The following is a 115,343-nucleotide window of genomic DNA, read 5'->3' on the forward strand; positions in this document are numbered from 1 at the left end:
TAGAAATAATAATTTGAAGATTGTGATTGATAGCACATATCCGCTTACAACTGAGGGAATACAATCTGCCCAAAAGCGTAGTGAAACACATCATGCTCGCGGAAAAGTTATTGTTAAGATAAAATAATGCACCTAGGTCGTGGTGTAGGAGAAAAATTGATGATTGAAACTATTTTGGTGACTATTGTTGGCATTGAGGCAATAGGTATTATGTTTTTAGAGATTTTTGGGTCACCTAAACAACAGGCTAATGCGTTTGAATTAGATGAATCTTTTGTAAAAAAGCCTGAAGTCAAAACATTATTAGCCAATCAAGGAATATATAATGGCCTTTTTGGTGCATTGATTATTGGAACACGAGTACTTTTAAATGGCCCACAGCTAACACTAATGTTGGAATTAGAAATGTTGTTTGTGGTTTTAGTAGCAATTTATGGTAGTTTAACCGCTGCTAAAAAAATAATTTTTATACAAGGATTACCTGCTTTTTTAGCTCTTATTTTTTTGATTTTGTAGGCTGCGTTCAGATTAGAATCGAGTCTGTAGATAATGCCTCAAATTAGTAGTATGTCTGCATTTGTTATAGAAACGTTTGAGAAAATATAATGGTTACTAACTAAAATTAAGCCCGCTAGGTTATGTTTAATTGCATAATTTGGTGGGCTTGTTTTCATGTTTCAATAAGATAATAAATAAAAAGCAAGAAAACATCGCTATATCAACGATTTTCTTGCTTTTATGTGTTTGATAAAATTAGCTAAATACAATGTCTAAAATACTCAGTGTTGAATGACATTAAAAACTTTCAACGAGGATCATTATTACATGTATGTGTATGCAGGGGTCTTTTATTTTAATGACAGAGGATGCGATTGTCTTAATCTTTTGAATATGGTAATTAGAGTAGGGCGAACGACAAAGAAAAATACAGGAATGGCAACAAAAAAGGTTTTCATCCAATTGCCTAAATAGCCAGGTAAAAATTGTGGGTATAGTTGACGATGTATTTCTGTAAACCAAACCATCATAATTGAAACATTGAATGTAATGACAAGCGTAGGCACGCTAATATGTCTTGGAATACTATTGGTTATAATAGTTGGAAAATAGTTATGTACCTTCAAAACAAGTGGTAAAGTAACGTATGTACGTAAGGCATATATAAATATAACGATTAAAGGATATATAATGAAAACTTTTTCAAGCATTTGTTCCGAAAAGCCATAACGAATGATGGTGTTATAACTAGCCATTATTGCAACCATAATACTGATAAAAGCCCAAGACATAGTATTGGGGTGATGTAACATTCTTTTTAATAAAAATTTGATAGATTCCATTTATTGCTCCTATAGCTTTTAACGTGGTTCTTCTGCACGTATATGTATGCCACCAGTATGGTGGCTTTTATTTTGATTGATAACCATCAGTTTACAAAGCTAGTATTTTTAGCCTTCCAATCTTCAAGTTTTATGCCAACCCAGAAACTGTAAATTCCAAGTGTTATGATGATTAAGAATAGCCACTTAATCCAATTTCCAAATAAAGCGACAGCTGATCCACTGAATTGCATACGGTGTCCATCAATAACAGTATGATTAATTTTCCAGCCATAGACCATGACTAACGACCAAGGATACAAAATTCCAATGGATAGTGTAGTTACTAAGAAACCTAAAATTGTCCATCCAATTAAAGCTAGTAGACCGCCATCAAAAAATGATGCTCTACCAAATTTTCTTTCTGGTCCCATATTGATTCTCCTGACTAGCTTTTTACGTGGATCACTATTGCACGTTATATAATCATCAATAATAGATGCTATATATTATAGGTATAATGTTCTTTGATAACAGAATTAACAATGACCGGTTTTTATGGTTAGTAATTTTTATCAATAAATTATTTGATATCTGTAGATTTTAATAATATTTTTATTACTTTAGCAATTTTAGTCATAGCAACATTTTTTGTTGCCTCTGTAAATAACTATAAATTAGAAAATAAGATTCGCAAATGGATTGATAAGTATTTTGCTTCTGACCAGAACGTTTGGGATTTATTTTGGGAAGATGTTACAAATACTTATTTAGTATTGGCTTTTAGTGAAACAGGTCGTCAAACACTGTATATTTGACGAATCATTTCTGCATGGACCATGAGTTGATGTATTTATATATTCTGTTTTTCTACTCTTAGATTTTGTTCTGGATTTTTCATTTTTATTTCTTCTTCATGCCACTTTAACGGGTGGATTTTTACTTACTAATCTTCAGCTGGTTCGTCATCCAGGCTACTTTTATTAATAGCATTACCAGAATCGTCATATTGATCATCGTCAGAGTAATAATAATCATCATCTTCTTCTGAAGGGGATGACTGGTCTTATATCATTATCTGATACCATGGAATCGTGAGTACCTTGCTTATAAGCCCATTCAGTTTGTAGCTCACCAGATGTTTCTTGTTCATCAGGCGTTGCATATAAAGCATCTTCAATTGACATACCTTTGTTTTGAACTAACCATTGAGCAGGGCTCACACCATATTTATTTAAAAATGCAGTTAATGCTGTGTTTGAAGTAGGCTGACCTTCAGCGAAACCAGAATCAGTTGTGTCATCAGTTATCACTGATGAGCTTGCTTGTGGTTGAGAAGAATTAGAATTGATAGAACTTGAATCAGTATTTTGGCTTGATGATTTTGAACTAGAATTTTTCTTCATATTATGTTTTTTAGTTTTATTTGATCTGGAACTAGATGATTTGACATTTTTATGAGTTTCAGTAACTTTTTCGTTATTATTATGATTAATAGCAATGCCCGTGCCCCCACCAATTAGCAATAATACTGCTAAACCAATTACATAATACTTCCCACGCTTCATTTTGCCCATACTCCTTAGCTTTTAACGTGAATCCTTTCTGCACGTATATGTATGATGCCACCAGCTAAACTGACAGTAACTAAAGAAATTACACCCATTTTGATTATTATTCCTAAAACTCCTACAACATTTAACATGGTTCAGGTTTGCACGTAAATAGAAGGTATTAGTGTCTAATTTTTATTAATTTCAGATGTAATCTCTGAAATATCTCACCATAAATGTCTTTCAACTGTTCTTTTATTTTCTAAAAAGTAGGGGATAGTGTACAAAACATGATGTCATAGTGATTTGGTGACCAACCATTAAAACAATGAGCGTTCAGAGTGCGACTGATAACTTTTTTATTTGCTTCAGCTCTTTATTAAAATTTCTTTCATCATACTGGTACCATGATATGCGACCAATATAATGTTTTTCTATTATGATTAATTTCATGTGTTAAGTCTAATACAGTGATTGTATCTTGGTTGATAATCAAAACATTTCAGTTTAAATATAAGCTCGCATGTAATAAGGGAACAGGCCTGATACTTTAACGCAGTCATATCCTAAATTTTTTTCTAATTAAGTTGCCTTGGATTTCTTCAATACTAAATTGACTATCAAACATCCATTATTGATCCTTTCGTGGGTACTTAGAAAGGACTGCCTTAATAATGGCCCAGTCTTCATCACTTATAGGGACACCACCAGCATTGATTGCTTCGTCACGTTTACTGTCATCAACAGCGTATTGTTGTAAGTCGATTGATTTTTTGGCGGATGTGTTACTTGATTCCTCTTCATTTTTAGTTACACTATCCTCACCAACTAACTGGCTTAAAGTAACCCCGTATATATTTGCTAATTGACGAGCAACATCCATTCGTGGTTTAGCAGCACCACGTTCCCATGTAGAAACTGTTGTTTTAGCTACCTTTAAAAGGTTTGCTAGCTCTTGTTGTGTATACCCTTGTTTTTTACGCAATTCTTTTAAATTTTTAGAAACATTTATTTCACTCATCCCTAATACCTCTTTTTAAAAGTGATATAAACGTTTACTTTTCACTTATTTTATACAATAATGTTACCGTTTAATGATAAAAACTACAACATAAACGTACAAAAATGTTAATTATACGCTTTAATCGTACTGCATTGTATATATAGCGTGGAAAAGATACATTGGCTTAACTTAGAGCAGGAATGCAGTTGTCGCAAAAGGAAACGACCATAGCACTAAATATCAGTACTGATTCCTGTCATAAGTGGGGAAATTGGGAGTTAATTTCTACCCAAGTGGTTTGAAACCAGCTCAAATGATTTTGGATCACAAGGACTAGATTATTGAGGAGATGAAGTCTAAAGTACTGTTTGCTGATGCAGTAAACACTGGAAAGCAATCAATTTTAGTTGGTGACTTAGCCAAGTTAATTTCACAAAGGATTAATTAATAAAATACTTATTAGCGGTCGACCTAAATTTGACCCGAAAGAGTTAGATAAGTTAATTGGGGGCTGGAAAGTCACAGGTAGAGTGATTTAGGAAGAATGAAATATGTATTGAGAAAACGTAAGATTGATGTTTCAATTTTTTTGTGTCGCTTTTGAGACTTTCTTATTACCATTTTTCGCAGTAATGTCTCATCTGTTGATTCTGATAGACCCGTTGATATTGATTTTATAAACAAGTCCGATGCTGATTTAATTCAAGAACATTTCTTAGACCGAGCAATTGATGCGATTTATACTAAGTCAAATGTTGCGAATTTTAATGATGATGTATTTGGTAATGCATCAGGTACAACATTAGAGTTTAAATTACAATCAATGAGCAATACAGCTAACATGAAAGAACGTAAGTTTAAGTTAGCCTTTGCGATTGGTGCAACATTGCCACTTGATATGACTGGTGAGCTTGCTAAGAATTTTAAAGTAACGTTTAAGATGAAGCTGCTACTGCAAAGACAATGTTAGATGTTGTTGATAATAAGACCGCTATTTCTGCGATTTCAACAGTTGATGACCCTGATGCCGTTATAAGGCACGAGATGAGGAGCAACGCAACAATGCGAACAACGTCTATAAGACTCTAGGGGATGTTAGTGAGAATGATTTTAAAGGTGGTGATAAGTAGTGAAAGCTGTTGACGAAAAGCGCCACATGTTAGAAACCTTGAAACAAGATTATGATATTAATGTCGGCCTTGAACGGGCAGCAGATAAGCATATTAAACGAATTAGCGCTGAATTAAGCGCTTTTTTTGTTGCCCATCAAAAAGATGATCATATCGACACATCAATCTTACGTAAATTGCCCACAATTCATGATTTAACGCAGTTAAGAAAGTTAGCTAAGGAATTATCCAAGATTAATGAAATCAACGTTAAAAAGCGAAAAATGATGTATTTGAGTATGGGTACAACTGATATGGAATTGTACATGCAAGCATTAATGGGGTTAATGATGTTACCAATGGCTAATAATGCTTTTCAACTCATGGAAAAGACATTGTTAAATGAGTTTCGCGACGAGTATCAACGCCAATCAGATGATTTGGGTATTGATAAGCCAGAGAGTAATCCAATCACAGATGCAGAATTACAAGATGTATCAGAATGGTTTACATCAACAGACGGACTTATTATAACTGATGATGAATCTGTCAGAATGTTGGATTATTTTGGTATTGAGGCATCTGCTCATGATGGGTACACTATTTCACTTCGTCCAAATACTAATAGAGCAGCAGTTTATGAGGAGCTTTATCACGCAAAGCAATATCGAGATGGTATAATTGTGGATACAGGAGAGTCTAGATTAAAAGCTGAAATAATGACTCAACATTATTTGTTAGATAATGCAAAAAAATTGAAACTTTCCGACTATGAAATAATGTCGACAGAAAAGGCACTTAAGGATTGGGAGGCAGATTTAAATGAGTTTTACAATAAAAACGGTATTTCCAATCGCTGGGAATACGATAATTGAGCTTAACGATATGCCAACTATTTCGTTGGGGCAATTTGTTACTATTGATGACATAAACGCTAAAGTTGTTGGCATACCGATGTTGCCATCTGGAAAATATGCAATTGAGGTTGATAAACCAATTAATATCGGACAAAAATTATACTTATAAAAATTACTAAAACGCTTAGTTATTGCAACTAGGCGTTTTTATTATGCCCAAAACGTGCTTATGGCTTAAAACTGTGCAAGGAAATATAGGCGACGGCCTTAAAACGGAGGTGAAAACATGGCTGATGAGAATACTGGCACACAAAATGCGAACGAAGGACAATCGCAAAACCAAAATAAGCCTGGAGATAATCGTGAAGTAACGTTTACTGAAGAGCAGCAAGCGCATATTGATTCATTAGTGGCTGATCGCTTATCTCGTGCAGATAAAGCTAATGATCAAAAATTGCAACAAGCCTTGGCAGATGCACGCACTAAGTGGGATGAAGAACAAAAAGAAGCAGCTGACATTGCCAATACGTCTGATAAGCAACGTAAGGAACATGAACAAGAAAAAGCCAATGACATAACACAAGCAGTGACTGATAAATAATTTTGAAAGATCTAACTAAACTTAAATAAAATTAAGCCCACTGAGCTATGCTAAATTGCATAACTTGGTGGGCTTTTTTTCATGTTTCAGATAAGATAGTATAGTAGATATTAGAATAAAAAATGCAAGGTTAAACTTAATCAAGTTCTTTTATAAAAAAACTTAGTTAAGATTTTTGTTAATATTAATTTTTAAAACGTTGATATAAAGGGGTTTACAAGAGATATGCCAGAGCTACCAGAAGTAGAAACTGTCCGTCGTGGACTTACAAATTTAGTTGCCGGACGAACTGTACAAAGCACAGAGGTTAGATGGGAAAAGACTGTTGGTGGTCTTACTGCAGCAGAATTTAATGATGCATTGCGTAATCAAAAAATCATAAAAATTGATCGACGTGGTAAATATTTATTATTCCGTTTTACAAATGATATCACAATGGTTTCACATTTAAGAATGGAAGGTTCTTACTATACGGTGCCAACCGGGACACAGCCTGGTAAGCATGATTTAGTCACTTTTCACTTAGATGAGGGCATAGATTTGTTTTATCGTGATACCCGTAAGTTTGGTCGTATGAATGTTGTACCGAATGATAAGGTAATGACTGTTGCTGGATTAGCAACAATCGGTCCTGAACCAACTGAAGAGACGTTAACTCTTGACTATATGATTAGTGAATTTGGTAAGTCAAAAATGCATGTAAAACCATTCTTACTAAATCAAAACCATATTGCTGGTTTAGGTAATATTTATGTTGATGAAACGCTTTGGCAATCAAAAATTCATCCCCTAACATCCGCTAATAAAATAACAACTGAAGAGTTAGCGATTTTACGGGAAAATATTATTCATGAACTAGCCCGGGCAACTGAACACCATGGAACAACTGTACATAGTTTTACTAATGTATTTGGTAATGCTGGTGAATTCCAAAATGAACTACAAGTATACGGTCGCGCTGGTCAACCTTGTTTACGTTGTGGCGAACCGTTGCTTAAAACAAAAGTAGCGCAACGTGGTACAACTTATTGTCCAGTTTGCCAGGTAGAGAGGTTAAAATAATGTTTAAGCTAGGGTTAACGGGTGGTATTGCAACTGGGAAATCAACAATTTCAGATTACTTAATTTCTAAAAATATCCCTGTATTGGATGCTGATAAGTTTGCCCGACTAGTGGTAGAACCAGGTACGCCAGGGCTATCTGAAGTTGTTGCATATTTTGGTGATGCCATTTTACAAGATGATCATACACTTAACCGTAAAGCACTCGGTCAAATTGTGTTTAGCGACGCACAAGCGCGAGAAAAATTAAATGCCATCACGCATCCACGTATTCAGAAAATGATGACAGATCAATTAGCACTACTAGCGGCACAAAACACGCCGTTAGTGGTGCTAGATATTCCATTATTGTTAGAAAATCATAATGTTGCTGGCGCTGATGCAGTCATGCTAGTAACCATACCAAAACAAATTCAATTAGAACGGTTAATGGCGCGTAATCAATTAACACTAACCGAAGCAGAGGATCGTGTTGCTGCACAAATGCCATTATCCGAAAAGGAAAAACTAGCAGATTATATTATTGATAATTCAGGGTCAGTTGCTGATACATACAAACAAGTTGACCAGGTTATAGAACAAATCTTATTTTAATATTCAGAAAGGAGTAATAGATTCATGGCAGATTTTTCAAATCAACAACGCTATCGCTTAATTTATGATGACTTAATTGACATGACGTCTGTACGGTCATTGACTAAGGTATATTTACCCATTATTGGTCGAGATGCTTATACACTATATTTGGCATGGGCAACAATGGGGGAAACAGCACAACCCAAGCACCGCCATGTTGATATACTAGATCAACTTGCAATGAATCAACATTCTTTTCTTACTGCACGACAAAAATTAGAAGCAATGGGGTTAGTCAAAACCTTTAAACAGACGACAAATTTTGCGACACAGTGGGCTTATCAAATATTTCCACCTTTGACAACTCGTGCCTTCTTATCTGACGTATTACTATCGAGCTTATTAGCCCATTATTTGGGGGATGAATTATTTAATGATCTAGTTAGTGAAGAGAAAGTTAATAATACTAATATTCCTGGGGATGATGTTTCTACCACATTTTTTGATTTAGTTGGACAAGAAAGTTTTATTAAACGTAATCATGCGCCGTTAGCGGAAACGAATGAAAAAAATACTTTATCATCGAATATTCGAAAAGCAACGAAATCTTTAGACATTAATCTATTGAGTGATATGTTGCAGTCATATAATATTAAACAAAATGTACTCCAAAAAAATGAAGTTGACTTAATGATTTATAAATCATTATATGGATTAACTGATTTGGAACTTGTTCGCGTTATACAAGCGACAACAACGCCAACTCAGCAAATTAATTTGCCAGCTATTAAAAAATATTTAGAAAATAATTTTAAGCAGTCTCAAATTTCACAGGTTCGTACAGCTAAAATTGAGACGACTGAACCCGCAAAAGCGTCATCTTCAGTTAATAATGCTGATGATCCTGCAAGTAAAATCGTACAAATTGCACAAACAACTTCTCCTTTAAGTTTTTTGAAAAATTTACGCCAAAAGAAAAATGGCTTTGTCGCGGATAATGAAATTAAAGCCTTGTCTGATATTGTACAAATGAAGCTTGTCACACCAGAAGTATTAAATATTATTTTGTATGAACTAACAGTTATTGAGAAAAGAACAACCTTAAATAAAACGATTTTACAGACACTAGTCAATGATTGGCTACAAAACGGGGTTACAGATGCAGTAAGTGCACTTCAATACTTACAACGCCGTAATAAAAAGCAACAAGCACGCACAACACAGTCGTCAAATAAGAAATGGTCAAACACTAATAAAAATTCAAAGCAAGAAACGCGTCCAGATTGGGAAAATCAACATGGAACATCTGTTTCACAATCAGATGCGAAATCAGCACGGGCGGCACTTGAAGCTATTAGAGCACGTCGTAACAAAAATAACCCAAAGGAGACATAAGAAACGATGAGTGATCAAAATTTTAAAAGTCATGACTCACAAACTTCTGATACACCGATGAATATGGGGCAAGCGCTACGTGATTTTATGGATAAAAAACAATTAAATGGTCGATTTCAAACTTTAAAGAGGGCTGTTTACCAAGATTCGGAAATCCGTCAATTTTTTAATGAATATAAAAATAGTCTGTCAAAGGATATTGTAGAACGCGATTTTGCTGTTTTGTACGAGTTTTATTCTCAGCAACATAAAGCTAAAAAGGGGCAAAAAATAGTTCATCAAGGTTATGTCCCTGCTTTAAAAGTTGTTGAAAATCGTATTGTGATTATTTATGAACCCGACGAAGCAACGCAACTAGCACAACGTATGAGTATGCAAGCCAATTTGGTCAAATCCATTGGGATGCCTAAACTAATTAAAAGGGCCCGTTTGGATGATTTTTCCGATGAAGATTCTGATCGTTTGGCTGCACTTACGGGAACATTAAGTTTCATTGATGCCTACATTAAAAGGCCAGACGATTTCCATCGTGGCATGTATCTTCACGGAGCGTATGGCATTGGCAAAACGCATTTAATGGGTGCCATGGCTAATGAATTAGCCCAAGAGGGTATTCCAGTTACACTTATTCATTTACCAAGTTTTGTGGTAGAAGTACGTAGTGCTATTGGAACTGATGAACAACCGCAAGACAAAATTAATGCGATTAAACAAGTACCAATTCTCGTTATTGATGATATTGGGGCAGAATCATTAACAGCATGGGTTCGTGATGATATTTTAGGTGTTATTTTGGAATATCGTATGCAAAATGAATTGACAACCTTTTTTACATCGAATTTCTCAATGAAACAATTAGAAAAAGAACATTTTACAATCACTAAAGACGGGGCTGAACCCGTAAAAGCAGAACGTTTAATGCAACGCATTAGATATTTATCAAAAGAAGTGCAAATGGCTGGCGATAATCGTCGGGAGCTTGATTAATGAACACAAAAAAAATTAACCACTTTTTTTTAAAGTTACTAGTTTTACTAATATTGATGCTTACCAGCTTTGTTGTCTTACGTCATAATGCAAGTTGGTATCAAGATAGTATCGGTGAAGTGACATCAGTCAAGCAAGTATCTTCTAAGACGCTTCAAGATCAATATGGCAATAAAGTAACGCAACATCACCAAAAAGTGTCTGTTAAACTGTTAAATACCCAAAATAAAGGTAAAACAGTTTCATTTATTAATAGTTATGACGATGCCCAAGCTATTACACAACCATTAAATAAACATGATCAGATTTTTTTAGCTAAATCCGAAAAAGCTTGGGGCCTTAAAAATTTTAAACGTGATAGTTTTTGGATTCCTATTTTAATTATGGTAATGGGGCTTTTGATTATATCAATGGGTAAAGCTGGTAGTTTCATGATATTGTCACTTATAATCAATGTCATCTTATTTATTGGAACAATTTATTTGAACTTCGTAACCAAAGAGGCAAATATTTTTTGGCTATTTATTCTATTTAGTATTGTTGCATCAATGTTAACGCTAATCTTTGTTATGGGCATCAAGAGTCGGTTAACCTGGACTGTTTTGTTAACCGTCATAACATCCACAACTGCTGCAATGTTAATTGGCTTATTGGTCTTTAATGTCACTAACGGGAAAGGCTTGCACTTTGAATTAATGTCTTTTATCACGCAATTGCCACAGCCAATGTTTCTATCAATGACATTAGTAGGTGTCTTAGGAGCTGTCATGGATGAAGCCACTGATATGATAGCAACTTTGTTTAGTTTGGAACGTGAGCACCCAGAAATTGGTATTAAAGAGCTTTTAATTACTGGTCGTCATGTTGGACAAGAAATTTTTGGAGCTTTAAGTAATACGCTGTTCCTAATTTTCATTGCTGAACAAATTCCAATGGCCATTTTATATTTAAGAAATGGTAATAATTGGGGGTTCACTTATACAATGAATTTATCGTTAGGCATGGTACAAACGTTGATTAGCGCAATTGGTATTGTGTTAACTGTGCCAGCTGGTATTTTTTGGGTATGGATTTTACATAAGTGGCGACAAAAGAAAATGGGGGCAAAAATATAAGCATGAGTGTTTTATTGATGTTATCAATTATTCTATTTGTCTTAATGTTAGTTGTAGGTGGTGTAAAAGGTATTGGTGCCTTTATTAGTTTATGGATTAGTTTTGCAATCTTGGTTGTCATGATGCTTTTAATCAGCTTTCAATTCAATCCTTTTTGGGTACTCTTAATTGGGGGAAGTTGCTTATTGACTGTCACTGTTTTAAGTGCTGGTGCTGATGAACGAACCACAACGATTGCACTATTAGCAAGTTTTTTAGTAATGATTATGTTATTAGTTGTTATTTTACCAACTGAACATCTTGCAATTGCCCAAGGGTTTGCTGAAGAAAATTCAGAAGATTTAGAAGGATTATCTTTAGCAATTAATATTGATTTTGGTACATTGGGGATTGTGGCAGCTTTATTAGCAACATTAGGCGCCATTGCAGAAGCATCTGTTGCCATTACAACAGGGGTCGGCGAATTATTAAATGAACGTCCAAATATTAGTAATAAGGATTTAATTGATGTCAGTCAAGTACTAGGAAAACAGATTATTGGAACGGCTGTTAATACTTTATTGTTTGGATTTTTAGCGGATTTTTTAAGTTTGGCCGTATTGTTTGGTAAGTTGCAATACACTTTTGGTGAGATTATTAATGCTAAACTATTTACATCTTCAATGTTGTCATTATTATATGCATTATTAGGTGTTTTACTAACATTACCCGTCACAATTGGCATTTTTTTACTTTATCAAAAACGGCAAAAACACCATACTAGTGGGGAAAAGCTATGATTTATGAGAAAGTCATGTTATGATAAAAGTAAATATGTCATTATCGGGATATGATTGTATCCTGTAAGAAAGTAACCAGAGGTATAGCGTATGAGTAGTGTGCTTGTGATTGAAGATGAAGAAAACTTAGCTCGTTTTGTTGAGCTAGAGTTACAGCATGAAGGGTATGAAACCCATGTTGAAGATAATGGACGTGGTGGTTTAGATGCCGCTTTAGCAAGTGATTATGATTTAATTTTACTTGATTTAATGTTACCAGAACTAAGTGGTTTAGAAGTTGCACGTCGTTTGCGTGAAGAAAAAAACACACCAATTATTATGATGACCGCTCGTGATTCCGTTATTGATCGTGTATCAGGTTTGGACTATGGTGCTGATGATTATGTTGTAAAACCTTTTGCAATCGAAGAATTATTAGCCCGTGTTCGAGCATTGTTACGTCGTATTGATATTGAAACAGAAGAACACAGCACGCATCAAAGTGTTGTGCGATATCGTGATTTGACTGTTGAAAAAGAAAATCGTATTGCTCGTCGTGGTAACGAAATTATCAACTTAACCAAGCGTGAATATGAATTACTTTTGATTTTGATGGAAAACATCAACGTTGTACAATCTCGTGAGGAACTACTAAAAAAGGTTTGGGGATACGATTCTGAAATTGAAACAAATGTTGTGGATGTTTATATTCGTTATCTTCGTAATAAGATTGATCAACCTGATTCACGAGCATCTTATATTCAAACGGTTCGCGGTACTGGATACGTTATGCGTCAGTAATTTGGAGGAAAATTAATGGGTAGATCATCATCCATTATTGAGAAAACACCACAACAAAAGGGGCTTTCCTTAAAATGGAAATGGGCTCTTGGTTCTGTTGTTGGTGTTTTTTTAATATTTATTATATTTACATGGTTTGTCATGCAAGCATTTGCAACGCAAATGATGTCAACAGAAAGACATCAGGTAACTAGTTCATTGAATGCCGTTACAAATCGTTTGCAAAATATTAATGCCTCACAATTGTTACCAACTAAAATTGATCAAGTATTACAACCGGATAGTAAAGATTTTAATGACGTGGTCAACGATCCGGTATTGCAACAAGTCGCTCGTAAAGACTATACGATTCGTGTGTATGATCAAAAGCATAACCAAGTTTATCCAGTTGGAGACCAACCAACCCCGTTCCATGAAACGAACAAACGAATTGTTCGTGTTGAACGAATAAAAGGTACTAAAATGTTAGTTGGTCATCAGGAGCTTCGTGATGCGAATCATAAAATTATTGGTCATGTTGTTATTGAGAATCATTTGACAGCCTATCATAAGACATTTAATCGTGTTTATTCAATTATTACAATTTTGATTATCTTAGGAATATTTTTAATTGCACTTTGGGGTTATTGGCTCGCTGGTTTCTTTCTACGGCCAATGGATAGCATTAAAAAAACAGTTGATACAATTAATCGTGACCCACAAGCCCAAGTCCGCGTTAGTACAGACGGCCGTAAACCAGATGAATTAACCGACTTATCTAATTTATTAAATGATATGCTTGATAAAATGCAACGGTTTATCCTACAACAACATCAATTCGTTGAAGATGTTTCTCACGAGCTTCGGACACCAGTTGCCATCGTAAAAGGACATATGGAATTGTTGAACCGTTGGGGAAAAGATGATCCAAAAATTTTAGATGAGTCAATTAGTGCATCCTTACAAGAAATTAGTCGTATGGAAGGTTTAGTTTCTGAAATGTTAGACTTAACCAGAGCTGATCAAGTTGAATTGACTTTCCGTGAAGGTGATACTGATGCTAAAGAATTAATAAACGGTATCTATACTAATTTTAAGATGATTCATCCAGATTTTACTTTTAGAATTGATGATGATTTAAAGGGTCCAACTATTGTTAATATGAATCGTGATCATTTAGAACAAATTTTAATCATTTTATCTGACAATGCTGTTAAATATAGTCAAGAACGTCGTGAAATTCATTTTGCTGCCTCACGTTCAGGTAAATTAGTTGAATTAGCAGTGCAAGATTTTGGTGAAGGAATTAGTCCTGAAGATGCGAGTCGGGTCTTTGATAGATTTTACCGTGTTGATAAAGCACGTTCTCGTAAACAAGGAGGCAATGGCTTAGGCCTAAGTATTGCTCAAAAGTTAGTTGAAGGTTATGGTGGTAAAATTCAATTAGAATCTGCTATCGGGCAGGGTTCTATTTTTAGAATTACGTTGCCTATTAAAAATCAAGATAAAAATAAGTAGAAGAGCAGGCGAGTTATTAACCTGCTTTTCTACTGTAAAGGAATAATATGATTATAAAACACGTTATTTTGCATGTACTAGATAAAAATAGTGGTAATTTAATTGCATCTCAGGATGAATTAGATCTTAATCAACCTAGTTTGCATGAATACATTGAAAAATTAATTGAAAAGTTTAAAAATAGTGATTATAAAACAGGACAATTAACGGATAATGATGACATTACCAATAAAATTTCTGATGTTAATAATCAATCGTTTGCCACAAAAGCAACGATTTTAGCAGAAGAATTATTCGACGTCATTGCGCCAAGTGAAACGATTCCAGCTGGTGACTTATTAGTTATAGAATTTTCAGAGGGTGCTGACGATTTTTTCAGCATTTTAAAATTAAATTTTACGCCACGCTACACACATGCAGTAGAATACCAAGATGAAAAGCTTGTTAATAACCTTGTGTTAAACCAAGCTGTCTTACCCGCAGCAACTCAAAAGGTTGATGAAGGAATCATCATTAATTTAATGAGTGGCATTTATATGTTAATCGAAAAAAAATATCTAATTGACGGTCATCGAACAAATTATTTTTCTGAAAACTTTTTAAAAATTCATCCTGAAAATTCAACTAAAGATAACATTCAAGTTATCAAACAAGCTGTCAAATCAGTTGCTAATAAATTCGATATGCCTGAACATGAAGTCTTAGCTGAAACACAAAATACTATTTTTGATACTGTTCAAGATGATGGCGAAATTAAAACTTCAGCAATAGCTGAATCCGTTTTTAAAGGCAATATATCTGCACAGCAAGCGTATCAACAAATTATGGATACCAAAAAATTAGAACCTGATATTAATGTTCCCAATACCGAACGCATTGAGAAAAAATATCGTTTACAACGATTTAAATTAGATTCAGGAATTGAAATTTCAATTCCAATGGATATCTATCAAGATAAAAGTAAAGTAGAATTTATTAATAAACCGGATGGCACGATGTCGCTCATTATTAAAGATATTGAGTCGATAATTAATAAATTTAATTCATAAAATAGATGTCGTTTTAATCACAATAAAAATTCTAAATATATCATACATTTCATGATATAATTGTTATTTGAAATAAGAGAATACGAAAATGAATAGGTAGGAAAAAATACTTCATGAAAATTAAAGGTTTAACCCCGATACTATTAATTGTATTAGTTGTTTTGTTTGTTACAGGACATGCTGACTTCTTAAAAGGGCCACTAACAGACTTTATGCACTGGTCTGAGACAGCAATTGGTGGTATCAATGCCGTTGGTTGGTCAATTATTATTTTGACATTGGTTGTCCGTTTGATTTTGTTACCAATGATGATACACCAGCAACGTAACGCAACAATTCAACAAGAAAAAATGCGTTTATTACAACCACAATTAAAAAAGGTTCAAGAAGCACAAAAAAGTGCACAATCTCAAGAAGAACAAATGTTAGCATCACAAGCAATGATGACAATATATCGTGAAAATAATGTATCATTGCTTGGTGGTATGAACTTTGCGACACTAATCATTCAATGGCCGATTTTCATGGGTCTGTACGCTGCTATTAAAAACTCAAATGAAATTGCGCACGCAACATTTTTTGGTATTAATTTAGCCTCACATGCGCCAATTTTAGCCATTGCTACGGCGATCGCTTATGGTATTCAGGCATATCTATCACTAATTGGTATTCCTGCTGAACAAAAGAAGCAAATGCAAATGATGATGTATGTTATGCCAATTATGATGCTATTTATGACATGGGTAACCAATGCTGGTATTGCATTGTACTTCTTTGCAGGTGCACTGGTTATGATTCTTCAAACACTAATTATAATTGTTTGGCGTCCACGCTTGAAGGCCCAAGTTAATGCTACTTTTGAAGTCAAAGATGTCGTTGATGATGCATTAGCTGGTAAAATTCAAGCAAAGCCTTCCGGTCGTTTTGCAGAAGCAATGCAGGCCGCTCAAGAACAACAACAGCAACAAAACGGTAGCCGTAAAGATATTACGACTACAACCCAAGAACATAATAGTTCAAAGGGTGGTCGTAATGCGGGTAAACAAAACCGTAAATAGGTATAATAAAAAAGGTATTGATAATCACAATCATTTACATGATTGGTTATCAATACCTTTTTTATTAGGTGCTAAATGCTAGCTTGATGTGCACTAGTCATATTATTAGCAATTTGAACCATTTGATTAATTGATTCATGTGCTCCAGTTGCAATCCATCGAATAGCTAAAGCCAGCATACCAGAAGCAATAAAGTCTGAAACGTAATCAATAGAGCGATTAACAGTTGCTGCATTTTGGATGCCTTTAGCGTATAACCCATGTAAGATATCACGTAAAGGTGGGTAGAATTGTTCGCGTAAGCCGGCATTTAGTAGAACAGCAATTGCAATACCATTTGCTTTAATAAAGCCAAAGAAGGCACGTGAAATAGCTTCTGCATTTAAGGGAAGTTCATCGGCTTCTTTTTCAAAGTCTTGCGTTAACTGCATAACAATAGCTTGGATGACAGCTTCTTTTGTACCAAAGTGGCGATAGAAAGCCATCCGTGACACGCCTGCCTTGCGAGTGATTTCAGTAACTGCAAGTTGGTCATAAGATTGGCTTTGCAACAAGGTCAGCGTTGCATCTATTATTTGATCATCAGTTTGTTGACGAATACTTTCTGTTAACATGTTTTTCATATTTTTATTTTACGACATTATCAAGAATGTAAGTAAAAAAAGCAGATAAAATGAAGGTTCACTTTACCTGCTTTAGAAAAACTTTTAAAACGCTAATAAAACGTTAATTTTATAAATGTCGTTGGTCCTTATAATTTAATAATTCTGAAGATAAAATATAGGGCACATTTGCTAAATCATCTGCTGATTTAGCACCAACTAATGCGTATAATTTTTTTAATTGTCGTTGCCAATTTAAAATTTCGTCAACCAATCCGTCAGGACCAGCTTGGAGGACAGTATGTAGAAAATGACCCGCCACACCGACTGCTTTTGCACCCATAATTTGGGCTTTTAAAATATCCAAGGGATCTTGAACACCCCCCGTAGCGAAAATAATAGGGGCTTTCGTTAAGGATTGTGCCTCTAATAAACTTTCCGCTGTTGTTTGGCCCCAATCATATAGAAAATCAAAACTTTTATGTTGTTCACGATTACGTCTATCTTCAATAACTGCAAAATTAGTGCCAGAACGGCCCCCGATATTAACGTATTCAGCACCCATATTATATAAAGTTTGAATGGTTTCAGCACTCATACCAAAACCAACTTCTTTAATGATGACAGGCACATTAACAGTTTGGATAATATCAGCAATATTATCTAACCAAATAAATTCTGCATCACCTTCAGGCATCACAATTTCTTGTGGGACATTTAAATGAACTTCTAAAGCATTAGCTCCAATCATATCAACAACTTGCTGTGCAGCTTTAGCATGATGTCCAGCACCAATATTTGCCATAATAAAGCCATCAGGGTTAGTTTGACGAGCGACTGTAAAACTTTCAATAGCATCACTATCTTTTAGTGCCACACTCTGCGAACCAACTGCCATGGCGATACCAGTTTGACGAGCAACCTGAGCAAGTTGCTGATTGATCTTACCTGTTCGATTACTACCACCAGTCATCGCTTCGATATAAAACGGTGTTGTAAAATTAAACTTTTCATCTCTCACAGCAAGAGAAACATCAGCAATGTTTATTTCAGGTAAACTATTATGAATGAGACGAACTTGTTTTAACGATGATACTGGTTGCTGTTGTCGATACTCAGCTTCAGATAATGCCAAGTGTTCATCTTTTCGATGTGCGTGTGCTGATTCCATATTGCTTATTCTCCTAAAGTTGCGATATGCAAGGGTAGTGGGATAATACCAGAGCGTTGCCAGGCCTTTTGTAATTTTTCTTTATTTTCATTATGAGTTGTAATTGCGATAACGTTATCACCACCACCAGCCCCTGAAATTTTTGCTGGTATATGTAAGGCATTGGCTATATTAAGGGCATTCGTTAAGCTGTCTGTTAAATAATTAATTGCCACTGCATTCGTGTAATTAGTAATGTTAATAGCATTTAAAAGGATACTTTGAGATACCATTTCAAAGTCGTTATTTTCAAGACCCGAAATAAATTTATCAATGAGCGGCTTTGTTGTTAGGACAAGTTCTTCTTTTGCGGTTGCTATTTTTTCAGATGACATAACATGATTCAATATCGCTTGTGTGTCAGCGGGTGTTTTTGTCCAACCAATTGCAATTTGCCAATCATCAGGCCATGGCAAAATTTTGATATCCAAACCAGGCCAATCACGTTGCATAATCGTTGCATAATCTGTGCCATTAGTTAATAGTTGTTTCACAAAGGCATCATCAAATTTACGATAAGACAAAACATCTCCATAAGTTGCCACAGCAACATCAGCCATTGATCCTTTAGAAAATTGCGGTAGGGTGAGCATAACAATGGCACCTAATTTAAATTGTTCTTGCTTTGACAATTTTAAATTAAATACTTTATTAAATGCTTTTATAAGCGCAATCACTACTGCGGCAGATGATCCTAATCCTAATTTTTTACCTTGAAAAGTTAAATCACTTGTAATATTAAGTTTTAATCCTTTATAAACAGCAATATTTTTAAAATAATATTGATATAAAACAGCTATCGTTCTTTTTACTAATTGCCAATTATCCATGGTAAGTGATTTTTGTAAGTGTTCAAAAGGTATTTTTAAGTTGCCGAGTTGGTCACTTGTGATATCTACCACTCGTGTATCATTTGCTTCAGCTGTTACGGTAACATACTTATCAACTGCAAAGGCGACTGCACTTTGGAAAGGGAATGTTATCGCATATTCACCAATTAAAAATAATTTACCAGGCGCTTGTGCCGTCACTAACATATGGAGTCTCCTGCATTGATTTGAATTCCCGGTCCTGGGTGCGCATTAATAACTTGATTATCTGAAACAATTGCTAACAGCGCTTCTTTAATGACCTCAGTATCAGCAGGATTAGAAATTAATTTGACATTTGGTCCGGCATCCATTGTGGCATAAACAGGAATTCCTTTTTGTCGTAATTCTTGAGCCATCAAAATAACTTCCCAACTTTTATCAGTTAAATAGTTAAATGGGGGAACGGCTGTCATATTAGTTGCATGCATTTGAAGCGCATTAGCTTCTGCTATTTGGCCAATAGTCATTAAATCATGCTCATGAATTGCAGTTATCATTTGATTGACTTGTTCATTAGCTGTTTTCACCCATAAATCGTAAAAAGGGGAAGTTGTCATAGCATGTTGCATGCCGGCACGAGAACCAACTTCTTTTTGTTGATCATTAATAACAACCGTCATCAACTGAATTGGCCAATCTGCATCAGCTAGTAATGGAGAACCTACTGATGTTAAATCATTGCCTGGTGTCCACTGCGCGAAGCCACCAAAAATTGATCGGGTTGCCGAACCCGATCCTTGACGGGCTAGACGCGAAAGTTCTGTTAAAGTTAAATCTAACCCAGCTGCTTTACTAGCAGCACCAGCTAAGGCTGCAAATGCTGAAGCTGATGATGCTAAGCCAGCTGCCGTTGGCACATGATTAGTTGAAATGACTGATGCATAACTAGCAATACCTGCTTGTTGTCGCACAATGTTAAGGAAACGACTAACTTTTTGCAGGGCATGTCCAGTTATAATTTCATTATCTAAGATAAATTTATCAGCTGTTAAACTTTCATCAAACCAAACAGTTGTATCTGTATAAAATTCATCAAGCGTCAAAGATATTGATGTCGTCGTAGGTGTTATGATAGCAGTATCTGCTTTACCCCAATATTTTAATAATGCGATATTTGTATGCGCACGTGCTGTAAAATGCATCTTAAAAACTCCTAATGCTAAAAATGATTAATGACTATACGTTTGTGTCCAAACCTCATGCGCACCGGCAGCTTCTAACGCGGTTAAAACATTAGTTGTTTGCTCGGCATTTTGAGTTAGTGCAATCATTGTGCCACCAACACCACCACCAGTAAGTTTAGCGCCTAACGCACCAGCATTGCGAGCTGCTGAAATTAACTCATCCAATTTAGGATGAGAAATACCCAAAGCTTCTAAATGCTTTTGTGCTTTATTCATAAATTGCCCTAATTTAAGGACGTTATTCTCCGAAATAGCAATACGAGTATTTTTAACAATTTCCCCAATTTTATCAATATGGTGCTGTGTCGTTTTAGGTTCATTAAAAAGATGTTCACGCACAACTGCCACGGCCATTCCTGTTTGTCCTTGAATACCTGTGTCGGCAATGATAAGTGTTGCATCTAGTGATACATTTATTTTTTGGGGTTGTTCGCCTTTAACAAACCAAATTGCTTGGTCATTAGCAACCGTTGCAGTGTCTAGACCTGAAGGTGACCCATGAGTAATTGATTCTTCAATACTTGCCCAACGTTGTAATTCTGATTTTGAAAGAGGCTTATTGAAAAAATCAAACAAACCACGAACAATTGCAATAGCTGTTGCTGCGGATGAACCCATACCACGTTCTTGTGGAATGTTAGAAGTAATGGTCATCGTAAAAGGCAAATCTGCTGCATCAAAGTACCGTAATAATCTGATGATCAGCTGACGAATACCTTCATAAACTTCTGCCATTGCTTCTAATGAACCGCGATAGGATTGAGACAAGATTACCTGTCCTGCTTCGCGTGGTTCTATTTTGACAGTCATTGCCAAATCCGGTAAGGGAAGTGCAATGGCTGGTTGGCCATAAACGACCGCATGTTCGCCAAGTAAAATAACTTTGGCATGGCTTACGCCGATTCCTGGTTTTTTCACTTTGAAATTACCAATCCATTCTATTTTTATTGTAGCTTTTTTAATCATATCAAATTCATAGGCTAATTACATCATATAATTATAAGCTTAAATATATGTATCCCTTTTAATTTTACACGATTCTTAACAAAGTATATTAGAATATGCTTTATATGATTGTGACATAATCCAATAGCAGATTACATAAATATAGCTGTATAAATATGCTATAATTTACCTAAGATTATAAGAGAAAGTCGTGGTGCGTTTCGATGCTAAATAAAGACATCTATGCAGTTGTTGATCTAGAAACAACTCGTACAACGAGCGAATCAGGTCGCATCATTCAAATTGCGATTGCGTTCGTACAAAACAAAAAAATTATTAATCAATTTTCAACTTTAATAAATCCAAGGGAAATTATTCCACGAAATATTGTGCAGTTGACAGGTATCACACAAAATATGGTAGAAGGGGCGCCATTGTTTTCAGATATTGCTGAATCAATTCATACCATGTTGTCAGGAACCATTTTTGTCGCGCACAATGTCAATTTTGATTTACCATTCTTAAATGCCGAATTTAAAAGAGCAGGGTTGCGTGAATTAGACTTGGTAGCTTTAGATACTGTTACCTTAAGTCAAATTGTGTGGCCAACAGCGCCAGGCTTTCGCTTAGTAGATTTGACAACTTATTTATCCTTAACTCATGGGCGACCTCATCAAGCAGATAGTGACGCTTTAGCAACAGCTGCTTTATTAATTAAAATCATCACTCGGCTAGAATCATTACCGATAGTGACCTTACAATCTTTAGTAGATTTACCTTTGGTATTACCAAAGGATTCTAAAGAATTGTTTGAAAAAGCACTGTTAAAAGCAAAGTCATTACGTCAACCGTTATCAAAACACTTACAAGTAATAGATGGGCTAGCAATTCATCGTTTCAGTGATCCTGAGCCATTAAGTAACACAAAAAATATGTCTTATCCGGCTAAACGTGCAGCTAAACAACAACTGTATGGCGAAACTTTAACGTACCGTGAGCAACAAGCTAAATTGATGAATGCCATAAAGAAACACTATACAAAGCCAACGTTTTCAACAGTGCCAGGAGAATCTGCTTTTGTTGCAGAAGCACCAACTGGTATGGGCAAAACACTCGGCTTTTTGTTACCTTTTGCTTATTTAGCTAATGATTCAGACAAACAAGTTATTATTACGGAACCAACTATTACCTTGCAAACACAGGTTACTGAAACGATTAATACGACATTACATGATATTTTACCTTTTGAAGTTCGGGCAGTTAGTCTAAAAGGACGGCGTCAATATTTGAATTTGCAAAGTTTTAAACGCTCATTGCAAATTGATGAAGGGACTACATCATTACAGTTTATTAAAGCACAAATTTTAGTGTGGTTAACCGAAACAGTTCGTGGTGATTTTGATGAGTTGCATTTAATGAATGCACAACAAAAATTTATCGCAAAGCTATCACAAAATGCTAATAATCCGACAGGCTCACCATTCTATGGTTACGAATTTTTTGAAAGACAACATGTTTTAGCAAAACAAGCGCAATTTTTAGTCGTTAACCATAATTATTTAGCAGAATATGCAAGTGAATTAGGTGATCAAAAAAATAAGCCTTATTTAGTAATTGATGAAGCGCAAAACTTACCTTCAGCTGTTTTAGATCAAAGTCGCCATCAGCTACCAATTCAAACATGGCTAGCTCGAGTGCAAACAGCAATCAATTTAATTCTACAAGACACTAAACCAGCTATTGGTGATATTTTGCACCGTATTATTGGTGGTGAACGATTAAAAAATCATTTATTGCAATCTTTAGAAATCATCTCAAATGAAATTCCGCAATTACAAGTTGCTTTATACCGACGTTTTTTATTAAATAAAAAAATGCCAGCAACACAGGGCCAATACGAAATTGCTTTGGCCAATAATGATTTTGCTCAGTTTTGGGTTGATCAAGCAAATCATGTCACTAGTATCCATAAAGAAGTATTGCATTTAGAAGATTCATTACAAATTTTATTAGGACAATTTAGTTATTCTAAAATTGCATTTTCACTAGGAGAAAGACAACAATTAGCTGATTTTAGGCGTTTATTAGATAGTATTAGTCAATATGAAAAACAATTGACAATTTTCCAACAAGACTTGGTTGATTTTCCGAAGGCCAGTATTTTTTGGTTAACTGATGCGCCAAATCATGATAGTAGTAATTTAAAGTTAAGTGGTGGATTATTACATACATTAAATTATTTTGAAGAAAAAGTTTATCCTCATTTCATGCCACCAACAATTATCGGTGCAACTTTATTTACATCAACGAAATCAGGTTATTTATATGATCGATTAAATATAGATAAAGAAACAGCAACGGTACGTCATTATCCTGATATTTTTGATTTTGAAAAGCAGGCTAGACTTTTGATGGTTAAAAATGCACCAGCACCAACAGATAAGCATTTTGTAAACTATTTAGCAAATCAATTAGTCAACGTCACAACAGCTGTAAATAAAAATACACTAGTTTTGTTTAATTCTTTGGAAATGATTCAACAAGTGTACAATCAAATGCAAGCTAACCCAAAACTACAGCAAAGTAAGTTAACAATTTTGGCGCAAGGCGTAACTGGGACGCGTGGTAAAATTAGGAAACGTATGCAGTCCGAAAAAAATATTGTGGTGTTAGGCGCTGCCAGTTTCTGGGAAGGCATTGACTTACCAGGTGACCAATTACGATTACTTGTTATTGCACGATTACCATTTGACCGTCCAGATACAGTGCTACAAAAAGCAGAGGAAGCGGTTTTAACTGCTCAAGGTAAGCAACCATTTTACCAAAGTACCTTACCTAAAGCAGTTCTTAGATTAAGGCAAGGTATTGGTCGTTTAATAAGAACACCAGAAGATTATGGTGCCATTATTATTTATGATGTTCGTATTTTAACGAAGGCATATGGTAAAACATTACGCAAAATGTTACCAACAAATCTACCGCAAAAAGAACTAACTGATGATAAAATCGTCCCAACTTTACAGAATTTTTTTGCAGAAGAACATAAACAACTTTAATAAGGAACAAAAATTTGGTAAAGTAATAAGTGGTTTGTTTTTATAGTGGGTAAAGAGTATTTATTATAAAGGAGCTTAGTGACATGGAGATGCGTATGCGATCAACAATTCACGGATATCGTGGTAAGCGGCTTCGACACTGGTTACTTGGTATCTTAATATTTTTAGTCATCATTTTGATTGGTATATCAATTTTAGAAAAAGCACAAAGCCCTATTGATACTGCCAAAGAGCGCATAACAAAAGTTGCTAAGCAATCGAATAAGTTATCCTCTGTATCAAAATTTTATCGTATTTCACGGCAAAACACATATTATAGTGCAATCGGTGAAAATAAAAAGCACGAACAAGTTGGTGTTATTGCTCGTGGAAAATCAAATAAACTAACAACTATAAATATGGCCGATGGTTTGTCAGAAAAAGACGTTCGAAAATTAGTAGATAAACAATTTAATCCACAAAAAGTAACTAGTATTGGTTTAGCAATATATGAAAAAGTGCCAGTTTGGCAAGTTACTTTTATTGACAAAGATGACAATTTAAACTTTATCACATACCAATTTTCAAATGGTAAACAAGTACAGACTATTCGTCATTTATAAAATATTTATTAACCATAAAGGAGCTCAAAATAATGGAAACAATTCGCATTGAAGACGCGAAAAATTATGTTGGCCAAGAAGTCCGTTTAGGTGCATGGCTAAGAAATAAACGTGGATCAGGTAAGATGCAATTCTTGCAATTACGTGATGGTACGGCTTTCTTCCAAGGTGTTGTTGTTAAAGCTAATGTTGGTGAAGATATTTTTTCTAAAGCAAAGGCTCTTACACAAGAAACAAGCATGTATTTAATTGGGACAATTGTTGCTGATGAGCGCTCACCATTTGGTTACGAGATGCAAATCAAAGATTTAACAGTTGTTGGTGAATCAGAGGGATACCCAATTACACCAAAAGAACATGGAACAGAGTTCTTAATGGATCATCGTCATTTATATTTACGTCACATTCAGCCATTTGCTGTACTACGTATCCGTAATACTTTGATTGCTGCGACATACGAATTCTTTAATAAAGAAGGGTTTATTAAAATTGATTCACCATTAATGACAGGTTCAGCACCTGAAGGAACAACCGAATTGTTCCACACTGAATATTTTGACGAAGATGCATACCTTTCACAAACAGGTCAATTATATGCCGAAGCTGGTGCCATGGCTTTCGGACGGGTTTTCACTTTTGGGCCAACTTTCCGTGCCGAAAAGTCAAAGACACGTCGTCACCTAACAGAATTTTGGATGATTGAACCTGAAATGGCTTGGATGACTCAAGAAGATTCATTAAAAGTTCAAGAACGTTACATTGCTTACTTAATTCAAGCTGTCTTGGACCGTAATGAATATGAATTGGATCTATTAGGTCGTGATAAAGATCTATTAAAGTCATATACACAATTACCATATCCACGTGTCTCATATGATGATGCTATTAAGTTATTGCAAGATAATGACTTTGATGTGCAATGGGGGGTTGATTTTGGTTCACCTGAGGAAACTTTCTTAGCAAACCATTTTGCAAAGCCGGTATTTATTACTAATTTCCCTAAGGCCATTAAAGCCTTTTATATGAAACGCCATCCTGATCGTGATGACGTTGTTATTTCTGCTGACTTGTTAGCACCTGAGGGTTATGGTGAAATCATTGGTGGCTCTGAGCGTGATACTGATTATGATTATCTAGAGAAGCGCATTAAAGAGCAAGGTCTTGATCTTAATGAATACTCATGGTACCTAGATTTACGTAAGTATGGTTCTGTACCTCATTCTGGATTTGGACTTGGACTAGAACGTGCTGTAACTTGGATCACTGGCGAAGAGCATATTCGTGAAGCAATACCGTTTCCACGCACAATGAACAGACTATGGCCATAAGCTGAATACAAATACTATTAAACCGCTACAAACTCTGTTATGGCAATGTTTGTAGCGGTTTTTATTTGTTCTGTAATGTACGATAATATTCGACAAAATACGCTAAAATTCCCACAATTTTCCCACAAAAAAGTAACCAAGTTTTTACTATATTTTATCTAAAAATTTAGTTGGTTGATAACTTTATTATGCCTAACAACCAAATTAGTGATTTTTATTTTAGGTATAATAACAAGGGAACATGTAGAAGACTTTAGTAATTATTTTATACAATGGGACTTAAAATAAAAAATTATCAAAAGTCCATCATAAATTCAATATCTATAGTTGTTTAACTAAAAATAACGTGTGTTACTAGTATGATCTATAACTCATCATTCGAATCACCATTTCTTAACATAATGATATATGGTATGCTAGATGGTATTATTTTAATAAGGGTTGTTAATCAACAAACTATTCATTTACCAATATTAGTCGGTATTAATTGTTACTACTATTGGTAATTTATTTAAAAATACGTAATGAAAATTAACAAATCAAGGTTTTCCATTTGGATAATCTTATTATTTTATGAACAAATTTAAGTATTATATTGAAAAGGTGTCAAAAAATGGAAATTGATCAAAACAATTTGATGTCGTTTTTAAAGTCAGGTCAAACAACGTTGAATAATTTTTTATTACAACATTATCGTGAAATCGGCCTGAACAATGATGAATTATTAGTATATATTCAAACCAAAATGGGCGCTGATCATGGTGATTTAGAACCTAGCACAGAACAAATTGGTCAAGTATTAGGTTGGTCAGCTAAAAAGGTATTTTCTCATTTAGAAGAAATGCGCAAGAAAGGCTTAGTTAAATTTAATAGTCGTCATGCTAATGATGGTAGGGTTACTACTGAACTAGATTTTATGCCCCTTTACGTTGCCTTATTTAAGATTAAAGTGAATCAAGAAAGTACAAACGATCGTATTGATAAACAGGGATTACCCGCAACTGAAGAGGGTCAAATTAAGCGGGCAGACATTTATAATTTAATTGAGCAAGAATTTGGACGTCCATTAAGCCAAATTGAAATGGAGACAATTAAAAACTGGTTTGATATTGACCATTTTAAGCCACTATTTATTAAAGCTGCTGTCCAAGAAGCTGTTTTGAATGGTGCCTTAAACCTAAGATATATTGAAACTATTTTGGTATCATGGCAGAAAAAAAATTATCATTCATTAAATGATATTACGAATGAAAAAAATAAACATCAGCAGTACAAACAATTACAGTCAGACGAAGCAATTGATATCCCGCTTGACATCGATATATTTAATGTTGATTGGAATAAATTCAAATAAAAAACGAGACAACCAAATTTTTAGTTGTCTCGTTTTTATTAACTATTGTGATACTGACTCACTTGGCTGCTCGTTTTCACCTGAACTTGATGAAGGCGTGCTGTCACTTGAGGTTGTTTCTGAATTCTCATCACTGCTAGTTGATGAGGAGGTTGGTTCACTAGATTCTGATGAACTCTCCGGTTGTTCTGAGGTTGATGATGAGGCTGGTTCTTCAGCCTCAGATGAACTACTTGATGGTTCTTGAACGACTGATGAAGATGAACTACTGCTTCTTCTAGGCGTTGTAGGTGTTCGTCTTACAGGTTGACTAATTACCTTTTCTGCTGAAGTATTAGCACCAACGACTGAATACTCTTTAATACCATTAATCGTTGTACTCTTAACACTATTTGGCATTTCCCAATCAGTGCCATCGGCATTAGCATTTGACATAATATAATCCATCAGCGCCTTGTATACACGTAATGGGATAAATTGTTGTTCACCTGCAGCTAGAGAATGACCGGGTTCATTAGGTTGATCGTAACCAGTCCAAACAGAGATTGCTGCTTGCTTTGTATACCCAGTAAACCAAGCATCCGATGCAGACCCATCCGGCATATTTAATTTATCATCATAGGCTGTCACACCAGTTTTACCAGCTTGTGCATAATCAGAAGTATTAATTATCTTAGCATATGAATCAGTAATAACTGACTTCATCATGTTAGTTAGCATAAATGCTGTTGAGCCTTTCATTGCCTGTTTACCAGAATCTTTAAATTCCTTAACGGCGCCACTTTGATCTGTAATTTTAGAAATATACTGTGGCTCATAATAAGTCCCACCATTATCAAAGGCTGAAAAAGCTGCTGCTTCCTGTTCACTAGATACATTGATACCAATTGCACTAGAAGCAACTAGTTCGTCACTTTTAATGGGAATTCCCAAGCCATTTAAGAATTTAGCCGAATTATCATAGCCGACTTCTTGTAATGTTTTAATTGCCGGAATATTTCGTGATAGAGCAAGTGCTTTACGCATCGTAATATTACCTTGATATTGACGATCAGCATTATAAACCGGTATGTTTGAACCTGGATACACGTATGGTGCATCATTTAATGAATGATTAGTTGACCAATCTAAGTTTTCAACTGCTGGACCATAATCAACTAATGGTTTAGCAGTTGAACCAGAAGAACGACCAGTATTTGTTGCACGATTAGTTCCTTGCAAAGAACTTTGCTTACGACCACCAATTTGTGCAATAACTTGTCCGTTATTAGGGTCAGTAACCGTCAAACCAACTTGCATCATATCATCAGTCCATTGTACATAATCATTAGTATTCGTTACATCATATGCACGTTGTTGTACCTTAGAATCCAAATTAGTTTGTACAACTAAACCATCTTTATTCAAATCATAACCAAGATCTGTTAATTTATTACGAACCGAAGTGATATAAGCATCATCCACTTTATTATCTTCAGTATCTAATGAAGCGTGTTCTTTAGCTAAACCATCTGTGATAGGTGTATTGCGATATTCTTTCGCTTCAGTTTGAGAAATCACACCATTATTTGCCATAGCCGTTAATACTTCATTGCGGCGATTAGTTGCACCCTTTGGATTAGAATAGGGATCATATCCAGAAGGGGACTGTGGCAAACCAGCTAAGAAAGCTATTTGTGGTACGGTTAAGTCAGAAAGATCTTTATTAAAGTAATAATCAGCAGCAGTCTTCATACCATAAACACCGTTACCCATATAAACTTTATTCATATATAAGGTTAAAATTTGATTCTTTGAATATTGCTTTTCAAGTTTTAGAGCTAGCCACGCTTCTTGCGCTTTACGCTTCAATGTTTGATCACTAGACTTCGTTGAAAAAGCCGTCAACTTAATCAATTGTTGGGTTAGGGTAGACCCACCTTGTAATCCCAAAGATGAACCAGTGACGTTCGCAAAAGCGGCACCAAGAATTCGACGAGGATCTACACCATGGTGCTTATAGAAACGTCGGTCTTCAATTGAAACGATTGCCATACGCATCTGTTTAGGAATCTCACTTTGACGCGCACTTTCACGTTTTGAACCAGTCGAATAAAAAACATTACCATCACGATCTAAAAACTTAGTTTGTGATGTACCCACTAACGCCGCATTCGTAACTTTTGGGGCAGATGATGCATAATAAGCAAATAATCCAGCACCACTCAAACCACCAACAACAGCTAAAATGATTAAACCTAAAATGGTGTACTTTGCAATACGTTTAAATTTAGAATTAGTCTTCTCATTATTTGTTTTCTTAGGTTGAGACGGCCGTTTATTATTATTCGTGTTCTGCTGTCCTCGCGAAACACGTGGCATTTTCTCTGTCATATTAAATTATCTCCTTCTTTTTTACATTCTATGAGTAATTTATCAACTGCTTGTAAATAGGGAGTAGTTGGATTATATTGTTGTTCAACTAATGCACCAAATTTAGCAATCTCTTCATAGGGAATAGATTTCCGACCGGTTTCTCTATTATCCCAATATTCAAAAATTAATTTTGCCCATACAACGTAAGTTTCTTGCAAAACGGTAAATCTAATAATCATAAAAGCTAATCCATTTTGTTTAACAATTGCCTTTAGATGTTTAACTTGGTGCTCATGAATATTATTTAAAGGAAACGATCGTTTGTGGGTTGTCTCCTTAGCATCAAAGTCAATATAATAGCCTTTATAGATACCATTATAATCTGTTGTTGAAGCTTGCCGAAAATAAGCTTCGGTAATTTTCGCTGCTGCACGAGCAGGGTAGCTAACATTTACTATTTGGACTGGTGTTGGTTTTTTATGAATAACCGCCTGACCCATTGCCAAATAATATTTATTCGCTTCATTAATATCATGTTCTAATGACATTCCCCGATTGCTCTGTGAAGCACCATAGCTTACAATTGGTTTTTGAAATGCTTTTTGATTAAAAGAATGTCCATTCGGATAATTGAAAGCCATTATGAACTCCTATAATTAAACTTTATCTTTGTTATTATACCAAATGTAGCAGGATAGTAACAGGTTCAATGAATTTAATAGCCATCGTCAGATAAAAGGAGGCAAGAGATGAATCGTATATGGATAACTGGATTTCGTGACTACGAATTAGGAATATTTAATAACAAAGATTCAAAATTAACTGTCATCAATTATGCATTAAATAAGATTTTGACTAACGCTATCAATGACGGTTGTGAGTGGCTAATTACAGGTGGCCAGCTTGGCATTGAGCAATGGGCGGTTGAACAAGCTCTACAATTAAAAGAAACAACCTTTCCTGAATTTAAAATTGCGATGATGACACCCTTTATTGATTTTGGGAAAAATTGGAAAGAAACTAAGCAATTAAAGTTGAATGCTTTAAAAGAGGGCGTTGATTTTAATAGTTCTGTATTTAATACCCCTTATAAAAACCCGCAACAACTCAAAGACTATCAAAATTTTATGCTAGCACATACTGAACATTCTGTTATTTTTTATGATACGGAAGTGCCTAATTCACGGGCGAAATTTGAATATAATGCAATGCAAAATCATGCAAACAATCATGAATATCCTGTTCGTTTAATTGATTTTGAGCGTTTACAAGAATATGCTGATGAATATCAATTAGAAAATTATGACTATTAATCATCACAAAAATCATTTATTTATACAAGTAATTTTGTCATCTAGTTGAAAAGCTGTTAAACTAGTATTAGAAGAAAACTAAGGAGTGCAAGTGATGGAAAACGTGCAACATACTCGGGAAGAAATTCTAAACAAGGATTTTAAAAAGACACGCATTGGTACTGGTTATGATATTACAGATGTTGATGCTTATTTAGATGAAATTATTTCTGATTACCAAGCTTTTCAGAATAATATTGGTGAATTGACGAATCAAAATCAAAAGTTAAAGGATCAAGTTGCCGAATTAACAAAGCAAGTTTCAGCAACACCAACTTCTGAACCGAAAGCATCGCCTGCACCTGCTGTGAATACTAATATGGATATTTTGAAGCGACTATCTAACTTAGAACGTCGTGTATTTGGTAAAGCTTCATCTGAGCAATTTAAAAAGCCACAAGAAAAAGCTGATGATCAACCAGATGAACAAGCACATGATATTGAAGATGTAATTATTTCAGAAAGCACTACACAATCTACAGATTAAGTGTATAATGGATATTTGTGATGTATTGGTGGGTAATTGCGTGCAGCTTATGTTGCATGAGGAAAGTCCATGCTCGCACTAACTGTGATGTTAGTAGTGTTCGTGCTAGCTGAAAAAATAAGGCTAGGCAATTCTTGTAATTGACGGCCAGTGAAATTATCTACGGGCACTGCCTATGATTTTAGTAGCTGTTAAGGTGCCACAGTGACGAACCATCAAAGAAATGCGATGGGTGGAACGCGGTAAACCCCACGAGCGGGCAACCCAAACTTTGGTAGGGGCGTTTGATCTAGCGAAACGAAGCGATGGTCGAGGAAACAGAAATGTTTGAGATAGATGATTACCACCAAATAGATTTTGCCAATTTTTATTTGGAACAAAACATGGCTTACAGCCAATACATTAGGTAGCCGGCGTCCTTGTGGCGTCGGTTTTATTTTGCCCAAAATTTCAAACTACTTTATAATAAAACGTATAAACTTAGAAAGAGAACTAAACATGAAAAATTTTAAATTAATGGCAACAATGGGTGCCGGTATGGAAGCTTTAGTCGCTCGTGAATTAAAAGAAATGGGATATGCTACCCAAACAGAAAATGGTCGTGTATTTTTTGACGGCACTGTTGAAGATATTTATCGTGCTAACTTATGGTTGCGTGTAGCTGACCGTATTAAAATAGTTGTACAAGAGTTTGATGCCAAAACCTTTGACCAATTATTTGAACAAACTAAAGCTTTCCCTTGGGAAGATTTACTACCTTATGATGCTGTTTTCCCAGTTAACGGGCGCTCAAAGAATTCTATTTTACACTCTGTTCCAACGGTACAGGCAATTACTAAAAAAGCAATCGTGAAACGCTTATCTGAAGCATATCATACACATAGTTATCTACCTGAGACTGGTCAACGCTACGTTTTAGAAACTGCTATTGATAAGAACCACGTTATGATTACTTTAGATACAACTGGTGATTCTTTATTTAAACGTGGTTATCGTACTGAAAAAGGGGGCGCACCATTAAAGGAAACAATGGCTGCAGCCCTAGTTAAATTAGCACACTGGTTTACTGATAATCCTTTCGTTGATCCAACAACTGGTTCAGGAACTATTGCAATTGAAGCTGCACTAATTGGTCGAAATATTGCACCTGGATTAAATCGTGAATTCGACATTACTGATTGGGATTGGTTTGACAAAAATATTGGCCAAACGTTAAAGGCACAAGCTCGCAGTATGATCAATTTTGAGGAATCATTAGATATTACTGGTTATGATATTGATGAAAACATGATTGAAATTGCTAAAAATAATGCCCAGGCTGCTGGTGTTGGTGACGATATTACCTTTAAGCAATTAGCCGCTGCTGACTGGTCCACTGACAAAATTAATGGTGTCTTGATTGCTAATCCTCCATATGGAGAACGTCTAGGTGATGAGACCGCTGCCCGTCAGTTATATAGTCAAATGGGTTATATTTATAATAATATGCCAACTTGGTCAAAGTATATTTTGACCTCAGATGAAGAATTTGAAACTGCATTTGGTAAAAAAGCCACTAAGAAACGTAAATTATATAACGGTGCACTAAAAGTTGACTTATATCAATACTGGGGTAAAAAAATTCGTCATTAATTATTACACGTAGATTAAGAGGAGATATGATATGAATCCGTTACTTTCGGGTATGAATGATAAACAAGCTGAAGCAGTTATTACAACAGAAGGCCCACTTCTAATAATGGCTGGTGCGGGTTCAGGAAAAACACGTGTGTTAACCCATCGCGTTGCGCACTTGATTAAGGACCTAAATGTTATGCCATGGCGAATTTTGGCAATTACATTTACTAATAAAGCTGCCCGTGAAATGAAAGAACGTATCAGCCAATTAATTGACGAAAATGAAGCTGATGCTGTTTGGGTATCTACATTTCATGCTTTAGCTGTTAGAATTCTTCGTCGTGATATTGATAAATTGGGTTACAAAAAAGATTTTTCAATCATTGATGCCAGCGCCCAACGCACATTAGTAAAAAGAATTTTAAAAGATCAAAATGTTGATATTGAAAAATTTACACCACGTTCAGTATTAGGTGCTATTTCCAATGCGAAAAATGCTATGGAAAGGCCCGAAAATTATTTAAAACGTGCATCAGGTCCTTTTGAGGAAATTGTTGGTAAAACATATAAAGAATATCAACATCGCTTAGCACTTGCACAATCTCTTGATTTTGATGATTTGATTATGTTAACAATTGAATTGCTACATAAAGATCAAGAAGTTTTATCTTATTACCAAGAAAAATTCCTTTATGTTCACGTTGACGAATATCAAGACACTAACGATGCGCAATATGAATTAGTGACCTTACTTTCAGCAAAACATCGTAATTTAGCAGTTGTTGGTGATTCAGATCAATCAATTTATGGTTGGCGTGGTGCTAATATGCAGATTATTTTGAACTTTAGTAAAGAATATCCTGATGCAAAAACCGTTATGCTTGAGCAAAATTATCGTTCAACACAAACTATTTTAGATGCTGCTAATAGCGTTATTCGAAATAATGATGAGCGTATCGTTAAAAAATTATGGACTGATAATGGTGACGGTGATAAAATCACTTATTATCGTGGCCAATCTGATCGTGCTGAAGCACTTTTTGTAATTAAAGAGATTAAAAAAGCATGTCATGATAATAAATTTGATTATCGTGATTTTGCTATTCTATACCGAACCAATGCACAATCACGTGGTGTTGAAGAGGCTTTAGTTAAAGCTAATATGCCCTATACAGTAGTTGGTGGTTCAAAATTTTATGATCGTAAAGAAATCCGCGATGTACTTGCTTATTTAGCGTTGGTTACAAATTCTGCAGATAATGAAAACTTTTTACGTATTGTTAATGAGCCTAAACGTGGCATCGGCCAAACTTCATTAGAAAAGTTACGTCGTTTTGCATTAGAAAAGGATTGGACATTATTGGATAGTGCTGCTAACGCATTGCTGATTCCAGGACTACCGGCACGTGCTGCAAATAAATTAGTTGCGTTTGCCAATATGATTGAAACCTTTAGAAAGCAAATGCAATTTGATTTAAGCATTACAGATTTGACCAAGGCTATTCTAGATAAATCTGGTTATGAAGAACAGTTAAAAAAGGTTGCAACGCCAGAAAATGAAGGCCGTCTAGAAAATCTAGCGGAATTTTTATCAGTTACTGCAGAATTTGATAAAAACTATCAACCAACTGAAGAAAGCATTTCTAAATATGTTGATTTCTTAGGTGAGTTAGCCTTAGTATCTGATTTAGACAGTGTTGATGAAAACACTAATAATCAAGTTACATTAATGACATTACATGCTGCTAAGGGGCTAGAATTCCCAGTTGTCTTTTTGATTGGTATGGAAGAAAATATTTTCCCATTATCAAGAGCAGCAGCTGACGATGATCAATTAGAAGAGGAACGACGTTTAGCTTATGTTGGTATTACGCGTGCTAAAGAAAGGCTCTATCTAACAAACGCTTATTCTCGTTTACTATATGGACGCACAACTAATAATCCAGCATCAAGATTTATTGATGAAATTGACGGCAAGCTTATTAATGAAGTATCCAGTGGTACTGGGTTACAAATAAATGAGCATGATTTCCCATTTAATCACCGTGTCACACCTGCACAAGGGGTAACATTTAGTGGACGTAGTCGTCAAACAGCAGCCCATACAGTCAGTCAAGCAAAACCAAGTACTATTAGTACTGGTGCTGAAAAAAAAGATTGGGTTATTGGTGACGCTGTAGCGCATAAAAAATGGGGCATTGGCCATGTTGTCAAAATAAGTGGTGATGGTGAAGATAAAGAATTAGATATTGCGTTTCCTAATCAAGGAATTAAACGTTTATTAGCGGCATTTGCACCCATTAATAAAGTTGAAAAATAGATAGGAGATTGGGTTGTGACAGAGGTAACATTGACAGACGTAAATGAAGCAGCTAAGCAAATTGATACACTACAAAATCAGTTGCAACAATGGGCTAAAGAGTATTATGAAAATGATGCACCTACTGTTGAAGATGCTGAGTATGATCAAGCCTATAAACGTTTAGAAGACTTAGAAGCTGCTTTCCCAGAATTAATTCTGGCAGACTCTATTACCCAACAAGTTGGTGGACAACAAGTAAAGTCGGAATTACCAAAAGTAGCACATGAAGTGCCAATGTTGTCATTGGGTGATGTTTTTTCCTTCGATGAATTAAATAATTGGATGACGAACACCCAAAAATCATTTACTGAAGCTTTATCCTATAATGCTGAATTGAAAATTGACGGTCTTGCAATTAGTTTGATTTATGAGAATGGTAAATTAGTACAAGCTTCTACTCGTGGCGATGGTAATGTTGGGGAAGATGTTACCAAAAACATTAAACAAATTAATGGCATTCCAAGTCAATTAAATGAGCCCATTTCTATTGAAGTTCGAGGCGAAGTTTACATGCCTAAAGCAGCATTTGTTTCTTTAAATGACAGTCGTGAGCGTGATGGGTTGCCAACATTTGCCAATCCAAGAAATGCTGCTGCTGGTTCATTACGACAATTAAATCCTAAAATTACAAAACAAAGAGGCTTATCAGCATTCTTTTATCAAGCAGTAGATGCGACCAGCATTTTGGACGTGACAAGTCAATCCGCTTTATTAGAACGATTAAATGGACTGGGATTACCAACTAATTCAACTAACACTGTCATAACCACCTTGGCTGACGTTGAATCATATATTATTTCGCAGACTAACAATCGTGATAGTTTATCATATGGCATTGACGGTATCGTAATTAAAGTAAATAACTTGCATTATCATGAAGAACTAGGAAATACTGTTAAAGTACCAAAATGGGCAATTGCGTATAAGTTCCCGCCTGAAGAGGCGCAAACAACTATTTTAAATATTGAATGGACAGTTGGTCGTACTGGTGCAGTTACACCAACAGCAGTTATGACACCGGTGCAGTTAGCAGGCACAACAGTCGCACGAGCTTCCTTACATAATGCTGATTATTTAAAATCTAAGGACATTCGCATTGGTGACACTGTGACTTTGCATAAAGCAGGCGACATCATTCCTGAAGTTGGTAAAGTACTTTTAGACAAACGTCCTGCTGATAGTGTTGATTATGAGCTGCCAACAACATGCCCAGCCTGTCAACAAGAACTTGTGCATGTTGATGGTGAAGTTGCAATGCGTTGTATTAATCCAGCGTGCCCAGCACAAGTAAAAGAATCCTTAACACATTTTGCTTCACGTAATGCAATGAATATTGATGGGCTAGGTCCTAAGATTATTACGCAGTTATTATCACGTGATTTAGTTACAGCGGTTACCGATTTATATCGTTTAACTTATGATGATTTGATTGTATTAGATAAATTTGGTGATACAGCAACAAATAATTTATTAAATGCTATTAATACATCCAAAACAAACTCTGTTGAACGCTTATTATTTGGTTTAGGTATTCGTAATGTGGGGGCTAAAGCTGCTAAAACAATTGCTGCTAAATTTGGTGATCTTAAATCGATTGCACAAACCACAGCAGAAGAAATTGCTGAAATTCCAGGTATTGGATTGACAATTGGTGATAGTATTACGCAATATTTTGCTACCAAACAAGCACAACGCTTAATAAATGATTTGTCGGAGTTAGGTGTTAATTTGACATATACTTCTCAAGTGCTTGCGGTTGAAAATCCACAGTTTTCAAGTAAAAAAATTGTGCTAACTGGCTCATTATCTTTATTTTCACGACGTGAGGCAACTGCATGGTTAGAATCACAAGGTGCAGTAGTTGCCAGTTCAGTATCTAAAAAAACTGACTTATTAATAGCTGGTGAAAACGCCGGTTCCAAATTATCAAAAGCACAAGACTTAGGCATTGAAATTTGGTCAGAAAAACAATTACGTGATACTATGGATGATAGTGGTAATGAACAAAATGTGCTAAACTAATAGGCAGTTTAGACGATTAAAGGAGAACACGTATGCGTGCAGTAAAATGGATTTCCTCAGTTGTTGCTGTTATTGTGCTGATTTCGGCATTAGTTTTCTTTGGGAATTTCTTCTCTAAGAATTCTTCTTCTGTTTCAAACACACATAATAATAAAACAGCGCCTGCAACAACGAAGTCAAATTCAAAAAAAGGGATTCAAGTAACTAGTAAAAATGACAACTCATCTTATCAAACAGTAATTAAGAATGGTCGTTACCTAACTAGTAAAGCGCGTGGTGTTACAGCATCACAAGAAAGCAATACTTTTAATCAAGTTAGTTTTGAAAATGGCTTACTAAATTTTTCAAAGGAACACTTTAGTACATCAAAGTATATTTTCCAAGAAGGACAATTTTTGACAGCTAATCAAGCTAATGAATGGTTAGGTCGTCAATCTGATGATAATAAAGACGGACTAAACCCTCGTGATAATGGTAAATTTAACAACGAACGTAACCCAATTTATCTACAAACTATTGAAGAACAAGACTTCATGACTAAAGAGGGTAACAATCTTAAACTCCATGGTATTGTTCTTGGTCTAGCAATGAATACACAAGATACCTATCAAAAAGAACAATACGGTGCTAATTTTACCCAAGACATTAGTAAGGATGATCGTATTAAACAAGGTCAAAATATGGCTAATGAAATTGTTAAGCGTTACCGTAATATAAATGGTATTAGTAATGACACACCAATTTATGTTGCAATGTACGCACAAGCAAAATATGATTCATTGGCAGGTGGTAATTTTTATAGTTGGAATGTTTCAAAGTCAGGTGATAGCTTAAGTAATTGGACAAATATTGATAATCAAACTGTTGTTTTACCAATGCAAGAAAGTACAGCTGATGATAAGTCTGTTAGTGCCAAGCTTAATTCAAGCTTTGTTAACTTCTCAAATAACATTGAAGGTTTCTTCCCTAACTTGTCTTCTGTTACGGGACAAGCCTCATACGATGGTAATAATTTAGAAGGTCTAATTGTTTCAATTTCAACACAGTTCTATTCAGCAACTGAAATTGAAAGTTTCGCTAATTATATTGCACAAAGCGCACCAAATTACTTACCTAGTGGTGTACCAATTAAAATTAAAATTGAAGCATCGACAGGTATGCAAGCATACTTAACTAAGAGCGCTGATAGTGATAAATATAAAGTTACTATTTTAGGTTCATACTAATGCAAGAAAAAGTCACAGAAATGTGGCTTTTTTTCTTGCATTTCTATACTGAGACACGTAATATGATTAAAATGTTTATTTTATTAGGAGGAATAAATCAATGGGAATGCATCAATATTTATCTGGCCTAAATGAGTTAGAAATGATTTCACGTGCACCTGGATATTTTAAATATCAACCACACTCGGTTGCTGCCCATTCGTGGAAAGTTACTCAAGCAGCTCAGTTTCTTGGGGACATTGAAGAAGCTAGTGGGAATGAGGTTGATTGGCGTATGTTATATGAAAAGGCGCTAAATCATGATATTACAGAACGCTTTATTGGTGATATCCGAACTCCTGTTAAATATGCATCAGCTACATTGCGTCATATGTTAGCTGACGTTGAAGATACGTTGTCTGATAACTTTATTCGCACAGAAATACCCAAAGAGCTCCAAGCTGTGTATACGCGTCGTTTACACGAAGGAAAAGATGATACCTTAGAAGGGCGTATTTTATCTGTTGCTGACAAAGTTGACTTATTATACGAAGCATTCGGTGAACTACAAAAAGGTAATCCAGAACCTGTATTCACTGAAATATACAAGGAAAGCTTGGAAACAATTTTTGCTTTCCGTGACTTGCCTAGTGTCGCTTACTTTATTAAGGAAGTCTTGCCTGAACTGTTAAATGAACAATTCCCAGGATCCGAAAAATTACAACGTATTTATATTGGTATTTTTAATGCTGATTAATAGCTATTTTGTTATATAATAACGTTAGCGTACACAATTCATAATAAAAAGGCAGCTGAAACATCATTTACCGCCTCAGCTGCTCTTTTTATTTTTAAGGGGGGATAAGTTTAATGATTACTCGTCATGAAGATAATAAATATGAACTAGCGTCTAGGTATCAGCCTACTGGTGATCAGCCCAAGGCAATTACAAAATTAATTAACGGTTTAAGTAATGGCGTAAAAGAACAAATTTTGCTTGGTGCTACCGGGACAGGAAAAACGTTTACTATTTCCAATGTTATCGCTCAAGCAAATAAACCTGTTTTAGTTTTATCACATAATAAAACCTTAGCAGGTCAATTATATGGTGAGTTCAAAGAATTTTTTCCAAACAATGCAGTTGAATATTTTGTTTCATATTATGACTATTATCAGCCTGAAGCTTATGTACCTTCATCTGATACATATATTGAAAAGGATTCTTCTATTAATGATGAAATTGATAAGTTACGTAATTCAGCAACAGCATCTTTATTGGCTCGTAATGATACTATTGTTGTTGCATCAGTATCATCTATTTTTGGATTAGGTAGTCCAGAACAATATCATGACCACGTAATCAATGTAAGAGTGGGTGATATACTAGAACGAAATGATTTAATGCATCGATTAATTGATATTCAATTTCAGCGTAATGATATTGATTTTCAACGTGGTCGTTTTCGGGCACGTGGTGATGTGTTAGAAATATTCCCAGCTTCCTCTGACGCGAAAGCTTTACGCATTGAATTCTTTGGTGATGAAGTTGATCGTATTAGAGAAATTGATTCATTAACTGGTGAAGTGACAGCAGAATTAGATTTGGCGACAATTTTCCCGGCAACACATTTTATGACCAACGAAGATATCCGCGCACGTGCTCTAAAAACAATTCAAGCCGAACTTGATGATCAATTAAAGCATCTTGAAGGCGAAGGTAAATTACTTGAGGCACAACGTCTAAAACAACGTACTGAGTACGATATTGAAATGATTCGTGAGATGGGATTTACGACTGGTATTGAAAATTATTCACGTCATATGGATGGGCGCGCACCTGGCGAGCCACCGTTCACATTACTAGACTTTTTCCCTGATGATTTTATTATTATTGTAGATGAATCACATGTCACAATGCCTCAAGTACGTGGCATGTACAAGGGGGACCGTGCGCGCAAAGAAACTTTGATTAATTATGGATTCCGTCTACCATCAGCGTTAGATAATCGACCTTTGCGTTTAGAAGAATTTGAAAAACATGTCAATCAAATTATTTATATGTCTGCCACCCCGGGTGATTATGAGAATGAACGTGTTGCAGAAGATAATGTGGCACAACAAATCATTCGACCAACTGGCTTGTTAGATCCTGATATTGAGGTACGACCAGTAATGGGCCAAATTGATGATTTAATTGGTGAAATCAATCAACGTGTTGAACAACAAGAACGAGTTTTCATAACGACATTAACTAAAAAAATGGCTGAAGATTTGACAGATTATTTAGAAGATGTAGGTATTAAAGTTAAATACCTACATTCAGATATCAAAACACTAGAACGAACAGAAATCATTCGTGATTTACGAATTGGTAAATTTGATGTACTAATTGGTATTAATTTGTTACGTGAAGGAATTGACGTACCTGAGGTATCATTAATCGCAATTCTTGATGCTGATAAGGAAGGCTTTTTACGTAATACACGTTCATTAATTCAAACAATTGGTCGTGCAGCTCGAAACGAACATGGGCATGTCATTATGTATGCAGATAATGTCACGGCATCTATGCAAGCAGCGATGGACGAAACAGCTCGTCGTCGCCGTATTCAAATGCAATATAATAAAGATCACAATATTGTGCCACATACTATAAAGAAAGATATTCGTGATTTAATTGCAATTAGTCATGGTATAGAAAATAAAGATGACGAACAGGGAAGCTTTACTGAAGTTGCCTTTAAAGATATGGCTCGAGATGACCAAGAAGCAATGCTTGCTAATTTAGAGGACCAAATGCGTGCTGCTGCTAAACGTCTTGATTTTGAAGATGCTGCTAATTTACGCGACACCGTTATGGAATTAAAATTGCAAATAGGTAAATAAAAAAGAAGTATTGTCATTTGTAAATGCGCCATGCCTATCAAATAATAGTTGATAAGCATGGCGTCTTTTTACTAATGACAATACTTCTAGTTGATGTGTTACTTTTTCTTTTTTGGAAAATTTTCTAATGTTTTTTGAATATGTTCTTGTGCATCACTGATTCTATCTAAATGTGGTTTGTTTTTAAAATTTAATTTATTAACTTGAATTTGTAAGTCATCGACAAGTTTATTGATATTAACCATCGAATCTTGAATATCTGAAATTGATTTTTTGAGATTATCAACAGCCTCTTTTTCAGATTGAATGGCATCTTTCACACTATGAAAACGATTCTTTGCTCTTTCAAACATAATTAATCCTTTTTAAATTGATCAGCAATTTTTTGCGCACGGGCTTGATAAATTTGTTCTGTCATATCATCTGTATGGTCTAATACGGGAATATCAAAGCCATCATCTTCATAACGGGGTAACAAATGGAAATGCGAATGAAATACTGATTGACCAGCGTACTCACCATTATTATTAATAATATTTAATCCTACGATGCGCTCATCACTAGCTTTAATAGCTTGTGCAATTTTTGGTAAAACACCCAAAACTTGTGCTGCTAATTCATCATCATATTCGAAAATATCAGCAACATGTTTTTTAGGAACAACTAGTGTATGTCCAGGTGTTGCTTGAGTTAAATCTAGGAATGCTAGTACATTATCATCTTCATATACTTTGTATGAGGGTATGCTACCATCAATAATTTTATCAAATATATCTGACATATTTATATTCCTCCTCTAATTAACTTCATTATACATTTAATTAGAGTTTCTGTCTGGTATAAATATGTGGTTATTTTTTGTTAAAATAGAGTAAACGATAAGAAATACAGGTAATTATTATGAGTTTAAAAATTAAAAATTTATCAGGTGGATATGGTCAATTAACCGTCTTAAAAGATGTTAGTTTTACAGTACCAGATGGTACGCTAACTGCCTTAGTTGGGCTTAATGGATCTGGAAAATCAACAACCATTAACCATATTATCGGGTTATTAAATCCTAAACAAGGGGACATTACGTTAAACGACTACTTATTGACGCAAAAACCAATCACCTACAAGGCACAAATTGCGTACATTCCCGAACAACCCGTTGTTTATGAAGAGTTAACGCTTAAAGAACATTTATCATTAACAATGGCTGCTTATCATCTTGATGAAAAAGTTGCTTGGCAACGCGCTGATAAACTGCTTAAAATGTTTCGCTTAGAGGATAAACTAAACTGGTTTCCAACACATTTTTCAAAAGGTATGCGCCAAAAAGTAATGATTGTGATGGCTTTTATTACTGACGCAAAACTATTTATTATTGATGAACCTTTTTTGGGACTTGATGTCATCGCTGTCAATGATTTACTTGCTCTAATTGATGAACGCAAACAACAGGGGGTAACATTCTTACTTACTACGCATGTTTTACATACAATTGAAAAACATGCCGATCAATTTGTTTATTTAAAAGACGGTCAGGTAGCTGCACAAGGGGCAATGACAGATTTTGCAACTCTTGTACCAGAACTAACTGTAGATGAGGGCTAGGCATTATGAAACTAACCCACTTATTTAAATACCGTTACAATAACCGTTGGCAAGCATATTTTAAATATCTCCGCTATGTCTTTAACGATCATGCAGTATTAGCATTATTTTTCTTGCTTGGTGCAGCTGGTCTAGCTTATCAATCATTATGGCAAACAACTGTCATTAATTTATGGACACAAACAATATTAATCATTGTTATTTTATTAACCCTGACAATTTTTAAAGAACCTGCTAATTTCACAAAACCCGCTGATGCAACAACCCTTTTAGGTGATGAAAAGGCATTAAGACATATGCTCAAGCAAGCCACTTATTATAGTATGATTATTAATGGTGTTGTAGAGGGGGGGCTTATTTTAATCCTTTGGCCTATGATTTTTAGATTGTTTACACATTCAATTTTAATAATGACTTGTTTGACATTTTTATTAATTCTATTAAAAATGCTGTTAACATATCGGATTGCTCGACGGAACATGCAATTTGAAAATCAAAGTAATACTAAATTGATTAATTGGCGCCGGTTGATTACTGCTGAAGAAGCCCACCAATTTATTGTGTTATCATTTTATAATTTATTTATTGATGTACCTGGTATTACACCAAGGGTTAAACGTCAAAAATGGGCTGACATACTGATTAAGTATTGGCCAGAAAACAAGAACCTACAATTAACAAAGCTTTTTGTCACAGCATTTATACGACGAACACAATACATTAAGTTATGGTTACGTCTAACATTAATTGGCGTTGGTGTTGCTTGGTTTACAACTGGATGGCTACAAACTATTTTGTTAATGATTTTATTGTATTTACTAGTCCTTCAATTAATACCATTATATGATGTTCATCAGCACATAGTCTTTAATTTTTTATATCCAATTACACAGAAACAACGACTAAGAGCATTCCAGCTTGCTATCTTGCCTTGGATTGTGACAACACTAATTATCTGGTTAATGGTTGTATTTATAACGACGTTTAATCTTAATTTGTTAATACAAAATATTTTAAGCCTTGTCCTATTAGGGTGCATTTTGGTATTCTGGTATACGGAACAAAAAACTACTAGAAACACACAAAGGAGACACACTCGTGCGTTTACGAAATAAAAAATGGGCTCAGCCTTGGTTAGAGAACCATACTGATCTTGTTATTGATCAAGAACATGCTGTTGCCCTTAAAGGTAATTGGCAAAACATCTTTGCAAAAAAGCAACCTTTACAAATTGAAATTGGCACTGGAAAAGGTCAATTTATTATTGGCATGGCTAAAAAGTATCCTGAAATTAATTTTATCGGTATGGAAATTCAAGAAGCTGCTATCGCTGTTGCAGCTCGAAAAGCTGATGAAGATGAAGCATCATTACCAAACTTAAAATTCATTTATGGTGATGGTGCTGGTGTGGATACTTATTTTGCAAAGGGGGAAGTAAGTAAACTATTCCTTAATTTTTCTGATCCATGGCCTAAAAATCGTCATGAAACTCGTCGGTTAACTTATAAAAGTTTCCTAAAAAGCTATCAAGCTGTCTTACCAGCAGGTGGTGAAATCGAATTTAAAACGGATAACCGTGGCCTTTTTGAATATTCACTATATTCATTTGCAAATTATGGCATCAAATTTGATCCAACTGGTATTTCATTGAATCTACATGAAGATACCGATAAAATGGTCAACAATGTCGAAACTGAATATGAAGAAAAATTCTCATCTAGAGGTTTCCCCATTTATAAATTTATTGGGTCATTTAATTAACTAATCACCGTAAAATAAAAAACACCAGCTTAATACTGGGCATTGAGGTGTTCCCCGAAAGTTAAATTTTTACTTTCGGGGAACACCTCACATCAAGCCCTAATATTAAGCTGGTGTTTTTTATAACATCATTATTATTCAGGTAGGGTTACTGGCACTTCAGTAACAACGCGAATCGTAACGGTTGTTTTCGTTTTTGACCATTGCGCTTCAGTACCACATTCGCTTAACTGTTGTATTTGTTGTGCTAAAAATCCTGTTTCCAATGAGAAACTTGCATCTAAATTATTTTCTAAACGTTCTTTGATAACAGGTCCATCTAATATCCAAGTTTGTTCAATTGATTTTTGATCGGTTTTAGTTAAATTGCCGAAACCAGCTGAGATAAAGAAACGTTGTATGTCATCAATACTAGTTAGTTTAAATTTCATTGCCAATGATTTACCAGCCCAATAAATAATTTCAGATTCATCATTTTGTAATAATTCAGGTAACAAATAATCACGCAATAAGATCAAAGAAAAGTTATCAAACTCTTGGTTTTGTATGGATTCTGTCATGATTTACTCCTTTTTACATTCACAGATAATTATAGTGTATTCATAGGTTATTTGCCAATAGTTTACATGAGTGTTACAATAAAAATCTTGAAAGGATGGCACGTTACATGGTTTTACCGTATAATCCCTTAAATAATAGTACACTTGGTTTAGTTACTGGTGATTTGATGGCACAACAAGTTGATGGTCATGACACATCTTGGAGTGGCGACTCTGCGCTAACATTAGCAACAATTAGTAGCTTGTCACATGGTTACAGTTTAACCGATTTGATGGATCGATATTTAAACTGGTATCAATCTGGTGAATATAATAATCAAAATAAACGACCAAAAAAAGTTGGTGAAACAACGTTTTTTGCCTTAAATAAATATGCACATACCAAAGATCCGTTTAATTCAGGTGGTCGTGACATATCTGACAATGGTAATGGCGCTTTAATGCATATTACACCCGTAATTTTATATCTTCGCGCCAAGTATGGTGAAGATTTTATTTTACATGATCCGGCTATGTTAGTTTTGCATCAAGTTACTGGGTTGACTCATAATCATCCCCAATCATTGATTGCTAGTGGCATTTATGCCTTAATCATTAATAACTTATTACAAAATATTCCACCTGTAGAAGCAGTTGATTTAGCCGTCAGCAGCTCTTATGAGTATTATGCGCAACACAAAATTTTTGTAGATCACTTATCCGCATTTCAAGGTTTAAATAAACCTGATTTAAAAAGTGTGGCTGAAAATTCATTACGAACATCAGGCTACGTAGTAGATACGTTAGAAGCCGCAATTTGGGTTATCCTGAATAGTAACAGTTTTAAAGAGGCATTAGACCTGGCTAAATCATTACCAGGTGAGCCTCAATGTGTTATGCCATTAGTTGGCGCATTAGCAGGCGTTTTATATCATCAAGAACTTATTGAAGGTATTGATGATCCTATATTTGAACCCGTTCTGAAAGTACTTAAAATAGCTGAGCAAAGTCATAATTTTAATTAAGTATTAAAGTAAAGTTGGCTTATAACCATCTTTTTTTAAATTTATATTGTTAGGAAAGAAGGTATCAACAATCTAATGGACGCATTAGTTAGTAGTATTACCGGCGTTTTAATGATCTTAGGTTTGGTTGCCCTAGGATTTTTTTTGGTCAAAGGAGGAATATTTAACGATGATGATGGGCGCATCAGCAATTTTTTATCTGGTTTCATTACCAAAGTTGCAATGCCAGCGTACTTAATCGTACATATTCCACAAGACTTTACACCTAAAACATTAATAGCGATGGGCGGAAATCTATTTTTTCCCATTGCTAGTATGCTGTTATTACTAGTCTTATCATTTTTTATCGTCAAGTTAATCCATGTAGATCCTAAACATAGGGGGCTTTTTCAGTCATTATTGTTTAATTCCAATACAATTACAGTTGGACTACCAGTCAATATGGCCTTATTTGGTACAAAAAGTCTGCCATACATTTTAATTTATTATATGGCGAATACCACTATTTTTTGGACTATTGGTGTTTATATGATTTCTATCGATGGTAATCACAGCAAACACTTCAATTGGCGTGAAACTTTATCAGGTATCTTTAATCCACCAATGGTTGCGCTAGTCATTTCATTGGCATTTGTATTCTTAAACATTAAATTACCAGCTTTTTTAGTGACAGATTTAACTGAATTAGGTAATACTAATGTGCCATTAGCGCTTATCTTTATTGGTTTTGCGATTGCCAAAACACCACGTAAAGACTTGTTACCTAACCTAGAAACAATAACCTTATCTTTAAGTCGATTTGTTTTAGCTCCCATAACAATGGCATTGATTATGCTGCCTTTTGATTTACCTGTCTTGCTAAAACAAGTATTCATCGTACAAGCAGCCATGCCTGCGATGACCAATGCTGCTATTATGGCATTACATTATAATGCTGACTATAAGTTTGCCTCTATTACCATTACTCAGACAACTTTATTAATGTTAATCGTTATTCCAATAATTATGTTCATTATTACGTAATTTATAAGTACAGACTGTGGTTGTTCTCTCATGAACAACCACTTTTTTTATACAAAATAACATTCAATATACAATTTATATGTATATTTTCTCTTTTTTAATCTTTTTTATTGTCATATATTGCATATTTTTACATTTATTGTTAGTATGATGATAACATTATCAAATATTTTTTTGGGGACTATTATGATGAATACAATACAAACACAGCTTTACTATGCAGACTGGTTAAAAGACTTAAAAAATTTACTAGCAATTCCCTCCGTTCGTGATGATGCGTTAGCCACTATAGATGCACCTTATGGTCCAGGACCAAAAGCTGCATTAGATTTCATGATGGCTATTGCTGAGCGTGATGGCTTTGAAAATATTGGCACTGTGGGGAACAGAGCTGGTTTTATCTATGTTGGACCAGAAAATGATACACAACCTATTGGTGTCATCGTCCATGTTGATGTGGTTCCCGTTAATGATCTTGATCAATGGCAAACAGATCCATTTACGCCAACAGTTAAAACAGATAATCACTTATATGCACGCGGTGCTGATGATATGAAGTCAACTGTTATGTTAACTTATTATGCAATTAAGGCCATTCAAGATGCAAAAATACCATTGAAACATCAAATCCGTTTTATCATTGGTACCGATGAAGAAAGTGAATGGGCTGATATGCACCAATATTTTGCAGAAGAGGGTCCTTTGCATTACGGATTTTCTCCTGATGGTTCAGCCAATTTATCATATGGGGAAAAGGGGATTAGTCAATTAGATTTATACTTTGATTCTTCAAATAATGCTGATAATCCGGTACAACTTTTGAATTTTCATAGCGGTACTGCAACCAATGTGCTTCCTGGGTTTGCAACTGCAACGGTAGCTGGTATTGAGGTTGATACATTACAACCACTGTATAATCATTATCTTAAAACGGTAAACTTATCTGGAAATATTAGTGCTGTAGATGATTTTGTGAAACTTAACTTACAAGGTGTTGCAACCCATGCTGCTCGACCTGAAACTGGTAAAAATGCTGCAACCTACTTAGCTCATTTTTTAAATAACTTTGATTTTAGTAGCAATGCAACTAAATTTTTACAATTTATTGGTCAGACTCTACATGAAGATCCATTTGGTGAGAAGTCAGGATATGGTAAAGCAGAACCGAAATTAGGTAAAACTAGTCAAAATATTGGTATTACGGATTTTGTTGCGACTAAAACAGGGCACATCAACCTAAACTTCCGTTATTCATTAGCCTTTAATGAACCCAAAACTGTTAAACAAATATTACAAGATGAACCATGGTTATCTAAAATCACGCGTGATCCAGCAGGTTTAACACCACATTATGTTAGTCAGGATAATAAATTGGTTACTTTATTAGCGCAAGCATATCAATCAATTACAGGTGAGTTACCAAAACAAGGAATTAATGGTGGCGCTTCATTTGGTCGTTTAATGCCTAACGGTGTCGGCTTTGGTATTATTCCAACATCTGAACCTTCTCTAGCTCATCAAGCTAATGAATCATTTAACTTAGACAACTATGATACAGGTATGCATCTTTTAATTGCAGAAATCTTAGCACTAGCCGATAACTTATAATTAATATTGACCCGCATTAAAACCCATGTCATAATTAAATAACAATTAAATAATTTACTAGGGGAGCATTCTGCTGAGACGATTTATTATCGGACCCTTTGAACCTGTTTAGTTAGTGCTAACGAAGGAAAGTAATGGTAAAATGCGATTTAGAACACAGAGACCAGATATTTCCTGGTAGCTGTGTTTTTTTATTGTCATATTTGGGAGGAAATCATGTTAGAAGTACCACAAGTTATTACAATTGCATCAACTGATTCAAGTGGCGGTGCCGGCATTAATGCTGATTTAAAAACTTTTCACAATCAACAAGTTTATGCCGCAACGATTGTCGTAGGTTTAACTGCTCAAAACACATATGGTGTCCAAAACCAGTATGCAATTCCAACAGATTTTATTAGTGAACAGTTTAAAAGTATTGCTGATGATTTAAACATCAAAGCTGCCAAAACAGGTGCATTATTAGATGCAAATCGTGTTCATATCGTTGCGAAAGAGTGGCGACATTATGAGCTAGGAAAACTAGTGATTGATCCTGTTATGGTAGCTAAAGGTGGGGCGCAATTATTAAGCGATGAGGCAATTTCGACGATGATTAACGAATTAATTCCCCAAGCATATTTAATCACACCTAATTTACCTGAAGCCCAAGTTCTTGTTAATCAAACTATCATAACAGATGATGATGTTAAGCAAGCTGCCAAAAAAATTCAAAAAATGGGCGCTAAAAACGTCTTAATTAAAGGCGGTCATCGCAGTAATTCTGAAAACAACTATGCAGATTATATTTTATATGAAGATGGTTCTTTTGAATGGCTCGTCATGCCTGGTGTTAATACAAACCGTACACATGGTACAGGTGATACCTTATCAGCCTTTATTACGGCCAATTTAGCCAAAGGATATGACCTTAAAATAATTATGCCAAAAGCTAAAAAGTTTACTTATGAAGCCATTCGACAAACAATTAATGTTGGTCATGGACACGGACCATTAAATCATTGGGTTAAAACAACCATGGAGAGTGAATAATGAAATTTCACAATTATTTATTAAAACAAGCTGAACCAATATTAAATGACATTTATCAATCATCATTTGTAAAGGGCATTGGTTTTAATAATTTATCACAGCAACAACGCGATTATTATGTTGCACAAGATAGTTATTATACAGATGAATTTAGTCATTTATTTGATTTGACGATTACTAAATTAACAACAGAGCAACAAAGTACACAACCACAAACTTTAGACGAAACAGTAGCGCATGATGCTCTATTAGCTAGTCCAAATATGCTTAATATCCCACCAGATGATCATAATTTAGCTTATTTAGACCATATGAAAACAGAAATTATGTCTGGTGACGCAACTAATGCAATGTTGGCTCTATTACCATGTACTGAATCATATCATCTCATTGGTAAGCGTTATTTAAATACGACCGCTCATAACACTTATTCACCTTGGTTAGAGTACTACACGAGCTCAGCATACCAAGATTTTACACAGTGGAGTTGGCAAGTTATTGATGCTCAGATACCTGATTGGCAAAAATTACCAGTAAATGACCAAAAACGTTATTTAAATACTTATTTAACTTCGTATCAGTTTGAATTATCATTTTGGGAACATGCTGCCCAACAATAAACTATGCAATGAATGCTATAATAAAAATATGTTGATTACAGAAAAGGAGAAAATTTAAATGAATACATTAATTTCAGTCGCAATCGCACCATTTGGTGTTGGTGATGAACTAAGTAGTTATGTTGATGAAATCATTGGTGTCATTGAAACCTCTGGTCTAACATACAAAACAACAGCTATGGGCACGGAAATGGAAGGTGAATGGACTGATGTGATGAATACAGTTCAAAAAGCAATTGAAACATTAACTGATAAGGGTATTCGTGCTTATGTTTCTTTAAACGCTGATATTCGTCCAGGACATACAAATACTATTGAAACCAAATTGCAAAAGATTAATCATAAATTAGAAGGTTAAAAATAGCGCTACTAATCTGCCAAATTAGTAGCGCTATTTTTATAGTAAAAGCATTTTTTTCTTTTAATTATATATACATCATGTATATTATTTTACAATAATATTAAAATTCCGCTTTTTTATGCTTTTTTTATAGACAAATCCTAAATTTGGCACTATATTAGTAAAGGTAAACGCTTACACACAAGCGTTCGCAATTATTTTAAGGGTTTAGGAGATTTTTTTATTATGCAAACTACAATGTCGTCATCAAAGGGGCAGCCAAAAGTTGTTAATCGTTGGCTAGTCATCTTTGGTACTATTCTTGTGCAATTGGGTGTGGGAACTTTTTATGCATGGAGCATTTTTAATACCCCAATATTACAAATGTTTGATCAATTAGTTATTGACGTTAAAACAGGTAATCCTGCTGCCGTTCAACCTCATCTGGGTTCAATTTCACTTATTTTTTCAATTGGGGCATTATCATTATCATTATCAACTATTTTTGTGGGTACGCTAGTTAAAAAATTTGGTGTTCGTAAGGTGACGATTACGGCAGGAATTATATTTGGATTAGCAACAATTATTGCATCAAGAGTTAATTCGGCAGATCAACTATGGCTATACTACGCTTCTGTTGGCGTTATGCTAGGGGCAGCTGATGGAATTGCTTATATGGCAACTCTTTCAAATGCTATTAAGTGGTTCCCTGAAAAAACAGGATTAATTTCAGGTATTTCTGTTGCTTTCTATGGTTTGGGTTCATTTATTTTTAAATACATTGATTCAGCTATTTTAGGCGATAACATTGTCCATAACTTACCATATGCTTTAATTGGTTGGGGTGTGTTATCAATGCTACTAATTGTTGGTGGTGCAATGCTTATTCATGATGCACCTGAAATCAAGACGACAAATGCCACAGACGATCCAACTCATCACGAATTTACAACTCGTGAGATGCTTCGCACACCGCAAGCTTATCTATTATTCATTACCTTGTTAACAATTTCTTTGTCAGTTTACCTAACTGGAATTGCAGCTAATTTGGGAACCAACTTAGCTGGATTAGACATTGCACAAGCTACGAATATTGTTGCTTTAGTTGCAATTGCTAATACTGTTGGTCGTTTCGTAATTGGATCATTATCTGATAAATTTGGTCGTAAGCCAATGTTTATTCTTTCATACGCTGTTACATTTATTGCAGTTGCAACATTAGCATTTAGTAGTCATTTGAGCGTTCCAGTATTCTATACAGCCATGATGGCAGTTGGTTTCTTCTTCGGTGGAACAATTACAGTTTATCCTACAATGGCCGGTGATTACTTTGGGCTAAAGAATCATAGTCAAAATTATTCTTTGATTTATCAAGGATTTGGTTTTGGAAGTTTAGCTGGTGCTGTTATTCTTTCATTAGCTGGCGGAAATCTATCTGTTGTCTTTAATGTTTATCTTGTGATGTTGGTTATTTCATTACTAATTTGGTTATTCATTAAAAAGCCAGTTTATCGTGGTTAATTAATTTATATAATATAAAACTTCTACGTCAAATAGCGTGAAAAATCGCAAAATTGTCCAGAAGAAATAAAGCTTATGAATTTAACAATTTTGTTAGATTCATAAGCTTTTTTAGTTAGTAAATCCATAAAATTAGCATTTAATAATCCTATTCGTTGCTTGCCATCTTCTGACCATATTTTATTAGGCGGCCTATCTCCAAGTAGTAATCTAATAATGCGTAACGGCTTTGTAATTAACGTTGTGTAATTTACCTAAGTGTAGGGGGGTATCATATATCTATAGTTGCCATATTAAAACTATCCTCATTGCTACGACCATTTGAAGCAAAAGTTTACCGTTATACACAATTATAAAAAGCTATTTTTATGAAAAAAAGGTAGCTTTTTATATGTTATTTCTTGTATAATATCATTTGTGATAAGCTTTGATTCAAAATAATTATTTTAGATGATATTTCAATAGGAGATTTTTTATGTCAACACAAACAAAAAAAGGACATTTGTTCCAGTTAACAACCTTTGATATTAAAGTTATTGGTTTAATTTTAATGGTCATTGACCATTTTCATCAAACTTTTGCGCCACTAGGTGCACCTAATTGGTTAGATTGGTTTGGTCGTCCTGTCGCAACATTATTCTTTTTCACAACCGTTCTTGGCTATTCATACACGCATAGTAAAAAGGGGTATATGCTTCGCCTATATATTAGCATGGTTGTAATGGCAATTTTAATGAATCTAACACAACATATTATTGGTTTTGAACAAGTACAACTAATTAATAATATTTTCCGTGATTTATTTATTGGAACGATTTTTATGGCTGGTATTGATCAATTCGAAAAAGTAAAACAAGGACAGGCAGCTAAACATATTGCACTTGGTATTGCACTATTCTTAATACCATTTTTGTTATCAGTCATTATGTTACCTCTCATGTCATCAGCCGGTTCAACTGGTCAAATGTTACTTATGCAAGTCTTGCTTGCATTAAACCCAGCCATTCTACTAGCAGAAAACAGTATTATGGTACTCCTAATTCCTGTACTGTACATTTTTCGTAATGTTCGTTGGGCACAATTATTAAGCATTGCTGTTGTGGCGCTTATTTACGGTTTGCTAGGATTGTCACAATGGATAATGATTTTTGCTATTATCCCGATTGCATTATACAGTGGGGCAAAGGGACGCGGTATGAAGTACTTCTTCTATATTTTCTATCCAGCCCATATCATTATTCTATACGCACTTGCCGCATGGCTTTATTAATTAATTGCAAAAAAGTAAGCAATACACGACATTTTGTCATGTATTGCTTACTTTTATTTATATATAACTATTTTGTATAACGGTAAACTTTTGCTTCAAATGGTCGTAGTACTGAACCTTGATCGTCCTTATAATTACTGATCAATACTTCTGCATTTTCAGGAACTTCATACTCACGTGTTTGTTCGTTCTCAGTAAAGTTATTAATAACTAATAACTCTTCATTATCACCGACACGCTTATAAGCGTAGACTTCAGCATCTTCTGGATCTAATAATTGGTAGTGACCTGTTGTGATAATTGGTAAGTCATGACGCAATTGAATCAACTTTTGATAGTAATAGAATACTGAATCCTCATCAGACAATGCAGCTTCTACGTTAATTTCATCGAAATTATTATTCATCTTTAGCCAAGGCGTACCATCGGTAAAGCCAGCATTCTTACCATCAGTCCATTGCATTGGGGTACGTGCGTTATCACGACCTTTATAATGAACATACTGTAGCAAAGTATCATCGTCAATCAAGTGTTCTTTATTAACCAGATATTCACGAGCATTTAAGATTTCAATGTCATTAAAGTCATCCCAGCCTAAGTTATAAGCATTTGTCATCCCAATTTCTTCACCTTGATAAATATAAGGAGTTCCTTGCATAAAGTGTAGGAGGGTAGCTGCCATTTTAGCTGATACAACACGGAATTCAGGCTTATCACTTCCATAACGGCTAACCGCACGTGGTTGATCATGATTATTCCAGTATAGTGAATTCCATGCTTTGCCATCCAATTCATATTGCCATTTGCTTAAGTTTTCCTTTAGCTTAGGTAATGAAACACGTTCATCATACCACTTACCTAAGGCATCATTTGGATTACCATCTAATTCAACGTGCTCGAATTGGAATACCATGTTTAGTTCTGAACCATCATTAGTAGCATATTGCTTGGCATTCTCAATATCAACACCAGATGCTTCACCAACCGTCATCATATCAGCGTTATTCAATACCTTATCACGCATTTCTTGCAAGTATTGGTGAACGCGAGGACCGTTAGCAACAGCATGATTTGAGTTACCATATACATCACCTTCAGGCACTTTTCCATCAGGGTAACCATCAGGCTTTGAAATCAAAGAGATAACATCCATACGGAAACCGTCAATTCCCTTATCAACCCACCAATTCATCATATCCCAAATAGTATCACGCAACTTTGGGTTTTCCCAATTCAAATCAGGTTGTCCCTCAGCAAAGAGGTGAAGGTAGTATTGCCCGGTTTCTTCATCAAACTTCCATGCAGAACCTGAGAAGAATGATCCCCAGTTATTTGGTTCATGACCATCAACAGGGTCACGCCAAATATAGAAATCACGTTTATCATTATCTTTGCTTGAACGACTCTCAATAAACCATTGATGTTGGTCAGAAGAGTGGTTAACAACCAAATCCATTACAATTTTCAAGCCACGATCATGTGCTGCTGCCAGCAAGCGATCAAATTCTGCCATGTCACCGAACTCAGGGTTAATACTTTGGTAATCAGAAATATCATAACCATTATCCTTGTTTGGTGATTCATAAACAGGGTTTAGCCAGATAACATCAGCACCTAACTTCTTAACATAGTCTAGATGTTGTTCAACACCCTTCAAATCACCAATACCATCATTATTAGTATCTTGGAATGAACGAGGGTAGATTTGATAAACAACGGCCTTTTGCCACCACTTAATATTTTCTTCTGTCATTATGACCTCCTATAAAATCATTGTATTAATAAACTATTTTTACACTATATAATATAACACTGCTTAAACATCATCACGAACTAACCAAATTGCCAAACCCCCAATAAAGAAGGCAATTGCGGCGATAATAAACATCTTAGCCATTGAACCACCAAGTGCTGGCAAAATCAAGAAACTAACTGAAGATGCCACAATTTGAGGAATACAAATAAAGCAGTTAAACAACCCTAGAACAATACCATCATGTTTACCATCTAATGCATTTGTCAAAATTGTAAATGGAATTGTAATTAAAGCAATCCAAGCAATTCCAAACAATGCGAAGGCAATGATAGAAGATAGCTTAGTTGTTCCAAATGCTATCATCAAAAATCCGATACCACCTAAAATCAAACTAACTGTATATGCAGGACGCCGTGTTTTCTTAGTAAGACGTGCAAAGAATAGACCAACAATAATAGCAACAACTGAATAAACTGCTTGTACAATTCCAAACCAGTTACCAGCTTCTTGGTAACCTGCTGAAGCAGGATCAGTTACGTGCCAAATATTTTCAGCTAAAGCACCCGTTGAATATGTCCACATATAAGGAATAGCAAACCAAACAAAGAATTCAACAATACCTAGTAACCAAAATACCTTTGGTGCACTACGCAAAACATTCATAATTGATGCTTTTTCATTTTGTTCTTCTTCAGAAATGTTGTGGTACTTAGCCATTTCTTCAGGGGTGTACTCTTTAACATTCTTAATTGTAAAGATAGCTGATAATGCCAAGATAATTGCTGAAGCATAGAATGAAATTTTAACAGACATTGGTACTTCACCACGTGGCGCAGTATTAGCAATACCTGAAACAGTTAAGATAAATGGGAATACAAAGGCAACCAAACTACCTAAACTACCCCAAACATTTTGCATCGACCATAACGAATTTGATTGCTTCTCATTAGCCATATCAGGAATAATCATCTTAAATGGTTGTTGAGAAACGTTTGATGCCAAATCCATAAACAACACTGTAACAGCACCAAACCAAAGTGCTGCAGCTGATCCAAATCCAAATCCAAATGAACCAGCATTAGGCAATAGTAACATCACAATAAATGATACTAATGTACCACCAATTAGATAAGGCATACGACGACCAAATTTTGGCAACCAAGTCTTATCAGAAAAGTACCCAACTAACGGTTGCATAATCATTCCTGCCAAAGGTGGTAGGATGAAAAAGAACCCTAAATTATTTGGATCTGCACCAATTGTTTGAAAAATACGACCCATACTTCCAGTCTGCATTGAAAAGGCAATCTGAGTTCCAAAGTATCCAAATGTCATCATAAACATTTGTAATTTTGATAGGTCAGGTAACCGATGTTTAACAGTCTGTGACACAGTGTCTTGTGCCACATTTACATCTTTAGTTTGATTATCCATTCGAAAATCCCCTCATATTATAAAAATCCATCAAATCTCCAAACGTTTTATGCAAACGTTTACGCAATTTATTGTAAGCGTTTGCATAAAAAATGTCAACTAGTGATTTAAAATAAAAAATAGCAGCACTTAAACGACTTTTGCTATCAAGTCAGTGTATAATAATACCAATAGCATAGTTAATATAGGAGTTATATATGGTAGTTACATTAAAAGACGTCGCCCAGGCGGCAAATTTATCAGTTGCATCTGTATCAAGAATTCTCACTAATCGTGGGCGTTACAGTGAAACTACTGCAAAGCGAGTTCGGGAAATTGCCCGAGAAATGGGATATTTTAAAAATCAAAGTGCAGCTGACTTGGCTAGTAAAAAAAGTCGAGCTGTTGGCGTTGTTGTACCATTAATTCATACAAATTTCGCAGATGAAATTATTAAAGGATTATATGAAGCAACTGTTGCATCCGGATATGAATTATTAATAACATATCTGGATGATAACGAAGCGCATCAAACGCAAGTTTTTAACACATTATTAACTCGGCAAGTGGGGGCTGTATTCTTATTATCACTAGATATTCCGGCATGGATGATGGCGCAATTAACGACACAAAGTATTCCAATCATTTCATTGACCACAATATTAAATGAACATATTTCTGCAGTTACTTCAAATGAATTTATTGTGATGGATACACTAGTAGATCATTTAGTTTCAAAGGGGCACACTAATATTGCACTAATTGGGGATACAAAATTAACAACAAATATTTCAAGTGTTCGTCGACGCAATTTTATTGAATCTATGAAACAACACCAATTAACAACTGAAAATGCTTTTTTCTATGGTAATGACCACAGTTATGAAACGGGGTATCAAAGTGTGACAGAGGGGTATGATATTAATGCATTACCATTTACTGCAGCAATAGCAACGGCCGATCTTGTTGGTGTCGGCATTGTAAATGCAATGAATGATGCAAATAAAAGTATTCCAAATAGTTTATCAGTTGTGACAATTGATGGTCTCCAACTAACTGAAATGAGTCGACCACAACTAACGACCATTCAACAAAATTTTGCGGAAATTGGTCGCATTGCTATGAATCTTTTTATTGAAAATAGTATCGACCAGCAGCAACAAATTATTTATGTTCCTACTAAATTAATTGAACGTGATAGTGTCTTAGACATTAAGTAATAAACAAAAGGGGGCGTTAATGTTTTCAATACTACTACCAATTATCTATATCGCCTTTATCAGTCTTGGATTACCTGATTCACTGATTGGATCAGCTTGGCCAGCGATGCATGAAACTTTAAATGTGCCAGTTTCATACGCCGGTATTATTACAATGACAATTTCAGTGGGGACTGTCATATCTAGTTTGGCTGCTGGTTTTTTAAGTAAAAAGTTTCGTGCGAGTACCATTACAGCTGCCAGCATTCTTTTAACAGCCATTGCATTACTGGGGTTCTCTATATTTAATTCATTTACAATCATCTGGTTATTAGCATTACCTTATGGTTTAGGTGCTGGTGCAATTGATGCAACTTTGAATAATTATGTTGCCATCCATTATGCATCTAAGCATATGAGTTGGTTGCACGCTTTTTGGGGAATCGGAGCTTCATTAAGTCCATACATCATGGGATTTGCACTTACTAATCAACATAATTGGCAACTGGGATACAAAATAATTGGCATTATTCAACTTATCATTACACTTATTATTGTGATTAGTTTTCCGCAATGGCGTAAAGTAGAACATACGCAATCAGAAACCACCTTAACGGACAATTTAAAAGAGCCCATGACAATCACAACAAAAAAACCTATTCGTACAATTAAAGGTATCATACCAGCATTATTAACATTTATTGCATATGCTGCAGTCGAACAAACTAGTGGACTATGGGCTAGTACCTTTTTTGTATCATCACGACATATTAGCATCGATATCGCAGCAATGTTTGCATCTTTATTTTATATAGGTATTACCGTCGGTCGTTTAATATCAGGCTTTGTTGCCGATTATTTTACGGATAGACAACTTATTCATATTGGTATGTTTAGTGCTTTACTGGGTACAATATTATTGTTTATACCTTATCAGATTACAGCATTATTTGGATTATTGGTAATCGGCCTAGGCTGTGCACCAGTTTTCCCATCGTTAATCCATGCGACACCAACAACATTTGGTAAGAAAAACTCCCAATCGATTATGGGATTCCAAATGGCTAGTAGCTACTTAGGTACAACGTTTTTGCCACCATTATTTGGCATTATCAGTAGTCAGTTATCTACGAGTTATTTTCCGTTATATATTTTCATATTTGTGATCATTATGATTATTACCAGCTATAAAATTCCATTTAGTCAATTTTCAAATAAATAGGATATAAAAGTAAAAAATGATTATACTAGACTACGTATAATCATTTTTTATTGATAATTAATAATAAAAGAAAAGTTTTTTATTAAAAATATACTAGTTTTTAAATTGCTATAAACCGCAATAAATCGGGATACATAAAAGGGGTTATTGGTTAAAATCAATAACAAAATATTCGTCTATAAAAACACGTTTATTCTAGTTTACATAATATATATTATCAAAAGTTAATACCTCATAGTTTTGACGTTTTTTTGTCACTTACAAAGTGTGTTTTGTCAGTATTTAGCCATTTTTTTAACAATTTAATGACATTTTACACTTCATTAGACTGAATTTATACTTTTTACGATAATTTTGTAACTATTTTAGTTCTAATGTAATTAAACTCGTAAAAATCAAACTTTTATTTTAAGCACACAAAAATCAACCTCATCATGCTATTTTTTACACATAGCTATCAGGCCGCTTATAAACAATATTTTTTAATAATTCTATGATACTGATACTTTATACCGTCGTTGTTCTAATTCTTAAACGTCTTGTGGCACGTTTAAATAGATAATTTGGTGACCGTTGACTTTTAACGGCATGTGTCAATGGTTTACTGTTAATCTCATCGATCACTTGATTAACTTGTTGTTGTGTGATCTTACTAAACACTGTCTCCTTAGGAAAATACCACCTGGCGCGTAAGTTACGATTAGTGCGTTCATTGGTAGCACGTTCATAGGGTGCATAAGTATTGGCAACATATAAATCACCTAAGTAACACAAAATAAACTTCACCACACGACTATTCACAAATTCATGACCATTATCACATGTGATTGATTTCACATGCCGCCCATACTGCCGTTCAAATTGACTAAGCACTCTAACGATTTCCAAAGCGCTTTTGGATTTCGCTTTAATGGCCACTTGATAACGTGCTTTACGTTCAACAAAAGTAATTAATAAGGATCCCTGATGATTTTTACTCTCAACACCATCCATTTCCCAATGCCCAAAAGCGCGACGTTTATTAATTGACGTTGGTCGTTCATTGATACTTCGTCGTTGTCCAATATAATGACTTGTTTCTTCTGGTGTTACAAGCGGTCGAAAAGAACGATACTGCCGATGATATTGTTTTGCTATTACATGTTATATAGTTGTCCGATAGATATAGACTTAACTGAACTTTCTCATTACCCTTCTATTGAAATTAAGCCAGCTCTATTGAAATTAAGCCAGCGGATTTTATGTAGTAATATACTGCTAAGTATTTGGGGATTTTCCACAGCTATGCTATAATTTAGTCGTAAACAAAAAGCCCCGTGCTACCAACACGAGGCCCAGGTTGTCTTGACGATGGCTTGAATTTAAATAGTTAAAAACCGCCTTGCTCGTCAAAGTTTTAGCGGTTTTTTGTTTGCCCTACTTCTTGTGATGATTGTCGATATACGTCAACAACATCAACAAGAAGTTTCCAAATAGTATCATCAATGATACTGCTTGGAAAACAGACATGTTTAGCTAACCCGCCTTTCTTTAGATTTTGAAGTCTACGAACATTCGTTCATAGGCACCAACTCCTTTCGAATAGGATTAGCCACCGCCTTTAAACCTGTACAGTTATTATAACATAAAAAAATGCCACAAGTGCTGTCATAATAGCATTTGTGGCATTTTTTGTATTGAGTAATTTATGCTTACCATTAACCATTTTTAATCATTTCAGCATCGGTTACTTTTTATCTGGGTAACGCTCTAGTTGCACTTTCTAATGCCTCATCTATTTCATCACGTTGTTTCTCCGTAATGTCTCCTTTTGGATTATTTATTATTTTATGGTATGACAGACTTAGAAAGTACCGAATGAAAATAAAAATAGGCCAGCAAAATCGCTAGCCGTGGTTGAATTATAAATTAATTATTACACTATTGTTTTTTAATTGTTGTCACAAATTTATCAAAAAGAGCACGTTCATGTAGATTACGATTATATTGTAAACTATCAACACAAATATAGTTACCTTTTTTTGTATATCTACCATCCCCATGGCGTTTATTTAATGCTAAAAACATTGTTACGTTTTCTTCATGCTGACAAATTGAACAATATCCCCGTATAACTGGACTTGAAACATCACCAACTAACCCTAAAAGCTGGTCTTGTTCATAATACAATATATATTTACGTCGTGTCGCAATATCATTCCAAGCAAAAAAAGTATAATCACGCCAATCCACTACCGTTAAATCAGGTAGCGTCAATTTCTTAGTCTTGCGGAATGTTTGTTGTATTTGTTTTTTGTCTGGTGCTACAAAAGGCACGACAAACTCTTGTAATGTTTTGACCATTGTTTCAGTCGCACGGTGTCGCAATCGTCGATCCATGATATTAGAAATTAACTGCGTAATGGCAGGGTCATTACCAGGAACTGTATCGTGGATTTCCTCGGCAGCTAAATCTTGAAGGACACCAATTGTCCGTAAGTCATTGACTGATTGGTATTGATGTACCAAGTTATAGACAATGTCATTAATCTTCATATACTGATAGGGTTGTATTGTTAGTGTCATAAATTTTTCCTTTCATTTCTCATAATTAGAATCATTAGAAAGAAAGTTTTTTTCTAGTGATTCGATTAATAGTTATTAACCTTGTCACTAGCAGATACTATACGTACCATCTGACCACCTCCTAGAGCTACCCTAGTTTATCAAACCTTTTAAAAAAAACAAATAAGCCTTATATTGCTTACTGATACCCTAGAAAACAGGATAGCACGGTAACTAGCTACCACTAATCATAACCTTTATATGCTATAAGTTAGTATTGTTTAAATTATAGAAATAAACTTTTTTATCTGCCCATTCACCAAATTCAAACATAAATTTTTCACGAGTTGTTTCAAATGAAAAGCCTAATTTTTTTAGTAATTCCTGAGATGGTGTATTTGGGATACTAACATGTGCTTCAATTCTATGAAATCCTAATTGATTAGATGCTAACTTCAAAATAGCTGTTAATGCTTCAAAAGCATACCCTTTTCGCCATAATTGATTATGAATAAAATAACCAATTTCACCCCAATTCATATTCGCTCTGGCAAGTGTTGCAATATCAATCATACCAATATGATGTTGCGTTTTTTTATCAAAAATAGCAAAAATATAAGTGTCGTCTGCCTGCCTTAATGTATCATGCTTTTGAACCAGCTCATTAAACCATTCTTGCGTACAAATACTCATATCTAATAAACCTTCATCAAAGGGATTTTGTGACGGTTGCCGTTGCGAAAACCCCTTGAACCAACTCTCATAGTCGGTTGTTCTTAATGGCCTAATAATCAATCTATCTGTAGAAATTTCTATCATTATTTATAATATTCTCTTTTCTTTCAAGTAATTAAGTTCATTATAATTAATGCAATATTAAATGTGTATATTCTTTATGATATCTTAGAAAAGACTGTTTTTGGAAAGCTTCATATGCTATACGTCTTTCTATTAAATCACATAAAAGCAGCCAAATTTTTATGAATTTGGCTGCTTATTTATTTCATTCCTTCTCTTAAATAATATAGGATTACTTTTTAATTTAAATCACGAAATCCAATATCTTTTCGATAATAAAAATTAGTCAAATCCAAATTGGCTAGTGTCGTATTAACAATTGTTTGTGCCTTTTTAAGTGTTAATGCATGCGCGATCAGTGTAAAAATACGACCTCCCGAGCTATATAATGTTTTATTTTTTGCAACAACGCCACCATAAAAAATATTATCCGGCAAATCAGGTAATGCAATATGCTGTTTAGGATTATCTGGATATCCTGGTGCAGCAACAACTGTACCTATATAATATTCTTGATTTTGCCAAATCATTTTGGGCGTTTTCCCCATAATTAAGTTGCTTATTACTGTATAGAAATCACTTTCTAGCTGTGGCAGTAAAACCTGCGTCTCAGGATCGCCTAAACGAACATTGAACTCAATCACTTTAGTGCCTTCAGGTGTTAAGATGCAGCCAATATATAAGGTACCAGCATACATTAAATTTTCTTGTCGTAATCCATCCATGATTGGTAAAATAATTGATTTTTTGAGTTGCGTAATGATTTCATCCGTAATATGTGGCACGGGTGAGTACGCTCCCATACCGCCAGTATTAGGTCCTTCATCGCCCGCAAATAACTTCTTATGATCCTGTGATATTGGCAAAATAACCGGCTCAGGTCCACCAACAAATACCATCAATGAAAATTCTTCACCCGTTAAATATTCTTCTATTAGAATTTGATCCGATTTTTGTATACCTTCACGCAAAGCTGGCACCAATTCATCCGCTTTTGTCACAATTTTAACACCTTTACCACTTGCTAAGCCGTTCTCTTTAATAACGATTGGTAAAGATAATCGCTGAGTATACTCTAAGGCCTGATTAACATCGGTAAATACATTAAAATCCGCAGTCGGTACGTGATGACGCCTCATAAAATCTTTTGCAAATTGTTTATTGCTTTCTAATTTTGCAGCATTTTGATTAGGCCCAAAAACTTTTAATCCTTTAGCTGTTAAAAAATTTACAATTCCCTCAGCTAATGGTGCCTCTGGTCCGACAAACACCAAGTCTATCTGTTGTTTAGCAGCAAACGTGGCTAATTGTCCAAAATCATTTTCTAAAATAGCAACCGTTTGAATACCACTTGCTTGCATACCCGGATTTCCTGGTGCACAAAAAACTGTTGCAACCTGTTTACTCTTCAAAAAAGTTGTCGCAATTGCGTGTTCACGCGCACCAGATCCAATTACAAGAACATTAAACATTAAAATATCCCTCCTAATGTCTAAAGTGACGCACGCCAGTTGTCACCATTGCGATACCATACTTATCGGCCATAGCAATGGAATCCTTATCATGAATACTACCACCTGGCTGCACAATAGCCTTAATATTATGTTGTGCAGCATACTCTACACAATCATCCATTGGGAAAAAGGCATCTGATGCTAAAATAGCCGCTTCATAACCTTCCTTTGGCATCGCTTTTTGTATGGCAATCTTTGTTGCATCAATGCGATTAGGTTGCCCCATACCAACACCTAATGTTTTTGTCGCAGTTGTCACAACAACCGCATTACTTTTTACAAATTTTACAACATGCTGTCCAAATTGTAATGCCTTCAATTGTTCAGCTGTAGGTTGCTGCTTTGTTACTACTGTGAACGTTTCTGCCTCTTCAACCTGGCGATCGGTTTCTTGTATAAGTAATCCACCACTAACTGCAATGGTTTCAAAACGATCTGCTGCATCGGCATGGCTCAAATCAGCTTGTAATAAACGAATATTCTTTTTTCGACCCAAAATTTCTAAAGCTTCTTTGCTAAATGATGGTGCAATCACAATTTCCAAGAAAATTTTATGCATTTTTTGGGCAGTTGCTGCATCAATTTCACGATTAACCGCTACAATACCACCAAAAATAGACATTGGATCTGATTCATACGCTTCATTCCAGGCTTGTTCAATATTATCAGCAATCCCAACTCCACATGGATTCATATGTTTCATCGCAACCACACATGGTTCTAAAAATTCACTAACCATGTTTAAAGCGGCATTGGCATCTTTCAAATTATTAAATGATAGTTCCTTGCCATGCAATTGTTTTGTGATAATTGAAAGTTTTGCAGGAATAGGATGACGATAAAATGCAGCCGTTTGATGACTATTTTCACCATAACGTAGACTTTGCTGTTTTTCATACGTTAATGTTAACTTCTCTGGAAACGCGTCATCGGTTAAGTAATTAGCAATTAATGCATCATATGCCGCAGTGTGTTGGAATACCTTTGTTGCTAATTCTTTTTTAAATGCCAAATCATTTTGTTCAGCTTCTAAAAACGATACGACTGATGCATAATCAGCAGGATCTACAATTGTCAAAACATCCGCAAAATTTTTAGCAGCAGCACGTAACATTGAAGGACCACCAATATCAATTTGTTCGATTGCTTCGGCTTGAGTAGTTTCAGACTTTTCAATCGTTTCTTTGAAAGGATACAAATTAACAACTACTAAATCAATTGGTGAAATGTCTGCTTCACGTAATTGTGCCATATGATCCGGATTATCACGTTTTGCTAATAAGCCACCGTGAATTTTAGGATGTAAAGTTTTAACACGGCCATCTAGCATTTCAGGGAATCCTGTAACGTCTTCAACACCCGTCACGGTTAAACTACCTTTTTCAAGCGCCTTTTTTGTACCACCTGTTGAAATAACTTCAAAATCTAAGTCAATTAATTGACGTGCAAATTCAAGCAACCCGGTTTTATCTGAAACGCTTAATAATGCTTTTTTAGTCATTTTTAGAATTCCCCTTTTTCTAATAGATCTTTGACAATCGATGGATAAAATATATGTTCAGTTTGATGCACTCTTCGCTCAAGATCTGCTAATTTATCTGTTTTATAAATTGGTACTTCACACTGCGCAATAATTTTACCAGAGTCAATACCTTCATCAACCCAGTGAATGGTTACGCCAGTTTGTGAAATACCAGCTTGATAAGCATCTTCAATACCATGACGACCCGGAAAATTAGGTAATAATGCTGGATGAATATTAATTATTTTCCCAGCATATTTTGCTAATAAAGTCGGCCCCACAATCCGCATGTAGCCAGCTAGTAAAATAAAATCAATTTGTTCAGCCACTAATTTTTTTATGATAGCTGATTCTGCTGCTGCCTTATTTGTATAGTCTTTAAAGTTAATGACTATACTTGGCACTTTTTCTTGCCTTGCCCGTTGTAAGACATTAACATTTTGATGATCACATACTAACAAGCTAACTTGAACTGGTATTTTTTCCTGAACAAAATCCTGGCACAGTGCTGTAAAATTTGTGCCCTCACCTGAAGCAAAAATCGCAATTTTTTTGATCGTTGACATCACTGCAACTCGCCTTTCAAATTTACTTGCTGGGTTCCTGGTATAAGCTTACCAATTTGATAAGCCTGTTCACCTGCTTGCTGTAAGGCATTTATGACGTATTTCACATGTTTGGCATCAACTGCTAACACCATACCAATACCTAAATTAAAGGTGTTAGTCATATCTGAAAATGTAAGTTGCCCAAGCGTTTGTAACGATTGCATAATTTGTGGTAATGGCCAAGCATCAACATTAATTTCAGCATCTAATTTCCCGTTCAAAATACGACCAACATTTTCAATTAATCCACCACCCGTAATATGTGCAATCGCATGTATTTGATTTTGTTGTACTAATGGATAAACTGAATCAACATAAATGCGTGTTGGTTTTAATAATTCTGTTTGCAAATCTTGTTGGTGACCAGGTAATGTATCAGTCAAGGTATAATCATGTTGTTTAAATAAGATATTCCGTACTAAACTAAAGCCATTTGAATGTAAGCCATTGGATGCTATACCAATCAATACATCACCAACCTGTGTGTTGTCAGCTAGTAATAATTGTTTCTTATCAGCAATACCAACTGCAAAACCAGCTAAATCGTAATGCTGATCATGATACATATCTGGCATTTCTGCTGTTTCACCACCTAATAGTACGGTACCAGCTTGTTTTATTCCCGCAACTACCCCCGTCAAAATATCCTTGGTTTGTATTGCATCTAAATGACCTGTACCAATATAATCTAGAAAAAATAATGGTTTCGCCCCTTGTGCCAACACATCATTGACACACATTGCCACCAAATCAATACCAACTTGTGTGTTTTGATTAGCCTGAATAGCAACCAACAACTTTGTACCAACACCATCCGTACCTGCAACCAAAACTGGATTTTGAAATGGGCCAATATCTAACGGAAATAAACCGCCAAATGAACCTAATGCTTCGTTTTGTGTTAAATTCTTAATTTGGCTAACCAGTTGATATCCTGCATTAATATCGACACCCGCCTTCTTATAAGCATCCATTTTATAATCCTTCCTGTTAGCTTAATTTACGACATTGTAACGCCAGTTATTACATCACGATGATGTAATTTGTTTTGCTCTTCGTTATATTGTTTTTGATAATCATATAGTGGTGTTGGATAATTGCCATCAAAATAAGCAACACACAAACTACCATTCGGTGCGCCAGTTTCTAATCCTACTGCTTGTATCAAACTTGGCACACTTAAAAATCCCAATGAATCTGAACTAAACGTTTGGCACATTTCTGTCAAAGTCTGGTTTGCTGCAATCAATTCGCTAGCATGTTGAATATCAATACCATAAAAGCATGGATATTTTAGCTCTGGCGAAGCAATGCGTAAGTGAACCTCAGCTGCCCCGGCATCTTTTAACAATTTCACAATCCTTCGACTAGTGGTGCCTCGTACAATAGAATCATCAACTAAAACTACCCGTTTACCTGCTACAACCCCTCTCACTGCCGAAAGCTTCATATTGACACCTTGTTCACGTAACTTTTTGGTTGGTTGGATGAAGGTACGACCAGAATACTGATTTTTAACTAATCCCATTTCATAAGGTAGTCCTGATTCTTGTGCATAGCCCATGGCTGCTGATAATGAAGAATTAGGCACGCCTATCACCATATCTGCCTTTACAGGGTGTTCCTTGGCCAATAAAGCGCCCATTCGCTTACGAGCAGAATGAACATTGACACCATAAATATCTGAATCCGGGCGCGCAAAGTAAATAAATTCCATAGAGCAAATTGCTAATTGTGTATCTGTTGTGTAAGTTGAGATGGCTAACCCATTATTATCAATTTTTAATAATTGACCAGGTTGTACATCACATAAAAAAGTTGCACCAACTGCACTTAATGCACAAGTTTCACTACAAATAACAAAACCGCCGTTTGATAATTTACCGACAACAAGTGGCCGGAAACCATTTGGGTCAAGTGCTGCATAAAGACTATCTTTGGTCAAAAGTAAATAGGCGAAACCACCTTTAATTTGTCTCAGAGCATCTTTAATTTGCTCATCCAAAGTTGTTTCTTTACTCAAACGAATAAGATGCATCAAATTTTCAGAGTCTGAACTTGATTGATAAATAGCACCTCTGCTTTCCAGAGTTTGACGAATTGTTTGTGCGTTGGTCAAATTACCATTATGAGCAAGTGCGAATTGTGTATCACTAAAATTAAAAGGCAATGGTTGAATATTTTCTAATAAATTACTCCCTGCAGTTGAATACCGAACATGACCAATGGCTGCTTGACCCTGTAATTTTTCAAGTTCCACTGCATTAAACACATCATTTAATAAACCTAAATCACGTTTTGTTCTAAGTTGACCATTATTATTAATTGTAATACCGGCGCCTTCTTGACCACGATGCTGTAAAGAAAATAAACCTGTATAGGTTAGAAATGCTGCATCAGGTGTCCCCCAGACACCGAAAACGCCACACTCTTCATTTAAATGACTTACTTCAAGCTGCATGGTAAAGCCCCTTCCCAAATATTCAATGCCTGTGAAACTGATAACTTAAACTCACCGTCTTGTGCCATTACGTGTAAAAAGTCGTTATCGGCGACTTGTCCTAAACAAGTGGCATGTTCACCTAATAAATGCTCAAATGCTAGTTGATCTTGAGGACTGACTGATACAACAAAACGCGATTGTGTCTCAGCAAAAAATTGATGAACCATCAATTCACTAACTAAGTTAACGCCTAAATGATTACCAAATGTGGCTTCAGCAATAGCAACAATTAACCCACCTTCTGATACATCATGAGCACTTTGTAAAAGATTATTTTCAATTGCCTGCATCACAAAATTTTGCATTTTAAATTCATTTTCTAAATCAAAATCAAATAATTGACCTGAAATTTTACCTGTTTGCATTTTTTGGATTTCTGAACCATTGAAATCATTATGCGTTTGACCAATAACATAGACAAAGTCACCAGCTTGTTTAAAATCTTGTGTGGTAATATGCTCTAACCCTTGAATTAAACCAACCATCCCAACCATTGGTGTTGGATAAATTGGGACATCATTAAATTCATTGTGCAAAGAAACATTTCCTGATATAACTGGTGTTGCAAAGGTTTCACATGCTTCGCTCATTCCCTGCACAGCTTGATCTAATTCATAAAATTGTTCTGGCTTTTCTGGATTTCCAAAATTCAAACAATCAGTGATACCAAGTGGTAATCCTCCTGAAGCAACAATATTTCTAGCTGCTTCAGCAACAGCAATTTGACCACCAATTCGTGGATTTAAATATAAATAACGGCCGTTAACATCTGTTGTCATCGCTAATGCTTTATCATAATGACGGACCCGTACAACCGCTGCATCCGAACCAGGCTTCACAAGCGTATTTGTTTGAACTTGTGAATCATAAGTCTCATATAGACTTTTTTTAGATGCGATGGTTAATTGTGCTAACATCTGTCGTAATACTCTGGTAGGTGAAGCAACATTTGGAACAAATTGTCTCGTGCTTGCTTGTTCAATCCGAGCAGGCACTTTACTTTGACGATAATAAACAGGTGCTTGTGATGCTAATGCATCAACTGGGACATCGACAACAATATTACCTTGATGAAGTAATTGGTAATGGTCATCATCAGTTACGTGACCAATAGTAATAGCCTCAACACCATATTCAGCAAACACTGACAAAACTTCATCTTCATAACCTTTTTTGACACACAACAACATACGTTCCTGTGATTCAGACAGCATCATTTCAAAAGGCGTCATATTAGCTTCTCGTTGGGGTACTAAATCCAAATTCAAAATCATCCCATTTCCACCAGCTTTTGAACCCATCTCCGCTGAAGAAGAAACTAATCCTGCGGCCCCCATATCTTGCATCCCAATCAAAGCATCTGCATGATTAGTACTAATTTCTAAACACGCTTCCATCACTAATTTTTCTGTAAAAGGGTCGCCAACCTGTACTGCAGAACGTTGATTTTCATGTTCAGAATCAAATTGTGCCGATGCAAATGATGCACCATTAATACCATCACGACCGGTTTTAGCACCGACATAAATAATACTATTACCAACACCAGCTGCAGCACCAACTTGAATGTTATCTAACGCCATCAAACCGACACACATGACGTTCACCAATGGGTTTTGTGAATAAGCATCATCAAAGGCAATATCACCACCTACTGTTGGCACTCCAATACTATTACCGTATGCACCAATGCCGGCAACCACTTGGGAAATTAAATATCGATCAGCTGCTGTACGTGGTGTTCCAAAGCGTAAACTATCTAAACTAGCAATTGGACGCGCACCCATTGAGAAAATATCACGTAAAATACCTCCCACACCAGTTGTCGCTCCTTGAAATGGCTCCACGGCTGATGGATGATTATGGCTTTCAGCTTTGAAAACAACGCCTTGACCATCACCAATATCAATGATCCCTGCTCCTTCACCAGGTCCTTTTACAACACGAGGACCTTTTGAGAAGAATTTTTTCAAAACCGGTTTTGAATTTTTATATGAGCAATGCTCACTCCACATACCTGAAAAAAGACCGATTTCAGTATAATTAGGTAAACGACCAAGGACCTCGTTTTTAATTAATTGATACTCATCATCTGAAAGTCCTAATGATTGGTAAAGTTTTTGCTCTTCAATTATCGTTGGTGAAATTTCTGTAGCTTGAACATCGATATTACTCATGAAAAGCCACCTCACCTGTCTTAATAAAATTAATGATTGACGTGAATAATTGCCTACCATCATCTGATCCTAAAATTTTTTCAACTGCACGTTCTGGATGTGGCATCATACCAAGTACATTACCTTTTTGGTTTGTAATACCAGCAATATCCGATACGCTACCATTGGGATTGTTATGATATCTAAAAATAATTTGATTATTTGCTTCTAAACTTTTAAGCGTTTGTGTATCACAATAGTAATTACCATCACCATGTGCAATGGGCAGTGTAATGATGGCTCCTTCATCATACAAATTAGAAAATGGACTTTGATTATTTGTCACAATTAACTGTTGATCACGACATATAAATTGTGCAACTGTATTCTTTTGTAGTGCTCCTGGTAACAGACCAGCTTCGGTTAAAATTTGGAACCCGTTACAAATACCAATGACTGGCTTACCACTATTAGCAAACTCACGTAGCGCAGGAATAATTGGCGCAAAACGTGCAATAGCGCCACTACGTAGATAGTCACCGTACGAAAACCCACCTGGCACAATCACTGCATCAAAATCAATTAATGAATCTGAATCATAAGATACTAACGCTGCTTCTTCACAAAGAATATCGGTAATGGCATAATAAGCATCCAACTCACAGTTAGATGCCGGAAATGCTAAAATCGCAAATTTCATGACATACCCTCCAATTCAATAATTTCGTAGGTATAGTTCTCCATATTGTAATTTGCTAGCATGCGATCACTAATTTCATTAACTTCTTGTACAATTTCTGCCCGAGTTAACTCATCTGAAAAAGTTAATTCAAATGTTTTACCAACTTTTAATTGCGTAATATTTTCATAGCCAAGGCGTCCTAGTGCCTGTTGAATGGCTTGTGCTTCTGGATTTAGAATAGATTCTTTGTAATTCACAAAAACTTTAACGACTGTCATGATTTGTTAGGCCTCCTCTGATTGCTGTAAACGTTGCAAAACTTTTTCATAAACCGGCACCATTTCACCCAGCCCTTGACGGAAAATATCTTTATCCAGTGACTGTTTCGTTTGAACATCAACTAGACGACAATTATCAGGTGATAATTCATCTGCTAAAATAACGGTACCCATTTTTGTTACCCCAAATTCAAGTTTAAAGTCGACCAGTTGAACATTTATTTTTTCAAAAATTTGTATCAAATGTTGATTAACTTGCAAAGCAATCTGACGAATTTCTGATATTTGATCATTTGTTGCAAGTCCCAAAGCCAAAGCATCATCATCATTTAAAAAGGGATCATCTAATACATCGTTTTTATAAAAAAATTCGATGACGGGTTGTGAAAACTTTTGTAAATATTCTGTCTGGTATCGCTTCACAAAGCTACCAGATGCATAATTGCGAATAACTGTTTCTAAAGGAATAATTTGCACGCGCTGCACTAATTGATCCGTTAAATCCAACTGTTTAATAAAGTGATTCTTAATACCTTGATGACGTAAATCAGTAAATAGTTGTGATGAAATAACACAATTTGTCTTACCTTTATCCGTCATTTGAACCTTACGTTTACCATTTAGTGCTGTTACCTGATCTAGATAGTGTACCCACAGAATATCGGAATGATTAGTCGTATACATTTCCTTTGCTTTTCCCCGATATAACAACCCTTGTTTTTTAATTTCTGCCAATTCAGCCATTGTTAATTATCTCCCCTTATCATATCTGTTGTTGCCAATAGTTCATTAACATCAGTACCCACAACTGTAATATGACCTAACTTTCTTTGAGGTCTAATGTCGCTTTTACCATAATCATGAAAATGCCACTCTGGATGATCATGTAACATTTCACGCGCTAATGTTAAGTCATTTCCTAATAAATTGCGCATCACAGCTGGATATGCTTGTTTTATATCTGGTATTGGTAAGCCACAAATACTACGAATATGCGCTTCAAATTGTGAAATATTACATGCTTCAATCGTATAATGCCCAGAATTATGTGGTCGTGGTGCAAGTTCATTAACTACCAATTCGTGGTCATTAATAACAAAGAACTCAATACCTAGAACACCGTAAAGGTTAAGATTATTTGCAATTTTTTCAGCATAAATTTGTGCGTTGTACTGCAATGTATCAGAAAATTGATTAGCTGCAACCGTCGTATGTAAAATATGATTCTTATGCTGATTTGCTACTAAAGGAAAAGTAAAAACATGTTGATTAAAGTCGCGCGTTACCATCATTGATGCTTCAGCTTGAAACTCCTGACGAGCTTCTAAAATACATGGTGTTCGCTTATATAATTGTTCAGCCCTGATAATATCGCTTGGCTTATCAATATCTAACTGACCATGACCGTCATAACCACCACTAACTGTTTTCAAAAGCGCCGGATAGCCTATTTTTTCAATGGCTATTTCTAATGAGGATGCATCAGTAACCGAGGCAAAATTGGTTACTGGAATTTGTATATTTTTTAAAAAATTTTTTTCTCTTAACCGTTGTCCACTAACATGTAATAAATTAACCCCTTGCGGTAAAGATGTATATGCCGTTACTTTCTGTAATGTTTCTTCTGCGACATTTTCAAATTCATAGGTTAATACTGCGCTACGATGGGCAAGTTCTAATAAAGCGACTTCATTATCATAGCTAGCTATGATTTGAAAATCAGCGACTTGTGCTGCTGGTGCATCTGGTGTGGGATCTAAAATGCCAACTTTATACCCCATACTTTTGGCACTCAAAGCCATCATTTGCCCTAATTGTCCACCACCTACAATGCCAATTGTTGCTGGTGGCAAAATTGTTTTAATCAAAACGCGCCTCACTTTCAATAGCTTCTTGACGTTGTGTTTCTTTTAAATCAATTAACTTGTCTTGGACGCTTGCTTGTGTGATACCCAACATTTGTGCTGCTAAAATAGCTGCATTTTTAGCACCAGCATCACCTATACTAACAGTTGCAACTGGTGCTCCTGTGGGCATTTGCACAATTGATAGCAATGAATCTATACCGTTCAATGTTCGTGTTTTAATTGGAACACCAATCACAGGTAACGTCGTATTAGCAGCAATCATACCTGGTAAGTGAGCTGCACCACCTGCACCTGCAATGATAACTTTTATCCCTTTAGTCCGTGCATTTTCCCCAAACTCCTGTAATTCATTAGGCATTCGATGTGCTGATATGACCCTCTTTTCAAATGATATATCTAGCTTTTTAAGTAGTTCACACGCCAATTTCATTGTTGACCAATCCGAAATTGATCCCATCAATACTGCAACTTCATTTGCCACCATTTATTCCTCACTTTTGACTTTCACCATGACAACGTCTGTTTTTCACCTTCATAATACTGAACTTTAAAAAGCAAGTCAACGTGTTTAGTTCGTATTTGTTGATAAAAAAACGAAAAAAATACTAAAAAATAAAATTAAGTTCGTTTTTAGACAAAACGTTCTAATCTCCATAAAAAAAGCCCCGTGCTTTTAAACACGGTGGCTAATTTCACAAATACTGTTGCAACAGCGTTCGTTTACATTAATTATTTAACATATAAAATATCAGGTAATGGAAATACTTGTATATTATCTGAAAGCACGACATTATTATCTTGAAAACCTAATACTTTCCCATGATACAAAGGACTAACAATCCCCTGATCATTGTGATTCCTTGATTGAATGGTTACTTTAAATTGTTGGTCAAAAGCTTTCATTAAATATTGACTAATTGCTTTCTCAGACATTTCTTCATAATCTTGACGCTTCACGTTATCCAGCCGATTTTTAGAGTATTTACCAACGTCCTCTGTATGATCACTAAGAAAATAGCCTTGCCATTTAACCATACCTCTATCTTGGTAATCATTTTGAAAAAAATGAGCTGCATTTATCAACTGATAATTTAATTTATCTTGATTATCCATAGGTATTACCGCCATTATGACCACCAACTAAACCTGCACGTTGTATCATTGTACCGCCAGCGCTTAACGAAGACAGTTTGACTAAGCTCGTGACACCAAATTTTTTTCTAATATCATCAACGACCTGATCAATTTTAGCAGCATTAATTTGTTGTACAACTGGCGTTAATAAATCTAATTGCTCATAACCTGCTGGTTGTAATTTACCAACAGATACACCTAAGTTACGTACGTTGCCATCCGTATAATGTTCATCAAATAAATCAATTAAAGCGTTATGAATAACATGCGATAAATTTGATGGTTCAATTTTCATTTGGACATTAAAACCAGGCATCTGTTTTTGTTCACTTGTTGCATAAGCATAACCAACAAATAATGATACCGTACCAGCTGCTAATTGCTTGGCGCGTAATCGTGCAGCAACTTGTTCACTAATTTCACGAATAACAACTTTAATTTCGGGGATATCATTATAGTCACGTGGTAACACTTGACTATTAGAAATATTTCCTGCTTTAACTTTATGTTTACAACTAACAATGCTACGATCTACTCCCCAAGCTAAAGCAAACAGTTCTTCACCACGAATACCCATTTTTTGTTTAAGATAATATGGACTTGCCATAGCTAAATCATACATTGAAAAGATACCCAACCGATTTAATTTTTTAGCTGTTTTACTGCCAATACTCCAAACAGTATCTAACTTTGTAATGGGCCATAAATGTTCTGGTAAATTCTCAAAATGCCATTCTCCAATGAAATCACAATCGTGTTTCGCCTGAATATCTAAGGCAATTTTAGCCATTGTAAGTGTATCGCCAATACCAACTGTCAAATATAATCCTAGTTCTTTTTTTACTTTTAACTGAATAATATGTGCTAATTTCTTTAATGTTAAATCCTTACCATAAATAAATTTTAAATATTCCCAAGAATCTGTCACGTCAAGAATACTTTCATCAATGGAATATAAATGGAGATCCTCTTCAGCAACAAATTGACGAAAAATATCATTAACTTTTTTATTTACAGCAATATAACGATTCATTCGTGGCTGAACAATAATCAACCGAGAATCTTTTGGAACATCACGTTGACGCATGACATTTTTAATACCCAATTCTTTTTTTGCACGAGGGGAAACAGCTAATACAAGTCCCCCATTAGTGTTTGCCTGTTGACTCATAACTACTAATAATGAAGTTAAGGGGTTTAAGCCACGATCGGCACTTTCTACACTTGCGTAAAAGCTTTTTGAATCAATCACCATAACTTTTCTTCTCATTTCATGACAAGTTACGTCTGAAAAATTCATAACTCTCCTCCAATCCATTAAATAAGTTTAACTGTACAAAATTAGTTTAAACCTAACTAACTGATTAATCAATAAAATTTTACGGCTAGTATATTTATCGTTATTTGCGGTAAAATTTTAATAAGTACAAACACTTTCCCTTTAATTTCGACACGATGATAAGGAGCAAACAATTATGAAACAACGCTGTAATTGGGCACAAAATGGTAATCAATTATTAAAAGATTATCATGATACTGAATGGGGTGTCCCAACAACAACAAGTCAACAACTTTTTGAGTTGTTGACCCTAGAAGCATTTCAAAGCGGTCTAAGCTGGCAACTTATTTTAAATAAACGAGAAAATTTTAAACAGGCATTTGATAACTTTGATTTTGAAAAAATAGCCCACTATGATAATGACAAAATCATAAGTTTAATGCACAATAGCGGTATTATTCGTAATAAACGTAAAATAATAGCCACCATTAATAATGCTAAAATTATGCAAACGAAATTCCCTAATAATCAATTTAGTGAATATGTTTGGTCCTTTACAGGTAATCATACAATCATCCATCACTATGCATCATCTGAATCAATTCCCAAATATGATCAACTAGCACTGATTGTAAGTAAGCAGCTAAAAAAAGCCGGCTTCGCCTATGCTGGCCCTGTTACCACTTACTCATTTCTTCAAGCAGCAGGTATTATAAACGATCATCAAATAAATTGCTTTAAAAAATAATCTGCCCATAATAAAAGACGTCCGACATACAAAGTGTTGGACGCCTTTTATTATGTTTAAAGGCAAATAAACCTTACCATTCATCATGCTTAATCATCGCTGCTAAATCAGCTTGCGTTACTTTTTGCCTAGGCAATGATTTTGCAACTCTTTTAAATTCTCTATTTAATTTATCTCGTTCCGTTGAATTTTCGTTAGCCGCTAATATTTCACGTTGCTTCTTTGAATCAGTCATAACGTCTCCTTTTACAATTAATTATTTTCGAGACTTAACATAACTATCAACTGCTATAATAACATTTGCAACATCTTCAGCTGTGACTTCAAATGGCATTTGATGAATTGTCTCAGAAGGAATAGTGGCTTGCTTACCAACATTTAAGAAATCTTCATAAGTAGCATCTTCTAGATGTAAATCTGCCAAAGTAGTTGGCAAACCAAGTGATTGATTAAAATTAATATATTTATTCAATGTCTCAGTTGGTACATTGTTCAACATTAACTCACATAAATACCCATAAGCAACTTTCTCGCCGTGCATCATGGTTTCACTTTCACCAGACAATACTGTGAAGCCATTGTAAATCGCATGTGCAGCAGCCAGTCCAGAACTTTCAAAACCAATACCACTTAACAATGTATTGGCTTCAACAACTGTTTCCAAAGCCGGTGTCACAACATGTGCTTCAGCTGCTGCTACAGCCTCGTGAGCATGGGCAAACAAATTGTCTTCACATGTTTGTACAATTGCTAATGAGGCTAAAGTTGGTGCTTGACCCAGCATTGATTTATTATGCCCCTTGGCAACATCTTGTGCTTCAATATTTGTTGCCATAGCATCTCCAATACCTGCAATTAGGTTTCTGACTGGGGCATTAGCAATAACTTTTGTATCGACCAACACGATGTCTGGATTTTTATCATAGAAAGCATAATTTGTAAATTGTCCTTCTGGTGTGTATAACACTGACAAAGCTGAACATGGCGCATCAGTCGATGCCACTGTTGGTAAAATAGCCACCGGCACTGCTAATTTATCAGCAATATTTTTTGCTGTATCGAGCGTCTTACCACCACCTAAACCAATAATAAAATCGTTATCGGCATGCTTACCAATTTCAACCACACGCATAATTTCTTCTTCAGAAGCTTCACCACCAAAATTAACATGCGTTACTATAAAATTACTTGATAATGTTTGATTTAATGTTTTACCCACAATTTACCAGACAATATCATCACAAAGCAATAGCGGTTGCTTTCCTAAATTTTCAAAATATTCCTTTGGATGACTGAATACATCATTACCTTGTACATAATGTGCTGGACTTGAAAATGCTTTAATCATAATTTCCCCCAAATAACCATATTGTGAATCATTTCACTATATATAGTTTAACAATATCTGAATTAGATAGCTACTGATATGCTTACTAACATTTAGAATCAAAATACTCTTAAAATTGTGAATATTCAAATATTATTAGATAATAGATATGACATAATAAAGAGAGGAATAGCTTAATATGAAAGAACTTTATCTAATGCGCCACGGTCAAACATTATTCAACCAATTGCACCGTATTCAAGGTGCTAGTGACTCACCACTTACACCACAAGGTATCACAGATGCTCAAGAAGTTGGCCATTATTTTGAACAAATTAATCTAACTTTTGACCATGCTTATGCTTCGACACAAGAACGAGCAAGTGACACGCTCGAAAATATTACAGATCAACCTTATACAAGATTAAAAGGATTAAAAGAATGGCATTTTGGCGTTTTTGAAGGTCAAAGTGAACAACTTAATCCACAAAATGATCCAATTCGTCATTCCTATGGTGATTTTTTTGTCCCATTTGGTGGTGAATCGGATATTCAAGTGCAACAAAGAATGAATCAGACACTAACAGAAATAATGGAAAAACCCGATCATAAACGCGTTTTAGCCGTTAGTCATGGTGGCGCTTGCTTTGTTTTTCTAAAAAAATGGTTGCCGTTTGAAGAAATCCAAAAACAAGTCCCTAATTTTCATAATTGCTGCATTTTAAAATTTGCCTATTCAAATAAAGAATTTAAGTTTATTGAAGCAATTAACGTAAAACAGATTTAATCCACTGATTAACGGAGATTAATTAACATGCAAATTATTATTTCGCCTGCTAAAAAAATGACGGTTGATCAAGACAGTTTTACACCGATTAATACGCCATGTTACTTAGAACAATCCTTAATAATTCAACAAAAACTATTGTCACTTTCTTATGATGAGCTCAAAAAATTATGGCAAACTAGTGATAAATTAACAACTGAAAACTATAATCAACTTCATCACACAAATTCAAATACCGCATTAACACCTGCAATATTCAGTTATACTGGTATTCAGTATCAATATATGGCACCAAATGTTTTAAGTGAACAAGCATTATCTTATCTTCAAAATCATTTATGGATTTTATCTGCTTTTTACGGTGTATTACGCCCATTTGACGGTATTGTACCTTATCGTCTAGAGATGAAATCCCGGTTAAAAATTAACGATAGTCGCAATCTTTATGAATTCTGGGGAGACACATTATACCAAATGATTCATAATCATGAACCGATTATTAATTTAGCATCTAAAGAATATGCACAATCGATACGCCCTTTTTTACAGCCTGAAGACGAATTTATTGATATTATATTTGCACACATTGTAGCCGGGAAACTAAAAGTTAAAGCTACTGATGCTAAAATGGCTCGTGGTGAAATGGTACGTTTTATTGTTGAAAATCAACTGACAACGATTGATAAACTGAAACAATTTAAAACAGCCGTATATTCTTTTGATGCATCACAATCAACTGATCATAAATTAGTTTTTATCTATCATTAAAACTGATTAACTAAACAAAAAGTCTAAGAACTCATTTAAGCAATAGTTCTTAGACTTTTTAATCTCTCACGGCTGATTCAAGACGACTCTATCAATAATAAAGTGAGCCACGATTACTCGTGATTCATTATTTAACAATAGCATACTCATCGATAGTCTTATTAGTGACGTCTTTTAATACTAGCCAGCTGTTAGTACCACCAAAATAAAGGAAAAGGCCAACTTCATTAACACTCTTTAAAATAATGTCTTCTGTCGTGGTAAATTTTTCGACTTTACTTGCTTGTTCTTGACGTAACTGTGTTCCCATACGAGCATCTAACCCAATAGAACCATCTTTATTTAGCGGATATTTTGTGCGTAAAGTAGCTCCTTTAACAATACGCATCTCGTTACGCTTCTGCCAGAAAATAGTTGCTTTGCTATCAAATGCATCCACCATAAAAGTAACATCAGCTATCGACTTTTTCCAACGATGTTGCGTTTTTTTAAAGGTTTTTGTTTTAGGAATTAGTGGATACATAAATTGATCCAGAATCAACATGATTTTTTCTACATAACCAATGAGATTTTGATTATCACCAACTGGGGTAAGTTTCTTATTACTTATTGTTTCCTGAATATTTTCTAATAACTCATTTTGATTAATATTTTTAGGTGGCAATAGTTGAATGATTGTCCCATGATCAGCAGGTTGTAAACTAGCAGACTGAAGCTTTCTGTTTTTAAAGTTTAGATAAAGCCCTGACACCGCTTGATTATATTTAAAATTGTGATGAATATAGAGTTCACCCTGTTTATTGTTAAATACTAGCTTAACAACATCTGTCGTAACCGTCATTTCAGCTTCAATTTGCATAAGATTCTCCTTACCAACTTAGCGAAGTGCCATATTATCCTTTTATTTAAAAATTTTTAACGCAGTAATTCTTATAATATGTTATAGCATACAGTATCTTGTCCCCATCCGCTACATTAAGCAATTATTACCAATTGTCTTTTGTATGAAATTTAAATATAAACCGTGTCAAATGCAATCATACTTTGTCTATGTTACCCTAGTAAGATAATGAAATTTATATTATTAAGGAGATAATCATTATGAATCAAGCTTACAATCGTAAAGCTGTACGAAAAAAAATAAAGCAACAGGCCAAAAAATCTTTGCACAAAGATTTATGGGGAAACATTGGTTTAATGGTTCCCTGGATGATAATCATGTATATCATATTCATCTATTCTTATCTGACTGAAGGGCAAAAAGAGACCGCCGGGCAATCGCTTTTTGCTGCATTATTTAGTCTGATTTTCGCAATTATTACGGCTTACACCATTTATGTTGCTGAGTATCAAGCATTGAAACAAATGCGCAATGAAACCACTTCTGCGAAACCAATAGATTCATGGTTTAAAACATATTTTTCTAAAAAATGGCAAAAAACTATCTGGTTAAGTATCTGGATGACATTTCTATTCTTAGTTGGCTGGGCATTATTGGTAGGAATTGGTGAAATAGGTATTGAAGCATCTGGTCTTGCGATGCTTTTATCACTTGTCATTAATTCAAGTATTCCCACAATCCTTATAGTTATCTTCATGATTAGCTTTATTATGTTTATCTTATTTGGCATCATTTACATCATGAAGCAATATAAGTACATTTTCATTCCTTTCATTAGTTTAGATAATTCTTCAATGAAAGGCTTCAAGCTAGTTGCCAAATCACGTGACTTAACAAAAGGTCACCGTTGGGAAATTTTTGTGATGCACCTTAGTTTCTTTTGGTGGTTTTTGTTAATCGTTATCACTTTAGGATTAGCTAGCTGCTATGTTATGCCTTATATCTATTTAACATTAGCTGGTTATTATGACTTGATAAATAAAGACGTACAAGCAACAGAAATAACTCATAAACCTGAAACTATCCAGGCAGTTATCCTACAACCCCATTCAACATATTAGCTATGCAAAAGGGCCTCATAATCGTTAGCTTTTTATGTCTAACAATTATGGGGCCCTTTACAACCAAATATGGTAGATTGCCGTTTTTTCTATATCATTTATTCTTTTTCAAAGACCAACTTTTGTAGTGCATTAGCAATACCATCTTCATCATTCGAATTAGTCACATAGTTAGCATGTTCTTTTGCTGCTGCCGATCCATTTCCCATGGCAACCGCCAAACCAGCAAAATCAAACATTGGAATATCATTTTTTTCATCACCAAATACCATAACTTCTGCTGGTGAAATACCCAATTCAGAGGTTAATTGTCTTAATGCATTTCCCTTGTTAACAGATTGGTGCATCACTTCCAAAAAATTATCAGCTGCTCTAACGACATAATTTTTATTATCAAACACCTTATGCACGCCAGCTTCAGCTTGATCTAAGGTCGTTTTTTCACCAACAAACGCAGCTTTAACGATTGTAAAATCATTTGCTAATTCGTCAGGTTTTCTAATTAAAATACCAGCATCGTTTTCCCAAGCCTGAATAACTGCAATTCGACTAACGTCATGATTACTTGTATAAACTTCCCCATCCTGATCTAAGACATAGTACTGAATATGTTGTTTATTAGCATAAGCATCAATATGACGATATTCTTCATTAGATAACCCTTTTTGCGACAAAATATCCCCTGCTAATGATTCAATAACACTACCATTATATGTAATCGCATATTGATCAGATCCACCAATACCTAATTCGTCTAAAAATGATTGAATTCCTCTGAGTGGCCGTCCTGAACATAAAACCACCTTCACCCCGTTATTTAAGATGGTTTGTAATACATTTTTTGTGCTCGCTAAAATATGACCCTGTGAATTCAACAATGTGTCATCTACATCCAGCGCAACAAGCCTAATTGTCATTAAGTTTTCCCCCACTATATTTTACAATATCAGCTAAATCGCTTAGGTAATTAGTATTAACAGCCACTATTATAACATGCCTTACTAAAATTTATCTTTTTTCAAAATACCCCTTGAAAATTTAAATTTTAGCTACTACAATAAAAATAGAGGTTAGGTTAAAGCTATCTAACCTCAACGTTTATAAAGATTAAACTAGTTTGGAGGTTGTTATTATGGCAAATGAGTTATCAAATCAATTCAATGGTATGTTTCACGATTGGAACCATTTCTTCAATGATTTTAATCATTTAACACCATTTACTCAACAGTTAAAGAGTGATGTTGTGGCTTCAGACAATCATTATAAAGTATCAGTTGATGTTCCTGGAATTAATAAAGATGATATTAATTTAAGCTATCAGGGTGATACGTTAACAATTTCTGCTACAAAACAGGCTTCTAAAACTGATACGGATGAAAATGATAATATATTAACTCGTGAGCGTTCTGAAGGACACATTCAACGTAGCTACTACTTACCTGGCGTTGATTTCAATAAAATTAACGCTAAAGTATCAGATGGTGTTTTGCAAGTAACCCTACCAAAATCTGAAACGTCAAATAATCATCGGATTTCAATTGATTAATTTAATTATTTAAACTCAACATAACTTAAAAGCTCAAAAAGACCTGGTGGCTACTATTATCTCAGTAACGACCAGGTCTTTTTTATGCTAATTATTTAAACCAACTATCTACTTGTGATTGGTGATTCTTAATCCACTTGTTAGCAGCTTTTTTAGGTGACATACCATTATCCATATCAAGCATAACACTAGACATATCTTCCTTAGTCCAGTGGAATTTATCTAGTGCTTTATAGGCATCTGGTTTATCTTCCTTCAATCCTTGACGAGCAATTGTATTAATTGCTTCTTCACTACCCATCGTTTTCTTAGGATCCTTTAAATATTTCAAATCATATTTTTGGAACATCCAATGTGGCTGCCAACCGGTCACAATAATTTCTTGTTTAGCTTTAATTGCCTTTCCCAAAGCAACTGTCATTGCACCAGTTGATGATTCAGAAAGTTGCCATCCTTTTTTATCTAAACCATATGCTTTAATAGTATCCTTTGCCAGCTTTGAAATACCAGCTCCAGGTTCAATACCCGTAATTTGCTTACCTGCTTGGTCTTGCAAATCTTCGATACTATTAACATTAGTCATATACGTTGGTACAGTCAAACCATTTGTAGCACCCTTTAAATTAGGTCCTAACATATCTAATTGGTCTTTATACTTTTTGTATTGTGCTGCATGGGTGGTTGGTAACCAAGCCGAAACAGAGACATCTGATTCGCCATTCGCAACCGACTGCCATACAATCGCATTATCTAATGACGTCATCTCAACATCATAACCATGTTGGCGTAACGCTTGTGCCAAAACATTACTTGAAGCAACTTCAGAATCCCATTGCGTATACGCAATCTTGACCGTTTCCTTTTGCGAACTAGCTGACGTAAATGTCGTCACAAAACCAGTTCCCACCATAACAATAGGTGTTGCTAATATGGTCCAAAGTTTCCAATGATGTTTAGGTGTTGCTACTTTTGGTTTAGACGTTTGATTAATTTTTTGTGTTAATCGATCCATAATGATAGCTAAGACGACTAATGAAATACCATTAACAAATCCCTTACCAACATCTGCACCTTGCACGGCTGATAGAATACCACGTCCAAGACCAGGTGCTCCAATCATTGAAGCTACCACAACCATTGATAACGCAAGCATCAGCGTTTGATTAATACCAGAAAAAATAGTGCCCTTTGCTAGTGGTAATTCCAGTTTAAACAACTTTTGCCAACCTGTTGACCCAAACGATTCAGCTGCTTCTACTAAATCGGTTGGCACTTGCTTAATACCTAAACATGCCATACGAACTGTTGGTGGCAACGCAAAGATAACTGAAGCAAATACACCAGGTACAACACCAATACCAAAGAACGCTACTGCTGGTATCAAGTATACAAAGGCCGGCATTGTCTGCATAAAGTCCAAAATGGGTTGAATAATTTTATTAACTGTCTCATTCTTAGACATCCAAATTCCCAATGGGACCCCAATTATCACTGATAATAGGCTGGCCATAATAACCAACGTGAACGTATTCATCAAATCAGACCATAAACCTTGGTTTGCAATAATTAATAGTCCAATTAATGTAAACAAAGGAAAACCCCATTTTTTATGCGACAAGACACTCACAATCAATGTCATCCCAACAATAAATAGCCAAATTGGAATTGCTGTTAATATATCTGTCATGTTATTCATAACGGCATTACCACCATTTTGAATAACATCAAAAAAACCACTCAAATGATTAGTTAACCAATTAACACCACTATCAACCCATGAGTCCAGGGGGATTTTGGTGAATAAATTTGCTAAAACAAACATTTTATATCTCCTCCTTAACTTGTTTGATTATCATATAATATTTATAATTTTTAAACTGACAACCCTATTATAAACATAAAGTTGTCAGTTAAGTCAAACGCTAATGATCTAGCCAAGCGTATAAAAAAGTCTTGTGCACTTAAAACACAAGACTTAAAACGTTATTTTAGATTCCAAGCTGCATATTGTGAATTATCAAATAATTCTTTGATATCTGCTTTAGTTTCTTTTGTTTGGTAAGCTTTCACAATTTGCTTATATACTTTTTTATTAGCTTTATCTTTTGGTGCCGCAATTAAGTTAATGTATGGCGCAATGTTCTTCTTCAGATTTTGTTCAACTAAAATATCTTTATCCTTTAAATTAGCATCATGAGCAAAATTTCCATTAATAACACCAGCGTCTGCCGTCTGCAATGCTGAAACTGCTTGACCAGCATCCACTTCTTTAATGTCTAATTTTTTGGGATTTGAAGTAATATCCTTAACGGTTGGATCAGTTACCTTCTTGTTATATTTAATTAATTTAGCTTGTACTAAAACATCTAATGCACGTGCTTCGTTAGTTGCATCGTTTGGCACAACAATGCTAGCACCTTGTTTAATATCATCGACTTTATCTACCTTTAGTGAATACATCCGCATTGGCACAACAACTGTTTTACCAATTGACTTTAATTTATTGCCTAATTTTTTATTCTGATCATCAAAAAATATTTTTGTTTGAAAGGCGTTTAAATCTAAACTTCCGTCTGCCAATGCTTGATTTGGCTTAACATAATCGTTGAATTCCTTCAACTTAATTTTAATGCCATGCTCCTTTTGCGTCCGTTTACCAATGCGCTCCCATAATTCACGTGACGTATCACCAACAACCCCGACTGTAACAGTTTTAGTTGTAGCAGCATTAGCCGTTACAACTGGCAACCCTGCTGAAGTAACCAATAGTGCAATTGCTGATACTACCCCAAATTTAATCCCATTTTTCATAACGATTTCTCCTCTAATTATTATTAAATTGCTAAAAAAATCCCGTTGTATGACACTATACATGTCATACAACGGGACGATTAATTATCGTGTTACCACCCGAGTTCTGTTCAATAATTACCTGAACACTCAATTAAGTACGCGCAAAAATACGGTAATACTCTAGCGCAATAACGGGCGCACCCGGAAATAACTTATTTACATAAACTCGCTATTTCACCCACTCTAAGGCCATTTTCACCATCCCCATTGATTGCATTCCACCAAACCGCAATTCTCTGAACAATTAAAGATTGATTACTTACCTCGTCATCGTTGTTTATATTATATTTGCCGTTAAATGAAAAGTCAATAAGTTTATTAGAAAAAACTTATTTAACCACAAGTAACCAACAACCATGCAATAAAACACTATAATTTATTATAGTATTTGCTTATCTACTACTCGTAGTTGTTCATCTAGCGTATAAATAATGGGCTTACCATTTGGAATCTTAATTTGTTCAAGTTCATCATCAGGTACATGTTCTAAATATTTAATTAATACCCGAAGACTACTACCATGTGCAACAATAAACTCATTACGTCCAAGTTGAAGTTTAGGTGCTATGCTAGTATGCCAATATGGTAATAGGCGTTGTTGCGTCATCGCAAGACTCTCTGCTAATGGTATTGCAACTCCAATTCGATCATAAGCCTGTTGATGTTCTTGTTTGATTAAAGTTGGTGGTACATCCATAAATCCTCGACGCCAACGTTCAACTTGTTTACGGCCATATTGTTGTCGCGCCGCATCTTTATCTAAACCAGCTAATGCACCATAATGACGTTCATTTAACCGCCATGTTTTAAAAATTGGTACCCAGTTGATATTTAAAACATCACAAACAATCAAGGCTGTCATAATCGTGCGCTTTAACATTGATGTATGAACATCATCAATTTGAATAGCCGTTTGCTTTAATGTTAGTCCGGCTTCATAGGCCTGCCTTTGTCCCTTATGTGTTAAAGGTGCATCTGTCCACCCCGTAAAAGTATTTTGCATATTAGCAGTACTTTCCCCATGACGCATTAAAATTAATTTAACCATTAGCACTCCTCCATCTATCTTTAACCATCCCCATATTTATATACCCTACAATAACAAACATTCGTGACTCAAACATATAATATTCGGTATCTTCACATAAAATATATTATTTTTTATAAAATTCTCCCAATATCCTTGTTAATTTAAGAATTTTTTTGAAAAATGCGTTATTTTAGTTAGATGACTTACTGTTAAGTAATAAAAAATTAAAGGAGACTCTAAAACCTTTTATGGTATCAACAGTTAAACAAACAAAAAATACTAGAATTCTTTGGGCTGACTATGCCAAGTGTTTCGGCATTATTGCCGTTGTTGCAGGTCATGCAATCAACGATGTTGCAGGCCAAGGTCTTGACATTGCCTATAATGCCATTTATTGGTGGCATATGCCACTATTTTTTATGATTGGTGGTTTTTTTCTTAAGAAAATAAATTTTAATATTAAAGGTTGGCGCTATTTATTAGGTCACAAAATCAAGCCCTTATTAATTGCTTATCTGTTAAATGGTTCAATCTTAATTATTCTGAGCCACTTTTTTAGACAACAATCTTGGGATTACACATTCGCTTATTTTGGACGTCTAATCTATGGTGGTAGTACTTTAAATAATTATTTGAGTGTCTTTTGGTATATGACAACCTATATGCTAGCCATTTTTATGACAACCATCTTGTTATCAGCAATTAAATCAATTTGGTGGCAATTTTTAATTGCGGGTGGTTTATTTATGTTAGGTATCGCTTTTCAAGATATCACATTCTTTGGGCATACTGATTTCCCGTGGAATGCTCAAATATCATTGTTAGCTGTCTTTTGGATGTTATTGGGACATTACCTCTTCAAAGTCTTTCCAAAAATAAAGTGGTCTTATAAAATCACCTATGCCATTGTTGCAAGTCTCTTTTTTATTGGCCTTATCTACCTATATACGCAAGATAAACTTAATTTTGTGCTCTGGTTGAAATCTTCTAATATTCAAAGTGGTTTCCAAGCACTCATTATTCCACCAATCTTATGTTTACTTGTTTTTATTATCTGTGAAGGACTTGAACATCTAGGAGAATTTGCTCCCTTAATATTTATTGGTAAGCATACTGATACTATCATGTTCTATCATCGTGCTGCTTTTGATATAACAACTTTAATGGTTTTTACAAATAATTGGTATTTTAGAATCATTATTGGACTAGCTGCCCCCATTTTATTAGCCCTAATTTTACAAAAGATTAAAGGCACCCCCAATTATATGAAGTTGCAACAATATCTAAGTATTCACCAACAACAATATCTAAAGATAGGTATGCCAATAGTAGCTAGTTTAATGTTAATTAGTTTAGCAGGCGTGGTTTACCTTTATCATCAAACAAATCAAATTGTTAAGCATTACACAATGTCAAGCACCCCAACTATCTATATGCATGGTTGGGCAAGTAGTATTCGTTCTGAACAGGGATTAGTGAAAACAGCAACTGAACAACAAATTGCGACTGAAGAAATGATTATTCATGTTGATCATCATAATCAACTTCAAATACAAGGTCACTTAACTGGTCAAAAAAATAACCCCATTATTTTAGTCCAATTTGATAATAATCAAGTTGGTGAGGTTCGTTATGCACAAGGACTATATCGTATTGTAAAATACTTACAACAAAAATATAATATTACTGAATTTAATGCCGTTGGTCATTCAATGGGTGCTTATGCTTGGGTTTATTATGGGATTCATTGGGGAGCTAACCCACAGCTACCACAAGTCAATAAGATGGCACTTCTTGCCGGTCCTTATAATGGTATTTTAAATAAAGGGCACCGTAACCAACCAACAAGTGGTAAATTAGCTAAACTCTGGACTGATCAATCACATCAGAATCAACTTCAAGAAGATGGGCGTCCTAAAATTATCCACGATGAGTATCAAGCATTATTGAAATATAAAAATGATTTTCCAACTAATACACGCGTATTAAATATCTACGGTAATTTAAAAGATGGTAGCCAATCAGACGGTCTGGTCACCATACAATCTGTTAAATCCTTACGATACTTAGTTTCAAATAATGCTAAATCATATCAAGAATTTGTTGTTAATGGTAATACTGGTCAGCATAGTCGTTTGCACACGGATAATCCAACCGTTAGCCATGAATTAAACAATTATTTATGGCATCATTAATAGCTACTCAATAAGCACAGAACAAGTTGTTTTGTGCTTATTATAATGCCACAAATTTAGTGAAAATAAATCATAAGTCTGCCATTTGATAGTGTTATAATGATTAAAAATGGATGAGCTTTTAATTCATTGTTTTTTAACTAAATTGCTAGAATTTATTAAAAAGAGGTGCCAATTATGAATAATCAAGAATTTGCGCAAATGCTATATAATGCTGATACGAAACGACAAGCCTTGTCACAAAGCGATTATGTTACGCAATTAGATAACGAGTCAGATGCATATGATGTTCAACACGCTTTAATGGCTTTAAAAGCAGAAGAAATCGGTGGCTATAAAGTTTCTCTAACAAGCAAAGAAACACAAAATATGTTTGATTCAACCACGCCACTTTATGGTGCTCAGGTTGTGAGCCATTTCAAACAAGCTCCGACAACGTTATCTACTAATCAAGTACTTGATCCCTTAGCTGAAGTTGAATTAATGTTTACTGCCAAAGAAGACTTGTTTCCTGAAGACTCCCTAACCGACTTAATGAACAAAACATTAATTGCACCAGCCATTGAAGTACCTGACTCACGCTTTTTGAATTGGTTCCCTAGCCTTTCAAAATACCTGGTTATTGCTGATGCAGCAGTGGGTGGATTTATCGTGTATGGTCAACAGGTGGAAACGATGGACTATTTTAAAACACCTGATGAATTAGCAGCAGTTGCTACCGTTTTATATCACAATGGTAAAGAAATTAAAACGGGTAATGCTACTGAAGTTTTAGGTAATCCATTATTGTCTTTGCAGTGGTTAGTCGCAAAATTAGCGAGTCAAAACCGACAATTAATCGCTGGTCAGCATATTTCAAGTGGTACTTTCCTCTTACCAGAACATTTAACCACTGGTACCTGGCAAGCATCTTTCAGCCATCATTTAAGTGATGTTGTGTTGAACATAGAATAATACATAAAAAATCATCAATCGAGCCAAAAAAATGGTCAAATTGATGATTTTTTATTGCTAATGGTATTTTTTTAATAAGTTATCTTGCATGTCGCCAATCAGAATCCATCAGTATTCGTGCAACAATTAAGCCTAATGGTAAGAATAATACAATCATCATTGCAGCGATAAACCATTGACCACCTGTTGCAATCTGACCAATACCAAGATAGTACATTGCCCTGTACATGTACAATCCTGGCACCATAATCACAATTGCTGGTACTGTTAATGAAATACGTGGGTAGCCCATTCGTCTATGGAACAACGATGCTAAAATACCAGCTGTCAACGCTCCAATAAACGCTGCTGCTGGTGCTGGCAATGAGGTTAAATCAACTAGTTCCAAGCGCAATGTATTGGCAATTGCGCCGATTAATCCTGCCGTTGTTGCCATTTTAACAGGACTATTAAACATAATGGAAAAGCCAAAAACCCCACAAAAACTAGCAGGAACCCGCAATAAGCCTATGAATAGCGGTGACAAACCCACTGGTAAAAAGCTGTCAGGCTTTAAGTCACTAACTAGCGCAACCAACCAACCAACTAGTGTTGCAATAATAATGATTGATAATGCATGAATCAAACGTTCAATACCTGAACGCATATCAGATTTTGCTATATCCAAACCACTTGTAATAAATGGAAAACCGGGGATAGCAAAAAGCATCGCACCAATATAACCAGCTTCGTGAGCAACATTAATATTAAATAAAACTTCCAAACTACGAGACACTACAAGGTAAGTTAAACAAGCAACTGCAACTCCTGTTGCCAAACCAGCAAATAATGTCAATTGTTTACCATTCATTTTAGCCCGAGTATAATTACCAAGCCCTGCACCAAAGAAAGTACAGAGCATTTCAATGGGTCCACCACCTAACAAAAAGACGAAAGAACAGCAAGCTAATGCAGCAGCAAGCCCTAGTAAGAGAGGCGTATAATTACCTCGTTTACCATTAATTTCATCTAACTGCTGATGAATTGTTTTAACCTCTAATAACGCACCTTCATCTTCAAACATCTGAACAAAATGTTCCATATCTGTTAACTTATCAGTATTAACACCCGTTGCTTTTAAAGATAACGATTCTGTGTAACTGTTTTCAGCATCAAAACAAGTATATGAAATGGTCGTTAATCCAATATCTGCTGAACAATAAATATTTAAGACTCGTGAAATGGCATTCATGGTAGCTCGAACACGCCAAGCACCAGTCCCACATGAAAGCATAATTAGTCCAGTCCGCCCAACAATCATTGTCTTTTCACGCAAAGAAGCATTAATTGCTAATAAATGGGATCTTTTATCTGCCAACTCTCCCCATGGAATTTGCATATGATTTGTCAACAAACCATCGTTATATTCTGCCATTTTAAACCCTTCTTCAATTATTCTGTATTATATGATTTATTTTATCATAGATATTTAATTCCTATTCTTTTACAGAAACTCTTACGATTGTGTCATTAATCGCTGTAATTGATTCACATAATCAAATTTTTTATTTACTTTTGCTAATAATTCATCATCATGTGTATGTGCAACACCATCAAACAAAATTTCTCGATATAGATTAGTATAGGGTATGCCTGCCTGCTTAGCTCGTGTTAATTCTTCGTTTAAATCATAAGCAACTTTTCGAAAAGTAACATTTGCTAAACCCTGATTATCAATTTCTAAAATAGCATATTGTGCACGACGATCCTGATTCAAACGCGCCTGTTTAAAAAAAGGTTGTCCCACAGAACCTGGATTAATAATGAGTTGATCATGATTGCTATAACGTAACATTTGATGATGAACATGTCCATAAACGGCAATATCAATCTGCTTATCTAAAAATAAGGCATCAAAATGATCCGTATCAGCTTCTGCTAATAAAGCCGGTCCAGAATTCAAATCATTTAGATTATGTGATAAGTTAATTGATAAGCCATTAACATTTTTGATCATATGGATTGGCAACGAGCGCAATATCCGTTCATTTTTTTGTTTTATCTGTTTTGCCACATAGTGACCGAGCATGCCAATATACACGTCAGATGGATCATCTAAATGGTTACCAACAATATGATCTTTAACATTTAGAAAACAATCATCCCAATTACCACGAAGATATACTGAAGTATTTAATTGTTCAAGTTTATCAAATAACAAATTCGTTGCTGGTCCGGGCATTACCAGATCACCTAAAAACCAGCAGTCACTAATTTCTTGGTTTTTCATATCATCAGCAACAGCATTTAAGGCTGTTAAATTACCATGAATATCTGACAAAATTGCAATCCTTTTTTTCATTATATAACTATCCTTTCTACTTTTTTACAGGTGTTTTTGCTCCTTGCTTTAAACCTTCATTAACCGTCTGTGCATAAATAACATCACCCTCATGACGACCAGCAAAATGAACCCCATCCGTACCTGCAAAGACCTCCGGATGCTTTTGTGCCATTTTTTGCCAATCAGCAATCGTGATAAAATTATACTTTTTTGGTAACGTTCGTTCAAATTGAGCTAACTTAAACGAATTCCACGTTGCATCAGCGCGCCCATCATATGGTGTTACCAAAATAAGTCGGTGACCTGGTTTCAAATCATTAATTAATTTCTCCAATTGTTCATTACTACCTGGCAATGCATTTGTCCCAATGCTGAGAACAACATTTTCACGTAATAAATGATTTGCTTGCGCTCGCATCATCACATCATAAGCCAACTGCATCGTACGTTCACCAGCTGCATCAACCGTACTATCAGCAACATTCTGCTGCAAATACTCACGCGTACCAGCGGTCACACTATCTCCAATAATCGAAACACCTTTTGGAATTGTTACCGCCTGCTTATGTTTATCTTTGGCTGCTTGCTGTTGCTTAACATCTGCCTGAATAACTGTCTTACTAGTTGTCATGTTATCCCTGGCTTGATATAAACTACTAATCCATAATTTTTGGTCTAACTGCGTTAAGCCAGGTGCAGTTTTAATAACAGTAGCTGCAATAATTAATAGCAATAGGCCACCTGCAGCAAGTCCTAACTTAATTGGTTTTAATAATGTTGTCTTCTTGATATCTCGTGGTTGTTTACCAGCCAAAAGTGGCTCAATAATATAGTATGACAAGGCTGAAAAAGGGACACCAATGACAATTGTCATTATCACTGCGCTAATTGTATTCATACGTTGTGAAAAAATGACAAATAATGGCCAATGATACAAATACATACTATAACTAATATCAGCAATAAAAGTTGCACATTTAGGTTCAATCATATTAGGTGTTAAGTTATGTAAAGTTCTTGCTTTAACGATGGCAAAAGCTGTTACCAGACTAGCAATTAAAATACCGCCTAAGTAAGTTTTTTGGCTATCAAAATGCATCACAAATCCCAACATAGCTAAGAATACAAAAGCCAAAACTAAGCTAATGACGGTTGGCATTAATCTAGCCTGATTCAATGTCTGCTGAAAACGTTTCGGTACCATTGTAATTCCCGTGAACGAAGCCGTTAGCGCACCAATAAAGAATGGAAAACAGTGTGTCAAACTAGAAAAATAAACTGCTGAATAGTCTGTTAGATTAAAGCTGCGCAATCCCATCAATATGACGCTCACAGCAGCAAAAACTAATGAGATGAACGCAATCATTGACCGAAAAGAAACAACCATTTCTTTTTGATTACTATTAGATTTATGCATCCATTGCACTAATCCAGCAATTATTAGTCCCCATAGAATGTAAAAATGAACTTCAACTGCCAATGACCAAGTATGCACAAATAAATGTGGAATAAATTTACTTTCATAGCTACCACCGGTTGCGATTTCAAAATAATTGGTAGTAAAACCCATTGCTGCAGCAATTTGTTTACCAATCCCCGTAACATAATCGGGACTCACTAAATATGTAAATGGTAATACGACTAAGATTGCTAATAATAGTGGTGGTACAATCCGATTAAACCGGCGCTGATAAAATTTAACTAACTTAAATTGACGCGTTTTTGCAAACTCATCAATCATTAAAGCAGTAATTAGAAATCCTGAAAAAGTAAAGAAAATATCAACGCCAATAAAGCCACCAGGATAACTATTTTGAAAAAAATGGTAAGTCAATACCGACAACAGACCTGCAATTCTGATAAAACTAAACCATTTAATGCGCATGGATTAATTCTCCCTTCTTAAAGGTAACCTGATATTTCTGTTTATCGATTGACAGCGTCCCCTTACCATTTGGTAAATTATTCTGAAATTGCCCTTGATATTGCCAATTTTCATGAGAAATAAATTTTCCTTGTCCATCAAATTTACCATCAATAAAATGTCCGCGATAATAATCCTTATTTTTAAATTTAATCGTGCCCAAACCATTAAATTTTTTCTTAAAAACATCGCCATGATACGCAATCTTGCCATTATCTAAGGTAAGTTGTTGTTGTGCCTGATGTCGTTCTGGTAATAAGCTATAGATTGCTGCGATAATTAAAATGATTACAACTAAGCTCTGGAGTATATTTTTAATTTTCATACTCTAACTCCTCAAATTAATAATAAACTAAATTAACCTAATGTTACCATATCGACGCATTCTTGTACTTATTCACACCATGGTCTTAATATTACCTAAACAATATACTAAAGGCCGCCAAATTCATAAAAAATTTGGCGGCCTTTAAATACTACTTCGTTTTAATGTTTCAACTTATCATATGTTAATTAATTAGTACTCTTCCCACCACTTACGCTTAGAAGTCTTACCAATTCCTGGGTTGAAACTATTAGTAGGATCATTCTTCTTATAATGCTCAACCAATGCTGGTGCAGCTTTATACAAGTGACCAACGTTGTGCTCAGCTGGGTAAATTGCCCCACGCTTATCAAACAACTTTAGCATTTCTTGCTTCAACTCATGTGCGTCAACACCAGGCTTCAAAATATAGTCTTGATGCATAACGTGATCCAAGAAGTGTCCGTAGTATAACTTATATTCAATCTTGTCATCGATTTCCTTTGGTAATGTTTCAAACCAATCATCATCGTTACGACGTAGTGCCACATCAATTGGTAAGATATCAATCTTATCCTGGTGCAATTCTTGGTAACGAATAGGAACAGATGCCGTGACATAACGGTGCAATGAAGCCTTGTTTGTCTCATCAGCATTAGCCTCAAAGAACTCACCTTCTTCTTCTTTGAAGAATTCAGTCAAGTAAGCACGAGCTTCAGCAATTCCATCACCAGACATCTTCAATTGCAAGTAGTGTTGGAAGCGATTTGCATAGTCTTCCATCCGCTTTGGCAATTGATTAGGGAAAATATTACCTGCGCGCTGCAAGAAACGGTCTGGGAAATATGGCTTAAACGTTGGCAAATGACTTAACATACGTTCTGCCGTAGCCTTCCAACCAAACATTGTTGGTAGGTACTCAGTGCCAACCTTATCCAAAACCATCAAAGAATCTTTACCATAAAGTTTAGCTAATTCATATGCTTCTTTGTGCATATACTCCCCTGAAACAGGCAAATTCTTAAATTCAGACAAAATGTGACGACGCATTTTTTCCAATACAGCTGGTGAATTTGTTCCAATGTAGAATACTTGTGATTCACCTTCTGAAACGTAAGTATCTAGACGAACGGCGAAGGTAGCAACTTTTCCAGCAGCTCCTGATGCTTCATATAGTCCCTTTGGATCAGCGTTATAACGTGTTGGCATATCTGAATCGACATCACGCACACGTTTTTCATAATCACGGTTATGACCAACACGCTCTTCTGAATTTGGCACATTATTAACGTCAAACCGCCGGTTAGCTAAATTGTCCAAAATTTCTTCTGGTGTATCACCAAGATCAATACCCAAGTGATTTACCAAGTGCAATTCATTATTTTCATCAATACGAGCATATAATGCTAATTCAGTATAAGCTGGCCCACGTTGAATCAAAGCACCACCAGAATTGTTGTTAATGCCACCAATAACTGAAGCGCCAAGATTTGATGATCCAATAACTGAATGTGGCTCACGGTTCAAAGGCTTCAAAGTTTGCTCTAACTTATTCAAAGTTGTTCCTGGGAACGCCAAAATTTGCTTACCTTGATTGATCAATTGCAAATCCTTGATACGACTTCCCTTAACAATAACAACATCACGATCGTAACCATCTGATGGTGTTGAACCTTCAGTCAAACTAGTATTTGAAGCTTGCATCAAAATAATAATATTATCACGATGTAACACCTTCAAAACCTGCCACATTTCCAAAAGAGTGCCCGGCATAACTACTGCTAATGCATCCCCTTTTCCTGAACGGTATCCTTTACGATATCGCAATGACTTGGCGGCTGACGTCACAATATGGTGACTTCCCACAATTGCCGTTAAATCTTTAATTGTCGACATAAACTTAACCTACCTCCTAATGTACAATATACTTCTAATATACCACTTTTCTTAAGAAAATGAACATAAACTTTTTATCACAAAAACTTAATTGTACTATTTTTCACAATACTTGGTCAAGTGAAAACAAAATTATTTGTCACTATCACATTTAACAATTGTGAATTTTATCATTATTAACCATTCACAACATTAACTGGCTTTCCAGCTAAATAACTTTCGATATTATCAACAACAATATTTAACAAACGTTCACGTGTTTCTTGTGGCGCCCATGCAATATGTGGTGTCAGATAACAATTTTTTGCCGTCAACAATGGATTATCATTATTAATTGGTTCTTGCGATGCAACATCCAAAGCAGCATAAGCAATTTGACCATCATTTAGAGCTGCTGTTAAGTCTGCTTCATTAATTAACTTACCACGAGCTGTGTTAATCAAAACAGCCGTATTTTTCATTTTGTGCAAGACATCTGTATTAATAAATTCAGACATTTCTACTGTATAAGGAATGTGCAAGCTAATAAAATCCGCTTGGGCATATAATGTTTCTAAGTCTACTTGTTCAATCGCATCATCAAAAACTTCTTTTGGTCGGTGATTATAAAAAATAACCTTCATGTTAAATGCTAAAGCAATTTTTGCGACCGCTTGAGCAATTTTTCCAAAGCCAACCAAACCAAGTGTCTTATCCTTTAATTCAATTAATGGTGAATCCCAAAATGAAAAGCGGCCGGCTTGCTGCCACGCACCCGCATGTACAAGATCATCATGTTGTTTAACGCGACTTGTCACTGCCAAAATCAAGGCAAATGTAAATTGTGCAACGGCGTCCGTCCCATAAGTTGGTACGTTCATAACTGCAATGCCTTTTTCTTTAGCATAAGCCACATCCACATTATCATAACCTGTAGCACTTTCAGCAATCACCTTTAAATCAGGTGCAGCATCCATGACGTCTTTGGTCATGGGTACTTTGTTAACTAAGACTACTTCTGCACCCGCTAAACGATTAATAATTTCATCATGATCATCATATGGTGTTTTATCGTAGACAACGACTTCACCTAAATGATCTAATACATGCCAATCAATATCACCTGGATTTAATGCTAATCCATCTAAAACAACAATTTTCATCTTTTATCCCCCATACTTTGCTCTTAATAATCATTATTAATTATAACATGTATGCGCTTAACTCAAGGTACAATACTTACTATAATATAAAAAAACAACAGTTTTATTATTGATAAAAACTGTTGTTAAATATTAATTTTATAAAAAGATACCATTACCGACCACAAAACTAATAATTGATACTAACAAAATTAGTGTCAAACAGATTGCATGGAATACCTTATGATTGGCCAGCAATGCAATATACTCCCTAATAAAGGCATTTGGAATAAAGAAACGACTTGTTTTGGCACCTAATCCATCAATGTTTAAGCCCACCAACCGCGCATAACCGGCTGCACGAAATGTATGATAATCACTTGTTGCAAATAAGCCCTTAGTCAAGTCGATATTTTGTTTTGTCAGTATTCCCTTAGAAAACAGCATGTTTTCATATGTCGTTTTGGATTGATTTTCAATTAGAATCCGATCCAATTTAGCACCATGTGCTTTGGCATATGTGGCCATTGCTTCACCTTCAGCAAGTACCTCATCTCCACCTTGACCACCAGAGAAAACCAGCCAAGGATATCTTTTTGTTTTATCAAATTGCTTTTGTGCAAAATCTAAAGCAACTTGGATACGTGAAGCCAAAAGTGGCGACACATCCTTACCATTTAACAATCCTGCCCCTAAGACAATCACATAATCTTTATTATATTTTGGTCGATATAACCGCGTTATAATAAACGAGGTAATAAATGCCAAAAACCAAAATCCTAAGTAGAAAATAACAGGGTTAATCAACGTAACGTATAAGCCAACTGTTTGATGGCTAAAAAACCGGTTATCAATTAATTGCATAATTGGTAAGACAACAACAATTAATAGACCAATTACCAGTGTCAACATATTTCCTAACGTATGACTCTCGCGTCGCCACACAGTAAAGGCATTCCAAAGTAACAACACACCTAATAATGAATAAATAATAGCCATTGGCACTAATATAATGATTAGTATGATGTAGAACACAGTCGATAGCCAATAAATATTAAGTAATTCAACTGTAACTATTAATGTTATCCCACCAAAGATAACTGAAAAATTAGCTAATATCCCATTTAATAATCGAAATTTATTTTGCCGAAGACTAATAATCAATAAGCCAGCACAAATGATTGTTAAAATAGCCAATATATACAACAACCAATAACTTGTATTATTTGCAGTAGACATATTTCCAACACCCTTCCTTAATAATAATTAAACATATCCAAATTATACCTAACCTTGCAACTAATAACCACATCATTAAATGTTTAATCTGGCAAAGTACCACGCTTCACTTTAATGATATACTTAATAAGTATTATTAAAATAACATAGAAAGATAAACTATTATGAAAAAGAAAATCACAACTATTCTACTTGGTATCATTGCAATTATTTTAATTGTAACTGTATCAGTCCATTTTCAAAACACATCGACATCGTCACAAACACATATCAGTTCAAACAAGTGGACCAAAAAGTCTTTTGACGACTTAAAAATTGGCGATTTTAACAAGGCCGGCAAGGATGGTGCAACCTATGAACAAGTTGTTGCAAAATACGGTCGTCCTAATAAAAAAAATAAATCCAAATCTGGCGACCATATTTTAACGGTTGTTTCGTGGCGAAACATTGCTGGTGATTACACTGGTGTCACGCTTACTTTTATGAGCCAAGAAAAAAATACTGCAACTGCCCGTCTGACATCTAAGACATTATTAGATAGTAAAACAATTAATCTTGCTAAAAAATGGACGATGACCACATATAATGCTATTCGCTTAGAAAATTCTGAAACTAACGAACACGATGGTGACTCATTAGCTAGTCTTACAAAACAATATGGGCATCCTGCTGTCTTAACATTGGCTAACATTGATGGTAAGGTGCAAACAAATGCTGTTTGGCATAATACAAACGGAGGCGCTAATGGTAGCGTTTCAGTTGATTTTTCAGAATATAATACTGCCTTAAATAAAAAACAAGACAAGTTACGTTAAACATCATTAATTAAAATACCACTTTGAACAAATACGGTTAACTGAACCGTTGTTCAAAGTGGTATTTTTTATCACATTAATTATTCAAAAAATTTGCCATCAGCAATATCAGCTAACGTATCTCGTGATGGAATAAAAAATAATTGGCCACTTAAAATAGTCGAGAATGTCAGCAAAAAATCAGATTGATCTAACATCTGCTGCAACATTAATTTAGTAACCTCAAAATGACGTGCATAGCCAATAAAATATGTGCCCGTATAATCCATAGCTGGGTCTGAAAATGGAACATTCATCCGTATAATCTTTTTCTCATCCCCATCTATTTCAATTTTTGAAGCAACATTATGAGCATTTACCATCTTGTCATCGTCATCTAATTCCATATCATCATATTTATGACGACCGACAGCTTTTTCTTGCATCTCAATGGTTAATTTTTCCCAAAAAGCCATATCATGTTGCCACTTTTGAGCAAAAGCATATGAACCATTAGCAAATTCTGAATCTTCATCCCCAATAATGGCATATTCAGCAGCATCTTCTAAGGCCGGTGCCTCTGTCCCATCAATAAAGCCAATAATGGCACGTCCTTCTAAATAACGGAAACCTTTTGTTTCATCGATAACCGTTGTTACCGGACTCAACAGTTTCATAAATTGTCGGACAATTTCGTACACAACGCCTTCATCATTAGCTCTAACATGTAAGAAGATATCCCCATCACTAGCAGGCATACTGTACTCAGGTCCTGTTAATGTTTTATACGTTTCCAATTCATGTGGTTTATTAGCATTTGGAAATAAGTATTCCCATGCATGATTGCTAAAACCTATCGCAACCTGCAAATCAGATTGTGGATTACGAATCCGCATTGATCGAATAATGGCTTGAGACATATCGGAAAATGTAGCGATATGTTCCTGCTCATCCACCAAATCTTGCTGATTTAACTGCAATACAATAAATGAAACGTTATTACCAGGATCTTTCCAAACATCTTGTGCTAATTTTGCATTAAGCATTTTAATCGTTCCTCCCAAAAAAATACTATTCAATACATATTAAGTATACGTCATTTACACCAGAAAAGGTGGTATTTTTTTGAGCATTTAAAGATTTTTGTTAGCTAGTCTAAATAGTAGCTGCGAACTTGCGAGACATAATCACCCGCTTGTGTTGGATCATCATACCGGCCAACATACATTAATTCATCACCAGTAAATCGTTCACCCGTTGCTTGGTCAACATAAACACCATCTGGTATTAGGTTGACCAATTTTGTAATGGTAAACGGTTGCTGACCTGAAGCAAGCATTCTAAAATGATAAACTAATACATCACTACCATCAGGACTGACAAATTCCCAGGCAGCTTCATTACTAGTAAACGGATTCTTTAGACGATAAAAATCACCAAATTGAATTAGGTGGCGATGCTTTTTATAAAAGGCTATCTGTTCTTTAACTAAATCTTTCTCGCCCTGCGTAAGTTCTTGAACATTTAACTCATAACCAAAGACCCCAGAACTAGCGACATCCCCACGCGTTTTTAGTGAAATATGCCGTTGTGTCTGTGGATTAGGTACCGCTGCAACATGTGCTGTCATGTTCGATACTGGGTACCCAAAAGTTGTGCCATATTGAATTTTGATGCGTTCAGCGGCATCAGTACTATCGGATGTCCACGTCTGTGGGAAATAATATAACATACCTGCATCAAAACGCCCACCACCGCTTGAACATCCTTCCATCAAAATTTCGGGATAACGTGTCGTCAAACGTTCGACTAAATTATAAACGCCTAATATATAACGATGAGAAACTTCGCCTTGCTGATCGGCTGACAATATGGCCGAATGTACTTCTGTCATATGGCGATTCATATCCCATTTAATGTAGTCAATCGGTACACGATCCAGAATTGCTGTCATTTGTTGATAAATATTCTCTACAACTTCTTGTCGTGAAAAATCTAATACGTATTGATCTCTTGACAAAGACATTGGTCGATTAGGTATTTGTAACGCATAATCCGGATGTTGCTGATATAAATCAGAATTTTTTGAAATCATTTCTGGTTCAAACCAAAGTCCAAATTTCATATTTTTGGCATGCACTTTTTCTGACAATCCTCGTAAACCACCACCGTCAGCTAACTTACTCGTATACTCATACCAGTCACCTAGTGAACGCTCATCATCATCACGTTGACCAAACCAGCCATCATCAAGGACAAACATTTCAATACCTAATGGCGCTGCCTCATCTAAAATACCTTCAATTTTTTGAGCATTAAAATCAAAATAAGTTGCTTCCCAATTATTAATAACAATTGGCCGATCTTGATATTGGTATTGACCGCGTGCCACACGCTCCCGTAATAAATGATGATACGTTTGTGACATGCCATTTAGACCTGCATCAGAATAAACTAAAATGGCTTCTGGTGATTGAAAATGATCATTTGGCTTTAATTGCCAACTAAAGCCATCTTCATTAATACCAGATACTAAACGAATTTGATCAATATAGTCCTTTTCAAATGTAAATTGATGGTTTCCCGAATAAACTAATTGAATACCGTATGCTTCGCCACTTTGTTCAGAGGTAGTCGCATCAACTGCAATTACAAAAGGATTCATGTGGTGCGAACTAGCACCCCGACGACTGCCAAATTCTGTAATACCTTGTCGCAGTTTTTGACGTTCAACTTGCCGTTCATGAAATTGTGAGCCTGGAAATGAAATCACATCCATATCCCTTTTAGGCATATCTAATTGCAAGGATGCTACTTTTTCAATATAAAAAATATTTTCACTATTATTAATAACTTGTGTTGAGCGGGTAATAACTGCTCTTTCAGCGTAAATGGTGTAGTAAAGAATAACACTTGCTTGCAACGTCTTATCTTTTAATGTAATTGCTAGCGTTTGCGCCTCATTAGTATCCTTAACGTATGCTTGTGGTAAACCAACCAATTCTGGTTTACCAGCAAAAACTTCCCATGAATCATAACGAAAATCAGTTGCTAATGCGCCATCAGCGGCCTTAATAATAATAGCCGGACTTCTAAAATCACCTGTTTGGTTACCTGCAAACTCTTGTGGTAACACATCTTTTGAATAGTGACGATCAACTTGTCCTGGTGTCCCTGCTAAATTAGGTGACAATCCTCGCTCATAGCGCAGATAGTCTCGGGTACCATGATAACCTGATATACGTCGACCAAAATATAAATGTGTTAATATCTCACCCTCTGAAATGCCCATAATGTATGAAATTTTTTCATTTCTTAGGTGGAATATTTGTTGCGCTTGATCAAATATGATATCTGCTTTTGCCATGTTTGCCTCCAAAATATGTCATTTTAATATTATTATTGCTTTATTATATTGTAACCGCTTACTTAAATAGTGTAAAAGACTTTTCATTTTTAATGAAAGCATCAAAAAAGATTGCTAACTAGCTAAACTGATTGTTTAGACAAATTAGCAATCTTCAAATAAAGTGCAATTTATAAAAATGATGTTTAACGTACTTTAGCTGAGCGCAACCGACTATTTGTCACAACTTCAATTTGACGTAACGTTGCAGCATCTATGTGTAAACCACTAGCAATTTGGCCAAATGTCCATGTTGGATGGCGTTCACACAAGTCATGAAAGTGTGCAATCAACTTATCATTAACTTGTGGTTGTCTATTTGTTTGTGTCCCCTCAACAATAACGTTAGCAACATTAGATTTTTCAAAACTATAATGCAAACGACTTGGTCCCATTTCACCAGTTGCGAAATCCATTGTTCTTTTCCTCCCCATCAGTAGGCTAAAAATATCAACAACAACTCCTATAAACACATATTAACATTTTTGTTAGTTAAAATAAAGCAAACTTTTATTGTTATCTATATTTTTTTATTCGTTTTTTAATAAGCAACAATGTTTTTAAGCGGATAGGTCAATTTATTATTCGGATATTGCCCAAAATAAAATTAGAAATCAATGCCATTTAATGAAAATGGTATAATATGAACACAACACATTTAAGGAGTTAAAATGTCTACACGTCAAAAATATATTCGCAATTTTGCAATTGTCGCTCACATCGATCATGGTAAATCAACCCTTGCTGACCGTATTATGGAGATGACTAATACAATTTCCAAACGCGAAGCACAAGATCAATTACTTGATGATTTAAGTGTTGAAAAAGCACACGGGGTTACCGTTAAATCTCGTACGGTTCGTAATTATTACGTAGACGAGCATGGGGATGAATATCAATATAATTTAATTGATACTCCTGGTCACGTTGACTTTAATTATGAAGTTTCACGTAGTTTATCAGCAACCGATGGTGTATTACTATTAGTTGATGCAACCAAGGGTGTGCAAGCCCAAACTGTTGCCAATTATCGTTTGGCAAAAGAAGCTAATCTAGTAATGATTCCAATTGTTAATAAAATTGATACAGCTGCAGCTGAAGTTGAAAATACCATCACACAATTAGGTGATTTAGATGAAGCATTTACACCTGATCGTATTTTAAAAATATCAGCTAAAAGTGGTTTAAACGTTTCAGAAGTTTTAACGGCAATTCGTGATCAAATCCCTGCACCAACTGGTGATGCACAAGCAAATCTACAGGCATTAGTATTTGATTCAAAATTTGATCCTTACAAAGGTGTTATCGTCCAAGCCCGGTTAGTTGATGGCACATTAAAAAATAACGATCAAATATTATTCATGGCAAATCAAGTTAAGTCCGGAATTAAAGAAATGGGTGTTTTTGCGCCATTAATGACACCTATTAAAGAACTTAAAGCTGGCGATGTTGGTTTCATTGTCACTGGTATTAAAAATCCAGAGGCTGTTAAAGTTGGTGATACTATTACATTGGCTAAGCACCCAGTAACTGAAGCTTTACCTGGTTATCAAGATGTTGAACCAATGGTTTATGCTGGTTTGTATCCTCGTGGTAGTGAATTTAAAGATTTAAAGGTCGGCATTGAGAAATTAGCTCTAAATGATGCGGCTTTTCAATATGAACCTGAGCAATCTGAAGCGTTAGGCATGGGCTTTCGTGGTGGCTTTTTAGGTATTTTTCACTTACAAATCATTCGCGAACGTCTACAACAAGAGTTTGGGTTAGATGTTTTAACAACTATGCCTAATTCTACCTACCGTGTAACAGTTAAAAACCAAGATGAACCTGTCTACGTTGAAAATCCAACACAATTCCCTGATTACGGACAAATTATTGAAGTTCAAGAACCTTACATGTTAGCTAAAATGACCATGCCAAATGAAATGTTGAACGACGTGATGCGACTAGCGGAAAGCCGACGTGGTGAATTAGTTGATTTAGAAACAATTGGTGCTATGTTGTTAGTTACTTATCGCATGCCCATTTCTGAAATTGCCTATGACTTCTTTAATGAACTTAAATCTGTTTCACATGGTTTTGCAACCCTTTCAACAACTTTTGATCAATACCAATTCTCCGATTTAGTACGAATTGATATTGCTATTGATTATGCCAAGATTGATGCATTGACATTTGTCACGCATCGTTTAAAGGCAACGCGTATGGGAATTGAATTAGTGGATAAACTAAAGGACTTGATTCCACGTAAATTACAAGCTATGCCCGTACAAGCAATTATCGAAGGTCGTGCCGTTGCCCGTGCTGATGTACCACCATTACGTAAGGCACAAGCATCTGGTACCAAGATCTCTAAAAAGCAGCAACAAATGCGCCGTCAAGGTCTTAAAAAGAGTGATATTGAATTACCTCAGTCAGTGTTTGACGCCATTTTAGAAATGAATAGCAATTAAATATACACAAAAACACGCTAGGAAAAGTATTTGTTACTCCTAGCGTGTTTTTAATTTATTTTTCTAAGTTAACAGTACGACTAATTAGGTAAACAATGATGGCACCAATAACTAATGCTGCAAATTCGCCTAAAGCCGTCCAGGCATAAGTTGCCCAGAATGGTACTTTAGCCATATAGTATAGCTCTGCTGCGATAATCCACATCATCAATGAATCAACAACGGTACTAATTGCCAATCGCGCAATAATACTGTTAACACGCTTAGCTAGTACATAAGAAATCGATAACATTAAAAACGTTTGCAATGTCCCAACAATCATATCGACAATACCATATGGTGACCAAATATTAGCAATAAAGACACCTAATGTAATTGCTAAGATATAACGTTTATTAAACACTGCTAAATGATTAAATGCTTCAGAAAATCTTAATTGGACAGGACCATATGATGCAAATGGTAATGCAACCGTTGCAACAACATATAAAGCAGCAATTACGGCTGTAACTGCAATATTTCTAGCCGAACTAAATTGAGAATTTTTAGAATTCATGTATCTTACTCCTAGTTTTTTATGAGTGGGATGGTTACGAACCACTGATTCTAAAAATATCACTATCTGCTAGTAAAATCAACAACTACTCAATTTTCAACTGCTAATAATCGCAACATTAGGCACAAAAAGCAACCAAATCCATCAAGAATTTAGTTGCTTTTTTAGCTATTCAAATTAATAATTCTATTATCAAGATTTAAATTTTACAATTGACCCCAAGCTTGTGAAGCGATTGATGGGAATAAGTAAACCATCCGTTCAAGTTCAGTTGCACCAAACTTAAATTCAATAGCTGGTAACAAAGCATTGATAACATCTTCAGCCTTATTTGAAACTTCAGTTGCACCGACCAATTTATGATCTTGATCAAAAATCAATGTGTTCTTACCAATAGTTTCCTTATCAACTTGACGATACCAATCACCTGACAAATCATTTTCAACTACTGTATACTTATCTGGATCAGCCTGAGCTTCAGCAACTGTAACGCCTGCCTTTGCAACACGTGGTGATGTAAAGACAACTGATGGAATAACTGGATAGTCAATTGCATCAGTCGTTTCACCAGCAAAAGTATGCATCAAGTAAGTTGACTCAAAGATAGCAGTTGGTGTCAACTTTGGTTGTGTCTTATCGATAACGTCACCAGATGCATAAATATTTGATACTGATGTACGTAAGTGATCATCAACCTCAATACCTTTTTCATTATACTTAACACCGACTTCTTCCAAACCTAAGTCAGCAACATTAGGGTTACGACCAGTAGCGTCAAGTACCCAATCAGTATCCACATTTAGATCAGCACCACGAACGACTAAGCCGTTGGCACCACCAACAATTGCTTCTACTTCAACGCCACGAACAAATTTAACACCCTTTGATTCTAATTCACTAATAATCAATTCAACATAAGGTTGGTGGTATGCACGCAAGGCTTGATCACCATGTGTGATAACCGTTACTTCAGAACCAGCTGCACTAGCCATTGTAGCAAATTCCATAGCAATGTAACCTGCACCAATAACAGTAACGCGAGCAGGCATTTCACTCAAATTCATAAATTCTTCTGAATCATGAGCCAAATCAGAACCAGGAATATCTAGGCGGTTTGATTGCAAACCAGTTGAAATCACAATGTTTTCAGCCGTCTTTTCTTCACCGTTTACTTTAACAGTGTGGTTGTCTACTAATGTCCCACGTCCGAATAAAATATCTACGTTAGATGAATCTAGCAAACCTTGAATAAAATCAGGCAAACCAGCAATAACCTCATGCTTGTGTTCCTGGTTAGCTGCCCAGTTAATTGCAACATCTCCAGTAACAATTCCATGTACTTCTTCTAAATGACGCTTTAGCGCAACTGGTGAATCCAAAACAATTTTAGCGTTACATCCGCGATTAGGGCAAGTACCACCAATTAAGTCTTGTTCAACAACAGCTACTTTCTTCCCCTTAGCTGCTAATGGAATGGCACCATCAAAAGTACCATGACCACTACCGATATATAATACATCATAATCAAATGCTGTCATTTTTTGTCTTCCTCCCGTGGAATTGTACGAAAATTCTCAATCTGTTGGTATCTCTTATATCAACAACTACATCTAGTATATAAGAAAAATACTAACAATGCATATATTTTAACTTAAATTTATTATTATTTACTTAAAAATAGCACGCTTTGCCATCATAATAAATTCAGTCACCTCTTCTTCTGAGATAGTTAATTTGTTTTGAATCCGTGACTGCAATAACCATTGCATTGGTTGAATCGTTTGGGCAACAATCAAATCAATACTACCTGTAACTAATTTATGTTGTCGATACGCCTGTGTAATAATTGTCAGTAATTCACTGTTAAGTAACGAACCACTATTTTGTAGTTCCGCTGGTAAAAATTGTGGATTAGCTAACATTGCTCCTAAAAATTCAACCTCCCTAACATTATTTCTAAAACGATCCGCATACTGTTGTAATACCTGTGCAAACTGATCCTCAAGTGATAAACTTTCATCTGGCATCACCATATCATTAATTAATAAATTTTGAACTTGCTGAAATAGTTTCCCCAATAAATCAGCTTTATTATCATAATAGACATAAGCAGTTGCAACAGATACACCGGCTCGTTTTGCCATTTTATTAATACTTAAATTAACAATACCTTGTTCTGCGACTAAATCTAAAGCAGCATTTGATAATGCTGTTATTTTGTTTTCATCTCGTTGTCTCATACACTCATTCTAGCTTGTTTTGATGAAAAAAATAAGAGTAAATATTAAAATTAACACTTCCCTTATTTTTTACGACAATTAAAAAACTCGTAAAACTGACATAGGTGCCAATCTCACGAGTTATTTATTAAAAAAATTTTTTAATTATTTAGTACTAGTTAAAAAATCAATAAATCGATTTAGTCCCGCTTGACCAGCTGCATCGGTTTTATAAACACCTGCATCTTCAAGAACACGAACAAATACTTTACCAACTTCTTCTTGGACAATTTCGGTAACATTAGCCGGACTTGCTTGACGAGTATGCTTAATGTCTTGTGCCCATTCACGGTGACTCTCAGCCACTTCTTCTATCGTTGCACGATCAACTAAGAATTTCTCTACTTGTTGCAATTCCATTAATAAACGAGCTGGCAAAATTGCCAATCCCATTACCTCAATCAAACCGATATTTTCTTGCTTAATATGTTGCACATCAGCGTGGGGATGAAAAATTCCCATTGGATATTCATCTGACGTACCATTATCTCGCAAAACTAAATATAACTCATATTGATCATCTTTAAATTGTGCAATTGGTGTCACTGTATGTTGACGTTCACCCTTAGCACTTGTCGCATTAATCATCAATGATTCGTCTGAATAATTTTCCCAAGCACGACGCAAATATTCACCAGCAGTAACAACATCAGCTGCATGCTTTGCAGAAACCTTAAACGCTGTCATTGGCCAATTTAGAACAGACACTGTGACATCTTCATAATCAGGCAACTTAATTGTTTGCTTAATTTCAGCCTTCATCATCGGAAATTCATGGCGACCTGCTTGATAATGCTCTTGTGACAAAATTGAACCACCAACAATTGGCAAATCAGCATTCGAACCAACCATGTACATTGGATAACGCGTAACAATTTGCATTAAGCGCGTAAACGTCCGTTGCCCCATTTCCATTGCTTGACGCTTGAAATTAACAAAGATAGCATGTTCTTCAAAGTATGCATATGGTGAATAATGCCAACCCCAAGTCTCACCACTAAAGTCATCACGAATAAATCGGTGCGTTAATCTTGGTGCTGCCGTTACGCTACCGACATAACCTTCGTTAGTATAGTCCAATGCTGTTGGTGGATAACTCGACTTTGGTGCACTTGCAGCTGCTTTAATTTCTGCAGTCGTTTTTTCAGGTTTTGATAAATTGATTGTTATTTCGATATCCCCATATTTTGAATTATGAGTAAATGCAATATTACGGGCTATATCTTTAACTTTAACGTTCTCAACCGACTCACTAATAAAATAATAATATTTAACAGCTTGTTCAGGATCAACAGCGTACAACCGTTCAAATTCAGCAGCTAACACATCAGGTGTTGGTGTCACAATGTTTAATAATTGTGTCCGATTAATAGCTTCTTGCCATCCCATGTCAAATGAAACATCTTGAATAGCAATTAGTTTATCAGCTAGCACACTTAAACTTGTATCCGTATTACCCACTAAACCTTGTTCAAGACTGGCAGCACCAATCTGAGCTAATACTAAATTAGTTCGATATACCAATTCTTTTTTTGAATAAGCGTGCATGTCCAAGCCCCATGCAACAAAATCTACGACTACTTGGCTTTGTTCTTCATTCAATGACTTCATATGCTATTATGCCTCCTACAAGGCGTGGGTACCATCTACAATGTCAGCAACCAAGAATGATGCTTGGTAGCCAATTTTTTCATTATAGATTTTATCAACTGCAGCCACAAAGTTTTCTGATTCTGACTTTGCAACTAAGGCCAAAGCACTACCACCAAAACCAGCACCCGTCATACGCGCTCCTAGTACACCAGGTTGTGCTAACGCGGCATCAACCAATGTATCTAATTCAATCCCCGTCACTTCATAATCATCACGTAATGAAATGTGTGATGCAGTTAATAATTCACCAAAGCGCACCATATCGTGATCTGACAAAGCAGCCTTAGCCAAAACCGTTCGCTCATTTTCAGTAACAGCATGACGTGCACGACGTTGATTTACAGGACTACTAATATGATCAACAATCTTCTCAAATTCTTCAGAAGTTAACTCACCTAGCGCATTAATATCCACAATTTTTTGTAGTTCTTCTAAAGCAGTTTGCGTCTCGGCACGACGTTCGTTGTATTTTGAATCAACTAGCTCACGCTTTTTGTTGGTCGTCATTATAACAAGATCATAATCACCGAAGTCAGCAGGTACCATTTCATATGCCATTGAGTTAGTATCTAAGAAAATGGCTTGCTTTTCTTGACCAAAAGCAATTGCAAATTGATCCATAATACCAGTTTGAAGACCCAAATAATCATTTTCAACAGCCTGACCAAGTTTTACTAATGATAATGTATCCATACCATAGTCAAATAAGTCATTTAACATAACCCCAATTAATAACTCTAATGAGGCTGATGATGACAAACCTGACGCAGTGGGCATATCACCAACAATTGCTAAGTCAAATCCACGAGGAACTTCGTGACCTAATTTTCCTAGTTCACTAATAACCCCACGTACAAACTTAACCCAACTGTCATATGCACGTAATTCTAAATCATCTTTCGCAAAACTTACAACCCCTGCATCTTTAAAGTTTGCTGAAAACGCATGAATTTCATCATCATCACGTAATGAAACAGCTGCATAAGTTCCAACACTAATAGCCGCTGGAAATACGTGACCACCATTGTAATCAGTGTGCTCACCAATTAAATTAACACGTCCTGGTGAGAAAAAGAAATATTCTGCTGCATAACCAAAACGACGTTGGAATGATTCGCCTAGTTCTTTTGTAAGTGTCATAATTTTAAACTCCTAATTCTTTAATTAATTTTTGTTTGCCTCTTCTTCATGTAAACGCTTTTCAAGTTCAATAACAATTTGTGCATGCTTTTTTTCTGTCAAAGTTACTTTAAACCAGTAAATAATAACAGAAATAACAATCAAAATAATTGGAATATAGAACATAAACAAGTTAAATGATTGCATCCCAGCTGATGTAATATCTTCTGGTTTTGCAGCTCCAGTCATACCAGCAGCGACAGCAGCTATACCAACGATACCATTAGCAAAAGCACCTGCTAACTTATCAATCAATGGACGTAGTGACAACGTAACTGATTCGTTACGGATACCTAACTTCCATTGTCCATATTCCACTGAGTCAGTGATTGTCATCAAAACAACCAAGAACAGAATAGGATATGGTGAGAAGAACAAAGTAATGGCTAGCAATACCAATGGTAAACTATTTGCTGAGAACAAGAATAATGCATATCCGACTAACATAATAATTGCGCCAGATAAGAAAATGGTACGACGTGACAAATACTTTGAAATAGTTGGGAAAATTGCGACGGCAATAATTCCTTCAATGGCTGTGAAAATACCCACTAAGTAGAATTTATCACCTGCACCCATAACGTACTTGAAATAGTACAATAACATTGAATTTGTTGAGACGTATGCTAGTGCAAACAAGAAGTATGACAAAGCTTGCCACATTAATTGATCATTTTTAGCAACGGCTGTAAAAATTTCTTTAATACCAGACTTTTCCGTATTTCGGCGAACAATATTGTCTTCTTCTTTAGTTCCCCAAACAGTTAATAATGTTCCTACGTAAGCAACAACAGCAATCACAATTGCAAACCAGAACCAACCAGTCTTTGTTTCAGCATGTGAGCCTACAAAAGCTAATGAGAACAATGTTACTAATGGAATAACAACAATTTGTACACCTTGCTGTCCTAGCGTTGAACCAAAACGAGCGATTGTTCCAAATTTTTCACGCTTACGACTATCCAATGATAAAGCTGGTAGCATTGACCAGAAGGCAACGTCTTTAAATGAATAAAAAGCATCCAACGTAATAAAGACAATTCCAAATAGCACGATATACAATACTGGGTGACTAACGTTTAAACCACCAAAATCTGTAAAAATCACAACCAATAAGATTGAACTAATCAAACCAGCAACTACCAACCATGGCTTAAATTTTCCCCAACGGGTACGTGTATTATCCACGATTCCCCCAATAACAGGATCAAAAATAATTTCCACAATTCGTAACGTAACAATCAATCCTGTTACCCAACCAATCATCTTATCATTAAAGCCAGTATCCGACGTATTAAATAATTGACTCGTTACGAACATCATAAAATAAGTACTTAATGTTGCGTAAAACGCATCATGACCAAAAGCTCCTGCCGCATAAGACAAGTACTGTTTTGTCTGTTTCATAAAAAAATTCCTCCAAAGCACATATATGTGCATTTCTTACATTAATAATGATAAAGCGCTTTCAAGTTTATATTTGTTCTATTTTAACCAAAAAAAAGGACAAAGTGAAACTTTGTTTAATAGATTAACCAATATTTACGTCCATTATGTCTGCCATTTCCTAAAATTTAGTGGTGTTACCCCTGTTTTTCTTTTGAAGACACGACTAAAATAAGCGGCATCTCGAAAACCACTTTCATTGGCAACTGCCACAACACGCAAATGCTTTTGTGAGACAAGTAATTTTTTAGCATGATTAATTCTAATTTGTAATAAATATTCTTTAGGACTTAGATTAATAATTTTTTGAAACAATCTATCTAAATATTGAGGTGTCACATTAACATGTTTAGCAACCGCCGTAATTGTTAAGTGATCTGTAAAATTTTCTGAAATATAATTCATGGCAGGCTTTACATATCGTTTGAAATCAGGGTGATTAACGTCGACATGATACATTTCTTCATGACCTAATGATAATAGTAAATAATATGATAAGGCTGATACCCATTCATTATCAACGGGCTGTTGATCTAAATTTTCTATAATTTTCTCAACTTGTTGCGTAAATTTTGCACCTCTTTCAGGAGCAATGTAAACATATTCACGATTCATTATTTGCTGATTAAAATCTTCAGCAAATTTACCTTGAAATGTAACAAAAATAACTTCCCAACCTTCATTTTGATTTACTGGTTCATATCGATGTGGAATACCCGGCGAAACTAAGACGCCTGCATTAGGTGGTAAAACTAAATGTTTATTACCTATCCAAAAGTTACCAGATCCATGTTGTGTTTGTAACCAATGAAAATGGGGAAATCCTTGATATCTAATAATTTGATCTTGTTGCCATTCTGCTCCAATATGTTCAACAGTTACCGGAAACTCTTGGGCATCTAAATTGAAATATGCTCGCATATTTTTCTCATTTCTTCTTTAATTTTTAACGTATTTTCATCATTATGAAATTTTAAAATACAATTGCTAGCTACATATATATCATTTTATTCTTTTAGCTATGGTTTGCCTAATATTTTTTTAGAACATTGCTTTTTCAACGATTTACTTATAAAATGTAATTAAATAAATTAAGTATCTACAGGAGGTTTTTTTATGACTAAAGTTGGTATTATTGGCGCAACCGGTATGGCTGGTGCAGCAACATTCAAAGCTGCCCTTACTGCAGGCTTAGACGTTACGGCTATCGTTCGTAGCGCAGACAAAGCTAAAGAACTACTTGGTGCAGATATCAAAGTAATTGAAAAGGACGCTTTTGATTTAACAAAGGTTGATTTAGAACAATTTGATGTGGTCGTAAATGCTTTTGCAACAGCACCTCAACAAGCATATCTTCACACAGATTTAGCGGCACACCTAATTGCTGAATTACGTGAAACTAATGCACCACGTATTATCTTTATCTTAGGTGCTGGTAGCACTTTTGTTGGTACTGGTGATGACCGTCATTACGCTTATGATGACATCAAATCTGATCCTGAAAATGCTGCATGGCAAAGTATTCCAGAAAATCAATTATATGAATTTAACTTCCTTAAAGATGTTAAAAATGTTAACTGGGTTGGTGTGTCACCTGGTCAATTATTT

Annotated in this window: 105 protein-coding genes, 1 other RNA gene, 4 pseudogenes, 2 riboswitches and 1 other annotated feature (1 of these 113 running past the window's edge); of the genes and pseudogenes, 53 read left to right on the forward strand and 57 right to left on the reverse strand. The window is 35.2% G+C overall.

Annotation, left to right across the window (positions count from 1 at the left end; genetic code table 11):
- Positions 1-127 (forward strand): annotated as a pseudogene (locus FFM55_RS03740) (zinc-binding dehydrogenase); the annotation flags it as partial.
- 32 nt (positions 128-159) lie between these two features.
- Positions 160-516 carry a DUF1304 domain-containing protein gene (locus FFM55_RS03745; RefSeq protein WP_042494143.1) on the forward strand — a complete coding sequence of 119 codons (357 nt, stop codon included), beginning with the start codon at positions 160-162 and terminating at the stop codon, positions 514-516.
- A gap of 332 nt (positions 517-848) precedes the next feature.
- On the opposite strand, the gene FFM55_RS03750 is transcribed toward FFM55_RS03745, so the two are convergent.
- From FFM55_RS03750 to FFM55_RS03765, 4 genes are all read right to left on the reverse strand, one after another.
- On the reverse strand, positions 849-1,340 hold the full coding sequence (locus FFM55_RS03750; RefSeq protein WP_042494140.1) for a hypothetical protein: 492 nt from the start codon (positions 1,338-1,340) through the stop codon (positions 849-851).
- An 86-nt stretch (positions 1,341-1,426) separates the two neighbouring features.
- Positions 1,427-1,753, reverse strand: a complete 327-nt coding sequence (locus FFM55_RS03755; protein ID WP_042494135.1) for a DUF898 family protein — start codon at positions 1,751-1,753, stop codon at positions 1,427-1,429.
- Positions 1,754-2,356: 603 nt separating this feature from the next.
- A complete protein-coding gene (locus FFM55_RS03760) occupies positions 2,357-2,887 on the reverse strand; it encodes a hypothetical protein (protein WP_137600517.1) in 531 nt (176 codons plus the stop codon).
- 616 nt (positions 2,888-3,503) lie between these two features.
- A complete protein-coding gene (locus tag FFM55_RS03765) occupies positions 3,504-3,893 on the reverse strand; it encodes a helix-turn-helix domain-containing protein (protein WP_052348450.1) in 390 nt (129 codons plus the stop codon).
- A 322-nt stretch (positions 3,894-4,215) separates the two neighbouring features.
- Between FFM55_RS03765 and FFM55_RS03770 the strand changes: the two are divergent.
- The 15 genes and pseudogenes from FFM55_RS03770 to yidC all read left to right on the forward strand — a co-directional run.
- A pseudogene (locus tag FFM55_RS03770) lies at positions 4,216-4,311 on the forward strand (phage repressor protein/antirepressor Ant); the annotation flags it as partial.
- Positions 4,312-4,494: 183 nt separating this feature from the next.
- The gene (locus tag FFM55_RS10040; protein ID WP_275667567.1) at positions 4,495-4,845 is read left to right on the forward strand and encodes a phage portal protein; all 351 of its coding nucleotides are present in this window, start codon (positions 4,495-4,497) and stop codon (positions 4,843-4,845) included.
- Between the two features lie 159 nt (positions 4,846-5,004).
- Complete coding sequence (locus tag FFM55_RS03780) at positions 5,005-5,859, forward strand: hypothetical protein (protein WP_137600519.1); 855 nt, start codon at positions 5,005-5,007, stop codon at positions 5,857-5,859.
- 10 nt (positions 5,860-5,869) lie between these two features.
- A complete protein-coding gene (locus FFM55_RS09790) occupies positions 5,870-6,010 on the forward strand; it encodes a hypothetical protein (RefSeq protein WP_170999653.1) in 141 nt (46 codons plus the stop codon).
- Positions 6,011-6,127: 117 nt separating this feature from the next.
- Complete coding sequence (locus tag FFM55_RS03785; RefSeq protein WP_042494121.1) at positions 6,128-6,442, forward strand: hypothetical protein; 315 nt, start codon at positions 6,128-6,130, stop codon at positions 6,440-6,442.
- A 225-nt stretch (positions 6,443-6,667) separates the two neighbouring features.
- Positions 6,668-7,504 (forward strand): DNA-formamidopyrimidine glycosylase, encoded by an 837-nt coding sequence (mutM, locus tag FFM55_RS03790; RefSeq protein WP_042494119.1) that lies wholly within the window; start codon positions 6,668-6,670, stop codon positions 7,502-7,504.
- Positions 7,504-8,097 (forward strand): dephospho-CoA kinase, encoded by a 594-nt coding sequence (gene coaE / locus FFM55_RS03795; RefSeq protein WP_081839332.1) that lies wholly within the window; start codon positions 7,504-7,506, stop codon positions 8,095-8,097. Before mutM ends, coaE begins: the two co-directional genes overlap by 1 nt.
- A gap of 24 nt (positions 8,098-8,121) precedes the next feature.
- Positions 8,122-9,474 carry a replication initiation and membrane attachment family protein gene (locus FFM55_RS03800; RefSeq protein ID WP_137600520.1) on the forward strand — a complete coding sequence of 451 codons (1,353 nt, stop codon included), beginning with the start codon at positions 8,122-8,124 and terminating at the stop codon, positions 9,472-9,474.
- A 6-nt stretch (positions 9,475-9,480) separates the two neighbouring features.
- Positions 9,481-10,461, forward strand: a complete 981-nt coding sequence (dnaI, locus tag FFM55_RS03805; protein WP_081839331.1) for a primosomal protein DnaI — start codon at positions 9,481-9,483, stop codon at positions 10,459-10,461.
- Positions 10,461-11,576, forward strand: coding sequence for a YibE/F family protein (locus FFM55_RS03810; protein ID WP_042494112.1), 1,116 nt, complete (start codon positions 10,461-10,463; stop codon positions 11,574-11,576). The genes dnaI and FFM55_RS03810 overlap by 1 nt, the downstream gene beginning before the upstream one ends.
- Before the next feature lie 2 nt (positions 11,577-11,578).
- Entirely contained in the window at positions 11,579-12,355 is a 777-nt protein-coding gene (locus tag FFM55_RS03815; RefSeq protein ID WP_137600521.1) for a YibE/F family protein, read from the forward strand.
- 90 nt (positions 12,356-12,445) lie between these two features.
- Positions 12,446-13,135, forward strand: coding sequence for a response regulator transcription factor (locus FFM55_RS03820; RefSeq protein WP_042494106.1), 690 nt, complete (start codon positions 12,446-12,448; stop codon positions 13,133-13,135).
- Between the two features lie 15 nt (positions 13,136-13,150).
- Positions 13,151-14,632, forward strand: coding sequence for a HAMP domain-containing sensor histidine kinase (locus FFM55_RS03825; protein ID WP_042494103.1), 1,482 nt, complete (start codon positions 13,151-13,153; stop codon positions 14,630-14,632).
- A gap of 47 nt (positions 14,633-14,679) precedes the next feature.
- Entirely contained in the window at positions 14,680-15,681 is a 1,002-nt protein-coding gene (locus tag FFM55_RS03830) for a nucleoid-associated protein (protein ID WP_042494100.1), read from the forward strand.
- Between the two features lie 113 nt (positions 15,682-15,794).
- Positions 15,795-16,739, forward strand: a complete 945-nt coding sequence (gene yidC, locus FFM55_RS03835; RefSeq protein WP_042494099.1) for a membrane protein insertase YidC — start codon at positions 15,795-15,797, stop codon at positions 16,737-16,739.
- 71 nt (positions 16,740-16,810) lie between these two features.
- On the opposite strand, the gene FFM55_RS03840 is transcribed toward yidC, so the two are convergent.
- From FFM55_RS03840 to mvk, 5 genes are all read right to left on the reverse strand, one after another.
- On the reverse strand, positions 16,811-17,353 hold the full coding sequence (locus FFM55_RS03840; protein WP_042494096.1) for a TetR/AcrR family transcriptional regulator: 543 nt from the start codon (positions 17,351-17,353) through the stop codon (positions 16,811-16,813).
- Between the two features lie 118 nt (positions 17,354-17,471).
- Positions 17,472-18,512, reverse strand: coding sequence for a type 2 isopentenyl-diphosphate Delta-isomerase (gene fni, locus FFM55_RS03845; RefSeq protein ID WP_137600522.1), 1,041 nt, complete (start codon positions 18,510-18,512; stop codon positions 17,472-17,474).
- A gap of 5 nt (positions 18,513-18,517) precedes the next feature.
- On the reverse strand, positions 18,518-19,588 hold the full coding sequence (locus FFM55_RS03850) for a phosphomevalonate kinase (RefSeq protein WP_042494089.1): 1,071 nt from the start codon (positions 19,586-19,588) through the stop codon (positions 18,518-18,520).
- A complete protein-coding gene (mvaD, locus tag FFM55_RS03855; protein ID WP_042494086.1) occupies positions 19,582-20,565 on the reverse strand; it encodes a diphosphomevalonate decarboxylase in 984 nt (327 codons plus the stop codon). The genes FFM55_RS03850 and mvaD overlap by 7 nt, the downstream gene beginning before the upstream one ends.
- Before the next feature lie 27 nt (positions 20,566-20,592).
- Entirely contained in the window at positions 20,593-21,573 is a 981-nt protein-coding gene (gene mvk, locus FFM55_RS03860; protein WP_042494084.1) for a mevalonate kinase, read from the reverse strand.
- A gap of 203 nt (positions 21,574-21,776) precedes the next feature.
- Between mvk and dinG the strand changes: the two genes are divergently transcribed.
- From dinG to FFM55_RS03880, 4 genes are all read left to right on the forward strand, one after another.
- Positions 21,777-24,608: a helicase C-terminal domain-containing protein gene (gene dinG / locus FFM55_RS03865; protein ID WP_137600523.1), complete on the forward strand. Its 2,832-nt coding sequence runs from the start codon at positions 21,777-21,779 to the stop codon at positions 24,606-24,608.
- A 95-nt stretch (positions 24,609-24,703) separates the two neighbouring features.
- On the forward strand, positions 24,704-25,210 hold the full coding sequence (locus tag FFM55_RS03870) for a cell wall elongation regulator TseB-like domain-containing protein (protein WP_228179819.1): 507 nt from the start codon (positions 24,704-24,706) through the stop codon (positions 25,208-25,210).
- Between the two features lie 32 nt (positions 25,211-25,242).
- Entirely contained in the window at positions 25,243-26,538 is a 1,296-nt protein-coding gene (gene asnS / locus FFM55_RS03875; protein ID WP_042494078.1) for an asparagine--tRNA ligase, read from the forward strand.
- Positions 26,539-27,151: 613 nt separating this feature from the next.
- A complete protein-coding gene (locus tag FFM55_RS03880) occupies positions 27,152-27,892 on the forward strand; it encodes a DnaD domain-containing protein (RefSeq protein WP_042494076.1) in 741 nt (246 codons plus the stop codon).
- 42 nt (positions 27,893-27,934) lie between these two features.
- On the opposite strand, the gene FFM55_RS03885 is transcribed toward FFM55_RS03880, so the two are convergent.
- Both FFM55_RS03885 and recU read right to left on the reverse strand, forming a co-directional pair.
- Positions 27,935-30,265, reverse strand: coding sequence for a PBP1A family penicillin-binding protein (locus FFM55_RS03885; RefSeq protein ID WP_137600524.1), 2,331 nt, complete (start codon positions 30,263-30,265; stop codon positions 27,935-27,937).
- Positions 30,262-30,888 (reverse strand): Holliday junction resolvase RecU, encoded by a 627-nt coding sequence (gene recU / locus FFM55_RS03890; protein ID WP_042494069.1) that lies wholly within the window; start codon positions 30,886-30,888, stop codon positions 30,262-30,264. The genes FFM55_RS03885 and recU overlap by 4 nt, the downstream gene beginning before the upstream one ends.
- Positions 30,889-30,996: 108 nt before the next feature.
- Here recU and FFM55_RS03895 point away from each other — a divergent pair, with 108 nt between their 5' ends.
- The 9 genes from FFM55_RS03895 to uvrB all read left to right on the forward strand — a co-directional run bounded on the left by FFM55_RS03895 (position 30,997) and on the right by uvrB (position 42,178).
- The gene (locus FFM55_RS03895) at positions 30,997-31,560 is read left to right on the forward strand and encodes an SLOG family protein (RefSeq protein WP_042494067.1); all 564 of its coding nucleotides are present in this window, start codon (positions 30,997-30,999) and stop codon (positions 31,558-31,560) included.
- Positions 31,561-31,654: 94 nt separating this feature from the next.
- A complete protein-coding gene (gpsB, locus tag FFM55_RS03900) occupies positions 31,655-32,086 on the forward strand; it encodes a cell division regulator GpsB (RefSeq protein ID WP_042494065.1) in 432 nt (143 codons plus the stop codon).
- A gap of 24 nt (positions 32,087-32,110) precedes the next feature.
- An RNA gene (gene rnpB, locus FFM55_RS03905) (RNase P RNA component class B) lies at positions 32,111-32,482 on the forward strand.
- A gap of 102 nt (positions 32,483-32,584) precedes the next feature.
- Positions 32,585-33,718, forward strand: a complete 1,134-nt coding sequence (locus FFM55_RS03910) for a THUMP domain-containing class I SAM-dependent RNA methyltransferase (RefSeq protein WP_042494061.1) — start codon at positions 32,585-32,587, stop codon at positions 33,716-33,718.
- A 31-nt stretch (positions 33,719-33,749) separates the two neighbouring features.
- Positions 33,750-36,023 carry a DNA helicase PcrA gene (pcrA, locus tag FFM55_RS03915; protein ID WP_042494059.1) on the forward strand — a complete coding sequence of 758 codons (2,274 nt, stop codon included), beginning with the start codon at positions 33,750-33,752 and terminating at the stop codon, positions 36,021-36,023.
- 15 nt (positions 36,024-36,038) lie between these two features.
- Positions 36,039-38,087, forward strand: coding sequence for an NAD-dependent DNA ligase LigA (gene ligA / locus FFM55_RS03920; protein WP_042494056.1), 2,049 nt, complete (start codon positions 36,039-36,041; stop codon positions 38,085-38,087).
- A 32-nt stretch (positions 38,088-38,119) separates the two neighbouring features.
- Positions 38,120-39,313: a CamS family sex pheromone protein gene (locus tag FFM55_RS03925; RefSeq protein WP_042494054.1), complete on the forward strand. Its 1,194-nt coding sequence runs from the start codon at positions 38,120-38,122 to the stop codon at positions 39,311-39,313.
- A 100-nt stretch (positions 39,314-39,413) separates the two neighbouring features.
- Positions 39,414-40,049, forward strand: coding sequence for a YfbR-like 5'-deoxynucleotidase (locus FFM55_RS03930; protein ID WP_042494052.1), 636 nt, complete (start codon positions 39,414-39,416; stop codon positions 40,047-40,049).
- A gap of 113 nt (positions 40,050-40,162) precedes the next feature.
- Complete coding sequence (gene uvrB, locus FFM55_RS03935; RefSeq protein WP_137600525.1) at positions 40,163-42,178, forward strand: excinuclease ABC subunit UvrB; 2,016 nt, start codon at positions 40,163-40,165, stop codon at positions 42,176-42,178.
- Positions 42,179-42,276: 98 nt separating this feature from the next.
- Here uvrB and FFM55_RS03940 read toward each other — a convergent pair whose 3' ends face one another.
- On the reverse strand, positions 42,277-42,531 hold the full coding sequence (locus tag FFM55_RS03940) for a hypothetical protein (RefSeq protein ID WP_052348449.1): 255 nt from the start codon (positions 42,529-42,531) through the stop codon (positions 42,277-42,279).
- 2 nt (positions 42,532-42,533) lie between these two features.
- On the reverse strand, positions 42,534-42,959 hold the full coding sequence (locus FFM55_RS03945) for an HIT family protein (protein ID WP_042494049.1): 426 nt from the start codon (positions 42,957-42,959) through the stop codon (positions 42,534-42,536).
- Positions 42,960-43,078: 119 nt separating this feature from the next.
- Here FFM55_RS03945 and FFM55_RS03950 point away from each other — a divergent pair, with 119 nt between their 5' ends.
- The 3 genes from FFM55_RS03950 to trmB are packed head-to-tail and all read left to right on the forward strand — an operon-like array spanning position 43,079 to position 45,538.
- Positions 43,079-43,777 (forward strand): ABC transporter ATP-binding protein, encoded by a 699-nt coding sequence (locus tag FFM55_RS03950; protein ID WP_042494047.1) that lies wholly within the window; start codon positions 43,079-43,081, stop codon positions 43,775-43,777.
- A gap of 5 nt (positions 43,778-43,782) precedes the next feature.
- Positions 43,783-44,892 (forward strand): ABC transporter permease, encoded by a 1,110-nt coding sequence (locus tag FFM55_RS03955; RefSeq protein WP_042494043.1) that lies wholly within the window; start codon positions 43,783-43,785, stop codon positions 44,890-44,892.
- A complete protein-coding gene (gene trmB, locus FFM55_RS03960; protein WP_042494040.1) occupies positions 44,876-45,538 on the forward strand; it encodes a tRNA (guanosine(46)-N7)-methyltransferase TrmB in 663 nt (220 codons plus the stop codon). Before FFM55_RS03955 ends, trmB begins: the two co-directional genes overlap by 17 nt.
- 134 nt (positions 45,539-45,672) lie before the next feature.
- Here the strand turns inward: trmB and FFM55_RS03965 are convergent, their stop codons facing one another.
- Positions 45,673-46,098 carry a DUF2507 domain-containing protein gene (locus FFM55_RS03965; protein ID WP_052348448.1) on the reverse strand — a complete coding sequence of 142 codons (426 nt, stop codon included), beginning with the start codon at positions 46,096-46,098 and terminating at the stop codon, positions 45,673-45,675.
- 107 nt (positions 46,099-46,205) lie between these two features.
- On the opposite strand from FFM55_RS03965, the gene FFM55_RS03970 reads away from it, so the two are divergent.
- The 8 genes from FFM55_RS03970 to FFM55_RS04005 all read left to right on the forward strand — a co-directional run bounded on the left by FFM55_RS03970 (position 46,206) and on the right by FFM55_RS04005 (position 54,516).
- Positions 46,206-47,102, forward strand: a complete 897-nt coding sequence (locus FFM55_RS03970) for an ADP-ribosylglycohydrolase family protein (RefSeq protein WP_042494039.1) — start codon at positions 46,206-46,208, stop codon at positions 47,100-47,102.
- A 75-nt stretch (positions 47,103-47,177) separates the two neighbouring features.
- Positions 47,178-48,125, forward strand: a complete 948-nt coding sequence (locus tag FFM55_RS03975; RefSeq protein WP_042494036.1) for an AEC family transporter — start codon at positions 47,178-47,180, stop codon at positions 48,123-48,125.
- Positions 48,126-48,311: 186 nt separating this feature from the next.
- On the forward strand, positions 48,312-49,733 hold the full coding sequence (locus FFM55_RS03980; RefSeq protein WP_042494032.1) for a Sapep family Mn(2+)-dependent dipeptidase: 1,422 nt from the start codon (positions 48,312-48,314) through the stop codon (positions 49,731-49,733).
- 49 nt (positions 49,734-49,782) lie between these two features.
- Positions 49,783-49,880, forward strand: a riboswitch (TPP riboswitch).
- Between the two features lie 69 nt (positions 49,881-49,949).
- The gene (thiD, locus tag FFM55_RS03985) at positions 49,950-50,765 is read left to right on the forward strand and encodes a bifunctional hydroxymethylpyrimidine kinase/phosphomethylpyrimidine kinase (protein ID WP_042494029.1); all 816 of its coding nucleotides are present in this window, start codon (positions 49,950-49,952) and stop codon (positions 50,763-50,765) included.
- On the forward strand, positions 50,765-51,385 hold the full coding sequence (locus FFM55_RS03990) for a TenA family protein (protein ID WP_052348446.1): 621 nt from the start codon (positions 50,765-50,767) through the stop codon (positions 51,383-51,385). The genes thiD and FFM55_RS03990 overlap by 1 nt, the downstream gene beginning before the upstream one ends.
- A 58-nt stretch (positions 51,386-51,443) precedes the next feature.
- A complete protein-coding gene (locus tag FFM55_RS03995) occupies positions 51,444-51,743 on the forward strand; it encodes an MTH1187 family thiamine-binding protein (protein WP_137600527.1) in 300 nt (99 codons plus the stop codon).
- A gap of 228 nt (positions 51,744-51,971) precedes the next feature.
- Positions 51,972-53,246: an OFA family MFS transporter gene (locus FFM55_RS04000; RefSeq protein WP_042494024.1), complete on the forward strand. Its 1,275-nt coding sequence runs from the start codon at positions 51,972-51,974 to the stop codon at positions 53,244-53,246.
- 475 nt (positions 53,247-53,721) lie between these two features.
- Positions 53,722-54,516 carry a TraX family protein gene (locus tag FFM55_RS04005; protein ID WP_042494022.1) on the forward strand — a complete coding sequence of 265 codons (795 nt, stop codon included), beginning with the start codon at positions 53,722-53,724 and terminating at the stop codon, positions 54,514-54,516.
- Positions 54,517-54,583: 67 nt separating this feature from the next.
- On the opposite strand, the gene FFM55_RS04010 is transcribed toward FFM55_RS04005, so the two are convergent.
- Together FFM55_RS04010 and FFM55_RS04015 are read right to left on the reverse strand one after the other, a co-directional pair.
- Positions 54,584-56,269 carry a glycoside hydrolase family 13 protein gene (locus tag FFM55_RS04010; protein WP_042494020.1) on the reverse strand — a complete coding sequence of 562 codons (1,686 nt, stop codon included), beginning with the start codon at positions 56,267-56,269 and terminating at the stop codon, positions 54,584-54,586.
- A gap of 63 nt (positions 56,270-56,332) precedes the next feature.
- Positions 56,333-57,706, reverse strand: a complete 1,374-nt coding sequence (locus tag FFM55_RS04015) for an SLC45 family MFS transporter (RefSeq protein WP_042494019.1) — start codon at positions 57,704-57,706, stop codon at positions 56,333-56,335.
- 197 nt (positions 57,707-57,903) lie between these two features.
- Between FFM55_RS04015 and FFM55_RS04020 the strand changes: the two genes are divergently transcribed.
- Positions 57,904-58,905: a LacI family DNA-binding transcriptional regulator gene (locus tag FFM55_RS04020; protein WP_137600528.1), complete on the forward strand. Its 1,002-nt coding sequence runs from the start codon at positions 57,904-57,906 to the stop codon at positions 58,903-58,905.
- 19 nt (positions 58,906-58,924) lie between these two features.
- Positions 58,925-60,106: an MFS transporter gene (locus FFM55_RS04025; protein WP_137600529.1), complete on the forward strand. Its 1,182-nt coding sequence runs from the start codon at positions 58,925-58,927 to the stop codon at positions 60,104-60,106.
- 507 nt (positions 60,107-60,613) lie between these two features.
- Here FFM55_RS04025 and FFM55_RS04030 read toward each other — a convergent pair.
- From FFM55_RS04030 to FFM55_RS04105, 17 genes and pseudogenes are all read right to left on the reverse strand, one after another.
- A pseudogene (locus FFM55_RS04030) lies at positions 60,614-61,243 on the reverse strand (IS30 family transposase); the annotation flags it as partial.
- A gap of 279 nt (positions 61,244-61,522) precedes the next feature.
- Entirely contained in the window at positions 61,523-61,615 is a 93-nt protein-coding gene (locus tag FFM55_RS09915) for a putative holin-like toxin (protein WP_228179811.1), read from the reverse strand.
- A 411-nt stretch (positions 61,616-62,026) separates the two neighbouring features.
- Entirely contained in the window at positions 62,027-62,671 is a 645-nt protein-coding gene (locus FFM55_RS04035) for a FusB/FusC family EF-G-binding protein (RefSeq protein WP_137600531.1), read from the reverse strand.
- Positions 62,672-62,914: 243 nt separating this feature from the next.
- Entirely contained in the window at positions 62,915-63,469 is a 555-nt protein-coding gene (locus tag FFM55_RS04040; protein WP_042494014.1) for a GNAT family N-acetyltransferase, read from the reverse strand.
- Between the two features lie 218 nt (positions 63,470-63,687).
- Positions 63,688-64,920 (reverse strand): phosphoribosylamine--glycine ligase, encoded by a 1,233-nt coding sequence (gene purD, locus FFM55_RS04045; protein WP_042494011.1) that lies wholly within the window; start codon positions 64,918-64,920, stop codon positions 63,688-63,690.
- Positions 64,921-64,933: 13 nt separating this feature from the next.
- A complete protein-coding gene (gene purH, locus FFM55_RS04050) occupies positions 64,934-66,463 on the reverse strand; it encodes a bifunctional phosphoribosylaminoimidazolecarboxamide formyltransferase/IMP cyclohydrolase (protein WP_042494009.1) in 1,530 nt (509 codons plus the stop codon).
- A gap of 2 nt (positions 66,464-66,465) precedes the next feature.
- Positions 66,466-67,050 carry a phosphoribosylglycinamide formyltransferase gene (gene purN / locus FFM55_RS04055; RefSeq protein ID WP_042494006.1) on the reverse strand — a complete coding sequence of 195 codons (585 nt, stop codon included), beginning with the start codon at positions 67,048-67,050 and terminating at the stop codon, positions 66,466-66,468.
- Positions 67,050-68,066 (reverse strand): phosphoribosylformylglycinamidine cyclo-ligase, encoded by a 1,017-nt coding sequence (purM, locus tag FFM55_RS04060; protein WP_042494003.1) that lies wholly within the window; start codon positions 68,064-68,066, stop codon positions 67,050-67,052. Before purM ends, purN begins: the two co-directional genes overlap by 1 nt.
- Before the next feature lie 26 nt (positions 68,067-68,092).
- Positions 68,093-69,553 (reverse strand): amidophosphoribosyltransferase, encoded by a 1,461-nt coding sequence (gene purF, locus FFM55_RS04065; protein WP_042494001.1) that lies wholly within the window; start codon positions 69,551-69,553, stop codon positions 68,093-68,095.
- Entirely contained in the window at positions 69,538-71,772 is a 2,235-nt protein-coding gene (gene purL / locus FFM55_RS04070) for a phosphoribosylformylglycinamidine synthase subunit PurL (protein WP_042493999.1), read from the reverse strand. Before purL ends, purF begins: the two co-directional genes overlap by 16 nt.
- The gene (gene purQ, locus FFM55_RS04075; protein WP_042493998.1) at positions 71,765-72,451 is read right to left on the reverse strand and encodes a phosphoribosylformylglycinamidine synthase subunit PurQ; all 687 of its coding nucleotides are present in this window, start codon (positions 72,449-72,451) and stop codon (positions 71,765-71,767) included. Before purQ ends, purL begins: the two co-directional genes overlap by 8 nt.
- Complete coding sequence (gene purS / locus FFM55_RS04080; protein WP_042493995.1) at positions 72,448-72,711, reverse strand: phosphoribosylformylglycinamidine synthase subunit PurS; 264 nt, start codon at positions 72,709-72,711, stop codon at positions 72,448-72,450. The genes purQ and purS overlap by 4 nt, the downstream gene beginning before the upstream one ends.
- Before the next feature lie 6 nt (positions 72,712-72,717).
- A complete protein-coding gene (gene purC, locus FFM55_RS04085; RefSeq protein ID WP_137600532.1) occupies positions 72,718-73,455 on the reverse strand; it encodes a phosphoribosylaminoimidazolesuccinocarboxamide synthase in 738 nt (245 codons plus the stop codon).
- 2 nt (positions 73,456-73,457) lie between these two features.
- Positions 73,458-74,579, reverse strand: coding sequence for a 5-(carboxyamino)imidazole ribonucleotide synthase (purK, locus tag FFM55_RS04090; RefSeq protein ID WP_081839329.1), 1,122 nt, complete (start codon positions 74,577-74,579; stop codon positions 73,458-73,460).
- Entirely contained in the window at positions 74,572-75,063 is a 492-nt protein-coding gene (gene purE, locus FFM55_RS04095; protein WP_042493988.1) for a 5-(carboxyamino)imidazole ribonucleotide mutase, read from the reverse strand. The genes purK and purE overlap by 8 nt, the downstream gene beginning before the upstream one ends.
- A 245-nt stretch (positions 75,064-75,308) precedes the next feature.
- Complete coding sequence (locus tag FFM55_RS04100; protein ID WP_042493986.1) at positions 75,309-75,692, reverse strand: hypothetical protein; 384 nt, start codon at positions 75,690-75,692, stop codon at positions 75,309-75,311.
- Positions 75,685-77,013 carry a Y-family DNA polymerase gene (locus FFM55_RS04105; RefSeq protein WP_137600533.1) on the reverse strand — a complete coding sequence of 443 codons (1,329 nt, stop codon included), beginning with the start codon at positions 77,011-77,013 and terminating at the stop codon, positions 75,685-75,687. Before FFM55_RS04105 ends, FFM55_RS04100 begins: the two co-directional genes overlap by 8 nt.
- Before the next feature lie 175 nt (positions 77,014-77,188).
- On the opposite strand from FFM55_RS04105, the gene FFM55_RS04110 reads away from it, so the two are divergent.
- Positions 77,189-77,740, forward strand: a complete 552-nt coding sequence (locus FFM55_RS04110; protein WP_042493982.1) for a DNA-3-methyladenine glycosylase I — start codon at positions 77,189-77,191, stop codon at positions 77,738-77,740.
- 73 nt (positions 77,741-77,813) lie between these two features.
- Here the strand turns inward: FFM55_RS04110 and FFM55_RS09795 are convergent, their stop codons facing one another.
- Both FFM55_RS09795 and FFM55_RS04115 read right to left on the reverse strand, forming a co-directional pair.
- Entirely contained in the window at positions 77,814-77,975 is a 162-nt protein-coding gene (locus FFM55_RS09795) for a hypothetical protein (protein ID WP_155982521.1), read from the reverse strand.
- A gap of 21 nt (positions 77,976-77,996) precedes the next feature.
- Positions 77,997-79,085 (reverse strand): annotated as a pseudogene (locus FFM55_RS04115) (glycerol dehydrogenase).
- A gap of 181 nt (positions 79,086-79,266) precedes the next feature.
- On the opposite strand from FFM55_RS04115, the gene FFM55_RS04120 reads away from it, so the two are divergent.
- Positions 79,267-79,854, forward strand: a complete 588-nt coding sequence (locus tag FFM55_RS04120; RefSeq protein WP_042493980.1) for a histidine phosphatase family protein — start codon at positions 79,267-79,269, stop codon at positions 79,852-79,854.
- Between the two features lie 27 nt (positions 79,855-79,881).
- On the forward strand, positions 79,882-80,622 hold the full coding sequence (yaaA, locus tag FFM55_RS04125; protein ID WP_042493977.1) for a peroxide stress protein YaaA: 741 nt from the start codon (positions 79,882-79,884) through the stop codon (positions 80,620-80,622).
- Positions 80,623-80,749: 127 nt separating this feature from the next.
- Here the strand turns inward: yaaA and FFM55_RS04130 are convergent, their stop codons facing one another.
- The gene (locus tag FFM55_RS04130) at positions 80,750-81,481 is read right to left on the reverse strand and encodes a hypothetical protein (RefSeq protein WP_137600534.1); all 732 of its coding nucleotides are present in this window, start codon (positions 81,479-81,481) and stop codon (positions 80,750-80,752) included.
- A 242-nt stretch (positions 81,482-81,723) separates the two neighbouring features.
- Between FFM55_RS04130 and FFM55_RS04135 the strand changes: the two genes are divergently transcribed.
- Positions 81,724-82,584 (forward strand): DUF975 family protein, encoded by an 861-nt coding sequence (locus FFM55_RS04135; protein ID WP_137600535.1) that lies wholly within the window; start codon positions 81,724-81,726, stop codon positions 82,582-82,584.
- A gap of 98 nt (positions 82,585-82,682) precedes the next feature.
- Here FFM55_RS04135 and FFM55_RS04140 read toward each other — a convergent pair whose 3' ends face one another.
- Positions 82,683-83,501 (reverse strand): Cof-type HAD-IIB family hydrolase, encoded by an 819-nt coding sequence (locus tag FFM55_RS04140; RefSeq protein WP_137600536.1) that lies wholly within the window; start codon positions 83,499-83,501, stop codon positions 82,683-82,685.
- Between the two features lie 215 nt (positions 83,502-83,716).
- On the opposite strand from FFM55_RS04140, the gene FFM55_RS04145 reads away from it, so the two are divergent.
- Positions 83,717-84,130, forward strand: a complete 414-nt coding sequence (locus FFM55_RS04145; protein WP_137600537.1) for an Hsp20/alpha crystallin family protein — start codon at positions 83,717-83,719, stop codon at positions 84,128-84,130.
- 91 nt (positions 84,131-84,221) lie between these two features.
- Here FFM55_RS04145 and FFM55_RS04150 read toward each other — a convergent pair whose 3' ends face one another.
- From FFM55_RS04150 to FFM55_RS04160, 3 genes are all read right to left on the reverse strand, one after another.
- Entirely contained in the window at positions 84,222-85,952 is a 1,731-nt protein-coding gene (locus FFM55_RS04150; RefSeq protein ID WP_137600538.1) for an ABC transporter permease/substrate binding protein, read from the reverse strand.
- A 161-nt stretch (positions 85,953-86,113) separates the two neighbouring features.
- Positions 86,114-86,941, reverse strand: coding sequence for a MetQ/NlpA family ABC transporter substrate-binding protein (locus tag FFM55_RS04155; RefSeq protein WP_137600539.1), 828 nt, complete (start codon positions 86,939-86,941; stop codon positions 86,114-86,116).
- A 69-nt stretch (positions 86,942-87,010) separates the two neighbouring features.
- Positions 87,011-87,263: a binding site (T-box leader), on the reverse strand.
- Between the two features lie 99 nt (positions 87,264-87,362).
- Complete coding sequence (locus FFM55_RS04160; RefSeq protein WP_137600540.1) at positions 87,363-88,031, reverse strand: 2,3-bisphosphoglycerate-dependent phosphoglycerate mutase; 669 nt, start codon at positions 88,029-88,031, stop codon at positions 87,363-87,365.
- Positions 88,032-88,261: 230 nt separating this feature from the next.
- On the opposite strand from FFM55_RS04160, the gene FFM55_RS04165 reads away from it, so the two are divergent.
- Together FFM55_RS04165 and FFM55_RS04170 are read left to right on the forward strand one after the other, a co-directional pair.
- On the forward strand, positions 88,262-90,208 hold the full coding sequence (locus FFM55_RS04165) for an alpha/beta hydrolase (RefSeq protein WP_137600541.1): 1,947 nt from the start codon (positions 88,262-88,264) through the stop codon (positions 90,206-90,208).
- 177 nt (positions 90,209-90,385) lie between these two features.
- Positions 90,386-91,162 (forward strand): 2-keto-4-pentenoate hydratase, encoded by a 777-nt coding sequence (locus tag FFM55_RS04170; RefSeq protein ID WP_137600542.1) that lies wholly within the window; start codon positions 90,386-90,388, stop codon positions 91,160-91,162.
- Positions 91,163-91,241: 79 nt separating this feature from the next.
- On the opposite strand, the gene FFM55_RS04175 is transcribed toward FFM55_RS04170, so the two are convergent.
- The 7 genes from FFM55_RS04175 to FFM55_RS04205 all read right to left on the reverse strand — a co-directional run bounded on the left by FFM55_RS04175 (position 91,242) and on the right by FFM55_RS04205 (position 99,969).
- Positions 91,242-92,576 carry a threonine/serine exporter family protein gene (locus FFM55_RS04175; protein ID WP_137600543.1) on the reverse strand — a complete coding sequence of 445 codons (1,335 nt, stop codon included), beginning with the start codon at positions 92,574-92,576 and terminating at the stop codon, positions 91,242-91,244.
- Between the two features lie 81 nt (positions 92,577-92,657).
- Complete coding sequence (locus FFM55_RS04180; RefSeq protein ID WP_137600544.1) at positions 92,658-93,503, reverse strand: metallophosphoesterase family protein; 846 nt, start codon at positions 93,501-93,503, stop codon at positions 92,658-92,660.
- Positions 93,504-93,519: 16 nt separating this feature from the next.
- Positions 93,520-95,370 (reverse strand): acyltransferase family protein, encoded by a 1,851-nt coding sequence (locus tag FFM55_RS04185; protein ID WP_137600545.1) that lies wholly within the window; start codon positions 95,368-95,370, stop codon positions 93,520-93,522.
- Positions 95,360-95,734, reverse strand: coding sequence for an MORN repeat-containing protein (locus FFM55_RS04190; RefSeq protein ID WP_137600546.1), 375 nt, complete (start codon positions 95,732-95,734; stop codon positions 95,360-95,362). Before FFM55_RS04190 ends, FFM55_RS04185 begins: the two co-directional genes overlap by 11 nt.
- Before the next feature lie 192 nt (positions 95,735-95,926).
- The gene (dld, locus tag FFM55_RS04195) at positions 95,927-97,609 is read right to left on the reverse strand and encodes a D-lactate dehydrogenase (RefSeq protein ID WP_137600547.1); all 1,683 of its coding nucleotides are present in this window, start codon (positions 97,607-97,609) and stop codon (positions 95,927-95,929) included.
- A 176-nt stretch (positions 97,610-97,785) separates the two neighbouring features.
- Entirely contained in the window at positions 97,786-98,751 is a 966-nt protein-coding gene (locus FFM55_RS04200; protein ID WP_042493948.1) for a D-2-hydroxyacid dehydrogenase, read from the reverse strand.
- 138 nt (positions 98,752-98,889) lie between these two features.
- Entirely contained in the window at positions 98,890-99,969 is a 1,080-nt protein-coding gene (locus FFM55_RS04205; RefSeq protein ID WP_052348443.1) for a YdcF family protein, read from the reverse strand.
- 164 nt (positions 99,970-100,133) lie between these two features.
- Between FFM55_RS04205 and FFM55_RS04210 the strand changes: the two genes are divergently transcribed.
- Positions 100,134-100,784: a hypothetical protein gene (locus tag FFM55_RS04210; RefSeq protein WP_052348442.1), complete on the forward strand. Its 651-nt coding sequence runs from the start codon at positions 100,134-100,136 to the stop codon at positions 100,782-100,784.
- Positions 100,785-100,864: 80 nt separating this feature from the next.
- Here the strand turns inward: FFM55_RS04210 and FFM55_RS04215 are convergent, their stop codons facing one another.
- From FFM55_RS04215 to FFM55_RS04225, 3 genes are all read right to left on the reverse strand, one after another.
- On the reverse strand, positions 100,865-101,809 hold the full coding sequence (locus FFM55_RS04215; protein WP_042493946.1) for a Dyp-type peroxidase: 945 nt from the start codon (positions 101,807-101,809) through the stop codon (positions 100,865-100,867).
- Positions 101,810-101,913: 104 nt separating this feature from the next.
- Positions 101,914-104,130, reverse strand: a complete 2,217-nt coding sequence (locus FFM55_RS04220) for an alpha-galactosidase (protein ID WP_137600548.1) — start codon at positions 104,128-104,130, stop codon at positions 101,914-101,916.
- Positions 104,131-104,315: 185 nt separating this feature from the next.
- On the reverse strand, positions 104,316-104,585 hold the full coding sequence (locus FFM55_RS04225; RefSeq protein ID WP_042493942.1) for a hypothetical protein: 270 nt from the start codon (positions 104,583-104,585) through the stop codon (positions 104,316-104,318).
- Positions 104,586-104,840: 255 nt separating this feature from the next.
- On the opposite strand from FFM55_RS04225, the gene lepA reads away from it, so the two are divergent.
- On the forward strand, positions 104,841-106,622 hold the full coding sequence (gene lepA / locus FFM55_RS04230) for a translation elongation factor 4 (RefSeq protein ID WP_137600549.1): 1,782 nt from the start codon (positions 104,841-104,843) through the stop codon (positions 106,620-106,622).
- 55 nt (positions 106,623-106,677) lie between these two features.
- Here lepA and FFM55_RS04235 read toward each other — a convergent pair whose 3' ends face one another.
- The 7 genes from FFM55_RS04235 to FFM55_RS04265 form a co-directional block, all read right to left on the reverse strand.
- On the reverse strand, positions 106,678-107,178 hold the full coding sequence (locus FFM55_RS04235; protein ID WP_042493938.1) for a QueT transporter family protein: 501 nt from the start codon (positions 107,176-107,178) through the stop codon (positions 106,678-106,680).
- Between the two features lie 5 nt (positions 107,179-107,183).
- A riboswitch (PreQ1 riboswitch) is annotated at positions 107,184-107,229 on the reverse strand.
- A 155-nt stretch (positions 107,230-107,384) separates the two neighbouring features.
- Positions 107,385-108,716, reverse strand: a complete 1,332-nt coding sequence (locus FFM55_RS04240; RefSeq protein WP_042493937.1) for a dihydrolipoyl dehydrogenase family protein — start codon at positions 108,714-108,716, stop codon at positions 107,385-107,387.
- A 129-nt stretch (positions 108,717-108,845) separates the two neighbouring features.
- Entirely contained in the window at positions 108,846-109,418 is a 573-nt protein-coding gene (locus FFM55_RS04245) for a TetR/AcrR family transcriptional regulator (protein WP_042493935.1), read from the reverse strand.
- A gap of 144 nt (positions 109,419-109,562) precedes the next feature.
- Complete coding sequence (locus FFM55_RS04250; RefSeq protein WP_042493932.1) at positions 109,563-111,068, reverse strand: UDP-glucose--hexose-1-phosphate uridylyltransferase; 1,506 nt, start codon at positions 111,066-111,068, stop codon at positions 109,563-109,565.
- Between the two features lie 15 nt (positions 111,069-111,083).
- Positions 111,084-112,250, reverse strand: coding sequence for a galactokinase (locus tag FFM55_RS04255; RefSeq protein ID WP_137600550.1), 1,167 nt, complete (start codon positions 112,248-112,250; stop codon positions 111,084-111,086).
- Positions 112,251-112,274: 24 nt separating this feature from the next.
- On the reverse strand, positions 112,275-113,696 hold the full coding sequence (locus FFM55_RS04260) for a glycoside-pentoside-hexuronide (GPH):cation symporter (RefSeq protein ID WP_137600551.1): 1,422 nt from the start codon (positions 113,694-113,696) through the stop codon (positions 112,275-112,277).
- Positions 113,697-113,840: 144 nt separating this feature from the next.
- Positions 113,841-114,656 (reverse strand): AraC family transcriptional regulator, encoded by an 816-nt coding sequence (locus FFM55_RS04265; RefSeq protein ID WP_042493927.1) that lies wholly within the window; start codon positions 114,654-114,656, stop codon positions 113,841-113,843.
- A gap of 195 nt (positions 114,657-114,851) precedes the next feature.
- Between FFM55_RS04265 and FFM55_RS04270 the strand changes: the two genes are divergently transcribed.
- Positions 114,852-115,343 carry the 5' portion of an NAD(P)H-binding protein gene (locus FFM55_RS04270; protein WP_042493925.1) on the forward strand. 165 nt of this gene lie beyond the right edge of the window, so 492 of the gene's 657 nt are visible here — the first part of the coding sequence; it begins with the start codon at positions 114,852-114,854; its stop codon lies off the right edge, out of view.

Origin of the sequence: Weissella sagaensis (genome assembly GCF_005405285.1) — a bacterium.
Lineage (GTDB): Bacteria > Bacillota > Bacilli > Lactobacillales > Lactobacillaceae > Weissella > Weissella sagaensis.

Coding starts and splice junctions, on each gene's coding strand:
- FFM55_RS03745 (WP_042494143.1), top strand. CDS start 160: ATGATTGAAACTATTTTGGTGACTATTGTTGGCATTGAGGCAATAGGT.
- FFM55_RS03750 (WP_042494140.1), bottom strand. CDS start 1,340: ATGGAATCTATCAAATTTTTATTAAAAAGAATGTTACATCACCCCAAT.
- FFM55_RS03755 (WP_042494135.1), bottom strand. CDS start 1,753: ATGGGACCAGAAAGAAAATTTGGTAGAGCATCATTTTTTGATGGCGGT.
- FFM55_RS03760 (WP_137600517.1), bottom strand. CDS start 2,887: ATGAAGCGTGGGAAGTATTATGTAATTGGTTTAGCAGTATTATTGCTA.
- FFM55_RS03765 (WP_052348450.1), bottom strand. CDS start 3,893: ATGAGTGAAATAAATGTTTCTAAAAATTTAAAAGAATTGCGTAAAAAA.
- FFM55_RS09790 (WP_170999653.1), top strand. CDS start 5,870: ATGCCAACTATTTCGTTGGGGCAATTTGTTACTATTGATGACATAAAC.
- FFM55_RS03785 (WP_042494121.1), top strand. CDS start 6,128: ATGGCTGATGAGAATACTGGCACACAAAATGCGAACGAAGGACAATCG.
- mutM (WP_042494119.1), top strand. CDS start 6,668: ATGCCAGAGCTACCAGAAGTAGAAACTGTCCGTCGTGGACTTACAAAT.
- coaE (WP_081839332.1), top strand. CDS start 7,504: ATGTTTAAGCTAGGGTTAACGGGTGGTATTGCAACTGGGAAATCAACA.
- FFM55_RS03800 (WP_137600520.1), top strand. CDS start 8,122: ATGGCAGATTTTTCAAATCAACAACGCTATCGCTTAATTTATGATGAC.
- dnaI (WP_081839331.1), top strand. CDS start 9,481: ATGAGTGATCAAAATTTTAAAAGTCATGACTCACAAACTTCTGATACA.
- FFM55_RS03810 (WP_042494112.1), top strand. CDS start 10,461: ATGAACACAAAAAAAATTAACCACTTTTTTTTAAAGTTACTAGTTTTA.
- FFM55_RS03815 (WP_137600521.1), top strand. CDS start 11,579: ATGAGTGTTTTATTGATGTTATCAATTATTCTATTTGTCTTAATGTTA.
- FFM55_RS03820 (WP_042494106.1), top strand. CDS start 12,446: ATGAGTAGTGTGCTTGTGATTGAAGATGAAGAAAACTTAGCTCGTTTT.
- FFM55_RS03825 (WP_042494103.1), top strand. CDS start 13,151: ATGGGTAGATCATCATCCATTATTGAGAAAACACCACAACAAAAGGGG.
- FFM55_RS03830 (WP_042494100.1), top strand. CDS start 14,680: ATGATTATAAAACACGTTATTTTGCATGTACTAGATAAAAATAGTGGT.
- yidC (WP_042494099.1), top strand. CDS start 15,795: ATGAAAATTAAAGGTTTAACCCCGATACTATTAATTGTATTAGTTGTT.
- FFM55_RS03840 (WP_042494096.1), bottom strand. CDS start 17,353: ATGTTAACAGAAAGTATTCGTCAACAAACTGATGATCAAATAATAGAT.
- fni (WP_137600522.1), bottom strand. CDS start 18,512: ATGGAATCAGCACACGCACATCGAAAAGATGAACACTTGGCATTATCT.
- FFM55_RS03850 (WP_042494089.1), bottom strand. CDS start 19,588: ATGTTAGTGACGGCACAAGCGCCTGGTAAATTATTTTTAATTGGTGAA.
- mvaD (WP_042494086.1), bottom strand. CDS start 20,565: ATGCATTTTACAGCACGTGCGCATACAAATATCGCATTATTAAAATAT.
- mvk (WP_042494084.1), bottom strand. CDS start 21,573: ATGATTAAAAAAGCTACAATAAAAATAGAATGGATTGGTAATTTCAAA.
- dinG (WP_137600523.1), top strand. CDS start 21,777: ATGCTAAATAAAGACATCTATGCAGTTGTTGATCTAGAAACAACTCGT.
- FFM55_RS03870 (WP_228179819.1), top strand. CDS start 24,704: ATGCGATCAACAATTCACGGATATCGTGGTAAGCGGCTTCGACACTGG.
- asnS (WP_042494078.1), top strand. CDS start 25,243: ATGGAAACAATTCGCATTGAAGACGCGAAAAATTATGTTGGCCAAGAA.
- FFM55_RS03880 (WP_042494076.1), top strand. CDS start 27,152: ATGGAAATTGATCAAAACAATTTGATGTCGTTTTTAAAGTCAGGTCAA.
- FFM55_RS03885 (WP_137600524.1), bottom strand. CDS start 30,265: ATGACAGAGAAAATGCCACGTGTTTCGCGAGGACAGCAGAACACGAAT.
- recU (WP_042494069.1), bottom strand. CDS start 30,888: ATGGCTTTCAATTATCCGAATGGACATTCTTTTAATCAAAAAGCATTT.
- FFM55_RS03895 (WP_042494067.1), top strand. CDS start 30,997: ATGAATCGTATATGGATAACTGGATTTCGTGACTACGAATTAGGAATA.
- gpsB (WP_042494065.1), top strand. CDS start 31,655: ATGGAAAACGTGCAACATACTCGGGAAGAAATTCTAAACAAGGATTTT.
- FFM55_RS03910 (WP_042494061.1), top strand. CDS start 32,585: ATGAAAAATTTTAAATTAATGGCAACAATGGGTGCCGGTATGGAAGCT.
- pcrA (WP_042494059.1), top strand. CDS start 33,750: ATGAATCCGTTACTTTCGGGTATGAATGATAAACAAGCTGAAGCAGTT.
- FFM55_RS03925 (WP_042494054.1), top strand. CDS start 38,120: ATGCGTGCAGTAAAATGGATTTCCTCAGTTGTTGCTGTTATTGTGCTG.
- FFM55_RS03930 (WP_042494052.1), top strand. CDS start 39,414: ATGGGAATGCATCAATATTTATCTGGCCTAAATGAGTTAGAAATGATT.
- uvrB (WP_137600525.1), top strand. CDS start 40,163: ATGATTACTCGTCATGAAGATAATAAATATGAACTAGCGTCTAGGTAT.
- FFM55_RS03940 (WP_052348449.1), bottom strand. CDS start 42,531: ATGTTTGAAAGAGCAAAGAATCGTTTTCATAGTGTGAAAGATGCCATT.
- FFM55_RS03945 (WP_042494049.1), bottom strand. CDS start 42,959: ATGTCAGATATATTTGATAAAATTATTGATGGTAGCATACCCTCATAC.
- FFM55_RS03950 (WP_042494047.1), top strand. CDS start 43,079: ATGAGTTTAAAAATTAAAAATTTATCAGGTGGATATGGTCAATTAACC.
- FFM55_RS03955 (WP_042494043.1), top strand. CDS start 43,783: ATGAAACTAACCCACTTATTTAAATACCGTTACAATAACCGTTGGCAA.
- FFM55_RS03965 (WP_052348448.1), bottom strand. CDS start 46,098: ATGACAGAATCCATACAAAACCAAGAGTTTGATAACTTTTCTTTGATC.
- FFM55_RS03970 (WP_042494039.1), top strand. CDS start 46,206: ATGGTTTTACCGTATAATCCCTTAAATAATAGTACACTTGGTTTAGTT.
- FFM55_RS03975 (WP_042494036.1), top strand. CDS start 47,178: ATGGACGCATTAGTTAGTAGTATTACCGGCGTTTTAATGATCTTAGGT.
- FFM55_RS03980 (WP_042494032.1), top strand. CDS start 48,312: ATGATGAATACAATACAAACACAGCTTTACTATGCAGACTGGTTAAAA.
- thiD (WP_042494029.1), top strand. CDS start 49,950: ATGTTAGAAGTACCACAAGTTATTACAATTGCATCAACTGATTCAAGT.
- FFM55_RS03990 (WP_052348446.1), top strand. CDS start 50,765: ATGAAATTTCACAATTATTTATTAAAACAAGCTGAACCAATATTAAAT.
- FFM55_RS03995 (WP_137600527.1), top strand. CDS start 51,444: ATGAATACATTAATTTCAGTCGCAATCGCACCATTTGGTGTTGGTGAT.
- FFM55_RS04000 (WP_042494024.1), top strand. CDS start 51,972: ATGCAAACTACAATGTCGTCATCAAAGGGGCAGCCAAAAGTTGTTAAT.
- FFM55_RS04005 (WP_042494022.1), top strand. CDS start 53,722: ATGTCAACACAAACAAAAAAAGGACATTTGTTCCAGTTAACAACCTTT.
- FFM55_RS04010 (WP_042494020.1), bottom strand. CDS start 56,269: ATGACAGAAGAAAATATTAAGTGGTGGCAAAAGGCCGTTGTTTATCAA.
- FFM55_RS04015 (WP_042494019.1), bottom strand. CDS start 57,706: ATGGATAATCAAACTAAAGATGTAAATGTGGCACAAGACACTGTGTCA.
- FFM55_RS04020 (WP_137600528.1), top strand. CDS start 57,904: ATGGTAGTTACATTAAAAGACGTCGCCCAGGCGGCAAATTTATCAGTT.
- FFM55_RS04025 (WP_137600529.1), top strand. CDS start 58,925: ATGTTTTCAATACTACTACCAATTATCTATATCGCCTTTATCAGTCTT.
- FFM55_RS09915 (WP_228179811.1), bottom strand. CDS start 61,615: ATGTCTGTTTTCCAAGCAGTATCATTGATGATACTATTTGGAAACTTC.
- FFM55_RS04035 (WP_137600531.1), bottom strand. CDS start 62,671: ATGACACTAACAATACAACCCTATCAGTATATGAAGATTAATGACATT.
- FFM55_RS04040 (WP_042494014.1), bottom strand. CDS start 63,469: ATGATAGAAATTTCTACAGATAGATTGATTATTAGGCCATTAAGAACA.
- purD (WP_042494011.1), bottom strand. CDS start 64,920: ATGTTTAATGTTCTTGTAATTGGATCTGGTGCGCGTGAACACGCAATT.
- purH (WP_042494009.1), bottom strand. CDS start 66,463: ATGACTAAAAAAGCATTATTAAGCGTTTCAGATAAAACCGGGTTGCTT.
- purN (WP_042494006.1), bottom strand. CDS start 67,050: ATGTCAACGATCAAAAAAATTGCGATTTTTGCTTCAGGTGAGGGCACA.
- purM (WP_042494003.1), bottom strand. CDS start 68,066: ATGGATGCTTATAAGAAGGCGGGTGTCGATATTAATGCAGGATATCAA.
- purF (WP_042494001.1), bottom strand. CDS start 69,553: ATGCAGCTTGAAGTAAGTCATTTAAATGAAGAGTGTGGCGTTTTCGGT.
- purL (WP_042493999.1), bottom strand. CDS start 71,772: ATGAGTAATATCGATGTTCAAGCTACAGAAATTTCACCAACGATAATT.
- purQ (WP_042493998.1), bottom strand. CDS start 72,451: ATGAAATTTGCGATTTTAGCATTTCCGGCATCTAACTGTGAGTTGGAT.
- purS (WP_042493995.1), bottom strand. CDS start 72,711: ATGACAGTCGTTAAAGTTTTTGTGAATTACAAAGAATCTATTCTAAAT.
- purC (WP_137600532.1), bottom strand. CDS start 73,455: ATGGCTGAATTGGCAGAAATTAAAAAACAAGGGTTGTTATATCGGGGA.
- purE (WP_042493988.1), bottom strand. CDS start 75,063: ATGGTGGCAAATGAAGTTGCAGTATTGATGGGATCAATTTCGGATTGG.
- FFM55_RS04100 (WP_042493986.1), bottom strand. CDS start 75,692: ATGGATAATCAAGATAAATTAAATTATCAGTTGATAAATGCAGCTCAT.
- FFM55_RS04105 (WP_137600533.1), bottom strand. CDS start 77,013: ATGAATTTTTCAGACGTAACTTGTCATGAAATGAGAAGAAAAGTTATG.
- FFM55_RS04110 (WP_042493982.1), top strand. CDS start 77,189: ATGAAACAACGCTGTAATTGGGCACAAAATGGTAATCAATTATTAAAA.
- FFM55_RS09795 (WP_155982521.1), bottom strand. CDS start 77,975: ATGACTGATTCAAAGAAGCAACGTGAAATATTAGCGGCTAACGAAAAT.
- FFM55_RS04120 (WP_042493980.1), top strand. CDS start 79,267: ATGAAAGAACTTTATCTAATGCGCCACGGTCAAACATTATTCAACCAA.
- yaaA (WP_042493977.1), top strand. CDS start 79,882: ATGCAAATTATTATTTCGCCTGCTAAAAAAATGACGGTTGATCAAGAC.
- FFM55_RS04130 (WP_137600534.1), bottom strand. CDS start 81,481: ATGCAAATTGAAGCTGAAATGACGGTTACGACAGATGTTGTTAAGCTA.
- FFM55_RS04135 (WP_137600535.1), top strand. CDS start 81,724: ATGAATCAAGCTTACAATCGTAAAGCTGTACGAAAAAAAATAAAGCAA.
- FFM55_RS04140 (WP_137600536.1), bottom strand. CDS start 83,501: ATGACAATTAGGCTTGTTGCGCTGGATGTAGATGACACATTGTTGAAT.
- FFM55_RS04145 (WP_137600537.1), top strand. CDS start 83,717: ATGGCAAATGAGTTATCAAATCAATTCAATGGTATGTTTCACGATTGG.
- FFM55_RS04150 (WP_137600538.1), bottom strand. CDS start 85,952: ATGTTTGTTTTAGCAAATTTATTCACCAAAATCCCCCTGGACTCATGG.
- FFM55_RS04155 (WP_137600539.1), bottom strand. CDS start 86,941: ATGAAAAATGGGATTAAATTTGGGGTAGTATCAGCAATTGCACTATTG.
- FFM55_RS04160 (WP_137600540.1), bottom strand. CDS start 88,031: ATGGTTAAATTAATTTTAATGCGTCATGGGGAAAGTACTGCTAATATG.
- FFM55_RS04165 (WP_137600541.1), top strand. CDS start 88,262: ATGGTATCAACAGTTAAACAAACAAAAAATACTAGAATTCTTTGGGCT.
- FFM55_RS04170 (WP_137600542.1), top strand. CDS start 90,386: ATGAATAATCAAGAATTTGCGCAAATGCTATATAATGCTGATACGAAA.
- FFM55_RS04175 (WP_137600543.1), bottom strand. CDS start 92,576: ATGGCAGAATATAACGATGGTTTGTTGACAAATCATATGCAAATTCCA.
- FFM55_RS04180 (WP_137600544.1), bottom strand. CDS start 93,503: ATGAAAAAAAGGATTGCAATTTTGTCAGATATTCATGGTAATTTAACA.
- FFM55_RS04185 (WP_137600545.1), bottom strand. CDS start 95,370: ATGCGCATTAAATGGTTTAGTTTTATCAGAATTGCAGGTCTGTTGTCG.
- FFM55_RS04190 (WP_137600546.1), bottom strand. CDS start 95,734: ATGAAAATTAAAAATATACTCCAGAGCTTAGTTGTAATCATTTTAATT.
- dld (WP_137600547.1), bottom strand. CDS start 97,609: ATGTCGACAATTAAAGATTTAACGGCAATTGTGGGAAGTCACCATATT.
- FFM55_RS04200 (WP_042493948.1), bottom strand. CDS start 98,751: ATGAAAATTGTTGTTTTAGATGGATTAGCATTAAATCCAGGTGATATT.
- FFM55_RS04205 (WP_052348443.1), bottom strand. CDS start 99,969: ATGTCTACTGCAAATAATACAAGTTATTGGTTGTTGTATATATTGGCT.
- FFM55_RS04210 (WP_052348442.1), top strand. CDS start 100,134: ATGAAAAAGAAAATCACAACTATTCTACTTGGTATCATTGCAATTATT.
- FFM55_RS04215 (WP_042493946.1), bottom strand. CDS start 101,809: ATGCTTAATGCAAAATTAGCACAAGATGTTTGGAAAGATCCTGGTAAT.
- FFM55_RS04220 (WP_137600548.1), bottom strand. CDS start 104,130: ATGGCAAAAGCAGATATCATATTTGATCAAGCGCAACAAATATTCCAC.
- FFM55_RS04225 (WP_042493942.1), bottom strand. CDS start 104,585: ATGGATTTCGCAACTGGTGAAATGGGACCAAGTCGTTTGCATTATAGT.
- lepA (WP_137600549.1), top strand. CDS start 104,841: ATGTCTACACGTCAAAAATATATTCGCAATTTTGCAATTGTCGCTCAC.
- FFM55_RS04235 (WP_042493938.1), bottom strand. CDS start 107,178: ATGAATTCTAAAAATTCTCAATTTAGTTCGGCTAGAAATATTGCAGTT.
- FFM55_RS04240 (WP_042493937.1), bottom strand. CDS start 108,716: ATGACAGCATTTGATTATGATGTATTATATATCGGTAGTGGTCATGGT.
- FFM55_RS04245 (WP_042493935.1), bottom strand. CDS start 109,418: ATGAGACAACGAGATGAAAACAAAATAACAGCATTATCAAATGCTGCT.
- FFM55_RS04250 (WP_042493932.1), bottom strand. CDS start 111,068: ATGAAGTCATTGAATGAAGAACAAAGCCAAGTAGTCGTAGATTTTGTT.
- FFM55_RS04255 (WP_137600550.1), bottom strand. CDS start 112,250: ATGACACTTACAAAAGAACTAGGCGAATCATTCCAACGTCGTTTTGGT.
- FFM55_RS04260 (WP_137600551.1), bottom strand. CDS start 113,696: ATGAAACAGACAAAACAGTACTTGTCTTATGCGGCAGGAGCTTTTGGT.
- FFM55_RS04265 (WP_042493927.1), bottom strand. CDS start 114,656: ATGCGAGCATATTTCAATTTAGATGCCCAAGAGTTTCCGGTAACTGTT.